The sequence below is a fragment of the Prochlorococcus sp. MIT 1307 genome (genome assembly GCF_034092395.1).
Taxonomy (GTDB): Bacteria; Cyanobacteriota; Cyanobacteriia; order PCC-6307; family Cyanobiaceae; genus AG-363-K07.
Genome location: NZ_CP139301.1, coordinates 1,719,350 through 1,832,721, shown reverse-complemented (window position 1 = coordinate 1,832,721; position 113,372 = coordinate 1,719,350). Strand labels below are relative to the sequence as shown.

Below are 113,372 nucleotides of genomic sequence, written 5' to 3'. Positions count from 1 at the left end.
TAGGAGCAGGAGACCTTAGCCCCATTGCTTGCATCATTTGCCTAATAGAAGGGCTGTGGTGATGAGTAACTATGTAATCCGCTAACCAGTCATACAGCTCTTGCTGTGCAGATGTAAGAACGCTATGAGTTGACGTCTCCACGAGCCTGATTCTTGCTAACAATACATTTGTACCTACTTGCAAGACTTATTGCAAGTTTAAAGGCCGCCTAACAAAGCTGCTAAAAGGGCTTGTTGAACATGGAGGCGATTTTCTGCTTGATCAAAAACCCTACTAAAGTCACTTTCTATAATCTCAGCAGTAATTTCCTCTCCGCGATGAGCCGGTAAACAATGAAGCACTATTGCATCAGGGCGAGCCGCTGAAAGTAGCTTCATATTGAGGCAAAAATCTTCGAATGCTTTTTCCCTTATTCCCTGCTCTTCTTCCTTGCCCATTGAAGCCCATACATCTGTATAAACAGCATTTGCTCCGCTAACCGACTCCAATGGATCATTGGTTAACAGAATCTGAGTTCCATCCAACGCAATTTCCTTTGCTTTTTCAACAATATTGGGAAGAGGCTCAAAACCTTTTGGACAACCGATACGCACATTTACCCCTAAAAGAGCTCCACAAAGCATCAATGAATGTGCAACATTATTACCATCACCTACATAAGCGAGAGTCTGTCCCTCAAGACTGCCAAAGGCTTCGTGCATCGTAAAAAAATCTGCAAGAGCTTGGCAAGGATGTTCTAAATCTGTGAGTGCATTAATTACAGGAATAGAAGACCACTTTGAATAGTCTTCCAATTCCTCCTGGCTATAAGTTCTGATAGCCAAAGCATCGCAAAAGCGACTTAAAACTCTGGCCGTATCCTCTAAAGGCTCACCTCGGCCAAGCTGAGTAACCTTTGGGTTTAAATCAACTGTTTGTCCTCCAAGTCTAGCCATTGCCACTTGGAAACTCACTCGAGTTCTGGTCGAAGCCTTGGTAAAAATCAAACCCAAAACACGATTACCAAGATCGATTCGGCGATCACCTTTTTTAAGCTGAGCTGCCAAATCAAGTAAAGCAACTATTTGTTCTGACTTGAAATCAGATGAAGAAAGGAAGTCCCCGCCTTTGAGAGAAGAAAGAACGGCAGCGACACCATGGGAAATTTCGGCCATGGAGGAAGCTTTAAAAAGTTGTTATGGAAGAAAAAGACTATTTAGTCAAGTGTTTAATGCCGAAATGATTTCTTTAGGCATAGTGCTTTGTGCAAGCATCTCCTTGAGCTGATCACCTTCAATTACTTCTTTTTGAAGAATCTCCTGAGAGATATTTTCCAACAAAGGGAGATTGTGTCGAAGAATCTTCAATGCATTTTCATGGGCCAGATCAACAAGACTTCTTACTTCCTTATCTATTGCCTGAGCAGTTGCATCACTTACAGCCCTCCTTGGATTGTTGTTACCTCCCAAGAAAGAACCTCCACCTTGTTTGTCATAAGCAAGAGGTCCCAAAATTTCGCTCATTCCATATGTGCCCACCATCTGTTCAGCCAAATCAGTCGCTCTCTGCAAATCATTTGAAGCTCCAGTAGTTATCTTGCCAAATACAATCTCTTCAGCAGATCTACCTCCAAGCAAAGTTGCTATTTGCCCTTGTAGATCCTCTTTGGAATTCAAGAATCTTTCTTCAGTGGGTAACTGCAATGTATATCCAAGAGCACTCATTCCCCTTGGGACTATAGAAATTTTGGCCACCTTGCTTCCTCCAGGCATTAAGTGGCCAACTATTGCATGACCAACTTCGTGATAAGCAACAACTTTCTTCTCATCTTCTTGAAGGACTCGACTCTTCTTTTCAAGACCAGCAACAACTCTTTCAATAGCCTCATTAAGGTCTTTTTGTTCAACCTGGTTTCTCTTGGCTCTGGCCGCTAGTAAAGCTGCCTCATTAACCATGTTCGCCAAATCAGCACCTGCAAAACCACTAGTTGCTTGTGCAATTAGATCCAAATCAACTCCTGAGGCTAACTTCACTTTCTTGACGTAGATCTCAAGAATCGTTTTGCGCCCAGAAAGATCTGGTCTATCAACTAAAACTTGTCTATCAAAACGGCCTGGGCGCAAAAGCGCAGCATCAAGAACTTCTGGCTGATTAGTCGCGGCTAAGACAATGACTGGCTTGTCTGTAGAAGCAAATCCATCCATTTCCGTTAAGAGCTGGTTAAGGGTCTGCTCTCTTTCATCATTGCCACCTACAACACCCATAGAACCAGATCTGCTTTTCCCAATTGCGTCAAGTTCATCTATAAAAATGATGCATGGAGCCTTCTTTTTCGCTTGTTCAAATAGATCCCGAACTCGCGCAGCCCCTGCCCCTACAAATAATTCCACAAATTCTGAGCCTGAAATGATAAAGAAAGGAACGCTTGCTTCCCCTGCCACTGCTTTAGATAATAAGGTCTTTCCAGTTCCTGGAGGCCCTACTAAAAGCACACCTTTTGGAATTCGAGCACCAATCTCTGTATATCTTTCTGGGGTTTTGAGGAAGTCAACAATCTCAGTTAATTCATCCTTTGCTTCATCGACACCAGCAACATCATCAAAGGTGACACGTGACTCTTCATCAGGGACATATACTTTTGCTTTGCTTTTTGTAAAACTCAGAGCTCCCTGAGCGCCACCTCCTCCCATGCTCCTTCGAGCAAAGAACTGTAGTACAAGTATGAAGATCAGAGGAGGAACAACCCAACTAAGAATCGTCGTAAATATATTTGGCTTCTTAGGAGGAGCTGCAGCAAATTCAACACCCTTATTTTCCAGGCGCTGAGGCAAATCCATATCAAAAATTGGTGTGGTAGCCAAAACTGAAGGAGCACCTTCTTCTGGGGAAGACAGCTCATAGCGGATTTGATCTTGAGTGATATAGGCCCTCTTTACTTCCCCATCAGTAACCTGATCAATAAATAGCGAATAAGGGACACGTGGAACTTGCAAGCTTGGATTAGGCAAGATGCTGCTAATCAGGAGCAACAATCCAAATCCAATCAAAACAAAATTAATTATCCCGAAACGACGATTCGGCTGATTGTCATCCTGACGAATCGCCATAGTGAAAAAAAACTCAGTGAAATACAAATTAAGCGCGACAGACTTGAAGCGTTTAATTCATCTGGCGTAAGAACCGAACGAAAAGGCAAAAATCAACATTTCATCTCTGGGAGAAGCACGTTCAAAAGCCAATCTCCACCAAGTCTATGCATTGAACCAGACTTTAAAAGCAATACCTGATTCATTGAGGTAAACCCTAAATCAGACAAGGGGCTCATCGAAGTAATTCCTCCTAATAATTTGGGAGCCATCACTATTGCCAACTCCTGAACACAGCCCTTTTGAATCGCAGTTGTTGCCAAAGTTGGGCCACACTCCCAAAGCACACGGTTACAGCCTCTTTCTGCTAATTCATTTAGTAATACAAGAGGGTCAGCCTCATTCAGAGACATCCGATCTAATCCCTCTGGCAATTTTTTTAAACACTCTTGGACAGAATTAGGCCCATGAGCAATAACAGTTTTAGCTTTGGCTGTATTCCAAAGCTGGGCTTCAGCAGGCAAATCAAGGCTTCGAGTAAGCACTACACGAAGAGGCTCCGGATCAGACAAACCTCTACTTGTTAACAAAGGGTCGTCAGATCGAAGAGTTCCACCACCAATAATCACAGCGTCACATTTCGCCCGAAGACAATGAACCCATTCACGTGCTTTTGTTCCACTGATCCATTGACTCTCACCATTGGGAAGTCCTATTCGCCCATCCGAACTCATAGCCCACTTAAGGATGCCCCAAGGTCTTCCATTCCTAACTCTAAAAATAAATTCCCGGTTCTGATTAGCTGCTTCTTGCTCAAGTAATTCTGTAATAACTTCAAGGCCTGCCTCACGTAGTCGTGAGATTCCCTTCCCTGCAACACGTGGATCTGGATCTTGTAATGCAACCACAACTCTCAATATCCCAGAATCCAAAATCGCCTCTGTACAAGGAGGAGTTCTTCCTTGATGACAACAAGGCTCAAGCGTTACAACCAAAGTACCTCCTTTTGCCTTTACGCCAGCCTGAGCCAAAGCATCAATCTCCGCATGAGGCATCCCAGCTCGAACATGAAACCCTTCTCCAATCAATTTCCCGTTTGGATCAAGAACAACAGCGCCTACTAATGGATTAGGACTAGTACATCCCTCTGCAAGTGCCGCCAGCTGAAGAGCTCGGCGCATCCAAGGCGCCCAAGGAGAAGAAGTATCTTCAAGTTTGGCCATCTACTAATTTCTCGGGCAGCAAGGAACGCCATTCACTAACGACATATGGCGGTACTGGTAAATCATTAAAGACTTCTGGCAACATCAAACGCAAAGGACGATTATTTCTCAAATCATTAACCAAAGGAGATAAATCAAATTCTGCTGCCGCTTCCCGTGAATCATTTACTAGTTTTGAATTAGATAAAGTTATATCTTGCAAAAGCCAATCCTTACGTCCAGCATGCACCACAAGTGAATTGGGGTGATCCATCCGCAAAGTGCCTGGATAACCAACTATTCGCAAAACCAACTTACCTTCATCCAGTTCATTCGGATAAGCCACTACCTGCCAAGTTTGATAATCCACATCCCGGAGGCTTTCCAGGCTTTTAGTAAACAACCTGCCATTATCAGTTTCAGTAAAGAGAAGTGAAGCATTAGTTATTGATGGAGCCTGCAGCAATAATGCAATCGTCAACAAAAAACAAAACAAGGCATTCTTTAACCCTTTAATCCGACGTACTTCTTTGAGGTTCACAATGCTCCGAATCAAGAAGCGCATCCAAAGTTATTGCAGACCGTACCAAAGACTGATACTTCTGAAAAATCCGCTTGTTACGTTCCAGCCAGCGCGCTGGATCCTCGCCTTTGATGGAAAAACTACTTTTCCCATCAAAGCTTGGAGTGTCAACATCAACCAACTCCATCTCTTCTTGCTGTCGTATTAACGCAATCAGAAGTTCATGAAGACGTCGACGCCTTTCTAAATTCTGAGTTGTCCAATCGCTTGGCTTTTCCACTAATCCCTTCTATCAAGCAAGAGATTATTACTATTCAAGTCAAGATCCATTAAAGGCTCCCAAGAAATTTCTAAATGCAAAAGAAAACAAATCAAATCAATAAAGTTGAAAATCTGATACATGTCATCGGCACTGATGCATCAGGTCCAGAAAAACTCCCCAAGTACCTCCAGGAATTAATTCTCTCAACGAAAAAAATCGCAGCCCCAAAAAGAATTTTAAAAATTATCCCTCAATGGTGGAGCAATTCAACTAAGAAACCCCTTCCTGAGTGCATCGCAAGTGATAGCCCATCTGAGTTAATTAACTGGTTAAAAAAACAGGGTGATCAAGTCATAGTGCTAGCTAGTGGCGACCCTCTTTGGTTTGGTATAGGCAGATGTCTAGTTGAATCTTTACCTGGCAATCGTCTCGTTTTTCACCCTTCCATAACTTCTATGCAACTAGCATTCGCTCGTTTAGGTATACCTTGGCAAAATGCAAGTTGGATTAGCCTCCATGGTCGTGACGCTGCTCCTTTAGCAAAACGTTTACAAGAAAGGCCTGAAAGCTTGGCCATACTTACTAATCCAACCAATGAGGGAGCAAAGGAAGTAAGGCAATACTTACATGCATCTGGCCTAGAAGAAAGTTATGCACTCTGGATCTGCGAGCAATTAGGACATCCACAAGAGCGTATTCAACGTGTAATGCCAAAGGATGAATTAGCCCCAGATCTTCACCCACTCCACATTGTGATTCTTCTAGAAGAAAAGCCATCACCACCAACCCCAGAAAGCCTTCCCTTATTTGGGATAGAAGATGGCATTTTTTTGCAACACGATGACAGTCCTGGGCTTATGACCAAAAGAGAAATCAGGGTTCAATTAATAGCCGACCTGGAGTTACCAAAAGAAGGAGTGCTTTGGGATATTGGCGCAGGAGTTGGAAGTATAGGGCTAGAAGCACTTCGATTAAGACCCAAACTAAAACTACTTGCTATTGAAAAACGTATAGGTGCTAGTTCATTAATTCAAGCCAATGCAAAACGCTTATTTGTCCAACCTGCTGCAGTTATCGAATCCGAAGCTCTCAAAGTGATCACTAATAGAGAGATACCAGAAGATCTGTGTAATCCCCAAAGAGTAGTTCTGGGAGGTGGAGGTATTCACCGAGAAAAACTTTTAGAAGTAGTTTTAAAACTACTTCCTAAAGGAGGAATAGTACTAATTCCTTTTGTTACGTTAGAAGCCATGTCAGAACTAACTAGAACTTTAAAAGACTCAAGTTGCGAGTTAACTATTAGTCAACATCAATCATGGCGAGGCGTCCCTCTTGCAAGTGGAACAAGGCTTTCCCCTACAAACCCGGTATTCATCCTAAAAGGAAAAGTTCTCTAAAGAATAACATTTGCAATAGATTTATTTAATATCTTTAGATGTGCCTGATATATATTCAATATTAACAAAGTCGCCAACTTTAATTCCCAGTCTTTCAACTGCTCCTGCTTCCAATTCAATTACACTATCCACCAATTTATTTGGGCCATAACTTTTACAAGGAGATAAAAAGCAAGGCTTTAGACTTTTTTCTATAGCAACAATCAAACCCTCTGAAAGGAAAACTATATCAAGAGGGATATATGTTTTATGCATCCAAAATCGAACAATTTCTGCAGGAGAGAATTGAAACCACATTCCAGTTCCTGAATGAATTAAAGAACGCTCCATCAACCCAATTCTTTTCTCTTCAATAGTGTCTGCAATTTCAAGCAATAAGCATTCTCCAATTGGCAAACACCATCTAGCCTCTAAAGGTAAGTATTGAGGAGACCGCACATCAGACGAATAGACATTCCCAGGCAAAAAGGTATTACAGACAAAGAATCCGCAACCTAAGAACAAGGTGAGAAATTTAGTCCCCAAGAAAGGGTCTGAGGAACTATCTTTATTGGCGGTCCGGTTTCGCGACATGAGGGAGCCCCCAACCCAACTTATTTCGAAGAACCTGAAAAAATTCATGATCTGAAAGTCGAACAAATTTCACGGGATGATCACTACGACGTATCAAAACTCTGTCCTCAGGCCAGACATAACAACCCGCACTTCCATCAACGACCATCATCAATCTTTCAGGGGTAGCAGGGAAAACAGTCACAGGCTCCTCATCACTAAAAACAAGCGCTCTAGAGGCAAGAGAATGTGGGGCAATAGGTGTTAATTGCAATACCGGACAATCTGGACTTATTACTGGCCCACCTGCACTCAAAGAGTAGGCTGTGGATCCAGTTGGAGTCGAAAGAATTACTCCATCCGCGGAGATATCTACTGGAGCATGACGTCCTATTGAGACCTCAAAATGGCACATGCTAGTTAGAGGCTCACGATGCAAAGCCATCTCATTCAGACACAAAGCCTCCCATCGACGTTGTTCACCACGCATAACGCTCACCACAAGGCTAGTGCGCTCTTCAAGCATCCACTGCATTGATAGAACCTGATCAAGAGCCCTATCTAAATCTGCCAAATAAGCTTCTGCTAAAAAGCCCATGTGGCCTGTATTGATCGTAAGAATTGGTATTTGTACTGGCGCAGTCTGACGAGCTGCAGACAGCACAGTGCCATCACCCCCAAGAACAATCGCAAAAGCAATCGAAGAATCAAACCCTTCTGGAACACATGCGTTGTACCCCAACATGCGCATGTTCTGGTCAGGGTTAGCAAAGCCCACCATGCCACCTGAGCTGCTAACACGAACCACCTCATGACCAGCCTTGTGAAGGCTCTGCTGAATTGTGAGAGCAGTCTTTACAGCAAGATCCTTGCCATCATTGACGATCAGTCCTACCCGGGACACCGATCGAATTGACAAAGTACATAATCACTTTAAATGAAAGGTTTACTATTTACTCACCAGGCGTCACCGACATAAATGAAGCAGTCATAGAAACTTTCATCAAAATTGATCCAAAAAGCGTAGATCACTTGTATAAAGCCTTCGGATGTCATCAATTCCATGGCGAACCATACAAAAACGTTCGACTCCAAGTCCAGCAGCAAAGCCACTCCATCGATCTGGATCGAGACCTAACCCCTCCAAGACCGCAGGATCAACCATTCCGCATCCCATGACTTCCAGCCATCTACCTCGCCATTGAACATCAACCTCTGCAGAGGGCTCTGTAAAAGGGAAATAGCTCGCACGAAAACGTACTGGTAGATCTCCAAAAAAAGCCTTCAAAAAAGCCATAACGGTGCCCCGAAGATGACTGAAGTCCAAACCTTCATCTATAGCCAGCACCTCAACCTGATGGAAAACTGGAGAATGAGTTGAATCAACTGTGTCACGACGATAAACCCTTCCAGGTGCCACAACCCTGACAGGGGGAGGGTTGTGCTCTAAATACCGAATCTGAACTGGTGAAGTATGGGTTCTTAAAAGAAGATTTTCCCCAAGATAAAAAGTGTCTTGCATATCCCGAGCTGGATGATTCTCAGGAATATTTAAAGCCGTGAAATTGTAATGATCGTTTTCCACCTCTGGGCCTTCTGCTACTCCATATCCCAACCCACAAAATAAATCAACAATCTCCTCACTAGTTTGAATTAAAGGATGACGCTTACCTACAGGAGTACCAATTGAAGGCACGGTCACGTCAATAGTTTCTTTAGCCACCAAATCAGCTAAAGCTTTCTGTTTCAAAAGCTGTAACCGCTGCGAAATTAATCCTTGCAATTGATTCTTAAGCACATTGGCCCTCTGACCCACCAAAGGACGATCAGAGCTTGGAAGCTGACCCATCGCTCCAAGAACCGTTGAAAGACGGCCTTTCTTACCAAGAAGATTTACCCTCAATTTTTCAAGAGAGTCCTCATCAACTGCTTTCGCTATATCTTGTTCCGCTTCTTCCTCCAGAAGCTCAAGCTCAACTTTGAGTTGTTGCAAGGAGACAGTGGAGCTCACGGCAAGAAGGTATTGACTTAAGACTTTAGGCACCTATCAGGACTAGGTTCTCATTAATGCGATGTTCGCAATGCACCCTCTTAGCATTCTTATTAGCAATGACGATGGAGTTTTTGCTGAAGGGATTAGAGTCCTCGCTTCTGCAGCCTCTCAAAGAGGCCATAAGGTGACTGTTGTCTGTCCTGACCAAGAGCGTTCTGCGACTGGTCATGGCCTCACTCTCCAAGCTCCAATCCGAGCAGAAAGAGCAGATGAATTATTCGAGAAGAATGTAACCGCCTGGGGTTGTAGTGGAACCCCTGCAGACTGCATAAAGCTTGCACTATATGAACTGCTCAGTGACAAACCAGATCTAGTACTCTCTGGAATTAATCATGGTGCAAATTTAGGTACTGATATTTTTTGCTCTGGGACAGTTGCTGCAGCACTAGAAGGAACACTAGAAGGAATACCCTCAATGGCAGTTAGCGTAACTTCATTTCAATGGAATAATTTCCAAGTTGCAGCAAATCTAACAATGGACATTGTAGAAAATGTCCTTGAAAAGAAATGGCCTCAAAGTCTCCTTCTAAATCTAAACATCCCGCCAATTGCATTAGAGGAAATGGGCCCTCTTCGTTGGACAAGGTTATCTATTAGACATTACGAAGAACAATTCATGCGCCGAAAAGATCCTCGAGGCAATACTTATTATTGGTTAGCTGGAGAAGCAGTAAAAGATTTTAAATCAGCAGGAGATGGTCCAAGCGAATGGCCTAGTGATGTAGCTCAAATAAATAGGGCTGCCCCGTCCCTAACTCCAATTCAACCAGATCTTTTTTGGAGAGGAGAACTTTCAGATCTACCACATATAGAAATTAAAAATCAATTAGTGCGATAGATACGTTGAAGCAACCAAAGAGAAAACAGCACACCAATGACATGTGCAAATAAGACCTGCGTATTGCTCAACACAGAAAGCATCTCCAAAGATGTGATGGGATAATTTTCCATTGCCCTCATACCTGCACCTATTGAGATCCCAGGAGCTTGCATGGAAGCCTGCACAAAAAGTGCCCCGGCTAAAGTTTGATAGCCCACAGAAGCAAAAATCAATCCCAAAAGATCGGCAATTAGTCCACGCTTCAACAAACGACTGGTTTCTCCTCTACTTGGTCGAGCAGCACTATCAAGAGCTCTACCAGTACGAACTATCAACCAACCCTGCCAAAGCCCATACAGCAAGAAAAAAAACGCCAATGTTGTCAGCGACAAACCTGGCCCTAGACCCAAAGCCCGCTCTGAGTTACGTGCAAGACTGCTACCAACGTTGTTAAAGAGTAAAACTCCTACAACTACAACCCCAAGAACTGTCTGAATCCAAAACCGAATCCAACCGATGCGTCGCATACCTAATGAAAGAAGCTGGAAGTCAAGTTTGTCTGCCATCCTTACAAGTGCGAGGCTGATTCAAACTTGCCATCTAAACGCACAATTTGCACGTAACTCTTGATCCCACTCTGCTCTCCTAAGCAGGCACTCCTTCCCACAGCCCTAGCGCTGGGAAGCTTTGATGGTCTTCATGCTGGCCATCGACGGGTAATTGAAAGAATCACTAGAAATACACCTGGAATTCCTACTGTCGTTAGTTTCTGGCCACATCCGCGAGAAGTTCTGTATGGTGAAGCACGACTCCGATTAGACCTACCTTCAGAGAAAACTTCCCTCTTAGAACCACTGGGTGTAGAGCAACTTGTTTTAATTCCTTTTGATAAATCTCTAGCCGCCCTAACGCCAGACAAATTTGTTAATCAAATACTTTTAGAAACACTTCAAGCCAAACACATTGCAGTTGGAGCAAATTTCCGGTTTGGGAAAAATCGTGAAGGAGATGTATTTACCTTGGAAAAAATAGGCGCAACTGCAGGGATAAAGGTTTCGGTTGTGCCAATACTGGAAGACAACGAAGGTCGAATGAGCAGTAGCCGCATACGTTCAGCTCTTAATAAAGGAGAACTCAAAACAGCCCAAAAACTTATGGGTCGCGCATATCGCTTTCGTGGAAGTGTTGTCTCAGGGCGAGGTATAGGACGTGGAATAGGGTGGCCTACTGCAAATTTGCAAGTTGATGGACGCAAATTCCTTCCAGGTCAAGGGGTTTATGCGGCTTGGGCCTGGAAACCCAATAAAGACAATGCCTTTTCAGCGGTAATGAACTTAGGCCCTCAACCTACGGTCGATCCAACCGCTCCATCTGCAGTAGAAGTCCATCTCCTTGACAAAGACCTTGACTTAACTGGACAAGAATTAATAGTTGAACCTGTTCAAAAACTTAGAAGTCAAAAACAATTTACAAATCTTGTTGAACTTAGTGCTCAAATTGGGCGAGATGCCAAATTAGCCAAAACCATTTTGGAGTCTATTGAAAATCATTTGGGGACTGGATAAGCATTATCCAGTCCCCAAATGATAAATACAGCTATAGCTCCCAAGAGAACAACACCCCAAATCAGCACATTCATGGTGCTATCAGAACTACCTTTCTCCATAAACCCAAGACCATGCGATCCTGCCAAGACTGACACGAAATGGATGTCTATAGTCCCAAGCACAAATTCATGTGTTGCTCGGCTGATAGATGCAAACCTCGATAGAGCTCGTGAGGGACTGCGCGTTGTTGAAGACTGGTGCAGATTTGGACTTCAGCAAAAAAACCTTGTTGTAACTCTCAAAGATTGGAGGCAGCAACTCGGCAATCATCATCATGAAATCTATAAGAACGCTAGAGCTACAAGTCAAGACAAAGGAATTGGACTAACACATCCTGCACAAAAGAATAGACATTCTCCAGAAGAGGTGGTCGCCGCAAACTGCTCCCGTGTACAAGAAGCATTGAGAGTTTTAGAAGAATTTAGTCGAATAACAGACCCTGATTTAGCGAACAATGCCAGCAAAATTCGATATGGCCTTTATGAACTTGAATTAAAGATATTAAAAGCGACTATTACATCAAAGCTTCGCAAGAAACTTGAGCATTCAAAACTTTGTCTAATCACGACTCCTCAACCCGATCTGTCTAAAAGAGTTGCTTCTGCACTTGAACAAGGCGTAGACATGGTGCAATACCGCTCCAAGGAGGACACTGATCGAGAGAGAGTAATTCAAGCTAGAGAGTTAGCTTGTTTATGCAAAAAACATAAAGCGCTATTCATCGTCAATGATCGCTTAGATCTTGCCTTGGCTGTAGATGCTGATGGTGTACATCTCGGACAAAATGATATTCCAACAGACATAGCTCGGCGGCTCCTCGGCAAAGAGAAATTAATAGGGCGAAGCACACATTGCATAAAAGAACTTCAGGAAGCTGAGCAAGAAGGGTGTGATTACCTTGGGGTGGGACCAGTTTTTTCCACACAAACAAAACCAAGGCTCAGGCCTTCAGGAATCAGCTATGTAAAAGAGGCATCTCAGGCTACACAGCTCCCATGGTTTGCCATTGGAGGTATTAATTGCTCAAATATAGATAAAGTCCTCAACGCTGGGGCAAAGAAAATCGCAATAGCGGGGGCGATCATGAATTCAACCAATCCAACTTCAATGAGTCTTGAGCTAATCCAAAAAATATCATGAGACTCACAATAAACGGCGAGGAAAAAGCGATCGAACCATCTAAAAATCCTCTCACCCTATCTAAATTAATTGAACAACTCGGGCATCATCCTCGCCTCATAGTTGTTGAGTTCAATGGTGCAATCCTACCTCCCGATAAATGGGAACAACAAAATGTAGAAGATGGGGATACTCTTGAGATTGTGACGATTGTCGGCGGAGGTTCCTAAAGTCGATCCAATCGCCAATCCATCATTGGCCAAATTTTTTCCTCCTCAAGCAACAACTATTAGGCGCTGTCTAGCAAGACTAGCCTTCACATTCTTCGTGGTGGTTTCACTTCTGGGCCAGCCATCCCCCTCCTATGCAGCCAGTGGTGGCCGCATAGGAGGGGGGAGCTTTCGCGCACCTTCAGTACCTAGAGGCGGCAGTGGCAGCTATGGAGGAGGGGGGTACGGCGGCTACAGAGGAGGTTATGGCAGTTACAGAGGAGGAGGCATGGGTTTCCCATTCATCCTTCCAATCTTTGGCTTTGGTGGAGGTGGTCTGTTTGGATTCTTAATTCTGATGTCTATCGCAGGAGTAATAGTTAATTCAATAAAAGGAGGTTTAAATGCTCCAACAATTGAAAAGTCCAGAGGTCTAACACAACCCACACAGGGCCCAGTGACGCTGATTCAACTCCAAATTGGCCTTTTAGCAAATGCCAAAGAACTTCAATCAGACCTTAGAGACTTAGCGGCATCAGCCAATACAAGTACTTCTATTGGATTACAGCAGGTCTTACAAGAGACCACCCTTTCACTTCTAAGACAGCCCAGCCTGTGGGTATATGCGAACCTAGAAAATGGTCAAGTACCTTTTAATTCAGCAGAGTCAACATTCAACCGACTTTCACTCACAGAAAGAAGCAAGTTATCAAAAGAAACAACCTCTAACTTTTCTGGTCAGATAATTGCAAACAACACCTCAACAAGCATGCCTGGCGACGCAGATGCAACTAATGAGTACATTGCGGTAACTCTAGTAATTGCATCAAAAAGAAGAGAGAACCTATCCGAAACAAACAACAGTGAACAGCTGCGAAATGCACTTAGAAGCCTTGGATCAATCTCTTCAAAGGACCTAATGGCTTTAGAAGTAATTTGGCAACCGGATGGACAAGGTGATGTACTTAGCGCCGAAGAACTAGTGACGGCTTATCCCAATTTGAAGCACCTCTAGGACCTTAAAAATCCCCCCCCAAGAAAATTCTTCATAATTTCTTTCGCTAAAAACGTGCAATAAGAACAAAATCAGAGCTTCAACACAATTAAATTCGAATGCATTAATTGAAATTCAGAAGTGTCTGCTTCATCAAGTCAAGGCCCACGCGCTATGAAGTGGGAAAACAATGGTGAGTTAGCTCAGCGCGACCTCTCAGAACTTGTCAGCCGTTTGCTTGATGTAGAAGCAACAAATCACGGAGACGAACTATCAAGGCTTAGTACCAAATGCAACGAACAGGACTGAATAACTGATTTACCTCTTGCGCGAAGCCCTTAGATAAATCACCTTCAGAGGAAACAAAAGAAGTGTATGAGTCAAAGAAAATTGCATTGGGTCAATAGTCCTGTTCTCTTTGAAGCGATTATTAGATATGAGCAAGGTCGCCTGCCTCGTTCAATGAAACTTTGGGTAGAACAGCTTCTAGATTTGAAGAGCCATGAGCAGCAAAAGCTTCTTCCAAACAGCCCTCACTCCTAAATCAAGAGTTCTTGTTCCGAGAACTGTTTAAATTTTTGAGAATTCGCAATGCAGCCATTGCAGCTCCATAACCATTATCAATATTGACTACAACAAGTCCTGGGGCACAGCTTGCAAGCATACCTTCAAGAGCTGTTTTCCCTCCAGCACTTACGCCATACCCAATAGACACTGGTACACCAATGACAGGCTGAGATACCAAACCTGCAAGTACTGTTGGCAAAGCACCTTCCATGCCTGCACAAGCAATTAAAACCTTAGCTGTTTTTAATCTCTCTAACTGATCTAAAAGGCGGTGTAAGCCAGAGACACCAACATCAATTAAAAGTTCAGTCTTAATCCCATGGCAGCGCAAAGCCAATTCGGCTTCTGCTGCAACATTCATGTCACTAGTACCACCACTTAAAACCACTACCTCTCCCAGTGATGGAATCAGGTCAGCAGTCCGCCCCAAAGTTAAACATCTAGCTTGAGGGTGAAATTCAACCCCCTCAAAAACTGATTGCAATTCCTTAGCCTTCTCTGCACTAACTCTTGTCACCAAAGCCAATTCACTAACGGCCTGGAGACTCTTGAGAATTTCCACAATCTGAGCTGATGTCTTGTGTTCACCCCAAACCGCCTCCACCATCCCAAGGCGTTGCCGTCGCTGAAGATCTAACCTTGCCTGAATTTCAATCACTGTGGCAATAGTTCACCTTCATATATAAGTGGGAAAGGATTACCTCTCTCTTTGCCAGTACCCTCACGAGCTAACTGTTCAAAACGTTCTTGAACAGCATCTATTTCTCCTTGTGGAATATCTTTCCATTGAGAGTAACTTGCCCAGGTGATCATTACAATCGCTTCTTCTCTTAAAGGGTCCCAGAAAAGTTTTCTACCAAGAAAACCTCTCTTTTTATCCAGCCATTGCTCCCAACTTCCTCTTTCTGCATCCAACCAAGCCTGCCTATCTTGATCATCAACATGTAGTCGAAGGTGCTCAATAATAATTTGATTGGATGGGCTGGAACTACTTGACATTGCTGAATAGGCCTCTTGCGCGTTAATAAAGTTCAGTATCAAGACTCCAAGAAGTAAAACTAAACCTTTAGCAAACCGTAGTGGAATACTTTTAATTAAATAATTTTTCATAATCTCTCTAGCAAAGCAACTGCGTGACTACTAATACCCTCTTCACGGCCTTCCGGACCAAGTCTCTCATTAGTAGTTGCCTTAATTCCAACTGATTGCAATGCAACACCTAATCTCTCAGCCAAATTTTGTCTCATAAGATCTATATAAGGCTTCAGCTTTGGACGTTCAGCAACGATAACTGCATCAACATTCACAATCTGCCATCCATGGTCCCTAACTAGGGCTACAACCTTTTCAAGCAATAACAAACTATCAGCCCCTTCCCATTCAGGGTCCTCAGGTGGGAAGTATTTGCCAATATCACCTAAAGCAAGAGCCCCAAGCAAAGCATCTGTAACGGCATGAGCTAGAACATCTGCATCACTATGACCTTCGAGGCCCAAGCCATCAGGGTGATCAAGCTTAACTCCTCCAAGAATTAGTGCCCTTTCAGGAACTAATCGATGAATGTCATAACCATTGCCAATCCGGTTGTTCACAGAATCACCAAGAAGTTCATCAATTGTCGACTGTGACAATTGTTGCTTAACAAGCCATCGCACGTAAAGGTCTGGACGACGTTGTTTGGTTCTTAATTGACGCTGTTTTTCTCTCCAAGTTGAAATAGCTCCATGATCTCCACTCCTCAAAACATATGGAACTTCCATACCCTGAAAGTTTGCTGGTCTGGTGTATTGAGGGTGTTCAAGTAATAAATCAGTATGGCTCTCTTCCAACAAAGATTCCTCAGTACCTAGGGTTCCTGGGAGCAATCGCACTACACCATTAACCACAACCATGGCAGGCAACTCCCCACCAGTAAGCACAAAATCACCTGTTGAGACTTCTTCGTCAGCAAGTGTCCTTATCCTTTCATCAAAACCTTCGTAATGTCCGCAAAGAATTATCAACTGGTCGTAATCTGCTGACCAACGTTGTAGATCATTCTGTTCAAGAGGCTTCCCTTGAGGAGACATCATTAAAACCCTCCTCTTCCGATTGAGGGGAATTGATTTATACGCCGCGAAGACAGGTTCTGGTTTCAACACCATGCCTACCCCGCCACCATAAGGCTCATCATCAACTTTTCTGTAGCGATCAATAGTGAAATCACGAGGGTTATGAATCTCCAACTCAGCTATGTTTGAAGAAAATGCTCTACTAATTACGCCTAACTCATCTAATGTCTCGAAGGCTTTCGGACATAGACTGATCACATCGAAACGAAAAGTAGACATTCTCAATCAACCTCATACCCCAATTCAGCCAATCTGGCTGGTTTGCAACGCCAATCAGGCGCCACCTTCACAAACAGTTCTAGATAAACAGAGCCATTAATCAATGTTTGCATTTGTAGCCGCGCTTCCTGACCAATACTCTTCAACATTGAACCTCCTTTACCAATAAGTATTCCTTTTTGACTTTTACGTTCCACTAGAATCGTGGCCAAAATAGCTGTATGCCCTTGATTGTTTTTCTTACTCTTATTAGCTGGAATCTCCTCTAATCGATCAAGTATTACGGCAACACTATGTGGGACCTCTTCTCTTGTTTGGAGCAAAACTTGCTCTCGAATCAACTCTGCTAAAAGGACCCTCTCAGGTTGATCAGAAACCATATGAGAAGGATAAAGTTGTGGTCCTAACGGTAAATGATCTACCAAGACTTTTATCAACTCATTGCAACCTTCTCCACTTGTTGCGCAACAACGATGAAGCGGCCAGGGAGAGTCTGCAAGCAAATTCTTATATAACTGCTCCCTTTCAAAATAATCTTCAGATGGAACCAAATCAGACTTATTCAGAGCGACTAAAACAGGGATTTTTTGCTGACGCAACAATTTAATGATGAAAGCGTCTCCTCTCCCTGGAGGGTGACAAGCTTCTAACAGAAGCAACACCACATCAACCTCCCCAATTGTCACCTTGGCACTCTTAACCAATCTTTCCCCAAGTAAATGGTGTGGTTTATGAATGCCTGGAGTATCTACCATTATTAACTGTGCTCTAGGAGTCGTCAGGATTGCTCGAAGTCGATTACGAGTGGTCTGAGCTACAGGTGAAGTAATTGCAACCTTCTCACCGACAAGCTGATTAACCAATGTTGATTTCCCAACATTGGGCCTTCCAATTAAAGCTACAAATCCCGCTCGAAAATTCTTTGGAGTGGTCTCTAACAAAGACATTTCCTATCTGGAATGTTTCCCCATAGCCTGACGCTAAATGCGTCGAAAAGCCATGCAAAAAAAAGAACCTACTTTTGAAGAAGCCATGGACCTAAGCCTTCTTTGCTCTAAGGCATGGGAAGAAGGCGAACTAAGTGATGAAGTCCTTGCAGACAAGGTTGCTGAACTTTTAGCCAGTCGTGATGGCGCAAGAGGATTTTTGGTTATTTGCCTCGCTAGTGATTGTCCCCTCATGGATCGCTTACCTGAATCTCTAGTTCTCCAACTAAGGATCGCAGGAGAAATAATTGTAGATCTCACTGTTCGCAATTTGGCAATGAGTACAGCAATGGCGCTACATCATCAGCGTCAAGAAGATTTTCTGAGGCAATCTTGTTCTGAACGAGTGACTGCAAGGTCTCTCGATCTATTGCGCCTACTTGACCCAAAAAAGGTTAAAAGTCGACTTGAAACTCTTCTCAATGCAACAAATCATGGGAAGGGAGATGATGTTGCATTCCTTGAAAAATGGGGGTATGACAATGAGCAAAAACTAGCTATAGCTTCAAGTGTTTATGAAGTGGCAGAGCAATAAAAATAGGGGGGCATCATCTGCCCCCCTATTGAAAAAAATCTAAAAAGAAAAGTTAAATCTTTGAGAAATCAATCTCTACGGCCACCACCTTGAAGAGCAATAATCAAACGCAATATAAACACAAAGAGGTTTATATAGGTGAGATACATTCCAAGAGCACCAGCAAGGTACTGATCATCGTTATACCGGCGAGGCATCGTATAAAAGTCGACAAAAGACATGCCAACAAAAAGAACAGTGCCGAAACCTGCGATCATCAATTCAAAACTACTGCCACCAAACATCCCTGGGACAAAAAGGCCACCAATGATCTGAACCAACATGGCAATGATCAGTCCCATCAAACCCAAGCCAACCACTCCACTAAGAGCTTGGCCAACACTGTCACTCATTCGACGACCTACAACCGAGGCAATCACGAAAGTAATTCCAGTTGCAAATACGGCCGTGCCAATAGAGCCCATTCCAGCCGTCGCAATAGCAAGCCCAACAATGCCACTAAGGGTAAAACCAGTTAGGAGGCTAAAAGCCGTCAGCAAAGGCAGTGCTTTGCTGTTGTTTGCATTGTTGGCCGCGCTTGAGGCCATAAAGAACAAAATCAGCTCGCCTATAAAGGCAGCTATAAAGAGAGGTTGAAACAATGCAGGGTTCGTGACTTGAAGTGACAAGCCTCCAATTACCCCCCCAGCGGTAAGTAACATTCCACCCCCTACATAGGGAAGTGCTTTGTTTACGACGTTGGGGCCTACCAGAGCACTTGATTGCGCCTCACGGATAGCCTGCTGAAAATTACTACTTGCTGGCATAACTAACCAGGTCACTTAACAGAAACTACTTTGACAGAAAAAAAATAAAATTGCTTAAATTCACTGGGCGGATCTCCCTAACGCTTTTCCTTCCTGGTATAAGCATCTACCACACGCTGAACAAGTGAATGACGTACAACATCGGCAGAAGTCAGGCGACATACAGATACCCCTTCAATCTTTTCAAGTAAGTCAGCCGCCTCAACTAAACCACTCAGCTGACCTGAAGGGAGATCAACCTGCGTGACATCTCCAGTAACTACCATTCTTGATCTCTCTCCCAACCGAGTAAGCACCATACGCATCTGGGCAGAAGTTGTATTTTGAGCTTCATCAAGAATCACAAAGGCTTCATCAAGAGTTCTCCCTCGCATATAAGCAAGAGGAGCAACTTCGATTACCCCTTTCTCAAGCAATAATGCAGTTTTCTCAGGTCCAAGTAATGAATGAAGAGCGTCATAAAGTGGACGCAAATAAGGGTCAACCTTCTGTTGTAGATCACCAGGAAGGAATCCAAGTCTTTCTCCCGCCTCAACTGCAGGCCTGGTAAGGATAATTCTCTCTATTTTTCTCGCACTAAGCATTCGAACGGCAAGAACAGTTGCTAGAAAAGTTTTACCTGTACCAGCCGGGCCGATAGCAAAAGTCAGATCATGACGCTCCATAGCTTCTACATAAACCTTTTGGCGCAAAGTTCTAGGCCTTAAGAGATTTCCTCTCTGACTCCTCGCGAGAACTAAATCACTTAATTCTGCATGAGCAGCACCACGCCCCGTGTCTAAAGAAGTCATTGCAGCCTGTAAGTCAACTTGTGAGACAGCCTGACCTTCTGTCCACAAAGGACGCATTAGTTCAACCAAAGCCGTTGCCCTTTCTACCTGAGCTGAACGACCTCTTATCTCAAGCCGTAGGCCCCTCAAAGCTAGAGATGCCCCAGTTAGAGCTTCTAAACGGTGTAATGTTTTTTGCCCCAACCCAGACAGCGCTATGGCTGAGTTTGAGTCAGGAAGATCAACCACGAAGCAACCAACAGAGGAAGCTTCGGCCATATTCTTAATCAGGAGTCTTTAACTTCATTTGATTCTGCAGCTTGCTGCTTATCTTTGGCAGCATTTTTAACTGCCAATTTCCTAGCCTCTTCTTGCTTTGCCTTCCCGATTATTTCTGCTTGACGAACCTTTTTTTCTAAAAGTCCGCCTTTCTCCAAAAGAGAACGCACAGCATCTGTTGGTTGAGCTCCTTGGCTAAGTCGCAATCTCAACGCCTCTGTATCAAGCCTTGTTTCTTTAGTCCGAGGGTTATAAAAACCTAATTCTTGAAGTGGACGTCCGTCTCGGCGAGAGGTGCTATTACATACCACCAAACGGAAACTCGCTTCCCGCTTCTTACCGAACCGCTTTAGGCGGAGCTTGATCATCTTTGCTTAACTTTTTGTAAGTTGATTGAATTGGCGGATTTAACTCTCACCAAACGCACAGATTAGCCTGCTAAGGGTCAAAGATCACCAAAACCCTTCTTTTTTCTGAGTGGGCGCGAGCGTCGCGGGGAGCCTCCAACATTACGTCCTCCCTTACTTTGAGCAGGATTACTTCCCAAGCCAGGCATCCCAGGCATCCCAGGCATCCCAGGCATCCCAGGCATCCCTCCACCACTGGACATCTGTTTCATTAACCCACGCATTCTCTGAAAGTCGGCCAAAACCTTGTCCACTTCAGCCGCACTGTGACCACTCCCAACAGCAAGGCGCCTACGACGAGAGGGTTGAGCAGCTAACAACTCAGGTTGAGTGCGCTCAACAGGAGTCATTGAACCAATCATTGCCTCAACCTTTTTGAGCTGATCCTCTCCACTTTTGAGCATCCCATCATCAATCTTGTTCATTCCAGGAATCATCTTCATGAGCCCCCCTAAAGAGCCCATACGCTTAATCAGACGCATCTGCTTAAGAAAGTCTGAGAAGTCAAAGGTCGCCTCTTGCAGCTTTTTCTGCATGAGCTCTGCATCAGCGATCTCAACCTCTTTCTGTGCTTTCTCAACCAAAGTCAATACATCTCCCATCCCAAGAATGCGACTTGCCATTCTTTCTGGATGAAAAGGTTGCAATGCCTCGACCTTTTCCCCAGTACCGATGAACTTGATGGGTTGCCCACTGACTTTTCTGATCGAGAGAGCCGCGCCACCCCTTGAATCCCCATCAAGCTTTGTCAAAACAGCTCCAGTAATGCCAACCTTTTCGTGAAAAGCCCTTGTCAAGTCAGCCGCTTCTTGACCAATCATGGAATCAACCACAAGAAGGACTTCGCTTGGTTCGACTGCAGAGCGAATTCGAACCATCTCATCCATCATGTCGTTATCAATTTGAAGCCTTCCAGCGGTGTCAACTAACAAAGTGTCAATCCCTTCCTCTCGAGCCCTAGCAAGACCTTCAGCGGCAATCTGTTCAGGTTTTAAATCAGCACCAAGACTGAAAACCTCTACCCCAATTTGAGCCCCGAGAGTATGCAATTGCTCTATTGCTGCTGGTCTATATACATCAGCTGCGACCATCAATGCACTACGACCTTGTTCTTTAAGATGAAGACCTAATTTCGCTGTAGCAGTAGTTTTTCCTGCTCCTTGCAATCCAGCCATAAGAACTACCGTCGGCTCATCTTTAACTTTGGCCAAAGGCGCATTTGCGCCACCCATAACATCGACAAGCTGTTCATGAACAACTTGTATGAACTTCTGTCCAGGATTGACGCCTCGCACAACTTCAGCGCCTATGGCCTTCTGCCTTACTTCTTCAACAAACTCTTTAACGACAGGAAGACTGACATCGGCATCTAATAATGCTCGACGCACTTGCTTAAGGGCTGTATCTACATTGTTCTCACTAATTTGATTTTCACCTCTAAGCCCTTTAATAGCATCTTCAAAGCGGGCTGAAAGCTCATCAAACATCTAAAAAAATCAGGTGAAGTAAATTGATTGTAAAAAAAACTGTGATTTTGGGAAAGGATTCAAATCTAATTCCCACTTAAGTAAGCCACCAACTGCCAGAGTTCTTTTTCCCGGCCCAGAATATAGGTAACGTTTAAGGATGGAATGGTTGTTTCAGAAACTATTTCACCAGAAGATTTAATCCTTTGATCGGTATAGGAAAGATTTACTTTTGCCTCAATTCTCTTAGGTGTCTGGGACACCAACTTAAACGAAGTAATAGTTGCATTAATAATTTGGCTCTCTTCTTTCGCTTCATCTTTATCCCTTTCAAGTTGAACTCTCTCCACAAGTGACTTACGCGCAACAATGGGCAAACTCTTGCTACTAGAGCCTGAAAGAACGCGAGCCTTACCAGACAACCAGACTTCAATAAGAGCCTGAACCTCTTTTGAGCTAGGTTCTTTGATAGTTAAAGGTTCTATCTCTGGTTCCTTTAATGAAGAGTTTAAATTTGATGTTAATTCATTTGAATCTTTTAATAATAGTTGCTTGTTCTCACTAGTTTCTGTTGAAGGGATAGTGCGTAAATTAAACAACTTCAAAGATGTTCCTATAGCAATCAAAGCAACCGCTAAAGAGGCTCCAATACAAGCTGACCGACTATTAGAAAAGAAAGCTCTAATAGGATTTTTCTCTAATAGCTTTAAACTAGCTGAAAGGTTCTTTAATTGACTTTTGAATAATCTTCGTCTTTTAGTGCCAGAAAGTTTTGCTGACTCCTCGTCGTAGTCAGGCAATCCACCAGGCATAGGCAAATCAGTATTTACATCGATCTCCTTTTCAGTTGGATCAGTTTGTACCTTTTCTCCAGATAAAGAAGACAGAAAAGAAAAACTGGACTTAGCAAGGCCCAAAGCACCTTTCCTTTCAATACTTTCCACATAGGCCTGTACATCTCTATCTGCAAACCAGGCTTCAAGGTCAACCGGCTCAGCTTCTACATCTCGATATCCAGGAAGAACATCACTTCGCAACCAATCCCGACAATAATCACAAAGAGCAGCGAGTGTTTCGCCTGGATAGCTCTCTAACCAACTTTTAAGACCCTCATCTGAACTATTTCTAAACCTCTCTTCTGCTTCACTTACATCGGCTAACAATAGATCCATGCAACCAATTAATGGGAATTTATCTAGTCCAGGCAAGTCAAGACTTTTCAAATACTTTCGGGCTTGTTGCAACCGTTCAGGTTTTCTTTGAGAAAAGCCAACTGCAACTAAAGCCATAACCCCTAGGAATCCTGCCTCAGCTGAGCCTCTTTTTTGCCACCTAATAAACAGATCTAGTTGTTCTTGGGCTGTAAGAAACTTACGAATCTGCTGAAAAAACAATACAAAATCAGATTGTTGTAGACCCTCACTAGCAATAGAGGAGGAGCTCCCCTCTATTCCTCCCCTTTGACGAACAAAGCCATCAAGCAATTGCAAACCTTCCTGGTGAAACTCTTGGTCACCAAGATCTCTACTCACCAAATCAAGAATCCGATATGGGAGTAAAGCTTCGAGATCCTTTTCCAGGGTTTTTCTATGTTCTGGGAGTTTTCCCATCCTCTGCAACAACTGAATCCCTTCTTGCAAAATCTCAGCTGATGATTGGTAATGCCGTTGTTCTTGCTCCTGAAGAGCCGCAGCTTGACAAGACAAAGCTGCTACCAAAGTAAGGTCAGCTTCTCTGCCGCTGCCCAGAGCAGGAGCCTGAGGAGGCTGTAAAGCCTTTCGAGCAAGATTAAAAGCCTCAACCGAGGAGCCTGCCTCCCAAAGCAAAATCAATCCCGCAACTTCTCTATTTGAAGAAAATTCCAGACCTGAGGCTCCCCCCAATAAGGCCGCTTCATAACCTTCACGAAGTGATCCATCTGTAAGGAGATCAGCTGAAAGTCGCAAAAGTTCAGCTCTTTGTAGCAACACTTCATGAGTAAAGCCCTGATCAGGGGATCGATCCAAGCGCAATTGGAAGGAGCGAAGCACTGCCTCAGCTTGAGCAGAGGGACTAACTCCTAATAAGCGGAAATGGTCAATCGGCAATTCCACTCGCTGCGCAGCAATTGGCATCAAACTCTAGGCATGAGAAGGGGTTTTGCCCATTTTTCATCCACAGGCCCTTACAGTCGTACAAATAGTGATGGCCAATTGGCATGAGCCAAGCAACTGCAACCACCTCAGATCAAACAATTAATAGTCCTTTAGGGGCAGAAGCACACGCAGAGCGCTTAAGCAATCTAATTAATTCTTCACCAGCAAAATTAGACCGTGAAGTGGGTCTGCAACTCTTCCGGGACATGACGCTTGGCAGACGGTTTGAAGACAAATGTGCAGAGATGTACTACCGAGGCAAAATGTTTGGTTTTGTTCATCTTTATAACGGTCAAGAAGCAATTAGTTCGGGTGTTATTGGTGCCATGAAAAAAAAACATGATTGGTTTTGCAGCACCTATCGAGATCATGTACACGCCTTAAGTGCAGGGGTGCCTGCGAGAGAAGTCATGAGTGAACTATTTGGCAAAGAAACTGGCTGTAGCAAAGGACGTGGTGGATCAATGCATCTCTTCTCAAAAGAACATCACTTGTTAGGGGGCTACGCATTCATTGGAGAAGGAATTCCTGTCGCTCTTGGTGCAGCATTCACTAGTCGATATAAACGAGATGCTCTAAAAGAAACAAATAGTGATTCCGTAACCGCAGCGTTTTTTGGCGATGGAACTTGCAATAACGGTCAATTCTATGAATGTTTAAACATGGCTCAACTTTGGAAACTACCAATCATCTTTGTAGTGGAAAACAACAAATGGGCTATTGGAATGGCCCATGATCGAGCAACCAGTGATCCAGAGATCTGGAGGAAAGCTGATGCATTTGGAATGAAAGGAGAAGAAGTCAATGGCATGGATGTAATGGCCGTGCGAGGAGCAACGCAACGTGCATTAGAACGAGCTAGATCAGGCGAGGGGCCTACCCTTCTGGAATGTCTCACTTATCGCTTTCGTGGCCATTCACTAGCTGATCCTGATGAACTACGTGCAAAGGAAGAAAAAGAGTTTTGGGCAAGAAGAGATCCTCTAAAAAAACTAGAAAAAGAGCTAGAGGTTAATGAATTAGCGAAAAGTAATGAACTTCGAGCTATCGAAAAAGAAGTGGACGCGGAAGTAAGTGATTCAGTCGATTTTGCTCTTAATTCTCCTGATCCAAACCCACAAGACTTAACTAAATATATTTGGGCTGAAGAAAATTAATATTGAATTTATTCACCTGAATTATATCTAATTAAAAGTTTATTTAAATACCACTTGGAAGCTTTCTAGTCAGGTTTCTCAACTTTCTAAGTGCTTTTAGTTCAACTTGTCTTACTCGTTCTCTTGAAACTGCTAAAAGTCGTCCAATCTCAGCCAGTGTATGTCTTTCATTCCCTTCTAATCCAAAACGAAGCTTGAGAACATGCTGCTCTTGCTCGCTGAGATGAGTCAACCAACGTCCAAGCTGCTCCTGATGAATACGTTGCTCTACCTTATCCAAAGGTTCTTCATGAGTAGAGTCCGCAATAAGGTCACCCAAAAAACTTCTTCCCTCGTCACCATTGACTGGAGCATCCAGACTGCTTGTTGTTAAAGCTTGTCTTAACAAGGAGTCAAGTTCTTCTAGCGGGATTTCCATTGCTTCAGCAATTTCAGCACGACTAGGCATTGCTCCTAATTTATGAGCCAGATCAAGGCTTACTTTCCTAATAGTGGTAAGTCTTTCACTTAAATGAACAGGTAATCGAATTGTGCGCGATTGACAGGCAATTGCACGAGTCATGCTTTGACGTATCCACCAAAATGCATAGGTAGAAAATTTATATCCACGAGTGGGGTCGAATTTTTCCACAGCTCGCTCTAGGCCCAGAGATCCTTCCTGGACAAGGTCTAAGAGTTCTAAACCTTTACCTTGATATTTTTTTGCGACACTAACTACTAATCGAAGGTTTGCCTTCATCATGCGCTCCTTGGCACGTCGCCCAATACGAATCACACGACGTTCACGAGAAGTAAATTCTTTCGTCTCATTATTTATTAGGCAATCTTCTGTCAAATTCATCATGGCCTGTACCTGATTCCCCAACTCAATTTCCTCAGCTGGGGTTAACAAAGGAATCCTTCCAATCGTCGATAGATACCAACTAATGGGATCACTACTACGACGTTTTTGTGAGTCAGCTGTTTTTTGCACTGATGAAACCATTTTTTCTAACCCGTATCACTTTGCGGACAACTTTCGTACGAATATTCGAAAACTGGGCTGGGTTTCAAGAACCCTTCAGATTCTTGTTTCCAAAACTACACATTTGCCAACATAACGATGTCATTTGGAAGAAGGAAGAATATCCAAATCCAGGTCTTTTGATTGAATAATCTTTACCCACTCTTCAAGAGATGCAAGTACTGCACTAGCGGAACTTCCTTTCTTTGATTCACGTGCCATTTGAGCATGCACGAAAGCAGACATTGCAAGCACCTCACAAGAAATCCCATTAGGTGATGCAATGGAAAGAGCCCCTGCCCCTGTAACAAAACCAGCCAATAGATCACCCAATCCAGTTCTTGCCACATATGGCGCTGTATCAACTAATTGCCATGCCATTCCAAGAGGATCCGCAATGACACTATTCGCTGCCTTTAGTAATACTCCTGCCCCACTAAGTTGTGCAGCCGCACACGCCGCATCAAGAAGTGATGATGTTTCAATATCAGGAAATAGTCTCTGGAATTCAGAAAGATGAGGAGTAAGCCAAGTCACACCATTACGCCTCTGAATCCATTCCCACCTGCCCTCAAAGGAAGCTAACCGATTCAATCCATCGGCATCTAAAACAATCAGTCCATCAAAATCTTGAAAACTATCGATCACCTCTCTCCAGTGCTCGTCACTTGCTCCTAATCCAGGGCCAAGTAAAACTGCATCAAATCGCCCAAGATCTTGAGCCGCTAAAAAATCACATAAAAGTGCTCCTTTGGATGGACTCTGAAGGACACCAGCTACTACAACCTCAGGCAACACTTGCCACAAAGAGTCAGCAACTTTCTTAGGAATTGCCGCCTGGATACTTCCAACACCAGTTGCCATCACTCCCTTTAAGGCCAACAATGCTGCACCTCGATATTGATCACTACCAGCAATAACTAATACCCGTCCACGTTGATATTTGCTTGCAAGTCGATCAGGTTGAGGCCAACTAACACTCATCAGATCTGAAGGTTTAATGCACAATCGCAAAGGCTTAGGCAATTCATGCAAAACATGTGTTTGCAATCCAAGTTCAATTCGTACTAAACGGCCTACATATGGCAGAGCTAAATCTTGAACAAGGCCCTGCTTAATTAAGCCCACTGTCAAAGTAAAAGAGGCAAAAGCAGCGCCCCCTGCAAATGGTTCGCCACTGTCAGGACAAATGCCAGAAGGTACATCCAAACTCACCATCCTTCCAGGCATAGCCAAGTGTCTTTTATTAAACAATTCAACAATCGGTTGAGGAAGAGGGCGAGATTGAGAAAGCCCAAACAGGGCATCAATCCACAAAGATTTATCAGAAGTATTTGGAGTTTGTTTTAATTGCCTAATACCAAGCCAATTTGCATGAGAAAGATGCTGAGCAGTTAGTGTTTTATTTACATTCAATGGGCACCAAATCTCTACCTTTACACCAGCCAGATAAAGCTCTCTAGCCACCACTAATCCATCTCCACCATTATGTCCTGGCCCAACCAGAACAACCACACCAGAATCAATTAAGCCAGAATGACTAATAAGCCAGGCTGCCATAGCCTGGCCAACTTTCTCCATCAATGCTGCTACAGGAAGCCCACTGGCAAACATCTCACTCTCTAAATTTGCCATCTGCGGTGCTGTAACCAGCAAATGGTCAGCATCTGTTTTTGGCCAAGTCACATAAGTTCCGCATATGAACCCACTATGGAGAGATCATTGACTTAATGCCTATGCCATCCAGATTCCCAATCTTTAATGAAATGAAGTCCACTGGACCAGCCACAAAAGCTGGAGAAAAAGCTCTTTTTCGTTTAAAGCAATGGCACGGAGAGCACCAAATAGTTGTGGGGCTCTCTGGCGGAGTTGATAGCTCTCTAACGGCCGCTTTTTTAGTAGAAGCAGGATGGCAAGTGGAAGGGCTAACTCTATGGTTAATGAGTGGGAAAGGATCATGTTGTTCTGATGGTCTCGTAGATGCAGCAGGAGTATGCGAACAATTAGAAATCCCTCATCATGTAATGGATTCAAGGGCAACCTTCCGAGCAGAAATCATCGACGGACTGGTAAAGGGATATCAAGAAGGAATTACGCCAATACCTTGTTCTAGATGCAACCGCTCTGTGAAGTTTGGGCCAATGCTCAAGTGGGCTCAAGAAAATCGAAATATCCAACGCATAGCAACTGGGCATTACGCGCGAATTCGTTTTGGGAAACCACCTTTTGAGTCTTCTTTAATCAAAAAAAATTCACCAGAAAGAACCTTACTTTTAAGAGGCTTAGATCTAAATAAAGATCAAAGTTATTTTCTTTATGATCTATCACAAGAAGTCCTAAGCAAAATCGTTTTTCCTTTAGGGGAGCTAACCAAATTAGATACACGTAAAGAAGCCAATAGACTTGGCCTTAGAACTGCCAAGAAAGCTGAGAGTCAAGATCTTTGCTTAGCAGAACACCATGGCTCAATGAAAGCCTTTTTAGATACCTACCTACCATCTAGGCCAGGGAAGATTGTTCTAATAGATGGAACAGAAGTCGGTGTTCATGATGGTATTGAACATTTCACTATTGGACAAAGAAAAGGACTGGGTGTCTCCTGGAGAGAGCCACTGCACGTCATCAAAATAGAAAGTGAATCAAATCAGGTAGTGGTAGCACCAAGGGCTCAGGCTGGCTGTTTCAGCTGTATTGTTGGTGAAGTGAATTGGATTTCCATAGACCCGCCCCAAGAAGCGATAAAAGTAGAAGTTCAAGTCAGATATAGAAGCCAGCCTGTATTCGCTGAACTTATACCTATAAAGCCAACAAATAAAGATACTGAGAAGCAACGTCCTCATCGCTGTCAAATTTGCTTCGATGAAGAGCAATTTTCAATAGCACCAGGTCAAGCAGCCGTTTTCTATTCAGGAGAGATTGTTTTAGGTGGAGGCATAATTCAGCCTGAAAGCTAAAAACAAAATTGTTACTTACCCCAAAGCCAAATAAGGGATATTCCAAACAAACTAATTAGGAACAGAGCTATTAATGGTGCTTCCTGCCAGCGAGCATATCCAGTCAAATCTCTATTCAAAGTGATTTCAGCTAATTCAGTCCCCTCTCGAAATGGAGGAATTACTGATTGCACTTCCCCTGAAGCTAAAACCGATATCGACGGACCGGTATTAGCGACGCTAATTAAATTCCTCTCAGTTTCAATACTTCTTAGCTGAGAGAGCGCAACAAACTGTCGCTGTAAAGAAATTGGATATGGATCAAGATTTGCTATGGCAAGTATCCATTGAGCACCACCTTTAACAGCTTCGGCTAATGCATGTCCATCACTCAGCTCATAGCATATTGCCCCAGCCAATGGAGGGCCAGACCAAGACAAAAGTCTTGAATAAGTTCCAGGTTCAAGACCTCCTACAGCCGAAAGGCCACTTTTAGGAAATTGAGAAAAATTAGGAACACGTTCTCCAAGTGGAACCAAACGATATTTGTCTAGTGCTGAGCTATATGTAGTTTCTCCTTTATCAAACACTAATAAAGCACTTCTCTGTTCTCCTTTTACCCAACGAAACCCACCGGCAAGGAATGGAATAGGGGCAGGAGAGAGGAGCTCCTGGTTAGCATTTAGCATCCCTTCAGGAGCAACTAGAAAGGAAGCCGATAGATCCTTAGCCTTTTGAAGAGCCTCTTGGATTTCTTGAGGAAGACTATTTTGCTTTTCATAAGAAAATCTTGTACGAATTGGGATATCAGGCTGCCAAAGAGCAAGAGAAATAGATTCTGGAGAATAATTTTTACTCAATAAACTGGAACCAATTAGATGAGCAAAAATCACAAGACACAATCCCAAAAAGAATGGTTTTCTCCATCTAATTCCTCGACCAAAAGCAAAAGCCGTTTGCCACAACCAAAAGCCAATTAATAATTGAACTGTTGCTAAACCTCCCGCACCTATCCATTTAGCTAATCCAGCAAGGAATCTATCGGCAGGCAAAACACTCCCACCAACACCTATCCAAAACAACGGATAATGCGCCAGAACGACTTCTGCTAAACCCCAGACAGAAGACAAAAAAAGAGCAAATATCAATTTTCCCAAAAAAGCACCATTTCTCAAACCAAGTAGAAGCGACGTATTTGCCAACCAAGACCAAAGGCCAACAAGGAACCCACCAAAGCCACCACAAAACATCCAAATTGCTATTGCTATAGGCAAACTCAATGGGGTAGGAACACCTATCCAATTGAGAGGATGTAACGCCAAAAGCCAGCTATGGCTAATTAATACAACTACAAATCCCCAAAGAAAACCTGCAAAAACATCCACACTTGCTAGCCACAAAAGAGCAATCCCTAGCCACATAAAAAAGACCCACCCATAGATCAGGGCCAATCCAGAGAGAAGGCCTCCTAATCCTGCGCATATAAATAGAAAGAGTTTTTCACTGCGCAAAAATATGCTCATAACTGACTAAATTTTCCAATTTCCCGGAATTTTGCAGAGAGTTTTAGATACAAAAAATTCGAAAAAAACTTGAGAAAGAGGAATATCCTGTAAGAATAATTTTCTAATTGATAGCTAAACCACGTGCGTGAAATCCTAATTAGTTTTTCTGTCTTCCTCACTTGTGTGATGGTAGCTATAGCCAGCCAAATCATTGCGCCCTCATCAGTGGAGGCAAGAAACTTTGATTCAACAAGCCAAGCTGGTTTCAGGAATGCAGAAGTAAGCCAGGTTGTAGGCAGCAACATTTTTGAACTTGACCCAGAAGATCCCAACCCCACCCTATTTGCAATGGCAAAAGAAAATCCAAACCCTAATAGTTCACTTCTTGGGGGACCCCTTGAAACAGTTGCTCCTCGACTAACAGCAACTGGCCTCAGCATTACCGACCTTGATATAGGAGATGGGGCTGAAGCCACGCCTGGACAAAAAGTCACCGTTAACTACAGAGGAATGCTTGAAAATGGTGAAGAGTTTGACAGTAGCTATGGAAGAGGACCTTTCAAGTTCCCTCTTGGAGCTGGCCAAGTAATTAAAGGATGGGACGAAGGCGTAGCAGGAATGAAAGTAGGCGGCAAAAGAAAGTTGGTTATTCCACCTGAGCTGGGCTATGGAAGCCGAGGTGCCGGAGGGGTTATACCTCCTAATGCGACCTTGATATTTGAAGTAGAGCTTCTAGATGTGAAATAAACGTAAATCAATCCAAATAGAATATTGCGCAATTATTCAATCAGCCAAGTAGGCTGATATATAGGCTTTTATTTACTGCCAGATGTTGCGCTCGGCACTTTCAGCAATCTTCCATCGCCTACCAACTCGAATGGTGAAGGCTCATTGTGATGGACCATGTGGTGTTTATGATCCCGCATCTTCTCGAGTAGCAGCGGAAGCAGTCGTATCTATGACAAAGAAGCTTCTAGCAATGGAGCCTCCATCAGGAAACGACCCAGTTGCTTGGGCAAGCTATAACAACACATTCTCCCGATATGTAGCCATCAAAGAAGATCAAGCAAAAGAAACCAAGAAGGAGCTTTTAATTCTTTGGACCGATTATTTCAAGCCAGAGCATTTAGCCTCCTACCCAGATCTTCACGACACTTTCTGGAAAGCTGCAAAGCTTTGCAGTGCTTGCAAAGTCAACATAGATATCGAAAAAGCTGAAGAGCTAATACAGGCAGTTGAGAAAATTCATCACATGTTTTGGAAATCAAAAGGTCGTGCTGACGCCTGGGTCAAAGCAAGCTGATAGGAAATTACTTTTCCAAACAGTAAGCTTAAGGACACTTTTCCTCTTGATTACACGTCGTTGGGGACATTGCCATGTGGTTGGCGACTCCATGCTCCCAACACTTCAAGAGGGTGACATTGTTATATATCGCCCAATAAATTCACTAGACGCTTCCCTTAAGGAAGGGTGCATAGTTATAACACAAGACCCTCTAGATCTAGAAAGCATAATAATAAAAAGGGTCCACAAGAAAACCTCTTTAGGTCTTGAATTACGGGGCGACAACGAAAATAATAGTATTGATAGTCGTAAATTTGGACTGGTTAATTACAATTTTCTCTGTGGTATTGTTGAGCAAATTATTTGAAAATTATTTGTCAAATAATTAGACTTGAAGTTTTCTGAAGCCAAAAAATTCCTGTTAAAACTGAAAGACCTCCTGCACTACCGACTATGAAAGGGAAAGCTTTACGTCCAGCCCTCATAGTCGTCAAAGAAATAGCCACTAAGAAAGCCCCCATAGTGGCCACCGAACCAATCAAATAGGCCACCATATAAGCAGCTGCACCAAGTGGTGGCAATGCCAAAGCAGGAATAACCGCTAGCAAATGGCTAGCCCCTGCCAAACCATGCAAAACGCCCAAGCTTGTAACAGCGTGAGGGTGTCGATTATGTTTTTGTCGTCCACGAAAATGCAAGTGCAAATGGTCATGTTCATAACCATTTGAATGATTATGAACATGATTATGAGTATGAATATTGAGCCCTAAAGCAGTCCTTATAGCTAATAACCCGACAACTAGCAACGCTATCCCGACACTAAATTCCGCCCATGAAGACATACGTTCAATATGAGCCAAATCCTTGACCAAAATCGCAATCATTGAAAGGAGCATGACTCCAGCAGAATGCCCAAGCCCCCATGCCAAACCATTACGAAGCGCTATTCGGGGACTACGTAATGCCACAGGAGCCAAGGCAACCAAATGGTCAACACCACCAACCACATGTAAGGCTCCCGCAGCAATGCCTGTAACGATGCTGATCAGCATGAGAAATAAATTGTCAAGTTGATTTTGCCTGCCCGCGTAAAAAAAGGATAGAGCCTACTGAGTAAAACTTGCATGCTCAAAGTCCAATTAACTCCCTTAAAGCTTTACGTATATCAGCTTGACGCATTAAAGACTCTCCGACCAAAACAGCCTTAGCTCCAACTTTCAGGACCATTTTTAAATCTTCATGCTTAAAAAAGCCAGATTCGCTAACTACAAGAGAGCCTTGTTTTATTAATCGCTTTTCAAACTTTTTATAGAGTATTTCAGTTGTCGAAAGATTAGTCTCAAAAGTTGTCAAATCACGATTATTAATTCCAATCAAAGGGAATGAGCCAATGCTGAGAACTCTTTCAAGCTCAACAGAGTCATGCACTTCAACAAGAACTGTTAGGCCTAATGAGGCAGAGACCTTGCTCAAATAAGTTAAATCCTGGTCAGAAAGAATTGCGGCAATCAAAAGGACTGCATCAGCACCTGCAGCCCTTGCTTGATATAGCTGATATGGCATCAAAATAAAGTCTTTGCACAAAATTGGTAGATCAACTGTTTTCCTTACCTCAACAAGAACCTCAAAGCCACCTTGAAAAAACGTCTTATCTGTCAAAACTGACAGACAATTAGCACCACCTTCTTGATAGGCCTTAGCTATAGCAACTGGATCAAAATCTTCTCGGATTATGCCTTTACTCGGGCTAGCTTTTTTAACTTCAGCAATAACTGCAGGCAAAGTATTTGCTGTACACAAAGCATCTAAAAAATTCCTAGGTTGAGGAAAATCAGCAATTTGTGCTTTAAGTTTTTCCAAAGGAACCCGCTGACGGGCGATATTTACTTCTCGGTCCTTTTCCCAAACAATCTTTTCTAAAATATTGCGTGGTTTACCTTCTGAATGTGGAATTGCATATTCCAAATTCGCAACTTTAATACTTGGATTAGGAGGGCGGCGACGAATTTCCATAGGGTTAAAAATTAAAGATAATCTCTAAAGAAAAGTTGGAGCAAAGGTTTAGACACCCCATTCACTTAAGAACCAAAATTTAATTTAATTGCTTCGCCGCTTGTTTATATGCGACCTCAACGACCTCACTAAGAGTGGGATGAGTATGTACTTCTCGAGACAACGCAACCACGTTTTGCCGTCTTGCAACGGCGTTAGCCACTTCCTGAATCAAATCAGCAGCATGCAAGCCATATATGTGTGCACCAAGAACTTCTCCAGTATCTTTTCGAAAAAGCAACTTCATCAGGCCATCACTTTCAATCTCAGCCAAAGCCTTTGAATTCCCCTTGAAATAACTGCGAACAATTCCTAACTCAAAATCTTCTTTAGAGGCAAGTTCTTTTGCCTCTACCTCAGAACAACCAACTGAACTTATCTCTGGGTGCGTAAAAGTAGCAGCAGGGATGCTGCGATAGTCGATAATTCGACTATTCCCGAGAATGTTGTCCACAGCAACTGTTCCTTGAGCAGCAGCAGTGTGAGCCAACATCAGCTTACCCGTGACATCTCCAACGGCCCAAAGGTTAGGGATTGGTTCCCCTTTCTTTAACACCCGCATTCCGTCGTCAATAGGGACATAACCTCTATTGAGCTCTACACCAACTGAACTCAAATTCAATCCAGAGGAAGTTGGGACCCTTCCTGTCGCCACCAATACTGCATCTACTTGTAACTCTTGAACAAACTCACGCGTTTTGACATCTGACAATTCAATAAGTACTGGGCAACCAGGCGTTACTTTGCTGGCTAATAAGCCAGCACGTGCATCAATATCTCGCCCGTCAATCAATTGACGTGACGCTAATTTTGTTAGGTCAGGATCAAAAGTAGGCATAATCCGATCAAGGGCCTCGATCATCGTGACCTCACAGCCCAAAGCTGTATATATATCTGCGAATTCAAGACCTATATAACCACTCCCAATAATGGCTATCCAGCGAGGCAGCCATTCAAGGCTAATGGCCTCATCACTTGTAAAAACTGTTCTTCCATCAATTTCAATTCCAGGGGGCACAAATGGGTCAGAACCAGTTGCAAGGATTACATCTTTGGTAGTAAAAACCCGATCAACCCCACTAATTTCTCTTAGCCCAACACATTGATTACCTTCCAACCTTCCTTGCCCACGCAGAATAGTAACCCCTGATCGCTCTAGTGTTTTAGTTAAATTGTTTCGAATAGCTGAGACCAAATTATTTGCATGATCGGCAATTTTTTGCCTCTCAAATCGAACAGGCGCAGCGTGAATGCCAAACCCAGACAAATGTTGCGAATCAGCCAACTCCCTAACTTTGCCGCTTGCCGCTAATAAAGCCTTAGAGGGCACACACCCTCTGTTCACACAGGTCCCTCCCATCTCACGCGATTCAACAATCGCCACCTGGAGTCCATTTTCAGCAGCATGTTTAGCAGCATCAAAGCCGCCATAACCTGCCCCTATCACAATCAAATCGAAGTCGAAATTGGCTTCGGTCACAGGCACTGATGTATTTCACAAGACATTTTGGCTCTTCGTCGCTCCAACAGCAGAGGAACTGCTGCAGATGCCACATTTAGCGATTCAACCAATGAGCTATGAGGCAAGGTGATCGAGTGAGTACAACAAGACTTAATCAATGGATGAAGACCAGAACCTTCGTTGCCAAGAACTAATACTGTTGGCTTTGTCCAATCAAGCTCCCAATAAGGACAGGTTGAATCAGACAAAGACCCTCCAGGGACAAAAGAACCTACAACTTGATATCCACGCATAACTGCAAACTCAAGTTTCTCTACAAATTCTTTGATCGCTACCTTCTCCTCCCCTCCAGATCTTTCGTAAGGCAAATGAAGTGTTGCGCCTGCTGAAGCGCGTAATACCTTTTGACTCAATGGATCAGCCCCTAACGCCAGCCAAATCACTTGTACCTCTGCGGCTAAAGCTGTGCGAAACAAGGTTCCTAAATTCCCTGGATCTTGCAATCGATCCAATGCTAAAACAAAATCAAGATCCTTAGGAGGCTTAGGAATTGCTTCTAAAGGGAACAGAGCTGCAACACCATCAGGATTTTTAGTTGTCAAAGCGGCCTCAAGTACTGAGCGCGTTACTTCATGAAAAAGGACATTCTTTGGAATAAGCTTCAAAAGCTCTAAATGATCTTTCAACCAAGAGCTAGTAGCAATAATCTCACCAGGAAAAAAAGAAGTCTTTAATGCTTCTTCTAAAAGATGGGTCCCCTCAAGCAACAACAAAGAAAACTTTTCTCGTCCTTCCTTAGAAGCGAGAGCTTTTAATCGACGAACAAGTGGATTACGACGACTAGAGATTAATGGCAAGGGAGAAGTTCTAATTGTTACCTCCCCCCCTCAAAAATTCTGATGATTGCGCACCTTGAAACTCTCATTTAAAACCAACTGCTGCTTTTCTACTTCAATACCCTTTATTGATGAAATCTCACCCTTTATGCCTTCTTGAGCAAGGGTCTCAAGCATTCTTTTTATTACCATGTCCTCAACAGTAGAGTCATCAATAAAGTCCGGCGTCATTCGCTCAACCAAACCCCCTAATTTGGCTGCAACTAATTCAGACGAATTAGAAATCTTCAATAAAATCATTAGTCAGAAATGGAATATTTTCATACCCTAAAGATAATGCGGATGGGGAGACTTGAACTCCCACGACATTGCTGCCACTAGTACCTGAAACTAGCGCGTCTACCAATTCCGCCACATCCGCACGGTCTTGTCGCAGCTAGGAACATAAGTCATCAATTGCCTCCTTCCTTCAACAACGCAAGCAAAAGCCACCCACTTTTCATAACGGCCATCTGGACGGCGCTATTTAGAGTTGTCAATATGGAAATAGATTTAAAAAGTGATAGGGCATGCCCATTGCGGCTTCAATCTCAAGCAAAATTTCCACGCCGCATTTAGAGGTTCAAGGTGATTGCATTTTATCCGGAGAATTAAAAGTCAGTGGTGCGAAGAATTCAGCTCTAGTGCTTATGGCAGCATCACTTCTCACTGAAGAAAAGCTGCAGCTACAAAATGTTCCAGAACTTACTGACATTGATGTCATGGGGAACATTCTCTTAACGATGGGAGTCAAGTTAAAGCAGTGGAAAGATGAAATGCATATAGACGCCTCAGAGCTTCATCATGTAGAGCTGCCTTACGAACTAGTTCATGGACTTAGAGCAAGCTTTTTCTGTATAGGTCCACTTTTAGCTAGGCTTGGTCAAGCTAAAATCCCCCTACCAGGCGGTTGTGAAATAGGAGCAAGACCTGTTTTAGAACATATAAGAGGCCTCAAAGCTTTGGGTGCATTTATAAACGTTGAGCATGGTGTGGTCACCGCTTCAGTGCCAGGTACTCAGAAACGCTTAAAGGGAGCGGAAATTGTATTGGATTGCCCAAGCGTCGGTGCGACCGAGACAATTCTTATGGCAGCTGTTCTCGCAGAAGGACATAGCAGCATTGAGAACGCTGCCCAAGAGCCAGAAGTTCAAGATCTCTCGAAATTACTAAATTCAATGGGGGCAAAAATAAGTGGGGCTGGTGGGCCAAAAATAACAATTGAAGGGGTCAAACACTTACATGGATGTGATTACAAGGTGATTCCTGACCGAATTGAAGCAGGAACATTTCTTATTGCAGCTGCCATTACTCGCTCTAATTTAAGTGTTGCGCCAGTTATCCCCGAACACTTAAATTCACTACTTCAAAAACTAAGAGATTGTGGATGTACCCTCGAAATCAATAAAGAAAGCATTCACATTAACCCAGGCGAAATTAAAGGGATAGATATAACAACGCAACCATTCCCAGGATTCCCAACAGATTTGCAGGCACCGTTCATGGCATTAATGACAACAGCCAAAGGAACAAGTGTAATTACAGAAAAAATCTATGAGAACCGTATGAAACATGTCGCTGAATTGCAGCGAATGGGAGCATCTATACGAGTCCAAGGCAATACAGCAGTTATTGAGGGTGTTCCACAATTGAGTGCTGCTCCTGTTCATGGAGGGGATTTACGCTCAACGGCAGCAATGGTGCTTGCAAGCCTTTCAGCAAGAGGGAATAGCCAAGTAGAAGGACTAAATCATCTCGATCGAGGTTATGCGTCATTAGAAGAAAAACTAAATAGTGCTGGTGCTCATATAATTAGGCATTAGCACAAACGCTTCCCCTGTCATACACTCAATTAACGGGAGCGTGGTGGAATTGGTAGACGCACCGCACTCAAAATGCGGCACCTTCGGGTTTGTCGGTTCGAGTCCGACCGCTCCCACTGTGTTAATGGATACTTATAAACGACTTCCTATAAAGATTGTTCGAGGAAAAGGTTGTTGGGTATGGGACCAAAATGGGAAACGATACCTTGATGCTGTAGCAGGCATAGCTACTTGTAGCCTCGGCCATAGTGACAATGCTCTACGCCGCGCTTTAACCAGGCAACTCAATCAAATTCAACATGTATCCAACCTGTTTGAGATATCTGAACAAGAAGCATTAGCAAGTTGGTTGGTTGATCACAGCTGCGCAGATAGAGCATTTTTCTGTAATAGCGGAGCTGAAGCAAATGAAGCAGCCATAAAGCTTGCCAGAAAATATGGACATTTCAAAAGAGGGATTGAAGAACCAGTGATACTGGCTGCTAAAGCTGGTTTTCATGGCCGAACACTGGCCGCAATCAGTGCTACAGGGCAACCCAATTACCACAAAGGGTTTGAACCATTGGTTCAAGGCTTTGAATTTTTTACCTACAACGATTTTGCATCTTTCGAGAAATTGCTGAAGCAAATAGAAAATAAAGGACCTCGTGTGGCTGCCGTCTTAATAGAGCCAATACAAGGGGAAGGCGGTATAAATACTGGCAATGAAATCTTCTTCCAACAATTACAGGCAGAGTGCATCAAAAGAGAAATTTTGTTGATCTTCGATGAAGTTCAAACAGGCATGGGACGCAGTGGGAATTGGTGGGGGTACGAGCACCTTGGCGTAGAGCCTGATGCATTCACCATTGCCAAAGGGTTAGGAGGAGGCCATGCAATTGGGGCCTTAATGGTCAAGCAACATGCAAACTTTTTTAGTCCTGGTGATCATGCAAGCACCTTTGGAGGCAATCCATTCGCCTGCAAAGCAGGAATCACCGTTGCAACAGAAATAGAAAGAAGGAACCTCCTAACAAACGTCAACAAGCGAGCAGCAGAGCTCAATGATGGGCTTATAGCTATTACAAAAAGTTTTCCAAATCATTTACATACCGTGCGAGGTCTTGGACTAATACAAGGGTTAGTACTTAATGAAGAAACAACAATAACTGCACAATTGTTTACCAAGGCCGCACTAAATGAAAAGTTGCTGGTCGTTCCGGCGGGACCAAAAGTGATTCGTATGGTTCCACCACTTGTAATTAAAGCAAGTGAAATAGAAGAATTACTCAAAAGAGTTAAAGCTACATTCAGAAATATTGAGTAATTGGAACATAAAACCATTTCTAATTTTGAAGAATTAACGGATCTAATTCCTTCCTTTGATCAAAGGGGAATGGATCTTGGAATAGAAAGAATAAAAAAAGCATTGCAATTGATGGGTAATCCCTGTTCTGAAATCCCAGCAATCCAAATCGCCGGAACAAATGGGAAAGGATCAATTGCAAGCTTTATTCAAAGCTGTCTAAAAGCTGCAAGGATCAAAAGTGGTACAACAACTTCGCCTCACCTTGTGAGCTGGTGCGAGAGAATTCGAATCGATGACAATCTCATTTCACTTCAAGAATTTCGACAAATTCTTTTATCTCTTAGACCACTATTAAAAGTCCATCAACTAACTCCATTTGAGTTGGTGATGGCAGTCGCTTTTGAATATTTCGCGAAGCATAATGTACAGCTATTAGTTTTGGAAGTAGGCCTTGGTGGCCGTCTCGATGCAACAACAGCACATCCTTTGAGACCTGTTATTGCAATGGGTAGTATTGGTTTAGATCACTGCGATCACTTAGGGGCAACCATAAAAGACATTGCTCAAGAAAAAGCAGCGGTTATCACATCAGGCTGCAAAGTTATAAGTGCAGCACAACATCCTGATGTCACTCAAGTACTCAAAGATACAGCTGAGAAACACAATGCCCAGATCCAATGGGTTCCTCCAATACCTCAAAGCTGGGAGCTTGGAATCAGTGGCGACATCCAAAGGAAGAATGCTGCAGTTGCGAAAGGAGCACTTCAGTCACTAGGAAAACTTGGGTGGGAACTCGACGAACCATTAATTCGAAAAGGGCTTGCTTTGGCCAATTGGCCTGGGAGGCTCCAAAGAACCAATTGGAATGGATTCCCTGTTGTGATAGATGGAGCACACAACCCACATGCAGCAAAAGAATTAGCAAAAGAAAGAAGCAAATGGGCTCAAGAAGAAATAGGCGTGCACTGGGTACTGGGGATACAACGACACAAACAGGCGCCTGAAATGCTCCGATATCTAATCAAGCCTCAAGACATTGCTTGGGTAATCCCAATACCTAATCACGACAGCTGGTCCCAAGTCCAGCTGTCCAATGCTTGTCCAGAATTAACAAGTCAACTACTCCAAGCAAATCAAGTTGAACAAGTTTTTTCCAAAATCCAAAAGAAAGGCCGATGGCCTACCCCCCCTCCCGTTGTGGCTGGCTCTTTATATTTAATCGGAGATACCTTTAAGCGAAAAATACTCAACAACACAATCCCATGAGGATCATTCTTGGTTGAGCTTCCCTAAAAACCAGCTAAAGAAATCACTCAAACTTGCTATAGCCATCCTTTTAACTTTCCTGGATTCAGAATACCTTGTGGGTCAAAGCGTCTTTTCATCTCAACTTGATCCACATCAACTACTCCAAGCCCACCATCCTCAACAGTAAAAACATGAGGATTGAACAAAACAGCTCCTATTTCACGGCAATCAGACATCAACTTTTTCAATGAATCAATTCCCCTCCAGCGCACAATTGGCAATGCCGCTAATCGCTGGACACCCTGCTGTCGAACAGCTTCCAAATGCCACAGAAGATCATCTCCCCATTTTTTCTTGAGAGTATTCATTGCTTCCAATTCAGGCTGTGGCAAAAGCATCTGCAAATAAGTCCAATCAGCATCTAATGCCCGCATATGAAGTGTGGTGTGATTCCAGGTCAGTTCTCGCAAACCACTGCCAGTTCTATAATTTTCAGGGCCCAAAAGATTAAATAATGCTCCTACACTTTTTGCCAAGCGTTCGATAGTACTAATGCCATCAGGAGCTACCAAAATCAAAAGTCGATGCTGAGCTATAGGTGGTCCTGACCAATGAGGGATCTTCTCAATAATTTTTTCTTCAAGCAAACTGCAAAGTTGAAGGTCAACAGCAGCTCGAGCACAACTATTTATAAGGTTCACTGCTATTGACCACGTTTCACAATCAATTGTTACTTCCTGCCAAGCTACTGATTGAGAAGTTGCCAGGGTTAACGCTGTGATAATCCCATTTGTGCCATAGGCATGATTCAGTGCCTCTGCGGCTTTAGCATCAAGCTGCAATTTTTGCGGTTTTTCTTCTACCGTTACAACTTCAAGCCCCAATAAATGCCCTGGATCTCGCAAAAAGCCCCATTTAACTGAACCAATTCCACCTGACCCCCCTGCAACGAATCCTCCTATTGAGGCACTTCTCCAAGTACTTGGAAGTAGGCGCAACTGTCGCCCCTGACTAATAAGGTATTTTTCGAGATCTCCCATCAAACAACCTGACTCAACGGTTACTTGACCATTACCAGGGTCTAGATCGCGAATCTGACGCAATGCCCCCATTAGCATGACGATTCCACCAAAAAGAGGGACACACTGGCCATAATTTCCAGTGCCAGCTCCTCTAATAGTCAAAGGGATGCCGTATCTATGGCATGAACCAGCAACTGACAAAACTGATTCAACCGAATCAGGACGAACCACAAGGTCTGCACAACAACCTTGTAATTGCTTTTTTAAAACTGGCGAATAGTCAAAAAAGTCTCTAGAAAAACGCTCCCTATCTGAACTGAGATTAAAAACTTTTAGTCCAGCAATAGATCTCAATTCCTTAATCAAATCAAGAGGAAGAAGTTTTTTGTTCATTAATTCAAATGCTCAATTGGATTAGTTTTTGGAATAATCGTTTCATCCAGCCAATTGCCGTTAATCAATACTTTCCTCTGAGGTGGTTTCGAAAGTGCTTCTGACCAACTACTGGCCTCCAATAAAACGAAATCAGCAGGACTACCTATTCGAACAATGCCATCCCATTTCAAATCCATTACAGCTGCTGCCGAAGTAGTAAAAGGAGCAAGTCCTCGACGCTGCCATGGAGCCAACTGAGTAAGCGGCATCGAAAATGACATCAAAGCTAAAGGGTCAAAGGTACCTGCGGGGAACCATGAATCTTGAACGTTATCCCCACCAATAGCAACTCTTACGCCTGCTTTTTGGAGTTGGGAAATAGGGGCCAAAGGTCTTAGTAATGGAGTGGTTTTTGACTGACGACCCAACAACCAAAAATTAGTTAGAGGTAAAGCGATCACATTCACGTGATGGTGAGCCAAGCGTTCAGACAAACGCCGCAAATCCACTGGAGAAAGAAGCCCCATACTGCTTGCATGGCTACAAGTAATAGAAACATTTACTTCGTTGTGATCAAGCACTTGAACTAATTGATTTAAACCAACTGCTGGTTCTGTATCCGATTCATCTATATGCAGATCAATTCCACAGTTATATTGATTAGCGAGTTTGAGCATCTGAGCTAATAAATCGCTAGATAACTCTCTGTTAAAGGGTGGAGCCAGCACGCCACCAAGGAGCCCCCCTTCTCTACCTAGACGAGAAGCCAGAAGATCACCCTCACGAGTATTCCAATATTCCAAAGGCGCTAGTGCTACTAACTGCAATTCAATTAGCGCATGCCATTTTTTTCGAAGTTCAAGCAACGCTTCCCAAATGGGATCTGCAAAATAGCCAAAACTATCAATATGACTTCTTATTGCTCTACATCCATTCTTTACAGCGATAGTCAAAGAGCGATCTGCTCGCCCAAAAACAATCTGACTTGTACGGTTTTTATGCTCTTGAAGATTTGCTTTAAGAGCATCTTCATAGCTCCCCTTAAAGTTCGGAAAGTCGTTCCAGGAGAATGCCTTATCAATATGTGCATGAGGTTCTAAAAGTCTAGGGAGAAGAAGTTTGAGAGAAGATGCATCTTCTTTCTTAATTGCCTCAAGACCAGAAATTTGTCCACTCTCCCAACTAATTCGCAAAGCACATAATCCGTCCTCTTTTGCCGACGCTGACAAAACTGCTTCCCCGCTTCCAACTAAGCCACGTGGGACCAAAACATCAAGAGATCCCTTTTTTCGCTGAGTCATTGCAAAGCCAACTTAACCAAAGTGGAATGAATCAACAGGAGCGAGTCTTAATAGCAAATTTTGTGATGGTACTAAACAATTTCCGCAGGCACAAAAGCTGAAATTAGTTTTAAAAAGTTAAAGGTACAAAATCAATTCCCATTAAGAGGCAACTAGAAGAACACTCTAAATCTTGCTCAAGAACATATTTCAGATTAATTTGCAGACGAATTGGTAAATTCATAACGACGCGGCGGGCGTCGCCAAGTGGTTAAGGCAGCGGCTTGTGGCGCCGCCATTCGGGGGTTCGAATCCCCTCGCTCGCCCTCATCCCAAAAGATTCTTCTTAGCTTGTAGGTTTCCTCAAACATTTCAGTCCATTCAAATTTGTCCAATGATGAAATCAATAAAGGTCCTTTGATCGAATTTCACCATGATCGCGACCAACACAAGCTCAAGACCAAAAACGTCTTTAATTCCTAAAAGTCCCCGCGATAGTTATTGGATTACAACTTTTGGCTGCCAAATGAATAAAGCCGATTCAGAAAGGATGGCAGGCATTCTTGAAGAAATGGGATATCACGAAGCAAAAACGGAGCTAGAAGCCGATTTGGTTCTGTATAACACATGCACAATCCGCGATAACGCTGAGCAAAAGGTATATAGCTATTTGGGGCGACAAGCAAAAAGGAAACAAACCTCACCTCATCTAAAACTCATTGTTGCGGGATGTGTAGCACAGCAAGAAGGTGAAGCATTACTTCGAAGAGTCCCTGAGATTGATCTGGTCATGGGACCTCAACATGCAAATCGTTTAGAAACCCTGCTAAGGCAAGTGGACAATGGCCAGCAAGTTTTAGCCACAGAAGAAGACCACATTCATGAAGATCTGACTACTGCTCGTAGAGATAGCACCATTTGTGCATGGGTAAATGTCATCTATGGCTGTAATGAACGCTGTACATATTGCGTTGTGCCTTCAGTGAGAGGAAAGGAACAATCTAGATATCCAGAAGCAATTCGAGCGGAGATAGAAAAGCTTGCTTTATTAGGGTACAAAGAGATCACACTCCTTGGGCAGAATATTGATGCTTATGGAAGAGATTTGCCTGGAATCACAAAACAAGGCCGTCGTCAAAATACATTCACAGATCTCCTTCATTACATTCACGATGTAGAAGGAATCGAACGTATTCGCTTTGCGACAAGCCACCCTAGATATTTCACAAGTCGTTTAATCAAAGCTTGCTCTGAACTGCAAAAAGTTTGTGAGCACTTTCACATTCCATTTCAAAGTGGTGATAACGAAATCCTTAGATCAATGGCGAGAGGTTACACAATTGAACGCTATATGCGAATAATCAAACAAATAAGACAGCTAATCCCTCATGCCTCAATTAGTGCAGATGTAATCGTTGCATTCCCTGGCGAAACTACTCAGCAATTCCAAAAGACCCTCTCCGTTATTGAGGAGGTAGGTTTCGATCAAGTCAATACTGCTGCTTATTCACCACGTCCTCATACCCCAGCCGCAAACTGGCCAAACCAACTCCCAGAAGCAGTAAAAATTGAACGACTACAAGAGCTCAATGCCTTAGTTGAAAAAACAGCAAAGCAACGCAATTCTCGTTACAAACATCATGTCGAAGAGGTTCTAGCAGAAGATATCAATCCAAAAAATCAGAATCAACTTATGGGGCGAACAAGAACCAACCGGCTTACCTTTTTTCCAAAAGAAGGACCACTAGGGTACCGGTATAAACCAGGAGATATTGTTTCGGTAGAAATCAAAGAGGTTCGCTCATTCTCTCTAAGCGGCATCCCATTGAGATGAATTATCTCCACTTCACTGATACCTTTGAGATCTATAAGAAAGGTTCTGGTCTAATTACATGCCTTCATCCAATACCTTTGTTGGCGTGGTTTTCGGTGGTGCTTCTAGGGAACACAACGTCTCTATCCAATCAGCAACTACTGTTATCAAAGCCCTAAGAAATGGTGATAATGCAAATCGTTTCAAGATCAAGCCAATATATATTGATTTAGACGGTCGCTGGTGGCCAGAAGAAATTGCAAATCAAGCTTTAAAAAAAGGCTATGCGCTGCAAGAGAAAGAACTGCCAACCCCACTACCGCCGCATGGCTTTAATGGCCTCCCTAATGGCACTAACAAAGTAGAGGTTTGGTATCCCGTGCTTCACGGTCCCAATGGAGAAGATGGAACAATACAAGGCGTATTCACATTAATGAGAAAACCTTTTGTGGGGTCAGGAGTATTAGCTTCTGCAACTGGAATGGACAAGCTAGCGATGAAGGCAGCCTTCTCTGCAGCAGGATTACCTCAAGTGCCTTATTTCCCTGCAGAAGCAAAAGATCTAACAAGAGAAGGTGACAAAGAAAAACTTTTAAAGAAACTTGAGTTGAATGTTGGATATCCCTGTTTTGTCAAGCCCGCAAACCTTGGCTCTTCAGTTGGAATAACCAAAGCTCTCAACAGGAAACAACTCATTGAAGGGCTAATGGAAGCCGCAAAACTTGACAGGCGAATAGTGATTGAAAAAGCAGTAATTGCAAGAGAACTGGAATGTGCAGTCCTTGGTGGTTCTGATTCGCTAAAAACATCTGCAGTGGGAGAAATACGCTTTGATGCTGATTGGTATGACTACGAGACAAAATACTCTCAAAATTCGAGCCAAGCGCTGATTCCTGCTCCCCTTCCTGCAAAAGTAAAAGATAGAGTTCAACAATTAACTTTGCAAGCATGTGAAATCATCACTGCAAAAGGTCTTGCAAGAGTTGATTTTTTCTATAAAGAAGAAACTGACGAACTATGGATCAATGAGATCAACACATTGCCAGGGTTTACATCTAAAAGTATGTATCCAATGCTTTGGGAAGCTGCTGGTGTAACGCTCGAACAACTTGTAGCAACGCTAGTTGCTACAGCTACAGAATAAACAAAGGAAAATCAATTCTTTCAGAACATCTATCTTTGACCTCCAATGATTCACGGTCTGCTCTGGTTCCCACTTCTATTGATATTTGTTCTGTTAACCGCCCTAGGTTGGCTTGAGCGTCGCAGACAAAATCTGTTTCGCAGTTGGGCAGAAGGTGCAGAGCTCTCAAAACTTGATGGATCAGGAGCGGCTCGACTCAAGAAAGGTATTTTGAGCTGGAGCAGCTTTGAAGCAGGCAGCTTTAAAGAGCAAAGCACATTTGAAATAACCAAACTAGAACTTTTGGAATTGATGGCACTAACTTCAGGTGAAGCACCATTAACAACAGAATCACAAGGGCGCTGCCGATTAAGACTAATTGGAAACGGCCAGGAAATGGATGTGCCCTTCTCGGATGCTGAGCAAGCCAGAGATTGGATGAATCAACTCATGCAAAGATCACGTTGCGATCTGTGAAGAGATCAATACAAAGCAAGCAATCTTCGACTAGCGCTCCTCCAACAAGCCCAAGGGCTGAGAAGCGTCAAAAACTTCGCATAAAGCATAGAAATAACCAGCTACTTCAACTATGGCGTGTTGTTGTATGCAGTTCAATAACTTATGGGCTAGGGGTATTAGTAATAAAAAATGGATGGAGTCTCATCGATGTTGAGCAAATTACAGTTCAAGGCAGCTCCAAGATTCAAGCAGCCTCAATAATTTCCGCTTCAGGCTTTAGTTTTCCTAAGCCACTTTTTGCAATTAATCCCAAACAACTTAAAATTAATCTTCTCAAAGAACTTCCAATTAGAAGTCTTCAAATCGAGCGAAGACTTTTCCCTCCTAAACTAACAATAATAATTCAAGAAAGAAAGCCCGTCGCTTTTGCTGATAGACGGGGTATAGAAGGGAAAGAGAAAGGAATGCTTGATAAAAATGGCAACTGGATGCCAATAAGAATGGCCCCTAAAACAGATCTTCCATTAAGCAATGTCTATGTTGAAGGATGGGTCGAAACTCAAAAGAATTTAATTTCAATACTCCTAGAGAATAAAGACAAACTTGGAAGCCCTCTAACAAAAATAATTTTGAGTCCGAATGGAGAAATAAGTCTAAAGACAAAAAAATTTCAAGTTGTCCAATTAGGAGCTAGTAATTTACCCATCAAAAAGCAAATCAAGGCTCTTTATCAATTAAGTATTAATTTACCTGCTAAGCTTGTTAATAAAAAAAATATAATCTTAGATATAAGAGATCCTTCGAAACCTGAATTACAAATCCCTAATAATGACTTATAGGAAGATCTCTCATAACTCTCCCAAAGTAAAACCCTAGCGAAAGTAATGTTTCCCCTAACTATTAGGCTTGAGCTGTAGAGCGTAAGTTAATCAAAAAAACAAACAATCTCTAATCAAAAACTGGCAACAAAGCCACTTTATTGATATCGATGGTGTAATTGGAAATTCTTGACGCCCTAGAGATGACCTCATCTGCTGGAAGTTTTACATATTGGTCGCTACTTGGACTCCCACCTGGAAGCAATTCGGACCAACTCAAAAAAGCCTTCAAACGAGAGGCCAAGCGTTGGCATCCTGATCTAAATAAAAATAGTAAAAGTGCAGAGGAGCGCTTCAAGTGGATCAATGAAGCATATTTGGTGCTAAGTGATCCCAAAAAACGCTTTGAATGGGAAATAGCAGGTCGGCCTAGCTTTGAAATCACAGTAATTGACCAAAAACATTCAAACACTGTTCCTGAGCCGTATGAGAAGAAATCAAATCATGGTGGAAATTTCAATTCCACAGAAAAATTTCTCATCTTATTAATTGCCTTAACCATGATGTTTTCTCTAGATGCTTTGATATTTTGAAAAATAAATCCTTTTAAATACTAGCTTTTAAGGCCGACCTCACCTTTCGAAGAAAGTCAAAAAACCCTCATCTAAAGCCGTTGAAAAAAGGTAACTTTTTTGAAAATTTCAACAGAAGACTATCGTGAGTACATAATGAACCAAAACTTAGTGCTTACCTCTGACTATGGAGATGGGTAGTGGAAACAAATCTGGGTTGATGAGGTTGGACGGAATTAGTCCAAGCCAATCAGCCCGCATAGAAGTCATTGGGGTAGGCGGTGGAGGAAGCAACGCCGTCAACGGAATGATTCTTAGTGACCTAGAGGGGGTTGCTTATCGAGTACTAAATACTGATGCTCAAGCCCTTATTGAATCCCAAGCCCAAAACAGATTGCAATTAGGCCAAACCTTAACAAGAGGATTGGGCGCTGGAGGGAATCCAAGCATCGGACAAAAAGCAGCTGAAGAATCCAGGGCTGAATTACAAGAAGCACTACAAGGCTCAGACCTAGTATTTATAGCTGCGGGGATGGGGGGCGGAACAGGAACGGGCGCAGCACCTGTAGTAGCAGAAGTCGCGAAAGAAAGCGGTGCCCTTACTGTAGGCATTGTCACTAAGCCTTTTAGTTTTGAAGGTCGACGAAGAATGAGGCAAGCAGATGAAGGGATAGCTCGCCTTGCAGAGAATGTTGACACTTTGATTGTTATACCTAACGATCGTTTAAAAGATGTGATCGCTGGTGCACCTTTGCGTGAAGCATTCCGAAATGCAGATGACGTTCTTCGTATGGGAGTGAAAGGGATAAGTGACATCATTACCTGCCCTGGGCTTGTCAATGTAGATTTCGCCGATGTCCGTTCAGTTATGACTGAAGCAGGAACAGCTTTACTTGGAATTGGATTAGGTTCCGGAAGGTCACGATCAATAGAAGCAGCTCAAGCAGCTATTAATAGTCCACTTCTTGAAGCAGGACGGATAGACGGAGCAAAAGGGTGCGTAATAAATATCACTGGAGGCAAAGATATGACTCTCGAAGATATGACCTCTGCCTCAGAAGTTATTTATGAAGTAGTTGACCCTGATGCAAACATCATTGTTGGAGCTGTAATTGATGAAAGGCTAGAAGGAGAAATCCAAGTAACTGTTATTGCTACTGGATTTGAAAGTAACCAGACTTACCGCAATCAAAAGTCACGCAGTAAATTATCAACTCAATCTCTTTACAACCAGACAGAAGTCAGAGAACCTGGGCCTGGAATACCTGACTTTCTGCGACTTCGGCAAGTTCGCAAGGATGACGAAAGATAGAAAAGCATTGTTTTTAGGTGACCCGGAATCCACGCCTGCTACGAGCATCCCTTGTGGCTGCTACCTTCCGGTCCTGACCAGGTTTAGGAGTCTTAGCCGCATGGGTCCGAGTCTTCTCCATTTTAGCAATTCATACTTAAGGGCTGCCTAAGAACATGCTCCCCGCGGAATTGATTCGTTTTAAACAAACTGGAAGATCCATAACAGTTCTGACCGCTTGGGACAGTATTTCTTCATCCATTGTTGAGGCTGCAGGCGCAGATGTAGTACTTGTTGGCGATTCACTAGCAATGGTGATCCTTGGCCATGCCACCACGCTCCCAGTCACCCTAGAGCAAATGCTCCATCACACTCAAGCTGTAGGAAGAGGCTTTAAAAAGCCCTTAAATGAGCAGCCGCTAGTTATCTGCGATCTTCCATTCCTCAGTTACCAATGTGGCGAAGATAAAGCAGTAGCGGCTGCAGGTTTCCTCATTAAAAACTCATGTGCTGCAGCTGTGAAGATAGAAGGAGCAGAACCTGAAGTCTTAAAAGTAATTGAACGGTTAATAAGAATGGGCATTCCTGTTATGGGACATCTAGGACTAACCCCACAATCAGTCCACAACCTTGGCTACCGTCGTCAAGCTGAAGATAAGGCCAGCCAAGAAAAACTTTTATCTCAAGCCCTTCAACTTCAAAAAGCTGGTTGTTTTGGTCTTGTTCTTGAGCATGTACCAGAGGAAGTGGCCAATCATCAAAGCAATCAACTAAAAATTCCTGTTATTGGGATAGGAGCAGGCAAAAATTGTGATGGACAAGTACGAGTAACAGCCGACCTTCTTGGCCTGTCCGAAAAACAACCTCCCTTTAGCCAGCCATTAATCGAAGGTCGTCAACTTTTTGTGAAAGCTCTCCAAAACTGGGTACAGCAACAGCATCTTCAGGAAGAGAATCCCACCAAAGAAGCATCTGAATAAGAACCTGATTGCTAAATTCCATTCCTTCAGGATCACTCAACTTAAATCGCCACCCTTGACTGATTAACCACCCACTTTGAATTGCATGCCTCCAAATCAATCTCAAAGAATTCAAATATTCTAGGCACTGGGTATTAGACCATCCCCATCGCTTGGATAAAAGCATTAGATCTACTCCCTCTCTTCGGCGAAGTCCAACCATGAACTGTTCATCTAATGCCATTGACTTGGCAGTATTAGCTTCTAATGAAGAGTCAAGTCCAAAACACTCTTGAGTTTCTATCCACCTTTGGTATAAATCTCTGGTTCTAGGTCGAGAGAGTCTTTCACCCCAAGGAGCGCTAGTTGCACCTTGACCAAACCCCCACCATCCTGAACCGCTCCAATAGACCCGATTATGTCGAGAAGCATGTCCTGGCATTGCATAGTTAGAAATCTCATAACGACCAAAACCTGCTCTCCCAAGAACTGAACTAGTGCATCTCATGATCTCTGCAGATAAGTCTTCATTAGGAAGTTGAAGTTCTCCACGGCTTTTCTTTCTGGCAAAAACAGTACCTGGTTCAACTGATAAGTCATATATAGAGAGGTGGGGCACACCCGTATCCATAGCATTTTTTAATTCTTTCTCCCAAATTGCCAAGTCCTGACCAGGCAAATTTTGCAATAAATCAAGGCTCCAACTTAAAATTCTTCCACGTTTGTAGAACTCATTCAGCCAATCGCATGACTGAACTAAATGATGTTTCCTATGCCTTCTACCAATGAGCTCTAAGGAATGATCATCGAAACTTTGTCCGCCTAAACTAAATCTATTAATACCTGCTTCCATATAACCTTCGAGGGCGTTCAGGCTAAAGCTTGCAGGATCGATTTCAAGACTAATTTCAGCCCCATACTGGAAGCCAAATTGCGCCTCAAGATGCTTTAACAAAGAACTTATCTGAGAAGGAGTTAACAAAGAGGGAGTACCTCCTCCTATATAAAGCGTTGCCAGCGGAGGGCCTTGAGGTATAAGAGATATTTCTCGGTGGAGAAGGCTTAAATAAGCTTTGATAGATGAGCTTCCTGGTCCATTTGCTCCGCTAGCGTTATCACCTAGAGGGACAACAGCAAAATCACAGTAAAAACAACGTCGATGACAAAAAGGGATATGCAAATATGCACTTCTGGGAGAATTAAAAAAGTGAACATCACCCATAGTTCAATCCCGCAAGCTGTGGTGGTCTTCCCAAAACAAATTCATAAGAATGGAGCATTACGCATAAATATGGAGCGAGGACTTCCTATCTGATCCAATGGTGGACCTCCTGTTACTTTTTTTATTTCTGGTCTCAGGGGCGACAACCGGTTGGTTTTGCGTCGACATATTGCCAGATAATTTTTTAGAGCAGATCTTTTTGCAAGAAGGTTTTCTAAATCAATGGGCCAATAAAGCAGACCTGAAAAGCCTCTTAACAGGTTTTGGAGCTTTAGTGGGGTTATTAACAGGGTTTGTATTCCAACAGTTGCGAAAAAGATTAATTAGCAAAACTCGCACAATGCCAACTGATCTCCTATTTGGTAGATCTTTAGGGTTAATCCTTGGTTTGCTCATAGCAAATCTTTTGCTTGCACCATTATTACTACTCCCACTCCCCCGAGAGATAATATTTACAAAACCATTTTTAGCAGTCCTGAGTAATATTTTCTTTGGAATACTTGGTTACAATCTTGCTGATATTCATGGTCGCACTCTTCTACGCCTTTTTAATCCAAACAGCACCGAAGCGCTCTTAATAGCTGAAGGCATCCTAACTCCTGCTACTGCAAAAATATTAGATTCAAGTGTTATTATCGATGGCCGTATTAATGCATTACTTGGATGCGGGCTAATCGAAGGTCAAGTAATCGTTTCACAAAGTGTATTAGACGAGCTACAACAGTTAGCAGATTCAAGTAATAATGAAAAAAGGTCAAAAGGGAGAAGAGGGCTTAAGTTATTAACAAAGTTACGTGATACATATGGCAAAAGACTTGTATTAAACACTACTCGTTATGAAGGGGATGGAACAGACGAAAGATTGCTTAAATTAACAGCCGACACAGGTGGAACACTCATCACAGCAGACTACAACTTGTTCCAAATTGCTCAGGTCAAAGAATTAAAAGTAATGAATCTCAGTGAATTAGTAATTGCATTAAGACCAGATGTTCAGCCAGGAGAAACTCTTAATCTTAAGATCGTTAGAGAAGGCAAGGAAGTTAGCCAAGGAGTGGCATATCTCGATGATGGAACAATGGTCGTAATAGAAGGTGCCAGAAATTACATCGGTCAACGTCGTGAAGTAATCATCACTGGAGCATTACAAACCCCTACTGGCCGAATGATTTTTGGAAGATTAGAAAAAGATCTTCCTCCAAATAAACCCAACAAAACAAAAACACCCTAAGGTTGTAGCCCGCTAGGCTCCAGATCCCAAAAAGTTTTGCTGCATATGACGGTGTCCGCTCCCTACTACGGTGATTCAACCGTGATGCGCACACCCCCACCAGATCTGCCATCACTTCTCTTAAAAGAAAGGATTGTCTATTTAGGGCTTCCTTTGTTTTCTGATGACGATGCCAAAAGACAACTTGGCATGGATGTCACTGAACTAATCATTGCCCAACTTCTTTATTTGGAGTTCGACAATGCAGAAAAACCCATTTATTTCTATATCAACTCAACTGGAACTAGCTGGTACACAGGAGATGCAGTGGGTTTTGAAACAGAAGCTTTCGCCATATGTGACACCTTGAGGTATGTGAAGCCACCCGTCCATACGATTTGCATTGGACAGGCAATGGGAACTGCAGCAGTAATTCTTTCTGCTGGCACAAAAGGGCAAAGAGCTGCTCTTCCTCACGCCTCAATTGTTCTTCATCAACCAAGAAGTGGAGCAAAAGGGCAAGCGACTGATATCCAGATTCGTGCAAAAGAGGTGATACACAACAAACAAGCAATGCTTGAAATCCTCTCAAGCAATACTGGACGAAGTGTTGAACAATTATCAAAAGATTCTGATCGAATGAGTTATCTAAGTCCAAAGGCCGCGGTTGAGTATGGCCTGATAGATCGAGTTCTAAGTAGCAGAAAGGATTTACCAGGCACACCTCCTATCAAATAAATCCTCAAAAGCCCTTTCCAAAAGAGCTATTTTTTACCACCTCTAAACACTCACTTTCTTTTAAAATGCCTATTGGTACCCCTAGTGTTCCCTACCGTCTTCCAGGTAGTCAATTAGAGAGATGGGTAGATATTTATACCAGGCTTGGTGCAGAAAGAATCTTATTTCTTGGGCAAGAGGTAACTGATGGAGTTGCAAATAGCCTTGTTGCTCAAATGCTTTACCTAGATTCAGAAGACAGCAGCAAGCCAATATTCGTTTATATCAATAGTCCAGGAGGCTCAGTGACAGCTGGACTAGCTATTTACGACACAATGAAGTACGTCAAAAGTGATGTGGTCACTATTTGTGTAGGTCTAGCCGCATCAATGGGGGCGTTCCTCCTGTCAGCAGGAACAAAAGGGAAAAGGCTTGCACTACCTCACAGCAGAATCATGATTCACCAACCATTGGGTGGCACTTCTCAAAGACAGGCTAGTGACATCGAAATAGAAGCCAAAGAAATCCTTCGCATTAAAGAGATGCTCAATCGTTCAATGGCAGAAATGACAGGGCAAACTTTTGAGAAAATTGAAAAGGATACTGATCGCGACTACTTTCTAAGCGCTTCCGAAGCCAAAGAATATGGATTGATTGACAAAGTGATTGCGCACCCGAACGAAGCCTAAATAAAAAAATTAATTAAAAAATAATTGACTTGTTCGAACACCAATAGTGCAAAACTCAACTCACCATTGAAATATTTAAATCAAGGTTTTCTGACCTTAGAAGACTTTTGCTTAAGCTTTGCCCTAAACCTGTAAAGAAATAGCGACCGAATGGCACAGCTCTTCTACGACTCCGATGCCGATCTAAACCTTCTAAAGGGTAAGACAGTCGCAATCATCGGTTATGGATCACAAGGCCACGCTCATGCCCTAAATCTCAAGGACAGCGGCGTAGATGTTGTAGTAGGTCTCTACGAAGGCAGTAGGTCTGCAAGCAAAGCAACTTCTGATGGGCTTGAAGTGCTTAGCGTAGCCGATGCCTCTGCAAAGGCTGACTGGATAATGGTTCTACTGCCTGATGAATTTCAGAAAGATGTTTATTCACAAGAAATAGCCCAACATCTCAGCAAAGGCAAAGTGCTGAGCTTTGCCCATGGCTTCAATATTCGTTTTGGATTAATCAAACCACCTTCTTTCGTGGATGTTGTAATGATTGCCCCTAAAGGACCAGGGCATACAGTGAGGTGGGAATATCAAAATGGTCAGGGAGTGCCTGCCCTCTTTGCTATTGAGCAAGACGCCTCTGGGCAAGCAAGAGATCTTGCCATGGCCTATGCAAAAGGGATTGGAGGCACTCGAGCTGGAATTCTAGAAACCAACTTCAAAGAAGAAACAGAGACCGACCTCTTCGGAGAACAAGCTGTTTTGTGCGGAGGCCTATCAGAACTAGTCAAAGCAGGATTCGAAACCCTTGTCGATGCGGGCTACCAACCAGAACTGGCCTACTTCGAATGCCTTCATGAAGTCAAGCTAATCGTTGATTTAATGGTTAAAGGTGGCTTGACAGCAATGCGTGACTCTATTTCAAACACAGCTGAATATGGAGATTATGTAAGCGGGCCAAGGCTTATTACCTCAGAGACCAAAGCAGAAATGAAGAGAATCTTGTCTGACATACAAAACGGAAGTTTTGCGAAGAACTTTGTAGCTGAATGCGAAGCAGGCAAGCCAGAGATGAAACGAATTCGCGATCGCGATGCAGCTCACCCAATTGAGAAAGTAGGCAAAGGGCTTCGATCAATGTTCAGTTGGCTTAAAACAGACTGATTTATGCTCTCACTCTGGTAATAGTTTCCGCAGCTCTGGATCTGCTTGTAGGAGATCCACTCTGGGCTCCCCATCCGGTTGCATATATGGGGAGGCTTATTTCAACATTGAGAAAATATACTGAGAAATTAGCAGGAGATAATATTTTAGGGTTAAGACTTGGAGGCCTATTAATTACATTCATTCTGATATTTTTGAGTGGACTTACTGGATGGTTTTTAGAACAAATAGCATTAATTAATTTACCTCTTTTATCTTACGTTGGTTCAATAATTTTAATCATTGGACTTGCTAGTACTCTTGCCGCTCGGAGCCTCAGAGAAAGCGTTTTAGCAGTCCTTGAAGCACTCCCCGAAGGCTCCAATAAAGAACAACTCCAAATAGCGCGTCAGAAACTAAGTTATATAGTTGGACGAGATGTTTGGCAATTAGAAGAATCAGAAATATTAAGAGCAGCTGCCGAAACGGCTAGCGAAAATGCAGTCGACGGAATCTTTGCTCCTCTTTTTTGGATGATTATAGGTGCATCATTTTGGAATATTTCTACAGATCTACCAGGTCCACTAACATTCGCCCTGGTTTTCAAAGCAAGTAGCACAATTGATTCAATGATCGGCTATCGGCATGGACGAATGCAGTGGCTGGGAACTGCTGGCGCCAAACTTGATGATGTACTCACTTGGATTCCGAGCAGAATTGTATTACTCACATTGCCATTAGTAAGTCAACCTCTTCAAAAAATGCCGTCTCTTATACATTCAGCCTGGGTAGATGGGTCGCAAGATAGTTCACCAAATGCAGGCATCTCAGAAGCAATATATGCACACTGTGCTGAAGTAAAAATGGGAGGTAAAAATAGATATCAAGAGAAATTGACAATTAAACCACTATTAGCCAAAAACTCACCAGAAGCAAGTATAAAATCAGTGAAGAGAATTCTTAATCTTACTCTAAGGCTTGAATTTGCTTGGATTGCAATAATTGGTATTTTACTTAATTACTTTCTATAAAGATAGCTCAATAAGCACCTCTATCTCTAGGCAAAAGAAGAACACCAAAAGTACGAATTATTACTCTTATGTCTAAAAGAATTGTTCTATGAGTTGAATAAATTAAATCCAAACGAACCCTTCTTTGATAACTAAGGTTATTTCTTCCACTGACTTGCCATAAGCCCGTAAGGCCTGGTCTAACTGATAGCACTTTATTCATAGAGTCTCCATATCTCGGGATCTCATCTGCAACTATGGGCCTAGGTCCCACAAGACTCATTTGACCTCGCAATATGTTGAGCAATTGAGGTAACTCATCGAGACTAGATCGCCTAAGAAATTTCCCTATAGGTGTAATTCGAGGATCTTCTCGAAGTTTAAAATCTCTTTCAAACTCCTTCTTAAGCTCAGGAGATTTATCCAACAAATTAGAAAGTAAATCATCAGACTCTGCGAACATTGTCCGGAATTTAATACAACCAAAACGCGAATAGTTGCGACCCACCCTCTCCTGTATATAAAAAACAGGTCCAGCCGAACTTAGTTTCACTAATAATGCTAAGAGTATAAATAAAGGAGAGGTAATAACTAAGGCGACAAGTGAAAAAAGAACATCTCCGATCCGCTTTACGGGTCTTGCGAAAAGGCGCTGCTGCAAATTAAGATCTTCCATGGAGTTGTAGAAATCAAGCAGCTATTGATCTAATGACAATACGTAGAAACTTTTTAAAGAGTCCACAAGCGAATTAAGACAAATAATAATTGAGGTCAATTCAAAAAAGCTTTGATTGAATCCTCACTCAATACCATTAAAGAAGCTGTGAGACGTTCCCAGGGCCACTCGCTTTAACGTCACAGGAACCACGATGCCTTTGCCAGGCTTTTCGTAATGCAGCCTCAAAGTAAAAGTCGAAGACCTCTTTGCTAAAACGCTCAGCCCATTGACGTATTACCTCAGCCGGCAATTTTTCCCAAATCTTATTTTCTTCAAACCAATCAACTGCGGCAAAAAGTGAGGAAACCGTTTGATCAGGGAAGAGAACACCAGTAGGGGACGAATCTCCTCTTGCTGCACACCGAACCGAATCCAACAAACCCCCTTGCCCAAAAGCAATAACTGGTGCCCCTGCTGCCATTGCTTCTACTGGTGCAATACCAAAGTCCTCCAATCCCGCGTAAACAAAGGCTTTACAGTGCGCCATTAATTCTTCTACTTGAAGAGACGTTTGACGACCTAAAAAGCGAATTGTTGGACCCGCCAATCTCTCCAAATACTTTCTTTCAGGGCCATCTCCAACAATCAATAAAGGAAGTTTCAATTGATTAAATGCCCTGACGACCAAATCAACTCTCTTATTAGGCACTAGCCTGCATAGGCAAAGGTAGAAATCATCTCTTGATTTATCCCAACGAAAACGTTCCACTGAAACTGGTGGATGAATAACTTCTGATTTGCGCCCCCAATAACGGGATATTCTTTTAGCCGTAAACCGAGAGTTGGCAATTAAATAGTCAGGTCTTGCACCGCTCAATTGATCCCATTGCCTCAGCTTATGCAGCTGCCAACGGATAAGGGGCTGTAAACAAGGTTTTGTTTTAGAAGCACTCTTCAAATAAACATGCATCTGATCCCATGCATATCTCACTGGCGTATGTACGTAACTCACATGAAGCTGGTCAGGGGAAGTAAGCACACCCTTTGCCACAAGATGACTACTGCTGATAACTAATGGGTATTCACTAAATTCAAATTGCTCAATCGCAAAAGGCAAAAGTGGCAAATAATTTTGTACATGACTAATTCCAAAAGGAAGTTTCTGGATAAAACTTGTTTTGATCGACCTACCAAACAACCAACTTCCAACCCTATTGCTTTCACCATCTACCAATGCAAACAATTCAGGTTGGGAGCCAAAATTTAAGAGAAGTTGATCTATTGCCTGAACAACTTTCTCTGCTCCCCCAAAAGATTGTGGCGACAACCATTCATGAACAAGGGCTATTCGTGATGGCAGATCTGAAGCTGTATTACTAGGCACTAGCACTTTCGAGTAAAAAGCAAGATTTCTCTAAGCGAGATTAAGTTGATGAGATATTTCCTAAAATAAGTATATATGTATTCCAAGGCTATACGTAAGAACTATCAGCAACAAAATCATTCAAATGGGATTTAAAAGAGTCTATGAAATAAGCTCCCACTAAAAATAAAGGAAAGCAATGAACCGCATAAAGCACCTAGACAGGAAAAATAAAGTACATACCCCTTATTCCTATTTAGCAAGTAATAGGAAAGAATCATAATCACCAAAATAATTGAACTACATATTGTCGAAGTTATGCTTGCAAGGCTATCTACATATAAACCAAAGTGGAATGTTTTACTCGCTATATTTAAATCTAAATCAAAAAGCTGCCCTGATAGATTCTTCTCAAATAAGGCAAAGCTTAAGCCTGTTGACACGGCCACACAAGTAATAAGAAAGTAAGAAACAGGCTTGCTGAGCCTATTCATTGTCCTATTAAAACTAATAAGCAAAAGCCAAATAGCAAATGCTCCTATAAACGGAGCAAGAGGTATTAACCAAGCGATGTCCAAAAGTGAAGACATTAACTAATCTTGCGATTCTGAGAAGGTTTTAATTCATTGAGTAGCTCACCAAGTCCTAAAATTGAAAGCAAAGGTAAAGCTATTCCAGTAAGAGTGGGGTAGATCGTATCCATTGTTTTTGCAATCGATATAACCGTTCCTAGCAAAGATTAGATTATGCGACCACGGCAATTACAAATAGAAAATAATCCGAAACAACTAGCCATAGGAAGACAGCATGCTTCTAATAAGATGATAGCTAGGAACAGAGTAAGAAGCCCATTAAAGTAATGACATTTTTCTTGAGTGAAGTAGCTAAATAAATAAGGCTCCTTACAAGAACGAGCATTTCAGTGTTGAATGAATATACTTCGTTGTGCAAGACCTAACAAAAAGCCAGAGGAAGTTGCGTATGGAAAACTATATTTGGCTTCTATTTATAGTTATAATCATTTCAATTATTGGCTTTTGGTTCAACAATGCAGAGGCAGATTACCTCTCAGGGAAAAGCTCTCGTATGGTCAAAAGATCAAAAAAAACATCAAGGTGGTACAAAAGACATTAGATCTTGAGCAAATGATTAAGACTGTATTTAGTTATAGATGAGTTTTTATTTATTTGGACAGGAAGCTTTGAGTTAATTTATACTTAAAAATTTAGGAGTTAAGCCAATAGCTATCTATTCGATTTAATTAATTCACGTACAGATGTACGCGATAGTGTTAAATAATGCAGTTCAAACAAGCTCTTATGCTACATCTCAACTCTTTTCTTATTAACTTTCTCACCCTAACTATAATTCAACATGACAAGAAAATAATGGCAGATTTCAAACAACTTCTTTTCAAAATCAGTGGCGTAAGTAAATTTTGGTGGTAAGTGTAATCACAATGTGACATGTTCCCAAGAATATTTGCTAAGAACAAGCAGAAAGCTTTAAGCGCAACTCATACTCAAACATCTCCAACGTATATAAATCTACTACAAAAAAGTAGGTTTACTCAACCAAAATGGAGACACTAAAAGTCTCTAAGATCGACTGAAATATTCTCGAAATCTCTTGTATTGGCTGATTTCTCACCAATAGAGGATTATTAGAGCGTTAAAAAGTTACATACATCACTAATCTTTAGCGTGAGCATAATGTCTTTCATATTTCTTTATCATATGGACGACATCGTGGGTGAAATATTTTCCTTTATGAAATACTTATCAAGAAAGAAACTATGGTCTAAGAACTTATGATTTCCCAGTTAAAGAAAATCAATTAGGAAATCTATAGCCTAAAGTGAAGTCAAAAATATATCTTTAGCTCATATCATTAACCTATAAGTTAATAGTGAAAGCGTTTCAGCACTTTAGAAGGCTTGTGATTGGGTAATACTTCATACAAGATCCACTGATTCGTCTCTAAGTCATGATCACAGCCAAAACTAGAGTTATCCTCATATAAAGTCCACTTTTCAGCATGACATGCTTGATCAGCTTCAAATGCTGAACGGTATCCTGTTAAAAACAAATAAGCCGAAAAGCTAATAACCAAAAGACAAGTCGCTGCAATTAATATTCTCATTGTTTTTTAATAGCTTTCAAAGCTTCAACTAAAAACGACCTCTCAATTATCCTTCATCAGGCTCACTGGCTCTAGTTTTAAGCCAGTTCATCCAATTTGCATGCCAAGTCACATTCTGTAAGTTCAGACTTGGCAAGCTTATCGAGAATTCTCGTCATATCAACCGAAGTCAATTCTCCATCACTGCTCCACTTCAATGTGGTTTTACGTTGAAGTGGAACGTTTTCTCTCTTCTCAGATTGAGGGCTCTGCAAACTCATTTCAGACATCCCAAAAGGTATCCAGCGATACATTTAACAATGAAAAAGGGTTTTATTGGGAGATTCTTACCCAAACTTAAAGAATGAAATACTTAGTTTAACTGACTGCCCTCTTCCAATTTCTTCACTCAGACACTATCATTCGATAATGAAAAAAGCTTTTAATTTGACAGTCAATTTTACTTAAAATATTCATTAACAAACAATACTTTTGATTCAAATGATTTTGATTATAAAAATTATTCAAATTAGCCAATAAATTCTTTCTTAGAGGCTTATATAAATTAGACGATTTCTTGTAAATTCGCTTCTGAAGCTCTTTCACGGCAAGATATAGAACCCTAAATTAGAAATTCATTTCTTTGGTCTATAAACCCCATAAATTGGGGGCATCTAAAAGGTAAAATATCTTTTATCAGCTAATATGGCTAGCAACAATAGCAAAAGAGAACAAATCCACTAGAGAGAACTACTCGAATCAAAGAAGGTGTTGAAAAAGATAGCTTTTAAAGAGTTTCTTATGTTGTTGATCAAACAAGAATAGAAGCGCTAAAAGGCAATAGAAAGATGAGGGAAAGGCTAGGTTAATCGATAAATTCTATGGATATATATTTTAATTCTTAATAGCCATTAACCAAAAAGTAAGTTGTTCTAAGAGATAGAAAAGCTGGACTCTTATCTTCAGAAAGAAAGGAGACAAAAAACTATTGAAGAGGCACTAAATAATAGCTTAAATATAAGCTATTATTTCTATAATTTATTGATGGATACATACATTTTACGAAATATACATCTTATGTCATCTAGATACCCAGAAAAAATTACTTCCCAACATGAATTATAAACTCTTTAAATGAGGGATTATAGAAATACAGGATTACAGCCAAAACCAGGATTAAATTTCCCCCTAAGACAATTCCTCCCAGAACAACTCTTTGCCTTCTCCCTGGAGCCTTGTACTCCAGACCACCTACTTTAAGAAGTACCTCTCTGCCATCAGATGGCGCACCTGATTTATTGGTCCATTTCTTTTTTTTGGATTTTTGGGACTGCTCCCCACCTAATTTCTGACTTCCTTGACTAGCACCCATGCCTTTCCCTGAAGAGCTTTTGGTTTCGTCCATCTCGCTAAAAAGACTTATCAATTAATAACACTATGAATACACGTAAAGTCTAAAATGAGCACTCAAACGTAAAGCTTGCTCATCTAAGGCTAAAAATTTAGGCGATAATCAAAGGTCTAAAGCCATAAAGAACCAGCTCAGGCTTTGAAAAAGCATAATGCCACTCCTAAAAACTCTCTTGTTAAGTGTAAACAAAATCATAACCATATAAACAGTATGGAATCTAGATATATTTGTTTGCCCCAGAAAAACTATCCCTTAGAATCACCTGAAAAATGTCAATACCAAACAATAGAAAAATTAATTTAATACCACTCAGATTATTGGCAGAGCTTTGGTAATACCTCTTAAAAGTCATCTAGAATTTATTTATTGGATTCATTTGGCTTCAGAGATTTAATTAAAGATCTCTACAAAGAATTTGCACTTCTTTTAGCATTCTCTTGACCGATACATCTCGCCCTTCATTAAAAGAAGCCATAAGCAAATCAGCTCCTAGCCCTAACAAATGCGATTGACAAGCATAGTTTCCAATTGAAGCTGCTTGGCGCTGTAACACTTCCGAACGAGACAATGCTCTTCTACAAGTTGAAACTCGACTAGTCTCTAAGCAAGCAGTGGATAAGGACGTTAATTTTGATAAAGGCTCGACCTCCCCAGACAAGGTATTGCTCCCACTGCCTCCAATCAATACAACCAGGAGCATAAACATCAAAGGAATCTTGCTATTCAAACTCAAGGTATTCATTCCTTGCTAAAAGAAGTGATTGACCAGTCAGAGCAACTCCTGGCTGTAACAAGCAAAATTGGTTCTTCATTAAGTGAAGGACTTGATTCATACCCCCTTTAACCTGCCTCACCTGATCAAACCCCCAAAAAAGGGGGAAATTGGCAAAGCAACTTGACAAAGATAAATCAAATAGATGACAAGATCTTCAATAGCAACGATTTACTGAGATACTCTATTTGGCAAGAAAATCAATTTTAAGGATGTATTTCGATTACCACGCTGTTGCAGGCTTTCTACACGCAGCAATTCCCTTAGCAGCGGGAGCAGCAGGTGCTGGATATATCGCCCTGCGTTCTAATCAAGTAGGTTTCAGCACCTCCCATTTATTAGTTGGCCTGCCAATGTTCATTGTTGGAGCTGCTTTAGGAGTCTTCTTCTTCATAACTGACAATCAAGCTCCAGTAGCCTTCTAAAAGCCAGGAGATCAATCCCCTCCTGAAGCATAAAGTGCTCTTTGCGAGCACACTGAAAAGGCAAAAGTGCCACCAAGATGCTTTACCAAAAAGTGTCTTGGTGGATTTTGCCTTTTTACTGGTTAAATAAAAGTCAAGACCAATTGACCCTAAGTAGTCCTCGAAAAGGGTTTTACACGCTATAGACAATGCCTCAGGCAGTTAAAACGGTATCAATAGAGCCTTGGTTATTTCTTAGTTCACTTAGAAGCTCTAAGGCAGATAATTCAGAGCCTTGAGGCACAAGGTCCAAAGTTGCAGCTAAAAAGCCAATTAAATTCTCAGCATTCATGAACTCCGCGTGAGTTGACATTGCGGCCTCCCCACCTTGTCGCTTCGAAAGTTTTATCCCATCAGTCCCAAGAAAAAGAGGAGTATGCAAAAAAGCAATAGGCTTCTGCTTCAAAGCATCAATAACAGCAAGTTGAGAAGTCAAAGCCTTTGCTAAATCTTCCCCCCTGACGACCTCATTAATTCCTAAAAACAACTCGTCAGAAACAGAAGCCAAATGATATGCAATAAATCCATCGGCTCGCCTTACAAGAACATCTCCAGATGTATTAGAAAATTTCTTCCCTACTCGTAATCTCAAGCTTGGCAACCTTCCATCCGTAGCATCCCAAGGCAAACCCAACTCTCTACAAGTGCCGGGATAAATATTGCTTCCATCCCCATCATTTAATCCATTTCTGTTTCCCAACAGACGCCGACTACATCGACATGGATATAACTTGCCCTGCTGTTTTAAAGCCAAAAGAACAGATTCATATAACTTTCGCCGCTTGCTCTGCAAAATAATCGGGCCATCCCAATTCAGACCAAGCCAAGAAAGGTCTTTCTGAATACTCTCAAGAGCCCCAGAGCGATTTCTAGGGGTATCCAAATCATCAATTCTTAAAAGCCATTCGCCTCCTCTCAAGCGAGCGCGTAGCCAAGAAACTAAAGCCGTTCGCAAATTACCTAAATGCAATGGACCCGAAGGAGATGGAGCAAAACGCCCCCGATAATATTGAGAACGAAGCCTCTCGCCTTCTTTTAATAACGTCAAAAGTTCTTCAGGGAGTTTTGAATGCGAGCCCATTAATTTGTTTTAAGAGCTTCATCTAAATAATCACAAAAAAAGTGAGTGGTTTTTAGACCACTCACCAAAAAGAGAACGTATTTTTTCAACCCTGAACGCGATCTTTGAACATTTTGCCTGCAGTAAAAGCAGGAACACGCTTTGCAGGAATTTTAATTTTCTCACCAGTCTTTGGATTTAGGCCCTGGCGAGCTGAGCGATCACGTGGCTCAAAGGAGCCGAAACCAAGAATGGAGACCTTTTTGCCCTCCACGACAGAATCAATAATGGTGTCGATAGCGGCATCGATAACAAGAGAAACATCTGTCTTAGTTAGCTCGGTACGAGCTGCAACTAGGTTGACCAAATCTGCTTTGTTCATTTGGAAGGGGTGATTTAACAGAGGGCATTAAGTGGTGAAATCAAAAAAGGAATTCACCATCAAAATCGCGAACGCGTTAATCGTATGGAGCAAATGCTCTGGCGGCAACCGAAAGACGCTGTGGCGCAACGCTTTATAGCTTGGATAATCCTTAAGGCTTGCCTTTTAAGGTGACTTCCAACACTCCCATTTGTACAGTTTCCCCCCTCGATGTAAATTCGCGCCTGCCCCAGAAGCCAGTTCTGGGAAGGGGTCTCGAGGCAGCCATTGGCGCAGCTTCTTTAAACTCTTTTGCTGTCTAGTCCAATGAAAAGTACTTTTTGTGCGCAAAGATATCAATTGATTTGATTTCAACGGAATCAGCAAACGTCCGCAGAACAGCACATTCCATGGTGGCGGAGCATAAACAACACAACTTCCTGGAGTGGGACCTGGCGTCCAAAGCAAGCGCAAACCCGATACCGTTTCATGATTTGCAGAAAAACTTTTTAATTGCAGTAATCCTGGAAGTAAATATGCCTCCTGTTCCTGAACAAGAACTGGCCATTCCAATGCATCCTGCAATTCAGAAACTCTTCCATGGGCTTCTCTACTGGTAAGAACAATCAGTGATTGACGCCCAAGTGAAACACTCTTCAAAAAATTTATAGTTGTTTCGTTAACAGGCGGACAGTCGATCAAAATAGGCTCAGGGTCACAACCAAGCCACCAAGATCTATTGCCATTACATAGATTATTGGGAGGGAAGGCCCAAAGGGCACTTTTCAGCTGTTTTGGCTGATTGCCAGAGTCAGCTGATGAAATAGGCACCATTAGATTGTTAAAAGGCCCTAAGCCATTAGTTTGGTCGAAATGCTTACTGCTTAACCGGTGGGAAAAACAGTGAGCAAGATTCATGAAGGAAAGCCCTGGCCACTTGGGAGCACTATTACTAAGAGAGGTGTGAATTTCTGCATAGCTGCACCAACAGCTAGCAGCTTGGAGCTGCTCTTATTTGCTAGTGAAAATGAAAGCAGTCCAGAACATGTTTTCAAGCTAAGCAATAAAAATCGTTCTGGTGACTACTGGCATATTGAAATTGAAGGATTAAATGCAGGGTGCTGTTATGGCTACAGAGTTTTTAAGGAGGGAGAAGCGCAAAGCAATTTGTCGCAATCAAACAAAGTGCTCTTAGACCCATGTGCTAGAGCCATTTGTGGTTGGGAGACTTATCAAAGGGATAAAGCAACTGGAGCGTCACCAAATTTTCATTCATGCTTAAAAGGTGTTGTTTGCGAACGAGATCATTTCGATTTCGAATCTCATCCCCGCCCTAAGCATCTTTGGAGCCGAAGCATTATCTACGAACTTCATTTAGGAGGATTTACCAAAAACCCTGACTCTAATGTTGATTTTTCTTGCAAAGGAACGTTCATTGGATTAATAGAAAAAATCCCTTACTTGCGTGACTTAGGGGTCACGACAATTGAATTACTTCCTGTATTTTCTTTTGACCCTTCAGATGCACCAGAAGGAGTTCAAAATTACTGGGGGTATAGCCCTATTAATTGGTTCACCCCACATCAAAATTATATTGTTGGAAACGACCCTTTAAAAGCCCGAAATCAAGTCCGTAACTTAGTGGCAGCATGCCATGACCAAGGATTAGAAGTCGTAATTGATGTTGTTTACAACCACACCACTGAAGGCAATAAAGATGGGCCTGTGATCAGTTGGCGTGGTTTTGACGAGTCTCTCTATTACTACCAAAACAAAAAAGGTGAATATCTAGATGTCAGTGGATGTGGTAACAGTATTGCCGCCAATAGGCCTCTAGTAAGGCAATTAATTATCGAATCAATGCGCTGCTGGGCCATCGAGCTAGGTGTTGATGGCTTCCGATTTGATTTGGGTATTGCTCTTAGCAGAGGGGAGGATTTAGCTCCACTTAACTCCCCACCATTATTCGAAGAAATTGAATCAGACCCAACTTTAAGTGATTTAAAACTAATAAGTGAGCCCTGGGATTGTGGAGGGCTTTATCGATTATCAGATTTTCCTGCGACCAGAATCAGCACTTGGAATGGTCACTTCAGAGACGATCTGCGTAAGTTCTGGAAAGGAGAAAAAAATAGTGTTTGGTCATTGAAAGACAGGTTGAGGGGTAGTAAAGAGTTATACAAAGCCCAAAATGCCCAAAACCGTTCAATTAACTTCATCACAGCCCATGATGGATTCACTCTGCATGATTTAGTGAGTTACAGCGTCAAGCACAACTTGGCAAATGGAGAAAATAATCGTGATGGAGAGAATCACAACAACAGCTGGAATAACAATGTTGAAGGACCTACTAGTGACATAGAGATAACTAGTCTTCGAAGACGGCAAAAGCTTAATCTTATTTCTTCACTTCTTCTTTCTCCAGGGATACCTATGTTGTCAATGGGGGATGAAGTTGGAAGAAGTCAAGGAGGGAATAACAACAGTTGGTGCCAAAACAACCAGCTTGGGTGGATGATTTGGCACCCAAACCAATGCGACCTTGACTTACACGCATATGTGAAGAAATTGTTAATCGTTCGAAAACTACTTCCTCAGCTATTTAGTCCTGAAAATCTCCCAAATGATGCTGAAGAGAATTGCAAAAGCAATTCAGATAATTTCTGGGTGCAGTGGCATGGGATCAAAGTCAATCAGCCCGATTGGGGGCATTGGTCTCACACAATCAGTTACAGCATCAACCAAGGTAAACAAGGAGCAGTGTTGTGGATGGGATTGAATAGCTACAGCAAAAAAATGTCTTTTGAACTGCCTACACCAATTTGCTCTTGGGAAAGACTTTTAGATACTGCCTCGAAAAGTCCAAATGATCTAATAAGCCCAGTCAAACAACCTAATCAACAAATTATTGGATTAGCCCGCAAAAGCCTTGTTGTTTTATTGGATAGCAAATATGCCTCAACTATTAAACTCTGATTAATCAAGAAGCGGGCGGCGGGAATCGAACCCGCATCATCAGCTTGGAAGGCTGAGGTTTTACCACTAAACTACGCCCGCACACAAGGCAAAAGGCCATCCATGAAGGTGAACCTTTTTGCAAGTACCACTGCATTATGACCTCGCGAGTCCCCCTTTAGAAAGCTTGAAGAATTCCAAAACAATCGAAAGGGGATACCGTCAAAGGCTGATGTTCTCATATGGCTTAGGAGATGCTGGCACTGGTCTAGCAGCAGCTCAATTGGGCTTTTATTTACTTCCATTCTTTACATGCGCAGCAAGCCTTCCTGTCTGGGTTGGAGGAGTACTTTTAACAGTCACAAAATTATGGGATGCCTTCAACGATCCCTTAATAGGTTGGCTTAGCGATCACACTCGTTCACGATGGGGGCCGCGCCTTCCATGGATAGCAATAGGGGCCGCACCGTTAGGGATAAGTTTGGCGGCCATATGGTGGGTTCCACCTGGAGGCGTATTCGAAAAAACCTTCTATTACGTATTTATAGTGGTGCTACTGATGACTGCTTACACCAGTGTCAACCTTCCATATGCAGCCCTCGCTTCAGAACTAACCACTCAAACATCAATCCGTACGCGTTTAAATGCAGCAAGATTCACAGGGTCAATAATTGCAAGTTTAACTGGCTTATTAGTAGCGTCCCTTCTAACCAGTAAAGGGACTGCTGGTTATATAGAAATGGGCCGTATTACTGGCACAATAGCAACATTAACTACCCTTTGTTGCTGCTGGGGACTCGCACCTTTTGCAAAGAAAGCTCAACAGCCTAAACAGAAAACAGAGCCATTACTAAACCAATTAAGCCGAATAATAAGAAACAACTATTTTATTAAAGTTCTCAGTCTCTATTTACTTCTCTGGTGCGGGCTGCAGCTAATGCAAACTGTTGCTCTCTTTTATCTGGTCCAAGTCATAAGGCTTCCAGTGACGATATCTACATGGCTCTTATTACTATTTCAAATCAGTGCACTAGCAGGCCTTCAAACTTGGAGTGTGTACTCCAATAAGCATGGACGGATTAAAGCACTTAACAAAGGGGGAGGGCTATGGATAGGAGCATGCATCTTGACAATGTTTTTGCCACCTTTATCACATCAAGTAAATGTTTTTAGCCTTCTAGATATAGCAAGTGCTGACGGATTAAAAATGCTTTCACTTGTTGCCTGCATTCTTCTTGCTGGTTTTGGAGCTTCTACCGCTTATTTAATTCCATGGTCTCTACTGCCAGATGCAATCGATTCAGATCCAGATAAACCTGCAGGTTCATATACGGCCTGGATGGTATTAATTCAAAAAATCCTAGTTGCTCTAAGTGTATTGCTGGTGACTTGTTTACTTTGGCTGGCTGGCTATCAATCCGCTCCAGAATGCACCGGCGCAATGACCTTTGCAGATCAACCAGCATCAGCTGTCCTCACAATTCGATTGTTCATGGGGTTGATACCTGCTCTACTCGTTGCAATTGGTTTGAGAGTGATGCGCCATTGGCCAAATCAATCCAAAACCGTTAAGGTTTTGGTCTCATGAACTCCCCTCGCTGGCTCAAAAGACTAGGAAGCAGTCTGATCATTGGAGGGCAAGCGATAGCAGCAATAGCACGAGGAAAAATTGACAGAATTGATCTCTTTGATCAACTTCTTGAAGCTGGCCCAGGAAGCTTCCTTATTGTTCTAATTACTGGAGTGGCTGCTGGAACAGTATTTAATATTCAAGTAGCTGCTGAGCTAAGCAGACAAGGTGTGGGATCACAAGTGGGGGGACTATTAGCAATTGGGATGGCTAGAGAAATTGCACCATTACTTACCGCAACACTTCTTACGGGCAAAGTTGCAACGGCTTATGCAGCACAACTTGGAACAATGAAAGTTACAGAACAAATTGATGCAATAACGATGCTGAGAACTGACCCTGTTGAATATCTTGTCGTCCCTAGATTGATAGCAATGGTAATAATGGCCCCAGTTCAATGCTTGCTTTTTTTTAGTGTCGCTTTATGGAGTGGCCAAATAAGTAGTACGGCCCTTTACCAGATCCCCCCAGGTGTGTTCTGGAATTCGGTTCGAGATTGGCTAGTTCTCACTGACTTACCATTCATGCTCATCAAGGCTGTGGTTTTTGGGCTTCAAATCGCTGTAATAGCCTGTGGCTGGGGTCTTACAACAAGAGGGGGGCCAAAAGAAGTCGGGACAAGCACAACTGGAGCAGTGGTAATGACTCTTGTAACTGTTTCGTTAGTTGATGTCTTGTTAACTCAAGTCCTATTCGGTTAATCATTATGAGCACTCAAACTCAATTGGATCCTTCTAAAAGTGTCGTATTAAAACCTTCATATCGATTGCCCTTAATAATAATCTTCTTAGGGCTTTCACTCTTCCTATTTCCACCTAATCCTTGGCCAGCTATATGCATAAGTGTTTTTGGCCTATTTTTGTTGATTCAATCCCTCATCTTGCGATTGGAATTCACTGCAAATGATCTAATAGTTTGGCAACTAGATCGAGAACTGCGACGTTTCCCATTTAAAAGTTGGTTAGCCTGGAGAATCTTATTGCCACAACTTCCTGGCATCTTCTATTTCCGAGAAGAGGCTAGTCCGCACCTATTGCCTATACTTTTTGATCCTAAAACACTTGAGAATCAACTTAAACTAAGAGTTGGGGCTCTTGAAACCCCAAAAAATGACTTATCAAAGTCTTCTTAAACTTATAAAAAATTGAAAACTTCATAATTAATGTCCGAACAAAATTCCTCTCCCAAAGAAACGAACAAAGCAGAGCAGCCTGCTGAGATTCAAACTCCTTTGGAATCACCTGTAATTAATACCCCCTCTAATCCAGCAAATCAAGCTCAAAATGAGACTATCAACATTCCCAATAATAAAGCCAACTTTGCTCCTCTCATAGAGATCGCATTAAAAGAAATTGAGTCTAGAAGAAATGAGCTTGTTAAAGAAATTGAAGTACTCGCAAAGCGTAAATCAAATCTTGAAGAAGAGCTACAAACTACCTTCACAGGACAATCAGATGCTATTGCAAGACGAGTCAAAGGTTTTCAAGATTATTTAACAGGAGCTCTCCAGGGCCTTGCTCAATCAGCTGAAAAGCTCGATTTAGTTGTGCAACCTGTTGTACTTCAACCCTCACCACTTGACAAAAAAGAATCCGAGGAAATAAACGAAACCTCAGCAAAAGTTGATGCCATAGCAAATACATTCCAACCTGATGAAAATCTGATCCGAGAATGTTTAGAGCAATTTCTTGGTCAACCTGACTTTTATGCCGATCCATGGAAGTTACGAAGAAGTCTAGATTCAAAAGATATTGAACTCTTAGAAGATTGGTTTTTTAATATGGGAGGAAGAGGAGCACAACCAAGCAGAGGAAGTAGGCCCAAAAATGTTCTTATAAGTGCTGGTTTAATTTCCATTCTTGGAGAACTATATGGAGATCGTTTCCAAACCCTTGTTTTAGCTAGCCAACCTGAACGATTAGGAGAATGGAGGAGGGGCCTTCAAGATGCCTTGGGCCTTGAGCGAGAAGATTTCGGACCTAACAGTGGCATTGTTTTATTCGAACGGTCAAATGGTGTTTTAGAACGAGCAGATCGGTTAGAAGAACGAGGAGAAGTCCCACTAATACTTATAGATGCTGCCGAGCAAAGCGTTGAAATTCCAATACTTCAATTTCCACTTTGGCTAGCATTTGCTGCTGAACCTGAAGAGCTCTACAAAGAAGAGGAGCTTCTCTAATGCCTTTCTTTACTTTTAATTTGGGAATTCTCGCTCTAATGATTAGTTATCTACTTGGATCAATTCCAAGTGGCTATCTTGCTGGCAAATGGCTTGCAGGTATTGATTTACGTCGAATAGGTTCGGGCTCTACTGGTGCTACAAATGTTTTACGTCACGTAGGCAAATGGCCAGCCCTAGTCGTTTTCTTAATTGATGTCATTAAGGGTGTGATTCCAATTCTCATTGCAAAGAATTTGGTCCTAAATGACTATTGGCAAGTGGGCGCAGGCCTAACAGCCCTAGCTGGCCATATTTGGCCTATCTGGCTTGGGGGGAAAGGAGGCAAAGCCGTCGCAACAGGCCTGGGTGTACTTTTAGGCCTAACCTGGCAAGTAGGGATGGCTTGTTTTGGAATCTTCCTTACGATGTTAAGCCTTAGCAAAATCGTCTCTTTAGCAAGCATTGTATCTTCAATAAGCCTCCCTATTTTAATGTTTTTAAGTTTTGATGGGAGAGAAATTCAGCCTGCATATTTATCTTTTAGCTTACTAACAATGTTGATAGTTCTATGGAGGCATAGAAGCAATTTAAAACGCTTGGTAGAAGGGAATGAGCCCCAAATAGGTCAATCACGTTGAGACTCATATACCTCTTTACAGAATTCCTGAAATATTTTCATTGGGTCCTTTGCTTGTGTAATAGGCCTACCAATTACCAAGCGTGTTGCTCCTGACTTTAAGGCATCAGATGGACTCATTATCCTAACTTGATCATTATGCTCAAAACCTTTATTCCTAATTCCAGGTGTCACTAACTCAAAAGCCTCAGGGAATAGCCTGCGTAAAGAATTTACTTCCAGAGGTGAACAAATACAACCACCAATACCAGCATCAAAAGATAGTTTAGCCAGATATTCAACTCTTTTTTCTAATGGCTGATTAATAATAAGTTCATTAGCAAATTTATTCGAAGACCAGCTTGTTAAAACCGTTACAGCCAAAAGAGTAGGAGCCTCAAAACCTGCAAATTTTGCCCCCTGTGCAGCAGCGGCATTTGCCTCTTTAAGTGCATCAATTCCTGCGCAAGCATGAACAGTGATTAGTTCTGCACCTGTCGAAGCGGCTTGCCTACAGGCACCTGCCATCGTTATCGGTATGTCGTGAAACTTCAGGTCAAGAAAAACTCTTAGGCCTCTATCTTTTAAAGCAAGTATAATTTCTCGTCCATTGCTAATAAATAACTCCAGCCCAACTTTTACCCATCTCAAGTTATTCAACTTTGCAATCAACTCAAACACCTCAGACTGATCCATTCCATCCAAAGCAAGAATTAATTTATCTGCGGGGTCAAACTTCATGAGGATTTATAGGTTTATTTAATTGGCGAACCTTCTAAAAGTCTTCTTCCCAATCTGAATTACTTTGCCCAACAACATCTTTTTTTCAGAAAACTCCATATTTGGCTCGGTAATTTTTTTACCATCTAAGCGAACAGCACCTCCCTGAATCTGACGTCTCGCTTCACTACTGCTCGAACACAAACCAATAGAACTAAGCAAATAAAATGCTTTAGCAGGGAAATTAACCTTTGAAAGAGAGATAACGGAAACCTCTGCCATGTCGTCTCGACACCCTGCAACCAAAGTTTCAGCATTAGCTTGGGCAACCTTGGCCGCAGGAAGGCCATGAAAACTAGCTGTAACTGCTAAAGCCATAGTCTTCTGCCTTTCTCTTGGACTAGAAGCCAATGTTTTTCTTATATCCAAATCAGTTAATAGCGTCAGATAACTACTCACGAGGTGATCAGAAACCTTTTCTAGTTTGGAGTACATCGATAAAGCATCTTCATAAAGTCCCACCGTATTCCCAAGACTTTTACTCATCTTTTGGACCCCATCCAAACCTACCAAGATGGGCAAAAGCAATCCAAACTGCTGTCTTTGATTAAAACGACGCTGCAGATCTCTACCCATGGCAACATTGAATTTTTGATCAGTTCCACCTAGTTCAACATCAGCATTAACAGCTACAGAGTCATATCCCTGAAGAAGTGGGTAAAGAAACTCATGCAAAGAAATAGGGACACCCGATTCAGATCGATTTCCAAAGTCCTCCTTAGCAAGCATTTGGCCAACAGTTGCATTACTAAGCAAGTCAATTACTTGAGAGAGGTCAAGGGCAGCCAACCATTCACTATTACGACGTACTTCCAATCGACCAGGAGTTGTGAAATCTAACAAAGAAATTTCAGGTGGTTTACCAAGACCCAATTGCTCAAGGTAAGTCTTTGCATTCTTCTCAACTTGTTCAGGACTTAATTGGACTCTCGTTTTATTTTTACCAGTTGGATCACCTATCCGTGCGGTGAAGTCTCCAATAATCAAAACAGCAGTATGTCCTTCATCTTGAAAAGCCCGAAGCTTTCGAAAAAGAATGGTATGTCCTAAATGAATCTCACTCCCTGTTGGATCAATCCCCAATTTGACCCGCAAAGGAATTGACTTTTTGACGCGCTCTTCAAGAAGGTGTGCAAGATTCTTTTCTTTTTCATCTCTGGTGCCTGCAGGGAAAAGATCTGCTACTCCTCTTTCTAGCCAAGCCGGCAATGACGTTGTTTTCACCGGCATGAGCACGTGATCGAAATAGGCAGATTTTAGAGGTCTTGAATTAACTCAACCAGAAGATTCTTCAAGTTGAGCTTTCATTCTGTTCAAAGTGGTGTTCATCTGATCAAACATTTGTTCAGGAGTAATTCCAAACTGGCCTAATTGAGTTCTCAATTGCTCAACAGTCATTTTTGCTTGAAAATCTTCAGACAGTTCAAACCTCTTCATAAAAACCCTATAGCGCTCCATCAAGGCCTCCATAGTATCTATAAACATTTTTTTCCCTTCTCGATCAAATTTTCCATAATCAGAACCAAGCTTCATAAGTTCCTGATAATCATTAAAAAGGCTTTTAGCCTCCTCTTGAACAATTTCGGATTCAAAAAACGCCATTTAAAAAAGCCTGTATTTTCAATACTTGGGAACAATTCGCATAGACTGCGAATTGTTCAACAACTTGAACTTTATTGAATCGCAAGGACAGGTCCATTGCGATTTAAAGGCAAGGTCCAAATTATTGTCAGTAGATCTTAGGGAACAGTACAGGAAGTGGAAGGGGGGAAGAACCTCACCTCAACTTCTTTAAAGAAAAATTTGAGATAGGCCAAATTTTCAAACCAGGTTCCCTAAAAACTAGATGATTATTTATTCATTTAAAACTAAATCAAAATTTACTATTACTAATTCATTTCATTTGAGGATTAAAAGTATAAGCTGCCTTTCAAATTATCTCTATTATTTATGCCACTTTTGATCAAGAGGGTTAAAGCAAGACTCTGAAGCAGCTTTATCACTGATAGAGTTTTAAATCATATTGACTGAATTTCTCAAGTTGGTCTCTAACAACTTCTAAAAATTCAGAACAAAAGTACCAACAAGCTAAGGCAATAAGTCAAATGGAAGCATCAAAAAAACAAGGAGACCTATTCCCTAGCAATAGTGCCCCCAATACCCTTAGCTCACCTCACAAGGAACTAAGACTCAGCAAAGAGGTCTTAAAAAGTTGGCAAGCAAGAATTCATAATTATCAATCCCAACTTTTTCAAGGATTAAATAGTCATCACCAAGGCTCTCTTTTTACAAAATTCGAAAAAGCTCCTATTGATGATTTTGAACCATTAAAGCTCACACCTGTACCACTGAGCTTCTGGAGATGGCCAAAATGCTCTCTCCAAGGTCCAGCTATATATCTAGTAATGGATCGACTAGCAGACTTTGAGTCACAGATACTGCTTTACATAGGAGAAACCGTTGCAGCAGATAAACGATGGAAAGGTGAACATGACTGCAAATCTTATCTGGCAGCCTATTCTGAAGCACTAAGTTTTGCTGGAATTCAAAATCAGATCAGCATTCGTTTCTGGTCTGATGTCCCAGAAAACACACGATCCCGAAGAAAGATCGAACAAGAGCTAATTCAGCGCTGGCTTCCACCTTTCAACAAAGAAACCAGGGCTCATTGGGGGACACCCTTCACTGCAGAAACAAGCTGAAAAAAGCTTCTTAAACTCAAATCCAACACGCCGCAAAAATGGAAATTTCTCTCAATCCTTCCGGTATAAAAAACTGGGATGGATCAATTCTTATTTTGGGCCTCTATGAAGGAAAGATTGAAGAACAACTCAACAAATATGAGCATCCGCATCAGGAAACACTGGTGAAAGAGCTACAAAAAATCAACTTCAAAGCAAAGACAGGAGAGGTAACAAAGTTTCAACTTCTTGGCCAAACACCTGCCCAAGTGATTCTGGTAGGACTAGGAGAGCCTAAAGCCCTTCTTCTAGATGACCTTCGCAAGGCGGCCTCCATAGGGGCGCGTGCAAGTTTTGGGAGCTCAGGCAAATTAGGCATTATGCTTCCTTGGAATCAGTTTGATTCTGAAACAACAGCTTTAGCAGTAGGGGAAGCACTGCGCCTTTCACTTTTTAAAGATCTCCGATTCCGAAATAATCCTGACCCAATACTTAGGCCAGAAGCCCTTGAATTGCTTGGTGTCAGGATTGAATCAAAAAAAGTCCTTGAAAGAGTGACTCCTATTTGTGCAGGTGTTGAACTAGCTAGAGAACTTGTAGGTTCCCCGCCCAATAGTCTTACCCCTAAAGCACTTGCTGAGCAAGCTGTTCAAATTGCAAATGAATATGGCCTTGAGTCAATAATCCTAGGAGCAGAAGAATGCAAAGAAAGAGGAATGGGAGCTTATCTTGCAGTCGCTCAAGGATCAGATATGGCTCCGCAATTCATTCATCTCATATATAGACCTGATGGACCAGTAAAAAGACGTCTTGCAATGGTGGGCAAAGGATTAACTTTTGACTCAGGAGGCTACAACCTGAAAGTAGGTGCAGCCCAAATAGAAATGATGAAATTCGACATGGGAGGGAGTGCAGCAGTTATCGGTGCAGCTAGAGCATTAGCAGAGCTACGTCCAAAAGACATAGAAGTACATTTCATAGTTGCTGCATGCGAAAACATGATAAATGGTTCCGCCGTGCATCCAGGCGACATAGTTCAAGCCTCGAATGGAAAAACCATAGAAATCAATAACACAGATGCAGAAGGACGACTAACGCTTGCTGATGCACTCATCTATGCCTGTGAACTTGAGCCAGATGCAATAGTCGATCTTGCAACTCTTACAGGTGCCTGCGTCATCGCACTTGGAGATGAAATAGCTGGGCTTTGGACTGACGACGATGAGCTGGCAATGGAATTAATAGAAGCAGCTGATAGCACTGGAGAAGGACTTTGGAGAATGCCTCTAAGAAGTTCATATAAAGAAGGTTTAAAATCGATGCTTGCAGATATAAAAAACACTGGACCCAGAGCAGGAGGTTCAATCACTGCAGGCCTTTTCCTTAAAGAATTTGTAAAAGAATCTATTCCTTGGGCCCATATAGATATCGCAGGAACAGTTTGGACTGACAAAGATCGTGGAATTAACCCTGCTGGTGCAACTGGATACGGTGTACGAACGCTAGTTAACTGGGCTTGCAAACCATTGGGCGAAAGCAATCAAGCCCTCAATAAAAAGAAATAATGTAATGAGGGCTAAAAATTAAGATCAAGTTAGAGCATTTAAATTGAAAAATAAATAAATTCATCTGAAGAAGACTTCAAGTATGCAGAAGCCTTACTGAACTTAGTTAGCAAGAAACTTCAAGAAGCAGCAGCAGCAGTAAAAGCTTTATCTCTTTCATTGATCCTTTCTGAAAAAGATTTTGTCTTGGGATTTTCTAAAGCGTGAATCTGCCAGCGAGCTCTCTCTGTACAAGAAGACAACACCCTATCTAGATCGTCTGAAGCCTGCTTTGGGGTGATATAAGGCCCTACGTGTCTAGTCACCAGCCCATCCTTAACTGTCAGCAGATACATACATGCCCTTCACTTAACCACGGACAAATGGTAAGCGAATTTCGGCAAGAAGCGATAGGTGGGAAGCCGTATCTTCATCGAAAAAAATACCTATAAGAGATTTTTCCTTAAGGTTTCCGTTATATTTACCCTCCTCTTTGTCTTTTTACCTCCAAGCTTTTCCGCTTCTAGCTTCATCTCCCCATACCTCATCTAAGCGCTTATCTCTCGCGCAGCTATAGCGATAAAAATTATATTTAAGACTATTTTTCTTAGCAAAATCCTGATGGTATTCCTCAGCCAGCCAAAACTTCTGCGCATCCTGAATGTCAACCTGAAGAGCATTAGCAGGCTGGTTTAACTCCTTTGCAGCTGCTCTCATACTTTCAATTGCATCACTTCGCTGGCTGTCACCACTAGTAAAAATTACTGGGCGGTAGGAATCTCCTCGATCACAAAATTGCCCGCCGCCATCAAGTGGGTCAACATTGCGCCAATAATTTCTCAAAAGTTTCTCGTAACTTATTTTCCCTGAATCAAAAGAAACAATTACAGCCTCTTGATGTCCTTTATGGTTGGGATAAGTAGGCTTAGAGAGATTTCCTCCGGTATATCCACTTTCCACTTTTAATACACCAGGAAGGTTCTCTAAGTCATGTTCTAAGCACCAAAAACAACCTCCCGCAAAAACTCCTTCTTGCTGACTTGCTTCTACTAGCCCTGGCAAAGAAAAACAAAAAAGACAGAGGGCAGCAGCTAACAGGAGTCCCCTCAAAATTTTTGAAATACGTTTCATCAATGGACTAAATCAAAGATTTCTTTTGCTGCTCTATCTGTAACACCTGGCTCACCCAGTTGCTCTCTAAGACGTTCATAACCTTCTAACATCCTGGACCTACTCTGAGGATCTTCAAGTAAAGGAATTGCCAATTGTTTGATTAATTGTGGGGTAAATTCATCTTGTACGAGCTCTGGAACTAATCGTTCCTTCAATAGAAGGTTGACTGGTGAAATGTGATCCACATTAAAACGCAATAATTTCTTAGCCAAAAAGGCAGTAACTTTACTCACTTTATATCCCACAATCTGAGGAACTCTATTTAATGCTAATTCCATATTGACTGTTCCCGATTTCCCTAAAGCAAGATCAGCACCTGCAAAGAGAAATGGTTTAAGTTCATCAGTTTGATTTGCTGGAATCACTTTCCCATGCACTCCAGCATCAATCAAGGCCTTATCAATAGGCTCTTCAAATGAAGACAAGCCAGCAGGTACTAAGACATTAATAGAAGGATTATGCTGCTGAAGTAAAAATGCAGCTTTAGCTAAAATAGGCATCAAATAGCGAATCTCTTGAGGCCTAGAAGCTGGTAAAAGTAACAGGAGCTTTTCATCAGCTCCAATTCCGAGTCGTGCAAGAGCCTTATTTCTAGTGGGCAAAGGACTAAGTACATCAATCATAGGGTGTCCTACCCAAGTAACATCTCCTCCTCTTTGACTATAAAAATCAGCTTCAGCTTTAAATATCGCAAGTATTTTATCTGTAAAGCCTATTAAATCAGTAGTTCCTCCATCACCTAAGCGCCAAGCCCATTCTTGAGGAGCTATGTAATAAATGATTGGAAGTTCAGCTTTCTTCCGCCGCAACTTATTCCCAAGTCTGATATTAGGTCCCATATAATCAATTAAGACAACAGCATCTAGAGGTTTACCTCTTAAAAACTTCTCAACTCTATTTTGCAATTTCAATGTTGGCCAAAGAAGAGGTAAAGCTTCAAAAAGGCCAATTGCTCCCATTGGAGCAGTATCAGCAATTAATTCAGCACCAGCCTCTTTCATTCGAGGCCCACCAATAGCAACCAACTCAAGTGGCATTGAGCGTTTTAATGCCTCACGATGTAAGGCCTGAATCAAAAGACTTCCCTGCAAGTCTCCAGAGACTTCCCCAGTACTAATAAGCATTCGCATTGTTAATTAGTACTCTTCTTAAATGTCATCGGCCCTCTTCTATCTTGCTGAATAGAGGCTTGAAGAAAGTCACATAAGTGTTTGGCCGCAGGAAATAATTGTTGCTTTCTAGCCAGCTCAAGACTTTTAACAAGAACGTTCTCTGAACGAAATAAAAGGGTCCAGATTTCTTGCAATTGGCGAAGTTCACCACCTTGATCATTGTTGACTCCCCTACGACGAAGACCAACACGATTTATTCCACGCAACCTTCCTGGATGTCCTTCTACCAAACAAAAAGGAGGAACATCCCTATCAACCTTAGTCATACCTCCAACCATGGCTAATCTTCCTATGTGCACAAATTGATGAATACCCACACAACCACCAATTACTGCCCAATCTTCAATAAAAACGTGACCTGCAACTTGAATGCCATTAGACATAACAATTCCATTACCAAGCAAACAATTGTGGCCTAAATGGCAATAAGCCATCAACAAATTCTCATTCCCAACCTTTGTCGCTTCACCTTCTTCCGTAGCACGATTAATCGTCACACATTCTCGAATCGTATTTCTATCGCCTATGACTACCTCTGTAGAGGCTCCTTTATATTTAAGGTCTTGAGGCTCAAGACCTAAGCAAGCTCCTGGAAAAATCCTATTTTGAGATCCAATTGTTAATCGTCCATCAAGAACAACATTTGGGCCAATCCAAGTCTGAGAGCCTATCTTCACTTCTGGACCTACTACAGCTCCTGAGCCAATAACTACGCCCTCTTCAAGTTCTGCCTTCGGATCAACATTTGCCAAAGGGTGTACTTCTGGAGGTTTGTTAATGGTCAAAGTTGAAGGGTGTCGAAACTCACTCATAGCCTTCAATCAACTAAAGAAAACATGAGTTCACCAGAGCAAACCAGCTGATCATCAACTGTTACTTTGCCGCTAACTTTCCCAAATCTCTTCCTCTTGAGACTAATAAGCTCACAAGTAATTTCAAGCTGGTCGCCAGGCACTACTGGCCGGCGAAACCGAACGCCATCTATGCCAGCAAACACAAAAAGTCCCTTCGGCAAATCTGGCATTTGGGTCACAATCAAGCCACCTACTTGAGCCATTGCCTCAACGATCAAAACACCAGGCATTAAAGGTCTATCTGGGAAATGCCCTTGAAATTGAGGCTCATTAATTGTGACATTCTTTATAGCCACAGCCCTTTTGCCAGGTTCATGCTCGAGAACACGGTCAACCAATGCGAAAGGATATCTATGAGGCAATAACCCCATAATTTGTTCAGTTGTAAGCACTTGAGGCATAGAGGAAGAAGAATCAATCAAAACAAATTTGCGTGGTAGAAACTATTGGAGGAGAGAAGCTGCTAAATCGTTATGTAAACAATGTGAACCTCTATACACAAGAACTTGTGCATTAGGAAACCCAACCAGTGCTAAATCTCCGATTAAGTCCAAAAGTTTATGTCTCACTGGTTCATCCTTGAATCTCAAGGGGGGATTGATCCAATCATCACAGTCACATACCAAAGCGTTATCAAGAGTTCCCCCTTTTATTAAGCCAGACTTCTGGAGTTTCTCCAATTGATCCTTAAAACCAAAAGTTCTAGCTGGTGCAATTTCCTTAACAAAAACATTTGGAGTCAGTTGAATAGTCAACATTTGTTGGCCGATAGCTGGATATGGAAAATCAATAATGCCTACCAAAGTAAATTTTTCAGCGGGTGTTGCAGTGATAACACTATGACCACGATGAAATGCCAATGGTTTGTTCACTAATGGAGCGGCTAAGCGTGGTGTACACGCTGGAGCAAGGCCAGCTTCCAAAATTGCTTCAACCCAACACAGTGCAGAACCATCTAAAAGTGGGATTTCCTGACCAGAGACCTCAATAAGAACGTGGCTTATGCCACAACCACCCAATGCTGCAAGAAGATGTTCTACTGTTGAAAGACGATGATTACCCAACTGAAGAGTTGTGCATAATTGCGTGTCAAAAGCTTGATCAGCACTAAGAGTTATTGGCGCTTCACCACTATCGATCCATGAGACATGAAAACCAGCCTTCTCATATGGAGATAGACGGACCTCAGCTTCTTCTCCAGTATGGAGTCCAATACCTCTTCTCAAAACTGTTTTAGCAAGAGTCCAAGCACCCTCGTAGTTATTCGGCAAACAGGTCACTAAAACTTCCAACCCACTCCCAAGTTGAAACGCCAATCACCATCAAAGTCACGCTTTGCCCCCTCAAGACGCAAAGGACCTATAGGCGTATTGACAATCAAGCCTGCACCGGGAGAGAACCCAGAACCATTCTTTCCAAGTAATTTTCCTGGTTTACCAGGAACCGCATTTTGCGATCCAAAGTCCGTCGCACCATCAACAAAAAATGCTGCAGATAACAACTTCCAAACTGGAAATCTATATTCAACAGACCCCTCTCCAAAATTTCTACCCACAGCGAGGTCACAGTTGTTCCAGCCTCTAACAGAACTAGAGCCACCTAGACAAAAAGCTTCGTATGGAGGGAGATCTCCCACAATTGAGCCAGCTTTAACTTGAAAAGCAATAGTTTGAGGGCAATTAGCTTTTTCTCCACTTTTTGGTCTACAACCCTTCGCAATCTTTAACCAGTTAACTGGAATAAAATGAGAATAACTAGTTCTTGCTCGATTAAAAGTGGGAGAGTCTTCTCCAACTGAGACGAATTGCTCGGTTCCCACAGTCATAAAATCGCCTGAAGTTGGATTTCTCGAATCATTAAGAGTGTTATAAGTTGCTGCAGTTCTTACACTAAAAAGATTATTTTCTGCAGCACAATTAAATGATACACAAATCACTTCTTTATTAGGAACCTGATTATTAGATAAGTTATCAACTAGAACTCCATAAGGGCGACTATTCCCAGCGTAATCAATCGCTTTTACTTGCTGAACATTCATTCCTACTAAAACTCTCCAAGGAACTTTCTTATAAGGGTCTCCACCATTCAAAGGCCTTGCGAAAGAAAATCCACCTCCTACTCTTTCAAGAACTATAGAATCACCCTCATAGTCAAACCAACTAACATTTGGATTAGCAGCCTTAGCATCAGAGACTGATGGATAAGGTCCAAAAACAGTATTTTGAATTTCGTATGCTGTAGATGTATTTGCATCATAATAGTCTTTAACGCTACGAATACTTCCCCCTGATTGACTACGAAACTCCTGAGGTACTTCTCTACTTAAAAATAGTGAGCTTCTAAATGATGTACGATATTTATCTCCTCTTATCCATGGATCTGAAAAGGTAAAATTAACCAAAGCTCCATACTGACCATAAGTTAAATCAATACCACTATTCCATGCCTTACCAAAGAAGTTTGACTCTTTAAGGCCTAGCTGCCCAAAAGCACCTTGACCTCCACTATACCCAATACCACCGGAAAGTGAGCCTGTTGATTGTTCAGTAATACCCAACACTATTATAACACTGCCAGGTGAACCAGTTACTGGCCTTAGAGTAACTTTTACATCACTAAATAGGGATGTTGAATATAATCTTTTGATATCCCCCTCTAGCTGATTTCTATTAAAAATATCTCCAGGTTTCATTGAAATTTCTCTTTTGATTACCCAAGGTCTTGTTTTACCTTTTATCACTTTTCCATCTTGATTACTTAAGTCTCCATCTTTATTCAAGAACTGAATCTCTATACCTGAGACTGTACCTTCGCCAATCTTTAGCTCAACAATTCCATCAGGAGTAATTCTATTTGGCCCAGAAATTCTTGCCAAAGAATATCCCTCTTTAGTGTACCAGTTTTTTAATTCCTTGATTCTTACCTGAAGAGCATTTAGGTTTAACGTCTTTCCATAATCAGATTTAAAAATATTATCAATAACGCTTGGTGGAATTTTACTTTCTGTTGGTAGAAGTTTAACTTTTTTTAGCACAGGATTAGGATCAACTTCTACTAAAAGTTGTACTCCTAGAGGTCCATTAATTGGCTCAATCCTAACCCCTGAGAACCAACCTGTTGAATAAATTGCATCTAGAGAAAGTTTTAACTCTTCTCTAGTGATATTGCTACCTGGACGCACACTCATTGCATCGTAAGCGGCAAATTCCAAGCGTTCTTGCTCTGGATGACCATCGATACCCTCTATAACCACCTCAGTGATCAAAACCCTAGTATTGCCAGACCCTTGAGGACTAGGTTCAACTCCTTTTCTCTCTCCAGTAGGCCGTGCAAACTGAGCAACATTTACATCCTTTGGGCTCTTACTCTTTTCATAAGTAATTTTCTCTTGGTTTGAGAGGCTGGAGAACCCAGTTCCAACAAGAGCTGGCAAGGCCAGAGCTAAACCATATGTCCCTCGATGCAATAGCCAGGAAGGAATAGCTGAAAGAAATCTGGCCATAGAGAGAAAAGGACGTCTGGCTAGTTATGCCACAAACCTCCGGTGACCTTAACTGCAAGTGCGTGGTTTGGTGGTTACACCTTGTACACGTTTAAGGACCTCCCCGTATGCATCAACCACACCACCAAGGTCCTTTCGAAAGCGATCTTTATCAAGAATTCGATCTTTAGCATTCCCGGCTCTTTGATCCCAAAGCCTGCATGTATCAGGACTAATTTCATCTGAGACAAGAAGGTGACCATTTTTATTAATCCCAAATTCCAACTTAAAGTCAACTAGCAAAAGGTCTAATTGCCCCAAGAAAACCTTCAATAATTTATTCACACGAAAGGCAAGGTTTTCAATCTCTAATCTTTGTTTATCTGTGATTAAGCCTAACCTTCTTAATCTTTCTTCAGTCAGCAAAGGATCACCCAAGTCATCATCCTTGTAGTAAAGGTCTAATAAGGGGGGGGATAATTCTTTGCCTTGTTTAATAGGAGTCTCTTTACACAACGATCCAGTTGCAATATTGCGAACAACAACCTCCAATGGGACAATTTCTACCCGCTGAGCGACAATCCAACAATCAGCGGGACTATAAAGATAATGAGTTGGAATACCTTCTGATTCCAAAAGCTCAAAGAAATGAGCGGAGATTTGACAATTAACTAGACCTTTCCCTTCTAACTCAGCATGTTTTAAGGCATTAAAAGCTGTTGCGTCATTCTTGAATTCAATCAAAACACGATCATCGCGCTCTGAATGAAAGATTCTCTTAGCCTTGCCTTGATATAGCAGCTGTCCGTGATCTGGTGTCATAATTACCAACCAAATAAGTGATACTCAATTCAAAAGGGCACCTATTCGAGATTGGGTGCATTTCTTCTTGGTGAACGTAGCTGATCCTCAAGAATATGTTTTTCTTCCTTTCTTGAAGGGGCCAATCGAATAAGTTCCAATTGTGTATAGCGATCATCAAGTTCTTTCGAGAATTGCTCAAGACGCTTTCGAGCATTTTCAGCGTCTCCACCAGAGGCCAAATCAAGCAAAAGGTGCAATCTCAAAATATCCCCAACTAACCACCAAGCCTCATCATTCTTTGCCTCATCAAGTGCTGACCGGAGTAAAGCCTTTCTCTTCTCAAGACTTAATCCATCTAAACATTGAACTGCACGAGAAATGCGGCGAGCCCCTATAGCTCCACTTGTGCGACCAGCTAGCAAAACCTTAGCTGCCGCATCACAACGACCATTTAATCGCTCATGCTCTGCCAAAAGGTCTAATGCTGATCTAGTCAATGGAGTCCCATCTACTCCATATCCAACAGTAATTTGCTCATCATCTAATGTCTGAAAATTGCCTCCTGAAAGTCTTCTCAAAGCTAAAGAAGCGTTTAAATGATCCATAACAGCATTACTTGCTTTCCAAAACAAAATTGACCAAGCCTTTTGCTCTTTCAAACTTGTTGGATTAATTCCTTGAAGAACCTTCTGAGCATTTGAAGGAGCCTTGCAATCCAAAAGAAGTTCAGCTCTCTGCATTTCCAATTCGAAGGAAGCAGTTACCTGGAATGAATGCATTAATTGATTGCTAAGTTTTCTCAAACGATGACTTGAGGGAATCTTGGCAGCTTCAACACAAGCAGTCTTTAATTGAACAATCATCTCTTTGCTCAGCTTTGTTTTTTGAAGTGCTTCAACACGTAATTCGGATCCATCTCTATTAAAGGCACCTGATGCCTTGACTATGTGAAGCTGACTAGAAAACACAACCAACAAAATGGTTAAGGGAAGATAGTTATTTCTCATTGATGGAACCCATTCACCAAGATCAAATAAGCCACATTTGAATTTCCTGCCAAGACCAGACTCGTAAAGCCTAGGTCCAATGCAAAAATCACTTTATGAAAATCTCAAACTCTTCTAGTCCAATCTTGCCACCACTGAAAAAAATTCTTGTCTTAGGCAGTGGTGGAAGGGAAAATGCTCTCGCTTGGGCAATGCGCAAATGCAAATCGATCGAAGAAGTTTGGGTAGCCCCTGGCAATGGAGGGACAGAAAATCATCAAGGATGTAAACGTTTAAACATTCAAGAAAACGATGTCAAGGCAATTATCAATAAATGCCAAGCGAGCAAGCTAGACCTAGTAGTAATAGGACCTGAAGCTCCTTTAGCGGAAGGTGTAGCCGACGAATTACGCGAAGCAGGTCTAACAGTTTTTGGGCCAGGAGCCAACGGCGCAAAGTTAGAAGCCAGTAAAACATGGGCCAAGGAGCTCATGCTCGAGGCAGGAGTTCCCACTGCAAGATATTGGTCAGTTAGCACTGAGGAAGAAGCACTAGTCACTCTCAAAAATTTTCAAGGCCCACTTGTAGTTAAAGCTGATGGGCTGGCAGCAGGGAAAGGAGTTACTGTCGCTGAAACAATAGAAGAAGCAAAAACAGCTATTCAAGAAGCCTTCAATGGAAAGTATGGAGCCTCTGGAGAAAAGCTTGTTCTTGAAGAGCGCCTCCAAGGTCCAGAAGTCTCTGTTTTCGCTCTTTGCGACGGCCAAAGAATGGTCCTACTACCACCTGCGCAGGATCACAAGCGTCTAAAAGAAGGAGATCAAGGACCTAACACTGGAGGCATGGGGGCATATGCACCAGCACCTCTGCTAAATGAAGAAGATCTAAATAATGTCAAGGAATTAGTGCTTGAACCAACTTTAAAAGCTCTAAGGGAAAGAGGAATCGATTATCGAGGCGTCATATATGCAGGGTTAATGATCACAAATGCAGGCCCTAAAGTAATAGAATATAACTGCAGGTTTGGGGACCCTGAGTGTCAAACACTCATACCCTTATTAGGCCCGGAATTGGCCAATATTCTCCATGCATGTGCATTAGGTTGTCTCGAACAAGCGCCTAAGCTTTTTATATCGAATTTGTGTAGTGCATGTGTGGTTGCTGCTACATCTGGATATCCAGAAGCTCCACGTTATGGAGACCTTATTAACATCAACATTCAATTAAACCAATCATTGCAACTATTTCATGCAGGAACTCGCAGCAATGACAAAAATGACGTTTTCACTTCAGGAGGAAGAGTCCTTTCAGTGGTTGCTCAAGCTCCAAGTTTCGATGAAGCATTCAAGAAGGCTTATGCAGGGCTGGATGACATCCACTTCAATGGAATCAACTTTCGAAGAGATATCGGTAATCAAGTGCGCAAGTTCTAGCCTATACACAAGCACTATGCATTGATGAAAAGTACTAATTCAACATCAATTGCAAACTGGGCTCAAAACAGTGGTAATGGCCAACCACCAGAACGCACTAATTGGTGGATGCGTATAAATAATTGGTGGGCTGCATTTAGCTTACGCACAAAATTACTTGCCATCACGACTTTAGTGGTGAGCTTGATGATGACAGGCATAACTTTCTTTACCTTAAACGGCATTCAACGAGATGCCGGCATGAATGACACCAGGTATGCGAGAGATCTTGGCCTACTACTCTCTGGGAACGTCACAGAGTTAGTAGCAAATGGGCAAAACAGAGAAGTTGCTAATGTTGCTGAAAAGTTTTGGCGTTCTAGCAGAAACTTAAGGTACATATTTTTTACTAATCCAGAGGGTGTAATAGAACTAGGGATTCCTGTTAGTGCAACTCCAAATACACTTAATAGTGAACTACTACTCACCCGACGTCTTGAATTGCCACTAGAGCTAAGTAAAAGGCCACAGTTTCCATTAGTAAGGCAACATCTAACCCCGCAAGGCCAAGTAACAGATGTATTCGTACCGATGCTATGGAAAGGCAACTATCTTGGAGTATTGGCATTAGGGGTAACACCTAATAAAAAAGCCCTAGCAAATGCTGCATTAACAAAAGAAGTAACAGTAGCTGTTTTTATATCTATATGGGTACTTGTACTTCTAGGAGCTGTTTTTAATGCCCTAACTATTACTCGACCTGTTAAGGAACTTGTTCGTGGTGTACGAGAGATTGCCACTGGTAATTTTAAATCAAGGATTCAAATTCCCATGAGCGGTGAATTAGGGGAACTGTTAAATGGATTTAATGCGATGGCTTCCCAACTTGAAGACTATGACAATGCAAATATTGAAGAATTGCGAGCCGCACAGGTTAAACAGCAATCACTAATCGCCACAATGGCTGATGGTGCAATATTAATGGATGAAGAAGGAAAAATTGTATTAGTTAATCCAACTGCACGAAGACTATTTAGATGGGAGGGTCGCAACTTGGAGGGGCAAGAATTACTAAATGAGTTGCCAGAAATACTTGCAAATGAATTACATGCCCCAATCACTTCTCTACTAACAAACTCAATAGAAAGTAGTGACATTCGATGCAGCATTGGGGAGCCGCCAAGAACTCTAAGAATAGTCTTACAATCTGTGAGAGATTCCACTGGAGAAACGCTCAAGGGCTTAGCGGTTACAGTCCAAGATCTCACACGAGAAGTTGAACTGAATGCAGCTCAAAGCAGATTCATTAGTAATGTCTCACATGAATTAAGAACTCCTTTATTCAATATCAAAAGTTATGTAGAAACGCTTCATGACCTAGGAGATCAACTGACTGAAGATGAAAAAAAAGAATTTCTTGGAGTTGCAAATGCAGAAACAGATAGACTCGCCCGGCTAGTCAACGATGTCCTAGATCTATCGAAGTTAGAGTCTGGCCGATCTATCCAGTTTGAATCAATTGATTTGCGTCCCGCAATGGAGCAAACATTACGCAATTACAAATTAAATGCAAAGGATAAGGAAGTTGAACTTGAAATAGATATGGATAAATCATTACCCATGATTCTTGGCAATTGGGACTTACTTTTGCAAGTCTTTGATAATTTAGTTGGAAATGGTCTTAAATTTAGTCGCGCTGGGGGCAAGTTGAAGCTCAGTGCATATACATGGCCTGACATTTGTACTGCAAAACCAATAAAAAGTACTCACTCAGCTCCACACTGTGCACTTGTATCTCCCCTCCCAAGACTAAGAGTGGAAATTGCAGACACAGGGCTTGGAATCTCATTGGCCGATCAACAAAGAATATTCGAACGCTTCTATCGAGTAGAAAATGCAGTGCATACCGAGGCAGGAACTGGCTTAGGGCTCTCAATTGTTCGAGGTATTATTGAAAAGCATGGTGGAACAATTCGCATGGCAAGTGAGCCTGATCTAGGTACTACTTTTTGGTTTGATTTGCCTCTTGAACAATCAGATGCTGACGAGCTAATGCTGCTTTCTGAAAGAAAAACTAGGCAAGCAGAACTAGGAGAAGGATTATCAGAAATTTAGTTAGGGCAAACAAAAATATCACTCAATAGCTTTGAACACACCAGGTATTTGATCGTCTGAGACACGGTGTGGCGCACCACTAAAAATTTGTTCAAAGTTAGAAAAAGAATCTTTTATTTGGGGTCCTTCTCCAGTAATTATAAACTCTCGGATTCTTTTGTCGTGCCAGGATCCCCTCATTTTGAAAACATTAATAGCTCTCGCCATTTCACCACGGATCTCAACATATTGGAGCAACATTATCGTATCAGTGATTGTGGATATATGAGAATCAGTAATCGAATGGCTACCCATAAATTCTTCAGCAGTATTAGTAAAAAATCCAGCTATTTCCTCTTGCTTGGCATAACCGGTCACACCTATTACAAACTGACGAAATGCATTCAGGCTGACACCTCGAGCCAGAGCTGACAATGAATCAATTGCCATTCTAGAGGGCTTAAATTGTGTAATCTCAGCCTTAATTATCTGTAAATGATCCTCCAATCCAGTTGATTCAGGATATGCACAAATAATTTTTAAAAGCCCATCACTTTCCATCTTCTCAAAGTCAATTCCCCAACTAGTGGCATTCCTCAATAGTTGCGCGCGAGATTCTTCATAAGCAAAAAGTATCGCTCTCTCTTCGTTACGATATGCATCTTCAATAAATTTAGAAACAAGCATTGTTTTACCAGTTCCTGTTGCACCAGTAGCAAGAATAATTGAATCCTGAAAAAAGCCACCTCCACACATTTCATCAAGACTAGGAACCCCTGAACTTATACGAGTATTTGACGATCTTTGCGTTAATCTCATCGCACCGAGAGCAAAAACAGTAATTCCTTGACTGCCCATTGTGAAAGGGAACTCACCCTTCATATGTATTGTTCCACGCAACTTAAGGATCTCAACTGTCCGGCGCCTTCTTTCTGACTCAAGGACATTACGTAGTATCACAACATTATCAGAAACAAACTCTTCAACTCCATACCTAGCAATAGGTCCATATTCATCTATTCTTTCAGTAGTCATAACAGTTGTCACACCAATATCTTTTAAACGAGCTATTAATCTAAAAATCTCTCTTCTAACAACATAAATAGCGTCATATTGCTGAAAAACAGCTGTCATTGAATCAATTGCTACCCGCTTTGCCTTATATTTTCTTATTGCATAACTAATTCTTTCAATCAAGCCAGATAAATCAAAACTACCAGCAACATCTTGGCCATCGGGGTCTGGAGATGCATCAAGAATAAACAGCTTATCTTGATCTATTAACTCTTGCAGATTCCATCCAAAACTGGCTGCATTTCGAATTATGTCTTCAGGAGATTCTTCAAAAGTAACAAAGATGCCAGGCTCATCAAAATGACATATTCCATGATGCAAATATTGAAGAGAAAAAACAGTTTTACCTGTTCCCGAAGTTCCACTTACCAAAGTACTTCTAGCCGTGGGTAAACCGCCCTGGCAAACATCATCGAAGCCTTCGATCCCGGTGGGGAGTTTCTGAACTTGGGTTTTGGGAGACGGCGCAGCGCTGGAAGATGACATATTCACTATCTAATGGTGAAACGCTAGAGACAAATAACTACTTAGCCACTAGCTTCACAGCCTGACTTAAGAATCTGCCTCTAAATGTCCTCATCTCAGGACTCATCAATGATTACAGAGCTTAGATCGGCATCTGATAACTCATCATAAAGAAGGTCCAGACCTATCAAAACCCTTTCGCGGTCAGACAAGTCACCAATTATTCTTCGAACAGGGGGGGGGAGAATCTTTGCCAATGTTGGCGTAGCAAGAATTTTATCTTCCTCAGCCAATTGTGGATTTTTCAGTACATCAATAACTTTCAAAGCATAAACCCCACGGAATTCCGTTTCTAAAATGTCACGCAATGTTTTTAATGCTCGCATGGAATTTGGAGTATTTCCTGCCACATATAGCTTGAGAATGTAGGTCTTCCTAGGACTCATAAGAGCAACTCCATTGCGCCGGATAAAGAAGGTTTGTTCAATTAAATCTTGACTAATGGAGGGGCAAAAGCCGAGGATGTTTGATTGTCTTTCGATTGTGAACTTAGGCCTAAATCGGCAAACAAGCTTTTAAGCACCAAAAATGCCCAAGGCAAAACTATCCGAGCCTATTCACGTCTCAGAAACCATGGCTAAGCAATCACCTCCTTCCAAAGAAGAAACTAAGTCTGACTCATATGCCATTGTTGAGGCTTCAGGCTCACAATTCTGGGTCCAGACAAACCGTTACTACGACTTCAACCGCATAAAAGCAGATATTGGAGAAATAGTGACTCTTGACAATGTCCTATTAATCAATGAAGGAAAAGGTGCCACGCTAGGGAAGCCCTTTGTAAAAGGTGCATCAGTAGAACTAAAAGTGCTAGAACATCGAAGAGGCCCAAAAGTGATTGTTTATAAAATGCGTCCTAAAAAAAAGACAAGGACCAAAAATGGTCACCGACAAGAACTCACTCGAGTTATGGTTCAAGCCATTTCTACAAGTGGCAAAAAAGCAAAGGCTTCCAAATCTATCGATTAACCTCTTTCACTCTCCCCTCCCTCATAAATTCCAATGGCACATAAAAAAGGCACTGGCTCTACACGCAATGGTCGCGATTCAAATTCAAAGCGCCTAGGAGTAAAAGCATATGGAGGAGCAAAAGTTACAGCTGGTTCAATCCTCATTAGGCAAAGAGGCACATCTGTTCTACCTGGCCTTAACGTCGGCAAAGGTAAAGACGACACACTCTTCGCGCTAACAGATGGAGTGGTGAATTTTGAAAGTATTCGTCGCGGGCTTCGCAACCGAAAGCGAATTAATATTGCTGCCACCGCCAATTGAACACTCGAGAATCATTTAGTGCTAATCAGTTCATAGTTCTATAGGCTCGAGTGGTAATAAGAAAAGGATGAAACACCTCGATAAAAAGACTCTGTAGAGTCCTAAAAAAATTTTCAATCATTACCGGATCATCAAAATGAAATGGATACTCCCCTTTATTGCCCTTATAGAAGTACCAATTCATTAATGCAATTCCATCAACTGACAAGCATTCATGAAAAGCAGTTATTTGACTAGAAGGGTTAGAAATATGTTCAAGTACATCCAGACAAATCAACGTGTCAAATTTCAACATGCCTGTGTTTTCAAGATCTCTATGAACAGAGATCGCATCCACTAAACCAAGTTCTTTCGAGCGTTGTTCAACAAAGTTTCTATTTTCAGGATTCAAGTCCACATACCAAACATGATCTACATCAGGCAGAGCTGCTGCTGCAAGGGCATGGGTGCCAATACCACCTCCAAAGTCAAGAACCTGTCCTCGCGCAAATTGCTGCTGAAGACGAAGTGTGTCTGCAATGTAATTTGCACTGCTCAAATGCCATGCTGCCAGATCGAATAGATGTCTCGTCCCTACCTTATCCTCATAAAAATCGATAGTGTCCTCAGGATCAATCGAGCCTGGGTGAAACGTTGCTAAGTCAAGAGAGCCTAAAGACAAACGACTATCAACCTGCTCAACTGTTAACTGGAGAAAAGTTGCCAAATGGGATTTGAGGTTAAAGCCAGTTCTCAGGAACTCAGAAACATCAACATCTCTGCAATGCATGGCCTAATCGATTCTCAGAATTGCTTGCAATATCAACCTATACCTTCAGATTTAGAAAAGCACACCTTCAAATCGTCAGAGTCTGGTCTAAGTGTTCAATTATGAATAATCCATTCGGCTTCGTAATAATCGACAAAGAGCAAGGGCTTACTTCACATGACTGCGTAAACAAAGTAAGAAAAATCTTTGGAATAAAGCGCGTTGGACATGGGGGAACCCTAGATCCATCCGTAACAGGAGTATTACCTATAGCCCTAGGTCCTGCCACAAGGCTCTTAACTTACCTTCCAAGCGACAAGAGATACAGGGGTATTATTCAACTAGGAAAACGCACTACCACAGATGATCTTGATGGAGAAATCATCTCTAATCAACCTTGGCCCAAAATAGAACAAACCATTCTCAACAAACACCTCGATATGTTCCGAGGCAAAATAAGACAGCAGCCTCCCAACATTTCCAGCATCCATATCAAAGGAGAAAGAGCTTATAAAAAAGCACTTAGAGGCGAAGTTTTTGATTTACCGGATAGGTCAATCACTATTCATGAGATTCTTCTTCTAGGTTGGGACCAATCCACAGGGCGAATAGAAATCAACGTACATTGCTCATCAGGCACATACATCCGTGCTCTGGCGAGGGATCTAGGTAATAGCCTCGGGTGCGGGGGATGCTTAGCCAAGCTTCGCCGAACAGAAGCATTAGGATTCAATGAAAAACAAGCCTTACCACTACCAACGACTAGCAATGAGCATTCAGCTATCCCATTAAATGTAGTTTCACCTCTACAAGCACTTCGTAATTTACCTCGCTTAAAATTAACTACAGAAACGGAATCCATACACTGGCGCACAGGTCGTCAATTAAACATCACGAGAGATAGAATTGAGCCTTCATCTGAAATGCAGTTCGCAAAACATCAACCAGAAGAGGTTTTCATATTGGTTTCCAATACATCTGCAGAAGTTTTAGGGATAGGGGGATGGGATGGATCATCAACACTAAAATCTAAAGTTGTCTTCCAAGCATTGGGCTAATTAATAAGCACTAGCAAAAGTTCTACATGCCAATCACTAACAGAACACTAAAACCCAATCAACCAGCAAAGCCAAGTAACAAAATCAGTCGCATTCAGCTTGTGAAGCTAATGAAAAATTCAAAGGGGCAAGCTTATTTTTTTCAATTAACAAAAGGAATCGCTCCTCGGATGAGAGCTACAATGACTCAGGAGCATCGAAGAGGTAAAAGCATATAGGCACTATTAAAGCTATTGGCTTCTATTTTGAGTTGATACAAATATTTCAAGGCATTATCCATTTTATTGGCGAACAATCATAGACATAAAGGGGAAAATTGTTGCACGACCTTCGTCAATGAAGAGTAGTCACACCACAAGCAGATATTGTTATGTTGCTTGATCCAGCTTGCAGGCAAACATTCAGACATAGGCTCATTCAGAAGCGAATACAAGGTATTGGCCTTAGTTGCACCAGTCACAACCAAATGAATCTCTTCAGCATCCAAAATCTCTTGCATCCCAAGAGTTATCGCATTTCTTGGAACCAAATGTGGATCGCCCCTAAAAGCAAAAGCATTTTGTTTCCGCGTTTCTGCCGATAGGGAAACAACTCTGCATGAAGAATCAGAACCACAGGGAGGTTCATTAAAACCCACATGACCATTCACTCCAAGACCAAGCAATTGAATGCCTACACCACCAAGAGTCTTCAGCTGCTCGGCATACAACAAAGCCTCTTTTTGCGGATCTTTTGCACAACCATCAGGAAGTCGAAGTTTGTCAGGAGTAAGACTCAAAGGGGTACCAAGAAATTGAGCCATAAAGGCAGCAAAACTGTCAGTTGACTCATTGGACAGCCCAACATATTCGTCTAAGTTAAAACTGCACCAGCCTTCCAAAAGGCTGTCCATCTTTGGCTTTGGCCAATCTTTAAGGCGAGAAACAAGTGAGGTATAGATAGGTTGCATAGTTCTTCCGGTAGCCAACCCAAGAGGTTTCGATTCCATTTGAAATAGTCTCTTCCTTAAACGGTCTTCAAGCACATCCACTAGGATTTCAACCAATTCAGTGGGATTTTCTTTAGCCACAATTGTTCCACGGAACCCCCAAGAAGAGACCAGGGCTGACAAGTCTTGATCCAAAAAAGCCCCTTAAAATAAACTATTCAATATAGAAAATAACTAAGCTTGCCCTCAGAGCACAGGTCAAGTCGCTGAAAACTGGCGAATCTCTACGCCTTTGTAGTAATGAGTAAGTATCTTCCGAAAATCAACTCCTTTCTCAGCTAAACCATAAGCCCCCCATTGACTCATACCAACACCATGGCCTGAGCCAGAACCTTTTACCACCAACATGAGTTTCTTAGCTATAGGAGGCAAAGGTGGAGGAGCCTCCAACGCAAATAAAGGTGGAAGCTTTGGGAATAAATAAGGGCGAGGTGGAGGAAGTGGTGGTTTCAAGGCCTGAGTTTTATGTGCCAAATCAAAATCAAGTTCTTTGAAAGACCAACCACGCCGCAATAAATCATCTGAAGAGTTTTTTATTTTTGATGACGACTCATTGAACGAATCCCATAAAGCAAATGGTTTTGTCAATGTTTTCTTAGACGTCGGCATATGCGGAACCATTTCAAAGCTGGCCAATGTGCTTTTCAAGCCCAAACGATGGCGCAATTCTTTACCAGTTAGCTCAAGATCACCACGCGGTCCATCGATCCTTGCAGTGAGAACCCTACCTGTATTACTGCTATTAAGTACCTTTATCCCTTCTACACCTCCTATTTCAGAAAAAGCTGCTTTTAGTTGATATGGATCAAATTCCATCTCCCACTTAAAGGCAGGACTATGTTGATCATAGTCAGGCACACTAACCAAATAAGGCAACTGTTTGGTCCAAACTGCCCCACTAGCCTCTGTTGCACCTCCTGAACTGCTGTGAAAAACAGCATTTATTAATCGACCTTTATGCATCAACACCAAAGAGCGAGTTGTATATACAGCCTTTTTCGTGCTTGTAGTCTCAGATTCAATGCCTAAATAAACTTGATTTTGCTCAGTAGAGTTGACGTCATAAAACTCTTTCTTTCCTAGTTGTTGTAAAGCATATGTTCTTGCAGCGACAGCCTGTGCTCTTAGTGCTTCCATAGGCCAAGACTTAGGCATCTCACTACCAACAACACTGGCCAAATACTTTTCGATGCCTAAATAATTCACAACTAATAAATCATTACCTCTGACAAAAACTCGTAATTCACCACTGTATCGACGTTTACCCAGCCAAATTCCTCGAGGATCATTACTCCTAATTCTTAACTCAGTTTTACGAGGTAAATAAGACCATCTTCCAGAGCTACCATTCACTGCCATTTTAAACTGACCATTCTTCTTGTGAATTTTCAAAGTACTAATTCTTTTTTTATTTGCACCTGTTCCAAAAAGCATTAAAGGCTTATCTCCATCAGCACGAAAACGAAGTTGCTTTGATTCCAAAACCAAAACTCGCAAAACTGGCTCCTTAGCGGCCTGACTTGGTTCAACAGGACAAATAATCGCTAGCAATATTCCCCCAAGTGCACCCCAGGCCTTCTGAGGCATCAGTCGAAACATAATGAATGCTCAAGAAAAATAGCAGTTTGCTTATAAGACAACAATTCAAGCAATGTTCAGACTTTGAGATGACAAGATGTTCTTAAAAAGCAATAGACCTTGCAGGTCACCTTCCTAGGCACAAGCTCAGGCGTTCCAACACGCGCTCGTAACGTTTCAGCGATGGCACTGCGCCTTCCGCAGCGAGCAGAGCTATGGCTTTTTGATTGTGGAGAAGGAACCCAGCATCAATTCCTTCGAAGCAACTTACGCCTATCGCAATTGCGAAGAGTCTTTATTTCTCATATGCATGGAGATCATGTCTTTGGACTACCTGGACTATTAGCAAGTCTTGGATTGGCTGGAAATAGTTCAGGTATTGATTTGTATGGTCCTGACCCTTTGGAGTCATATCTCACTGGTGTTATGGAAAGCAGCTCTAGCCGAATCGGCTACCCAACAAAGATTCACCGTGTAAGAGAATCCGCTGAAAAAAATACTGTTTTAATAGATGATGATGATCTTCTAGTACGTTGCTGCCCTTTAAATCACAGGGTTCCTGCATATGCATATAGGGTCGAGCAGAAGACAAGACCAGGTCGTTTTAACCTGGAGCTTGCTCAAAAATTGAATATTGAGCCAGGTCCAATCTATGCAGCTCTGCAAAGAGGAGAAAAAGTCAATTTAGGAGATGGGCGGATTTTTGATGGGAAAGATTTCTGTGGCCCTAGTCGCCCAGGTACAAGCATTGTTTATTGCACAGATACAATTTTTTCAGAAGCAGTCATAGAGCTCGCTCGCGGAGCGGATCTATTAATTCATGAAGCTACATATGCCCATGAAGATGCAGATTTGGCTTATCAAAGACAGCATTCCACCAGCACAATGGCAGCACAAACTGCTGCAGAGGCATGCGTAAGACAATTAGTTTTAACTCACCTAAGTCCTAGATACGCCCCAGGAAACCGTTTAACTCCTAATGATCTTCTTAATGAAGCAAAGGCAATTTTCCCGAATAGCCTCTTGGCAAAAGACTTTTTGCAATTAGACATAAAACCTCGCTGCAACAGTTCGTGATTCCTTGTCAAAGGAGCTCCCACGTCGTGAAAGAATGAGAGGGTGCGGTTTTTTAAGTCAGTATCTGGCGTCCTCAATGACCTCTCTTATTTCTTCCCTAAAACGGTCCCTTACAAGACTGCTGATCCTATTGCCAGTGCTAATTGGCCTAAGTATCAGCCCGATGTCAGTAGACGCTCTTTATCCCACAGATACATCTGATTCGAGCGTCGGCCGTGATTTGCATGGTCAAAACCTGCAGAACACTGAGTATGTCAAATATGACCTTTCTGGCGCGGATTTAAGCGACGCCGATCTCTCTGGTGCTTTCTTTAGTGTTTCAAGCCTCCAAAACGCTAATTTGAGTGGAGCAAACTTCAAAGGTGTTATTGCTTATGCAACACGCTTTGATAATGCAGACCTTTCAAATACAAATCTCAGTGGTGCAGATCTACTGAAAAGTAAGTTCCCTGGAGCAAACATAGATGGAGCCGATTTCACTGACGCCCTTCTAGACAGGTCCCAACAGAAAGCTCTTTGTGAAAGGGCTTCTGGGAAAACTGCTGAAAGTTTGAAATGCGGTTCAATCAGTGCTGGCTATGTTCCTGCTTCTGAGGGACAAAACAAGTTCAATCCTGGAACCTAACTAAACACACAAAGACTATTTCAAACTTTGATTTAGTGAGTTAGATACTTCTGCTTTCACTCAATCAAGGTCAAAGAAATGTCCTCATAAAAGCTCCGCAGTGATTTGAACTGTGGAGCTTTTTTATTTAAAAGGCCTTTAAGGTAAATAGTTCGAAGCCTCCTTAGATCTAGGGAGCTTGCTATACCACCACTCTTGCACCTCCGCTGTAAGTCGCCGAGAAAATAGTGTTAATACTGTTTTCGTGGGCTTAGTGCCAGGCTGGAGAATCTCGACTGCATAGGAAGGGCATCTACGAGAAGCAATATCAGCAACAAAGCGACAACCAATTCTTCTCCAGCTGGGCTCTTTACTTCTCCATGCCAAACGAGAGCAAGGCCAAGGCAACTCCTCCCGATCAAAAAGCCTGCAACATGGCCCAATCACACGAAAACTGTATTGCCCCCCTTCACTTGGATAAATTGATCCATGCTCCAACAAAGAATCCACATTGTGCCTCTCTAGAGCGGCAGAAGTTATCAATTTAAAAGAGGCCTAAAAAGCCTTCATGAAAAAGCCACCCCATGAGGGTGGCTGATCAAACAACCTTTTGCAAGTCTCAAAAATGATCTGAGATCAAAGGGCCTAAAAGTTTTTAGTAAAGCTCTTCCTCAGCATGAGTACTGATTGTGCAATCAGAAGTTGGATAAGCCACACATGTCAAAAGGAAGCCAGCCTCAAGCTGGTCATCATCTAAAAAGCTCTGATCAGATTGATCAACTGTCCCTGAAGTGAGTTTTCCTGCACATGTAGAGCAAGCTCCTGCTCTACATGAGTAAGGAAGATCAATACCCTGCTCCTCAGCAGCATCGAGTATGTACTGATCATCTGGGACTTCAATGGTTGTATTGATACCCTCGCTTTGGCTGACAAGGGTCACTTTGTATGAAGCCATAGTGAAATAAAGGACCTGGAAGATCTGATGTAAAAAATATCACCTTATTATCGATCCTTTTTGCCTCGATAGTGGGTGATTAACGACCATTCTGACACTCTAATGAATCAATATGATCTAAATATCACAATTCATTTGCTTAGCTTATGAATTGGTTCTGTCTTTTGGGCTGGCTGATCTCCAATAATCCCCATTGATCCTTTAACAAGCAGTTACTAACTTCCCACCCCAAAGAATTCAACAACTTTGCAAGCCCTGCAGATTGATCAAACAATAATCCGCTTAGCAATGCCCTCCCATTTGGAGATAGCAAATCATGAAAGCTCGGAGCTAATTGCTCAATCACAGGGGCCAAAATATTACAAAGCAATAGATCTGCTGGATTCCCTTTCAACTCCTCCATCAACACATCTACCGACCCAATAAAAGCACTAAAGTTTCCCTTAAAAGCTTTATTCAGCTTTTGATTTTGCAAACTTGTTCTAATTGCCAAAGAATCAATATCAACAGCTAAGACCTCTTTTGCCCCTAAACCAAGCGCCGCCAAACTTAAGATCCCACTGCCACAACCAAGATCAGCCACTCTCAAATTAACAGGTGGGTCATTCTCTAAGGCTTCTAAGCACAAACGAGTCGTGGGATGGCTTCCAGTACCAAAGGCACAACCTGGATCTAATCGCAGAATCAAACGATGAGAAAGCTCTTCTGGAGGTTCTAGCCAAGCAGGCAAGATCAACAAGTTTTTTCCAACAGCATCTGGCTCCCAATATTGCTTCCAGCTCTTACTCCAATCCTCTTCTTCAATTCTTTCCCACTTCACAGCCGAAATAGGCCAGTTCAAGCTCTCTGCGATCTGCTTGAGAGTATTTACTAAGCCTTCTCGTTCATGCTGGAGCCATTCATTTGAGGGCAACCAAACATAAAAATTACGTTCATCAGATTTTTCAGGGGAATATTCAACTGCCACTTTATTGATTCCTAATTCTGCGAGCTTCTCAAAAAAGAAATCTTCAAAATCAGGAAAAGAAATAAAGCCCAATCGCCACCAAAATACTTTCTCTGAAAAACTCATTATTTATAGATTCAAAATCACCTTAAACTCATAATGTGACTGGATACGCTTCTTTAATACCTTCGATTGAATGTATCGAAATCAGCAACTCTGAAGGGATTGGATCATCAATACTCAATACCATCACTGCATCCCCCCGAACAATCTTGCGTCCTACTTGCATAGAAGCAATATTGACATTGTGCTCACCTAATAGAGAACCAAGTTGCCCAATAATTCCAGGCATGTCTCTATGGCGTGTAAAAAGCATGTGCTGGCTAGGAGAGACGTTGACAGGGAATTCATCAATACTAGTTATTCTCAAGTCCCCATCTGCAAGAACAGTGCCTGTCACTATGTGACTACCACAATCACCCTTAGTAGTGATTTGCAAAGAACCAAGAGCAAAATCACGACTGGATTCATCTTTAACTTCAAGCACATGGATTCCTCTGGCTTTTGCCTCTAATGAAGAATTCACATAATTAATTCTTTCTCCCAAAGCTGTTGTAAGCAAGCCTTTTAAAGTTGCAACCACAATCGGTTGTGAGGGATGCTGAGCAAAATCCCCCTGCAAACGAACTTCCAAAGAATTAACTTGTCCACCTGATAACTGACTTGAAAGCAACCCTAAAGTTTCCCCAAGTTGCAAATGAGGTTTCAATCTCTCCATTAAGTCAGCATTAAGACCAGGAATATTTACAGCGCTTCTAGCAGGAAGACCTAAGAGAACGTCCCTAATTTGTTCAGCAACATCTATTGCGACATTCTCTTGAGCTTCTGCTGTTGATGCCCCTAAATGAGGAGTGAGAATCAAACGCTCATCTACTGAGAGGAGAGGTGACTCCTTTGACAAAGGTTCAGTTGCATATACATCCAACGCTGCACCAGCGATAACACCTTTATTAATAGCTTCTGCCAGGGCGGATTCATCAATAATGCCCCCACGAGCACAATTGACCAACCTTGCTGTGGATTTCATTGAGGACAATAAATTGGCATCCACCAAATTCTCTGTATCAGGTGTTCTTGGCAAGTGAAGAGTGACATAATCAGCTTTTTCAAAAAGATTCTGAATAGGCATAAGCTTCACCTGCATCTTTTGAGCACGGTCTGCTGAAATAAAAGGGTCAAAAGCTATGACTTCCATTCCCATTGCAATTGCGACTTTTGCCACGTGTGAGCCAATCTTCCCAAGACCTACTACGCCTAAAACTTTCTTATAAAGCTCGTTCCCTACATATTTTTTTCGATCCCATCCCCCAGAAATTGTGCTTGCATGAGCTTGAGCCACATGGCGTGAAAGAGAAAGAAGCAATGCAAGTGCATGTTCAGCAGCGGCAATGGTATTTCCACCTGGTGAGTTAACCACCAAAATTCCTCTTTGAGTAGCTGCAGGAACATCTACGTTGTCTACTCCAACTCCTGCACGCCCAATTATTCGAAGGTTTTCAGCGGCTTGAACAACATCAGAAGTAACCTGTGTGCCGGATCGGATCATGAGTCCGTCATATTGACCAATGATCTGCTTCAGATCATCAATTGTGAGACCAATGATCTGATCAACATCCGCAACCTGACTAAGAATGTCAATACCTGCCTGATCAATGGGGTCGGAAACCAGAACTTTCGTCATCAAAGGCGAAACATTGCCGAACTGAACTGTAGAGAGCAATCTGCTCATCATCAGTTTTCAGGAGGTCAGGATTCAAAATCCAAACAATTGAGGAATGACTGAGTGACTATTTGCATAGTGGTTCTTTCCGAAAGTGGAAAAGCTAATCAACTGATCCAAAGCATTCAAAATGCAGGCATTGCATTGGTCAGATGTGACCTAATTCAACCTAGGGTTAATCAGGATGGGAGCAGGGCACAAAAGCCGCAAGAAACTTCAACCGATCCGACAACCAATAATCCTTCCTCAATTGCTTCCGTAGAAATAGATACCGTTGAATTACTGACTCCAAACCTTTCCAAGAAATTGCGTCAGCGAAAGATGTCAATGTTATTAATGCCTTTTGGATTTATAGCAGGACTCACCTTTACTCAAATGACTGGCCTTACAACATTTTCCGATTTTGGAGTTGGTGCCCTAGGGGAACCTCTAAGTGGAGGTCTTGTAGGGATGGCTTCTGGGTGGATGGGCAGCCATGTAGCCGCTGCAAGTGTCAGCTCAAAAAATGAAGAGGATATTACAAGTCTGCGAAAACTCAGTGAGCAGGGAGAATGGCTGCTCCTTCTTGAGACTCCCTTTGAAGTCGAATTGCCCTGGAAATTGTTAAAGGAAATTGAACCACTTGATATTGTTAGGCTTATAGATCAGTGAAATTACCCAGAAATCAGCTACTAAATGGTTGCAAGAATCCTTTAGCGATAGAGGAATTACTCAATCAAGCTGAAACAGTACTTCGCACAAAACAGCCTATATGGAGTGACTTTCTCTCCGCACCTCTTAAGGAAGAAGCAATCAACATAATGGAACCTCTAAATAATCTTCATCTGCATTCTGATGGAGGACACCCTGGCGCCGAACGGCAAAGATTGCAGTACATCCATTATGAAAAAGAAAGGCCTGTCACCTCAGATTCTGCTCCAATTACAGGGCTTCGAATAGAAGGCAACTTCTTATTTGATAGAGCTTCGCCAACAGATATCAGGAACACACTAGAAATGATGGGAATCAAAGCAGGTGCACTAGGAGATATTTGGATATGTGGTGATAGAGGCGCGCAAGCTTTGTGCACTCCAGAAGCATCTTTATACCTCAACAACAAAACTGGAAGAGTAAGAGATGTACAAATCCTTTGTGAAGCAGTCAATTCGAAAGAATTAAACCTACCTATTCAAAGAATCCCAAAACGATTGTGCACAGTTGAGGCTTCGAGAAGGCTAGATGCAATAGCATCAGCAGGTTTTGGCATATCGCGAGCCAAAATTATTAAGCAAATCAAAGAAGGGCGCCTCAGGCTTAACTGGAAAGGCATCAACAAAGTCAATAAAACATTAGGCGTGGGAGATCGCATTCAACTTGAAGGGAAAGGGAGGCTGGAAGTTTTAAGCCTTGAGCTGACAAAAAGGCAGCGATGGAGGATCGAATTACTACGTCAATGAGAATATTTGGAGCATAAGCTGCTACTTTGCTTTTTGTTCAGCTTGTGATCAAGCACATCCACAAGTTGGTTAACAGGGCGATTAGCTCAGAGGTAGAGCACTACCTTGACACGGTAGGAGTCACTGGTTCGATTCCAGTATCGCCCATTCCCGTTGCAATGAAAGGAGTCTTTGGAATCAAAAATAGTAATTATAGGGCTAGGACGTTCTGGTATTGGTGCTGCCAAACTTCTTAATTCTGAAGGTCATCAAGTAATAGTTTTTGAGAGCCGCGAGGGACCTTCATACAAGGCTCATGCAGAGAAACTTAAAGGTCAAGGTATCCAAGTAGAGCTAGGAACGCCATTAAAGCTTTCTAGTTTTCAACCATGGCTAAACCAACTGTCTTCAGTAGTAATTAGTCCTGCAATTCCATGGAATCACCCCGTACTCAATGAGCTTCGAAGTCAAGGAGTACATATTAAAGGAGAAATTACCCTCGCATGGGAGCATCTCAAACACCTGCCTTGGGTTGGCATCACAGGGACAAATGGGAAAACCACTGTGACCCACATGCTCAATCATGTTTTGGAACAAAATCAACTAGTAGCTCCTATGGGGGGAAATGTAGGAAATTCAGCCGCCGAAATTGCATTGGCATATCTCAAAAAGAAACAAAAGCCAGATTGGTTAATTATGGAATTAAGTAGCTATCAACTTGAAGCTTCACCTGAAATTTCTCCAAACATTGGCATATGGACAAACCTCACTCCAGATCATCTAGAAAGACACGGAAATCTTGAGGTTTATAGCAATATCAAGCGGAGACTTCTTGAAAACTCTGTTGTCCCTATTTACAATGCAGATGACAGATTTCTTTCAAAACAAAAAAACTCTCTAAAAGAAGGTATTTGGATTAGTGCTAAAGATCAAAATAATACAAATAATTCAGCAGAATTCTGGATCAATGACAAAGGGATGATTATAGAAAAAGGAAAAGAACTGTTTCACTCATCAGTACTTAATATGCCAGGGATCCACAATCTGCAAAATCTTTTAATCGTAACTGCAGCCGCTAGACAAACAGGTCTTTCTGCAAGCAATATCAAGAAAAGCATAAGTACTTTTACTGGCGTTCCTCATCGCCTCGAAAAACTTGGATGCTTACATGGTCTAAACATATTCAATGACAGTAAAGCTACTAATTTTGAGTCAGCAAAAATGGGGTTAATAGCAGTGAGTCCCCCTACAATTATTCTTGCTGGAGGACAACCTAAAGAAGGCGACCCTTCTGAATGGTTAAAAGCAATTCACAAAAGAGCTTGTGGCATTGTTCTATTTGGGAGTGGGGCAACTCACCTAAAGAACTTAATAGAATTATCAAACTTCCAAGGCACAATTTCTTGTTGCAAAGAGCTTGAGAAAGCAGTAACTATAGCAATTGAAATTGGGAAAAATAAAAAAGCGAAAAGCCTTATATTATCGCCAGCATGTGCCAGTTTTGATCAATATAAAGACTACGAGGAACGCGGAGAGCATTTTCAAAAACTAATCTCATCATTCTTATCAATTTGATCTTCATAGTCATGAAATAATTCATAAAAAATCTACTTATAAAATAAAAACCGAAAAAGGAGCTATAGATAACCTTGAATTTGAGGTCGGTCATTACTCCCTTAACTAACTAGCGCATAGTCTCCACAAATAGATAAGTTAAGAAAGAGTTAGGGGTATGTCTTGAGCAATTTTAATTCTTTGCCAAACTCAATAAGCCATAAACAACTAAATTCACTACTCGCCAAGGCCCGAAAACAGCCGTTATCAAGTCATGATTCAATTAGTCTCTCTTCAAAAGAGCAAGAATCTTTTGAAGAATTGTTGGTCAATTGGTCCTCTTTAAGCCGAAAGCTACTTGATGAACTCCAGAGAAAGCATGATTACATAGTTGAAGGGAAAAAACCACAAGCAATAATGGCCTTAGGGGCATTGGCGGCTCACCTAAATATGGCCATACAAGCTCGAAACGCATCAAACCTAGAATAAGTAAAAAGTCGCTTGAAATCGTTAACAATTTTGCAGCCAATAAATGGCACGATAATCCAAAGGCAAAGAACTTAATCAAGCTAGTAAGTGATTTTCCTCATAGACATTCATTAATTAAACATCTAGACAAGTAATAGAGTCAGAAAAAGCAACTTGGCACTGCTCTAATTGACTTAGAGGGAATCATCAGTATTTAAGTGTCCCTCGACTCACCATGGAGGAAGACATGACTTTCAAAGAAGCACTTGCCCTTGTTGAATCCCTAATGCCAGCTGTAATAGGCGGTTCTATGGGTATTTTTGCATTAGTTGGCTTGCGCGAACTATTCAAGGAAGCAAAGCTAGCCTTCAAAAAAAGCGCAAGCGCATAAAAACTAACTATCACCTTTTAAAGACAACAAGAAGTAGGAGGTGCCCTATGAAGTTAACGCCTGCAAAAAATCACAATTTGAATGCATGTGATATCCCAAGAAGACAAGAAGCAATACTGGCCCTGTTAGTACTAGCTTGGCGCAAAGGGAAAAAGCAAAGGCCAGCGTGGCTAACCAAAGAAGTAAACAGCTACTGCTAATTTAATATAAGGAACCAGCCATTCATTAAAACAATATTTAAACATTAAAAGCAAGTAAAAAGAAAACCTCTTTTTAGGGAATCATCTTGATAGATTCATATGAATCAACTAATAGCTAGGCAATGACTATCAAGGATAAATAACATAATATATGCCTGCAAGTGCAACTGTTCAGACTGAAAGAGATGAAATCACCTAACAGAAGAAAAGAGATTGCAGAAACAATAGAATTTGCATCTCCTTTATATGCCTATTGGAAATCATCCCAAAACACAGCTCAAGAGAATGAAAGGCTGAAAAAATCAAGCGCAACATTCCCAGCTGCAGGCCTTTTCAAAAAGGAGCCCTATAAATGGGAGATGTTATATCAAAGCATTGCACGAGAGGTAGTTAAAGGGGACCTAAGCGCAATAAAAGGACTGAAATTATTAATCAAAATGCTTAATACTGAAGAGCAATATAAAATTATTCAAACTTTTTCTAATAAAGAATTATTCAGCGAAGATATAATATCTGAGTTACAAAATAGTGAACAAAGCCAAGAAGCAACAAAAAAGAATATCATTAGGTTTATAAGAATATTATTAGCCATTTTTACTAATCCATATTGCATAGAAATAAAGCGTGAAAAATCACATATATATGAACATACAGGCTCAGCCATTCAGAAGCTCAGGAAACTAGTCACAAGAAGGAATGCCATCAAGAAGAGCCACAACGGCACTATTGTGACCAAATAATCGACCAAATTGTGCGGTTTGTTCCATTCAAAGGTTCTTGTATCACCATGAGCAAAAAACAACAGTTTGATCCTGTAAAAGAGATTGTTATCTCCATCTAAATGCTGACAACAAACAATCGGCTACTTGTCAAAGAAATACTGCACCGTCTAGAAATCAAGGAACCTGTTACAGTCAATGAGCTTATCTATCTGCATCAACAAGCCAGTGAATATGAAGAAGTTGATTGCTGGGTAAAGAAACTTTTGAGCAGTGATGAGTTTGTAGAACCTGAACTCAAGGCAACCTCACCTCCTATTGCTGCATAATTTCTAGACTCAACCCCTTTTCTAAAAAATCTTGTGTAGTCATAGCCCCCAAGAGTAGTTATTTCTTAAGGGTGAAACCTTTATCCAAAAGCTTTTGATAAGTCAGTCTTGCTTGGTATGAAAGAAATTGCTCGTAAATCTCGTCGTTTTTGTTGATGTTGAACCAATTTTTATCATGCTTATTCTTTGAGAACTTTACAAAGTCAACTCCTTTAACAAGAGTCCATTCATCTTGATAGGATTTTTTTTGTCCTGGACCTAGATCCCAAGGACAATTCGCTGGATATTTTTCCTTTACCATCACCGTCAACCCAAAAGGTTATGTACAAGTTGTAACGCATTTTGCCCATTTGAAAACTAAACCAAAATAATTGCTTGAAAGTCATCGAGGTCAGGGGAGCTCTCTCCACCAAGAAGCTCATTAAGAATCAATAGATCCAAATGAGCAAAAAAACTAGATTTAGAGTCAAAATTATCTCTTTATACTTTATATCTATTAACTTTAAAGCTTGAATTTGACTGTCTTTAATGCCAATTATGAGGTTTTTCTAATGGCATACAAAGCAAATAAGGCAGTCTAATTGAAAAGTTTTTCAATGTTCAAATTAATTTATTATTGCAGAGTTTATCTATACAAATACTCCTAGTTAAAAGCTTTCAGAAAAGAAAATATACGGAGGGTGTTGATCTCATTCAAAACAATTGCCAATTAATTGAAATAATCTTTGTTGAGAACAAATTACTTGTTAATGTTCAAACCAGCCAAAGGAACAAGGAACTTAACTATTGTTGGGATTAATAAAAGTACAGTCATCAGTCTCACTGCATGAAGAGCTGCTACCGCAGCACCTACCCCAAATTCAGCGCCAACAAGACTCATCCCAATAGTTCCGCCTGGAGCAGCCCCTAAGAATGCAACGACAGGATCTAGGCCCAACAATCGACTACAAAGTATCCCAAGTAACACTCCGCTAATGACAAGGGTAATTGTAATGAGCAAAGCAGGTTTCCAAAGGGTCTGTAATTCTCCTAAGGTTTCTCTATTTATTCCAGTACCAATAACAGTCCCTACTCCTATTCCAAGAGCTGTTTTAGTGCCAGGTGGCCATTCTGCAACCTCTAATAGACCACTAATACTTAATAAGCCTGCACCAAGAATCGCCCCTGCAAGCGGCGCAGCTGGTATACCAGTAACAAGCATTAATAGACCTAAAGCAGTCCCACTAAGAAGATATAGAAGCAATGTAGCTACTGGAGGCATGATCATAAAGATTATGGAGTTTCATTAGTCTCGCTTCTTCAAGCACCAATTGAAAACGAATGAAGACAATTACTCAGGAAAGATAATCTTTGTTTATACCACCACTAATTTAGAGCGCATCTCCCATGCAAAACTTTGCATGGCCTTCACTAGTTATTCTCTAGCTAGCTGATCAAAATACTTAGTCAAAAAAACTAGTGGTAAAAGAATCAAAGTCTTTTAGTGTTTTACTATAGCTAAAGAAATTAATTAAAATTAATTTCCCTAAAAAATTTCCAGGGGAATTGAGATATCTCACTAATTATTTTTACATCAAATCAGTAAATAACTACAGTTTAATATTTTATTTATACTGCTTTCAAAGTGAGGCAAATTTGTTTTGCAGATATCATTCAGCAGTTTCAAACTGGCGGAGCAAACGGAAGCCCTTACGAACCACCAAGACAGCGCCATAAAGTCCAAAACCAAAAGGAACAATAATAAGTGGATTCACACTCATCTCGGCCATAGTTTTTCCTCCCGTGGAATAGTCATAACCATGGCAAGGAGATAGGAGCATAAGGCTCCCAAAAATTACAAGCCAGCCAATAATTGACAACAATCCATCACGAGTTTGACCGTCATAAAACCTGTCCAGGCCTAAACCCCAACCGACTGATAACAAAGCTAAGCGGGTAAGAGATTTCTTTTCTTCTTTACGAAACATGTTCGACTAGCTATTGAGTTGATAATAGTTATAGGTATTAATTTCCAAAAGTGCGAGGCTATAAGTGACAGCTTAATAAGGAAGCTCATAACTCAAAAGCAAATTTCATGTCAGTACTTGTCGCAAATGGCCAAAACACCTCCAAACACTTAATCAAAACAAGGCAAGTCAAGCTTGGCATCAGCGTATCTTCTACAAAATGCATAAGGTGAGGCAAAAAAGTTAGAGCGAGCACAAATGAATCACAACACTGATACTTCGAGTAACCTATCCAAAGAATCGCCCTGATTTGAGCTAGTTGGCTTTGAAGTTCTAATCAATTAAGCATAATTAGATTCATGAGGAATCAAACTTTAAAGATAGGCACTCCACTCTTTAGGCAAGTCAATTCAAACACTCTCCAAGTAACGCATAGCGACCACTGAGGAATAATAAGCATTAAGGCTGATTGCTTTTTATTCCCTCAACGACAAGCATATAGTTATTAAAGAAGGAGGTACCTAATGACGGTAGATACTCCACCAGAGTCTTTCCCAGAAGCCTTCTAACTTCTGACCCCTGCTCCAACAGTCTCAATTATCAACAGGGCTTTGCATGAAAGCTGATTCGACAAGGATCAATTCTATCTATCTTTTGTAGATAGATATAGGTGCGTCAAATCAGTCGCTCTCTTTTGCATCGTCTTAGGTGCCCTAAAAGGGATTTAGCCCTATTCCTAGAAACATGGCCCCAGGAGGTCAAGTACCAGAAACTTGAATTAAAAGGCATCTAAAAGCCGACTTCTATAACCGAAGTCGGCTTTTAGAGTTTTAAGAAGCTATAACAATTAAAAGGACCCATAAATTTTTGGCTGGTGAATATTTTACAAAAATTTTCTTCATTATGTAAATTAACAGCACCCAAGTGTCAGATGATAAAAATCACCAGGTTCAATTTGACCTAAGAGTTTTTAAACTTATATACTAGTTTCTAGATAAAGAGAATAGTCCTGACTTCTCAGACAAACATTCATTATTGCTATGGAATCAAAAACATTATCAGTGAATGCAAAAGTGCAGTTACTTGTGGATAGGCTAGATGGCGACAAAGCCAAAAATGATGCCTTGTCCAGCTGTAAGGATGGAGAAGATATGTTGAATCTTCTAATTGAAACTTCTACACAAATGAATCTTGATCTAACTAGGGATGACTTTTTAAAAACACCACCCATTCGCGATTGGATCTGGTGGAAGAACAAAGATGCACCTTTAACATTGGGAGATGGAGTTCTCCGTTATCAGCAGGACAAAAATTCTAAAAATCGTAGATTCATAGGGATGGGGGCACTAATAATACTGCTTTTTATAGTTGGCATGGTAGCTGGCTTCTGATGTCAAGATAAGAAAAATCCCCAAATTAGGAGGGAATGAAAAAATCACTTTCTCAATTGTTAAATTACTTTCAACTCAAATAAAAACCATCATAGAGTCAAAGAATGGAACAACCTATCTCCAACGAAAAATCGACACCTAAAGCCCAAAACAAAGATGAAAAAAAAGAGGTAGGACAACTTTTTGGCATTCAATTATCTGCACCTAAAGGAATGAAAAATCCTGGTGCAATCTTTCTCGTCTTGGTCATTGGTAACTTTCTCTTGCTTTTTGGATTAGGCAAGGCCTTGGGTTTGTTTTAACAGCTTATTTCCAAGGCTATGGTTTTCTAAGTAGTGCTTGGGTACTTCCATGCAATTACAGTATGTTGTCTCTCCAGCCTGTCAATAGAGAACTCAATTGCTCTATTTACAGCTTTCCTTTAGCGCCTAACAAAAAATTTCCGATAGATGACTTTCTCAGCCCTTTATTTCGGCTCTAGCGGCTGGTTAATTGAATTTGGCAACTTCAGAGTTTTGATAGACCCATGGCTAACCGGAACTCTTAAATTCCCCCCTGGGGCTTGGCTTATTGAAGGCAGTTTGCCTAATGAGATAAAGATTCCCGAACAAATCGATTTGCTTCTTTTAACTCAAGGACTCGCCGATCATTCCCATAAACCAACTCTCAAAAAACTACCCCGTTCCTTGCCAGTCGTAGGTTCCCCCTCCGCCGCTAATGTTGCAAGAAGTTGTGACTTCGAAATTGTTCAGGAGTTAAAGCCAGGTGAAACCTCACAAATAAAAGAACTTAAAATCGAGGCTTTTGCCGGGGCGCCAGTCCCCAATGTTGAAAACGGTTATGTAATTTCTCATCCAATGGGGTCTTTATACGTGGAGCCACATGGCTTCATGGATAAGAACATAAAGCCCCGTCAACTTGATGCAGTTATTAGTCCAGTAGTTGATGTCACCTTGCCATTCGCTGGAGCCTTTTTAAAAGGTCAAACTGTTTTACCTGAACTTATTGACCGCTTCCAGCCCTTAAGCGTCCTAGCTAGCACTACAGGAGGAAATGCAAAATTCACAGGATTACTAAGCAGCCTAATGAAAATGGAAGGGAGCACTGAAGAGGCTGCAAAGAGTCTCGATAAAAAGACTCTTCTTATCGATCCTATTCCAGAAAAAAAGTACTTACTAAAAACGCACAGCTAAAAGCCTAATCAAAATAACAATAAGAAATAGGCAGATAATAAATAAAGAATTAGAAGTACAACTATCTAAGTGATCATTATCAAACAGCCTACCTGCCACCTGAGATAAGTAAAAGATAAAAGGTAATCACAGTAGCTCTATAAGCTTTCAAGATTGATCACACCATCAAGGATTTTGGGTCTATCAACCCAAGCATTATTCCAACGATAACTATGAAAATAGCCATAACGAGTACAGCGCCAGGCCAAATAACTTTCCATTGACTACCCATATACAGATTGCAAATAGTTAATTATTAGCGATAAAACGAAGAATTATTCATTTAGCCAGAAGGCTGAAATAAATACTTAAAAAAAGCTGGAGTGCTTCAAGCCCAATCGCAAAACTTGCAGCCTTAAAAAATCAGTACATAAGTTATTCTTATTCGCCTTATGAGTATCCATTATTCCTCTTGATCAATTGCCCGCTTTTCGATATGTTTTTTATATGAAAACAACTACAGCACAAATCAAAAGTAGCAAAATCTACAATGCAATTGTAGAGGCTTCTAAGAATGGGGAACTATGGGGCATGAATCCAAAAAGAAGTATTATAAAGCGAACTTAAAATAGATAAGTCAAATATCTATGAAGGCTTTGTAGTAGCTTCGATGTAATTTTAAACCATAGCAATAATTATTAATTTTTGATTTTAGTTATCATGTACTCTTCAAGTCATTCTCAAAAATATTCTTCTGCGGCCTTAATAATCACAGCTGGATAAATATCAGTTAGATTGATGGACTTATTTATAAATACTCGTTTAATTATTCCATCTAAAGAATTAAAATGGTCCTTCTCTCGCGCTAAAGGTCCAGGAGGTCAAGCAGTTAACAAAGTTGAAAGCCAAGTAGAGCTTCTGCTTAATTTAGAAAAATCCTATACACTTAGTCCCTTTCAAAAACATAGATTACTTGAGAAACTTAAAAGTCAAGTAGTGAATGGGGCTCTTCGTGTTGTCGCCAAAGAAGAACGTTCTCAATACCAAAATCGCAAAGTAGCCTTAGCGAGAATGAAAGAACTATTAATAGAAGGGTTAAAGCCGCCACAAAAGGCTAGGAAATCAACCAAACCAGGGCTTAAAGCTAAAAATCAAAGAATTAAAATCAAGAAAATTAGAGGTGATTTAAAGCGGAAGCGTCAAAAGAAAGTTTTTATTGAAGGTTAAATCTTACTAGCCATAAAGAAATCTATTCTAATAATTAGAATTCTGTTATCTAAGGCGAATACATAAAAAATCAAAAGATCTATATTCAAGCTAATATTATTAGCTTAGAAAATTGATAATATTCCCATTTCACTACGTTTAACTGAAACCTTATTCCCTTTGGGAGTCAAAAAAACCTTCTCTATAATTACTCCATCTCTTACAACAATTAAAGAGACTGTCCCTGATATCCGGCCACGAGTCCAATCAAGTCTATTCCTTGACAGGCTAATTTTTTTATCTTTAGATAAAGCTTTGAAAGGCATTGTCAATTCTCTAATATTTATTTCTTCATCTTGTCTTTCTAAAAAGAAATCATATTTCTCAACGAAATTTAAAGTGCTTTGATCGACTCCATCTCTTTCAAGTTTATCTTGCCTATGAAATTTTGATGAAAGCTTTTGTTTTAATACTTGGTATTGAGAAGAAATGTTATTTTGAATTAAATGGTATTTAGAGACTCTTTTTTCCTGTCTTTTCTTCAAGTAAGTTGGAACAACCATTTTGCGCCATTAAGTATATAAGAAATCTAACGTCTAATACTAGTTTTTCAAGCTTTTATCATGCTATAGAGAACTATCACTCATCTATAAATTTAACCATTTCAGGCCTTAACATAACATCTCATGAGAACGAGATGCTTGTTAAAGATTTCATAAATAATTTAGATATTTAGTCTCTAAATATAGATATACTTTCCAAGAAAGACTAGGAAGGGTGACTTTCTAATTTATACCCTTTATCTAACAACTTTTGAAATATAAGGCGGGCCTCATAGGCCAAGATAGATTTAAGTGTTTGTTTTTGTGTGACATAGAAATAATTTGAATTGTCTTTATTTTTAGCAAATATCACAAAGTCTTCTCCGTTTTTCATAACCCAATTCGATTGATCAGATTGATTCTGATTAGGACCAAAGTCCCATGGGCATTTCTCTGGATATTTCTCCCTTCCCGTAGCCATCA

At 41.7% G+C, this 113,372-nt stretch carries 123 protein-coding genes, 5 tRNA genes, 1 other RNA gene and 1 pseudogene (1 of these 130 cut by a window edge); 61 read left to right on the top strand and 69 right to left on the bottom strand.

The window, feature by feature from the left end; genetic code table 11:
- From lexA to SOI82_RS09450, 6 genes are all read right to left on the bottom strand, one after another.
- Positions 1–142, bottom strand: partial view of a transcriptional repressor LexA gene (gene lexA, locus SOI82_RS09475; protein ID WP_320668417.1) — the start only. It extends 476 nt beyond the left edge of the window; the window shows 142 of its 618 coding nt (coding positions 1–142); it begins with the start codon at positions 140–142; its stop codon lies beyond the left edge, outside the window.
- 56 nt (positions 143–198) lie between these two features.
- Entirely contained in the window at positions 199–1,155 is a 957-nt protein-coding gene (gene argF, locus SOI82_RS09470) for an ornithine carbamoyltransferase (RefSeq protein ID WP_320667163.1), read from the bottom strand.
- Positions 1,156–1,200: 45 nt separating this feature from the next.
- Positions 1,201–3,087, bottom strand: coding sequence for an ATP-dependent zinc metalloprotease FtsH (ftsH, locus tag SOI82_RS09465; RefSeq protein WP_320667162.1), 1,887 nt, complete (start codon positions 3,085–3,087; stop codon positions 1,201–1,203).
- A gap of 92 nt (positions 3,088–3,179) precedes the next feature.
- The gene (gene ribD, locus SOI82_RS09460) at positions 3,180–4,289 is read right to left on the bottom strand and encodes a bifunctional diaminohydroxyphosphoribosylaminopyrimidine deaminase/5-amino-6-(5-phosphoribosylamino)uracil reductase RibD (RefSeq protein WP_320667161.1); all 1,110 of its coding nucleotides are present in this window, start codon (positions 4,287–4,289) and stop codon (positions 3,180–3,182) included.
- Entirely contained in the window at positions 4,276–4,809 is a 534-nt protein-coding gene (locus SOI82_RS09455) for a DUF3122 domain-containing protein (protein WP_320667160.1), read from the bottom strand. Before SOI82_RS09455 ends, ribD begins: the two co-directional genes overlap by 14 nt.
- Positions 4,781–5,071, bottom strand: coding sequence for a hypothetical protein (locus SOI82_RS09450; RefSeq protein WP_320667159.1), 291 nt, complete (start codon positions 5,069–5,071; stop codon positions 4,781–4,783). The genes SOI82_RS09455 and SOI82_RS09450 overlap by 29 nt, the downstream gene beginning before the upstream one ends.
- A 74-nt stretch (positions 5,072–5,145) precedes the next feature.
- On the opposite strand from SOI82_RS09450, the gene cbiE reads away from it, so the two are divergent.
- A complete protein-coding gene (gene cbiE / locus SOI82_RS09445) occupies positions 5,146–6,450 on the top strand; it encodes a precorrin-6y C5,15-methyltransferase (decarboxylating) subunit CbiE (RefSeq protein WP_320667158.1) in 1,305 nt (434 codons plus the stop codon).
- A gap of 21 nt (positions 6,451–6,471) precedes the next feature.
- Here the strand turns inward: cbiE and SOI82_RS09440 are convergent, their stop codons facing one another.
- The 3 genes from SOI82_RS09440 to pheS all read right to left on the bottom strand — a co-directional run bounded on the left by SOI82_RS09440 (position 6,472) and on the right by pheS (position 9,013).
- Entirely contained in the window at positions 6,472–7,023 is a 552-nt protein-coding gene (locus tag SOI82_RS09440; RefSeq protein ID WP_320667157.1) for a DUF192 domain-containing protein, read from the bottom strand.
- The gene (locus SOI82_RS09435) at positions 6,998–7,906 is read right to left on the bottom strand and encodes an NAD(+) kinase (RefSeq protein ID WP_320668416.1); all 909 of its coding nucleotides are present in this window, start codon (positions 7,904–7,906) and stop codon (positions 6,998–7,000) included. Before SOI82_RS09435 ends, SOI82_RS09440 begins: the two co-directional genes overlap by 26 nt.
- A gap of 99 nt (positions 7,907–8,005) precedes the next feature.
- Complete coding sequence (gene pheS, locus SOI82_RS09430) at positions 8,006–9,013, bottom strand: phenylalanine--tRNA ligase subunit alpha (protein ID WP_320667156.1); 1,008 nt, start codon at positions 9,011–9,013, stop codon at positions 8,006–8,008.
- Positions 9,014–9,083: 70 nt separating this feature from the next.
- Here pheS and surE point away from each other — a divergent pair, with 70 nt between their 5' ends.
- Positions 9,084–9,893, top strand: a complete 810-nt coding sequence (surE, locus tag SOI82_RS09425) for a 5'/3'-nucleotidase SurE (protein ID WP_320668415.1) — start codon at positions 9,084–9,086, stop codon at positions 9,891–9,893.
- On the opposite strand, the gene SOI82_RS09420 is transcribed toward surE, so the two are convergent.
- Positions 9,878–10,441, bottom strand: a complete 564-nt coding sequence (locus SOI82_RS09420) for a DUF3611 family protein (protein WP_320667155.1) — start codon at positions 10,439–10,441, stop codon at positions 9,878–9,880. The genes surE and SOI82_RS09420 overlap by 16 nt on opposite strands.
- Positions 10,442–10,501: 60 nt before the next feature.
- Here SOI82_RS09420 and SOI82_RS09415 point away from each other — a divergent pair, with 60 nt between their 5' ends.
- Complete coding sequence (locus SOI82_RS09415) at positions 10,502–11,440, top strand: bifunctional riboflavin kinase/FAD synthetase (protein ID WP_320667154.1); 939 nt, start codon at positions 10,502–10,504, stop codon at positions 11,438–11,440.
- Here the strand turns inward: SOI82_RS09415 and SOI82_RS09410 are convergent.
- On the bottom strand, positions 11,422–11,568 hold the full coding sequence (locus SOI82_RS09410; protein WP_320668468.1) for a hypothetical protein: 147 nt from the start codon (positions 11,566–11,568) through the stop codon (positions 11,422–11,424). The genes SOI82_RS09415 and SOI82_RS09410 overlap by 19 nt on opposite strands.
- Positions 11,569–11,584: 16 nt before the next feature.
- Between SOI82_RS09410 and SOI82_RS09405 the strand changes: the two genes are divergently transcribed.
- From SOI82_RS09405 to SOI82_RS09385, 5 genes are all read left to right on the top strand, one after another.
- Entirely contained in the window at positions 11,585–12,622 is a 1,038-nt protein-coding gene (locus tag SOI82_RS09405; protein ID WP_320667153.1) for a thiamine phosphate synthase, read from the top strand.
- On the top strand, positions 12,619–12,831 hold the full coding sequence (gene thiS / locus SOI82_RS09400; protein ID WP_320667152.1) for a sulfur carrier protein ThiS: 213 nt from the start codon (positions 12,619–12,621) through the stop codon (positions 12,829–12,831). Before SOI82_RS09405 ends, thiS begins: the two co-directional genes overlap by 4 nt.
- 25 nt (positions 12,832–12,856) lie before the next feature.
- Entirely contained in the window at positions 12,857–13,825 is a 969-nt protein-coding gene (locus SOI82_RS09395; protein ID WP_414153533.1) for a DUF1517 domain-containing protein, read from the top strand.
- Between the two features lie 120 nt (positions 13,826–13,945).
- Positions 13,946–14,113, top strand: a complete 168-nt coding sequence (locus tag SOI82_RS09390) for a hypothetical protein (RefSeq protein WP_320667151.1) — start codon at positions 13,946–13,948, stop codon at positions 14,111–14,113.
- A 66-nt stretch (positions 14,114–14,179) separates the two neighbouring features.
- Positions 14,180–14,347, top strand: coding sequence for a hypothetical protein (locus SOI82_RS09385; protein WP_320667150.1), 168 nt, complete (start codon positions 14,180–14,182; stop codon positions 14,345–14,347).
- A 1-nt stretch (position 14,348) separates the two neighbouring features.
- On the opposite strand, the gene larB is transcribed toward SOI82_RS09385, so the two are convergent.
- Genes larB through era form a run of 4 tightly spaced genes read right to left on the bottom strand, consistent with a single transcriptional unit; the run spans position 14,349 to position 17,648 of the window.
- Complete coding sequence (gene larB / locus SOI82_RS09380) at positions 14,349–15,029, bottom strand: nickel pincer cofactor biosynthesis protein LarB (protein WP_320667149.1); 681 nt, start codon at positions 15,027–15,029, stop codon at positions 14,349–14,351.
- Positions 15,026–15,481, bottom strand: coding sequence for a TIGR03792 family protein (locus SOI82_RS09375; protein WP_320667148.1), 456 nt, complete (start codon positions 15,479–15,481; stop codon positions 15,026–15,028). The genes larB and SOI82_RS09375 overlap by 4 nt, the downstream gene beginning before the upstream one ends.
- The gene (gene trmD / locus SOI82_RS09370) at positions 15,478–16,701 is read right to left on the bottom strand and encodes a tRNA (guanosine(37)-N1)-methyltransferase TrmD (RefSeq protein WP_320667147.1); all 1,224 of its coding nucleotides are present in this window, start codon (positions 16,699–16,701) and stop codon (positions 15,478–15,480) included. The genes SOI82_RS09375 and trmD overlap by 4 nt, the downstream gene beginning before the upstream one ends.
- A 2-nt stretch (positions 16,702–16,703) precedes the next feature.
- Positions 16,704–17,648 carry a GTPase Era gene (era, locus tag SOI82_RS09365; RefSeq protein WP_320667146.1) on the bottom strand — a complete coding sequence of 315 codons (945 nt, stop codon included), beginning with the start codon at positions 17,646–17,648 and terminating at the stop codon, positions 16,704–16,706.
- Between the two features lie 52 nt (positions 17,649–17,700).
- Here era and SOI82_RS09360 point away from each other — a divergent pair, with 52 nt between their 5' ends.
- The gene (locus SOI82_RS09360; protein ID WP_320667145.1) at positions 17,701–18,222 is read left to right on the top strand and encodes a hypothetical protein; all 522 of its coding nucleotides are present in this window, start codon (positions 17,701–17,703) and stop codon (positions 18,220–18,222) included.
- A gap of 68 nt (positions 18,223–18,290) precedes the next feature.
- Here the strand turns inward: SOI82_RS09360 and SOI82_RS09355 are convergent, their stop codons facing one another.
- The 5 genes from SOI82_RS09355 to SOI82_RS09335 form a co-directional block, all read right to left on the bottom strand.
- A complete protein-coding gene (locus SOI82_RS09355; RefSeq protein WP_320668413.1) occupies positions 18,291–19,028 on the bottom strand; it encodes a Bax inhibitor-1 family protein in 738 nt (245 codons plus the stop codon).
- 77 nt (positions 19,029–19,105) lie between these two features.
- Positions 19,106–20,077, bottom strand: coding sequence for a PhoH family protein (locus tag SOI82_RS09350; protein WP_320667144.1), 972 nt, complete (start codon positions 20,075–20,077; stop codon positions 19,106–19,108).
- Between the two features lie 8 nt (positions 20,078–20,085).
- Positions 20,086–20,445 (bottom strand): 30S ribosomal protein S16, encoded by a 360-nt coding sequence (rpsP, locus tag SOI82_RS09345; protein WP_320667143.1) that lies wholly within the window; start codon positions 20,443–20,445, stop codon positions 20,086–20,088.
- Positions 20,446–20,522: 77 nt separating this feature from the next.
- Positions 20,523–21,971, bottom strand: coding sequence for a signal recognition particle protein (ffh, locus tag SOI82_RS09340; protein ID WP_320667142.1), 1,449 nt, complete (start codon positions 21,969–21,971; stop codon positions 20,523–20,525).
- Between the two features lie 65 nt (positions 21,972–22,036).
- Positions 22,037–24,064: an IMS domain-containing protein gene (locus SOI82_RS09335; RefSeq protein ID WP_320667141.1), complete on the bottom strand. Its 2,028-nt coding sequence runs from the start codon at positions 24,062–24,064 to the stop codon at positions 22,037–22,039.
- An 83-nt stretch (positions 24,065–24,147) separates the two neighbouring features.
- Between SOI82_RS09335 and pdhA the strand changes: the two genes are divergently transcribed.
- A complete protein-coding gene (pdhA, locus tag SOI82_RS09330; RefSeq protein WP_320667140.1) occupies positions 24,148–25,242 on the top strand; it encodes a pyruvate dehydrogenase (acetyl-transferring) E1 component subunit alpha in 1,095 nt (364 codons plus the stop codon).
- A 43-nt stretch (positions 25,243–25,285) separates the two neighbouring features.
- Here the strand turns inward: pdhA and SOI82_RS09325 are convergent, their stop codons facing one another.
- The gene (locus tag SOI82_RS09325) at positions 25,286–26,227 is read right to left on the bottom strand and encodes an RpoD/SigA family RNA polymerase sigma factor (protein ID WP_320667139.1); all 942 of its coding nucleotides are present in this window, start codon (positions 26,225–26,227) and stop codon (positions 25,286–25,288) included.
- A gap of 120 nt (positions 26,228–26,347) precedes the next feature.
- Complete coding sequence (locus SOI82_RS09320; RefSeq protein WP_320667138.1) at positions 26,348–27,931, bottom strand: NAD(P)H-hydrate dehydratase; 1,584 nt, start codon at positions 27,929–27,931, stop codon at positions 26,348–26,350.
- Positions 27,932–28,011: 80 nt separating this feature from the next.
- Here SOI82_RS09320 and mnmA point away from each other — a divergent pair, with 80 nt between their 5' ends.
- On the top strand, positions 28,012–29,199 hold the full coding sequence (mnmA, locus tag SOI82_RS09315) for a tRNA 2-thiouridine(34) synthase MnmA (RefSeq protein WP_320668412.1): 1,188 nt from the start codon (positions 28,012–28,014) through the stop codon (positions 29,197–29,199).
- A gap of 11 nt (positions 29,200–29,210) precedes the next feature.
- Here the strand turns inward: mnmA and SOI82_RS09310 are convergent, their stop codons facing one another.
- The gene (locus tag SOI82_RS09310) at positions 29,211–30,701 is read right to left on the bottom strand and encodes an apolipoprotein N-acyltransferase (RefSeq protein WP_320667137.1); all 1,491 of its coding nucleotides are present in this window, start codon (positions 30,699–30,701) and stop codon (positions 29,211–29,213) included.
- A 123-nt stretch (positions 30,702–30,824) separates the two neighbouring features.
- Here SOI82_RS09310 and SOI82_RS09305 point away from each other — a divergent pair, with 123 nt between their 5' ends.
- The 3 genes from SOI82_RS09305 to sodX all read left to right on the top strand — a co-directional run bounded on the left by SOI82_RS09305 (position 30,825) and on the right by sodX (position 32,335).
- The gene (locus SOI82_RS09305) at positions 30,825–31,430 is read left to right on the top strand and encodes an FKBP-type peptidyl-prolyl cis-trans isomerase (protein ID WP_320667136.1); all 606 of its coding nucleotides are present in this window, start codon (positions 30,825–30,827) and stop codon (positions 31,428–31,430) included.
- A gap of 82 nt (positions 31,431–31,512) precedes the next feature.
- Entirely contained in the window at positions 31,513–31,986 is a 474-nt protein-coding gene (sodN, locus tag SOI82_RS09300; RefSeq protein WP_320667135.1) for a superoxide dismutase, Ni, read from the top strand.
- Positions 31,958–32,335 carry a nickel-type superoxide dismutase maturation protease gene (gene sodX / locus SOI82_RS09295; protein ID WP_320667134.1) on the top strand — a complete coding sequence of 126 codons (378 nt, stop codon included), beginning with the start codon at positions 31,958–31,960 and terminating at the stop codon, positions 32,333–32,335. The genes sodN and sodX overlap by 29 nt, the downstream gene beginning before the upstream one ends.
- Positions 32,336–32,345: 10 nt before the next feature.
- Here sodX and SOI82_RS09290 read toward each other — a convergent pair whose 3' ends face one another.
- The 6 genes from SOI82_RS09290 to SOI82_RS09265 form a co-directional block, all read right to left on the bottom strand.
- Positions 32,346–33,020 (bottom strand): hydantoin utilization protein A, encoded by a 675-nt coding sequence (locus tag SOI82_RS09290; protein WP_320667133.1) that lies wholly within the window; start codon positions 33,018–33,020, stop codon positions 32,346–32,348.
- A gap of 76 nt (positions 33,021–33,096) precedes the next feature.
- Positions 33,097–33,981, bottom strand: coding sequence for an indole-3-glycerol phosphate synthase TrpC (gene trpC, locus SOI82_RS09285; RefSeq protein WP_320667132.1), 885 nt, complete (start codon positions 33,979–33,981; stop codon positions 33,097–33,099).
- Between the two features lie 79 nt (positions 33,982–34,060).
- On the bottom strand, positions 34,061–35,500 hold the full coding sequence (locus SOI82_RS09280) for a dihydrolipoyl dehydrogenase (RefSeq protein ID WP_320667131.1): 1,440 nt from the start codon (positions 35,498–35,500) through the stop codon (positions 34,061–34,063).
- Positions 35,497–36,339: an RNA methyltransferase gene (locus tag SOI82_RS09275; protein ID WP_320667130.1), complete on the bottom strand. Its 843-nt coding sequence runs from the start codon at positions 36,337–36,339 to the stop codon at positions 35,497–35,499. The genes SOI82_RS09280 and SOI82_RS09275 overlap by 4 nt, the downstream gene beginning before the upstream one ends.
- A 30-nt stretch (positions 36,340–36,369) precedes the next feature.
- Positions 36,370–36,618, bottom strand: a complete 249-nt coding sequence (locus SOI82_RS09270) for a hypothetical protein (protein WP_320667129.1) — start codon at positions 36,616–36,618, stop codon at positions 36,370–36,372.
- Positions 36,619–36,655: 37 nt separating this feature from the next.
- Positions 36,656–36,739, bottom strand: a tRNA-Leu gene (locus SOI82_RS09265).
- A 148-nt stretch (positions 36,740–36,887) separates the two neighbouring features.
- Between SOI82_RS09265 and murA the strand changes: the two genes are divergently transcribed.
- The 4 genes from murA to SOI82_RS09245 all read left to right on the top strand — a co-directional run bounded on the left by murA (position 36,888) and on the right by SOI82_RS09245 (position 40,734).
- Complete coding sequence (gene murA, locus SOI82_RS09260; RefSeq protein WP_320667128.1) at positions 36,888–38,180, top strand: UDP-N-acetylglucosamine 1-carboxyvinyltransferase; 1,293 nt, start codon at positions 36,888–36,890, stop codon at positions 38,178–38,180.
- Between the two features lie 34 nt (positions 38,181–38,214).
- Positions 38,215–38,296, top strand: a tRNA-Leu gene (locus SOI82_RS09255).
- Between the two features lie 8 nt (positions 38,297–38,304).
- The gene (locus tag SOI82_RS09250; protein WP_320667127.1) at positions 38,305–39,486 is read left to right on the top strand and encodes an aspartate aminotransferase family protein; all 1,182 of its coding nucleotides are present in this window, start codon (positions 38,305–38,307) and stop codon (positions 39,484–39,486) included.
- On the top strand, positions 39,487–40,734 hold the full coding sequence (locus SOI82_RS09245; protein ID WP_320667126.1) for a bifunctional folylpolyglutamate synthase/dihydrofolate synthase: 1,248 nt from the start codon (positions 39,487–39,489) through the stop codon (positions 40,732–40,734). It abuts the gene before it with no gap.
- Positions 40,735–40,790: 56 nt separating this feature from the next.
- Here the strand turns inward: SOI82_RS09245 and SOI82_RS09240 are convergent, their stop codons facing one another.
- The gene (locus SOI82_RS09240) at positions 40,791–42,131 is read right to left on the bottom strand and encodes an FAD-binding oxidoreductase (RefSeq protein WP_320667125.1); all 1,341 of its coding nucleotides are present in this window, start codon (positions 42,129–42,131) and stop codon (positions 40,791–40,793) included.
- A complete protein-coding gene (locus tag SOI82_RS09235; RefSeq protein ID WP_320667124.1) occupies positions 42,131–43,414 on the bottom strand; it encodes an amidohydrolase family protein in 1,284 nt (427 codons plus the stop codon). The genes SOI82_RS09240 and SOI82_RS09235 overlap by 1 nt, the downstream gene beginning before the upstream one ends.
- Before the next feature lie 232 nt (positions 43,415–43,646).
- On the opposite strand from SOI82_RS09235, the gene SOI82_RS09230 reads away from it, so the two are divergent.
- From SOI82_RS09230 to ftsZ, 7 genes and pseudogenes are all read left to right on the top strand, one after another.
- Positions 43,647–43,719: transfer RNA gene (locus SOI82_RS09230), tRNA-His, on the top strand.
- 107 nt (positions 43,720–43,826) lie between these two features.
- Positions 43,827–45,227: a tRNA (N6-isopentenyl adenosine(37)-C2)-methylthiotransferase MiaB gene (gene miaB / locus SOI82_RS09225; RefSeq protein ID WP_320667123.1), complete on the top strand. Its 1,401-nt coding sequence runs from the start codon at positions 43,827–43,829 to the stop codon at positions 45,225–45,227.
- A gap of 58 nt (positions 45,228–45,285) precedes the next feature.
- A complete protein-coding gene (locus SOI82_RS09220; RefSeq protein WP_320667122.1) occupies positions 45,286–46,350 on the top strand; it encodes a D-alanine--D-alanine ligase family protein in 1,065 nt (354 codons plus the stop codon).
- Between the two features lie 45 nt (positions 46,351–46,395).
- Positions 46,396–46,806: a hypothetical protein gene (locus tag SOI82_RS09215; protein ID WP_320667121.1), complete on the top strand. Its 411-nt coding sequence runs from the start codon at positions 46,396–46,398 to the stop codon at positions 46,804–46,806.
- Positions 46,764–47,627 (top strand): cell division protein FtsQ/DivIB, encoded by an 864-nt coding sequence (locus SOI82_RS09210; RefSeq protein WP_320667120.1) that lies wholly within the window; start codon positions 46,764–46,766, stop codon positions 47,625–47,627. The genes SOI82_RS09215 and SOI82_RS09210 overlap by 43 nt, the downstream gene beginning before the upstream one ends.
- A 182-nt stretch (positions 47,628–47,809) precedes the next feature.
- Positions 47,810–48,022, top strand: a pseudogene (locus SOI82_RS09205) (J domain-containing protein); the annotation flags it as partial.
- A gap of 343 nt (positions 48,023–48,365) precedes the next feature.
- A complete protein-coding gene (gene ftsZ, locus SOI82_RS09200; RefSeq protein WP_320667119.1) occupies positions 48,366–49,490 on the top strand; it encodes a cell division protein FtsZ in 1,125 nt (374 codons plus the stop codon).
- Between the two features lie 16 nt (positions 49,491–49,506).
- On the opposite strand, the gene ffs is transcribed toward ftsZ, so the two are convergent.
- An RNA gene (gene ffs, locus SOI82_RS09195) (signal recognition particle sRNA small type) lies at positions 49,507–49,603 on the bottom strand.
- A gap of 42 nt (positions 49,604–49,645) precedes the next feature.
- Between ffs and panB the strand changes: the two genes are divergently transcribed.
- Positions 49,646–50,449 (top strand): 3-methyl-2-oxobutanoate hydroxymethyltransferase, encoded by an 804-nt coding sequence (panB, locus tag SOI82_RS09190; RefSeq protein WP_320667118.1) that lies wholly within the window; start codon positions 49,646–49,648, stop codon positions 50,447–50,449.
- Here the strand turns inward: panB and hemW are convergent.
- Positions 50,340–51,650 (bottom strand): radical SAM family heme chaperone HemW, encoded by a 1,311-nt coding sequence (gene hemW, locus SOI82_RS09185; RefSeq protein ID WP_320667117.1) that lies wholly within the window; start codon positions 51,648–51,650, stop codon positions 50,340–50,342. The genes panB and hemW overlap by 110 nt on opposite strands.
- Before the next feature lie 97 nt (positions 51,651–51,747).
- Between hemW and SOI82_RS09180 the strand changes: the two genes are divergently transcribed.
- The 5 genes from SOI82_RS09180 (at position 51,748) to cbiB (ending at position 56,422) form a co-directional block, all read left to right on the top strand.
- Positions 51,748–52,881, top strand: coding sequence for a PIN/TRAM domain-containing protein (locus SOI82_RS09180; RefSeq protein ID WP_320667116.1), 1,134 nt, complete (start codon positions 51,748–51,750; stop codon positions 52,879–52,881).
- Between the two features lie 45 nt (positions 52,882–52,926).
- The gene (locus tag SOI82_RS09175) at positions 52,927–53,598 is read left to right on the top strand and encodes an ATP-dependent Clp protease proteolytic subunit (RefSeq protein WP_320667115.1); all 672 of its coding nucleotides are present in this window, start codon (positions 52,927–52,929) and stop codon (positions 53,596–53,598) included.
- Positions 53,599–53,663: 65 nt separating this feature from the next.
- Entirely contained in the window at positions 53,664–54,266 is a 603-nt protein-coding gene (locus SOI82_RS09170) for an ATP-dependent Clp protease proteolytic subunit (protein WP_320667114.1), read from the top strand.
- Between the two features lie 150 nt (positions 54,267–54,416).
- A complete protein-coding gene (gene ilvC, locus SOI82_RS09165) occupies positions 54,417–55,412 on the top strand; it encodes a ketol-acid reductoisomerase (RefSeq protein WP_320667113.1) in 996 nt (331 codons plus the stop codon).
- Complete coding sequence (cbiB, locus tag SOI82_RS09160; RefSeq protein WP_320668411.1) at positions 55,409–56,422, top strand: adenosylcobinamide-phosphate synthase CbiB; 1,014 nt, start codon at positions 55,409–55,411, stop codon at positions 56,420–56,422. The genes ilvC and cbiB overlap by 4 nt, the downstream gene beginning before the upstream one ends.
- Before the next feature lie 7 nt (positions 56,423–56,429).
- On the opposite strand, the gene SOI82_RS09155 is transcribed toward cbiB, so the two are convergent.
- Together SOI82_RS09155 and SOI82_RS09150 are read right to left on the bottom strand one after the other, a co-directional pair.
- The gene (locus SOI82_RS09155) at positions 56,430–57,077 is read right to left on the bottom strand and encodes a sugar transferase (protein ID WP_320667112.1); all 648 of its coding nucleotides are present in this window, start codon (positions 57,075–57,077) and stop codon (positions 56,430–56,432) included.
- A 136-nt stretch (positions 57,078–57,213) separates the two neighbouring features.
- A complete protein-coding gene (locus SOI82_RS09150; protein ID WP_320667111.1) occupies positions 57,214–58,443 on the bottom strand; it encodes a glycosyltransferase in 1,230 nt (409 codons plus the stop codon).
- 908 nt (positions 58,444–59,351) lie between these two features.
- Between SOI82_RS09150 and SOI82_RS09145 the strand changes: the two genes are divergently transcribed.
- Positions 59,352–59,597 carry a hypothetical protein gene (locus SOI82_RS09145; protein ID WP_320667110.1) on the top strand — a complete coding sequence of 82 codons (246 nt, stop codon included), beginning with the start codon at positions 59,352–59,354 and terminating at the stop codon, positions 59,595–59,597.
- A gap of 727 nt (positions 59,598–60,324) precedes the next feature.
- On the opposite strand, the gene SOI82_RS09140 is transcribed toward SOI82_RS09145, so the two are convergent.
- From SOI82_RS09140 to SOI82_RS09125, 4 genes are all read right to left on the bottom strand, one after another.
- Entirely contained in the window at positions 60,325–60,564 is a 240-nt protein-coding gene (locus tag SOI82_RS09140) for a hypothetical protein (RefSeq protein ID WP_320667109.1), read from the bottom strand.
- A 77-nt stretch (positions 60,565–60,641) separates the two neighbouring features.
- The gene (locus SOI82_RS09135; protein ID WP_320667108.1) at positions 60,642–60,857 is read right to left on the bottom strand and encodes a hypothetical protein; all 216 of its coding nucleotides are present in this window, start codon (positions 60,855–60,857) and stop codon (positions 60,642–60,644) included.
- Between the two features lie 788 nt (positions 60,858–61,645).
- Positions 61,646–61,948, bottom strand: a complete 303-nt coding sequence (locus SOI82_RS09130; protein WP_320667107.1) for a hypothetical protein — start codon at positions 61,946–61,948, stop codon at positions 61,646–61,648.
- 400 nt (positions 61,949–62,348) lie between these two features.
- Positions 62,349–62,696 (bottom strand): hypothetical protein, encoded by a 348-nt coding sequence (locus SOI82_RS09125; protein ID WP_320667106.1) that lies wholly within the window; start codon positions 62,694–62,696, stop codon positions 62,349–62,351.
- Positions 62,697–62,938: 242 nt separating this feature from the next.
- Between SOI82_RS09125 and SOI82_RS09120 the strand changes: the two genes are divergently transcribed.
- Entirely contained in the window at positions 62,939–63,151 is a 213-nt protein-coding gene (locus tag SOI82_RS09120; RefSeq protein WP_320667105.1) for a hypothetical protein, read from the top strand.
- A 193-nt stretch (positions 63,152–63,344) separates the two neighbouring features.
- Here the strand turns inward: SOI82_RS09120 and gluQRS are convergent, their stop codons facing one another.
- The 3 genes from gluQRS to SOI82_RS09105 form a co-directional block, all read right to left on the bottom strand.
- Entirely contained in the window at positions 63,345–64,271 is a 927-nt protein-coding gene (gluQRS, locus tag SOI82_RS09115; protein WP_320667104.1) for a tRNA glutamyl-Q(34) synthetase GluQRS, read from the bottom strand.
- 85 nt (positions 64,272–64,356) lie between these two features.
- A complete protein-coding gene (locus SOI82_RS09110; RefSeq protein ID WP_320667103.1) occupies positions 64,357–64,632 on the bottom strand; it encodes an HU family DNA-binding protein in 276 nt (91 codons plus the stop codon).
- A 165-nt stretch (positions 64,633–64,797) separates the two neighbouring features.
- Positions 64,798–65,445 (bottom strand): MBL fold metallo-hydrolase, encoded by a 648-nt coding sequence (locus tag SOI82_RS09105; RefSeq protein ID WP_414153532.1) that lies wholly within the window; start codon positions 65,443–65,445, stop codon positions 64,798–64,800.
- A gap of 69 nt (positions 65,446–65,514) precedes the next feature.
- Here SOI82_RS09105 and SOI82_RS09100 point away from each other — a divergent pair, with 69 nt between their 5' ends.
- Positions 65,515–67,587, top strand: a complete 2,073-nt coding sequence (locus SOI82_RS09100) for an isoamylase (protein ID WP_320667101.1) — start codon at positions 65,515–65,517, stop codon at positions 67,585–67,587.
- Positions 67,588–67,597: 10 nt separating this feature from the next.
- Here the strand turns inward: SOI82_RS09100 and SOI82_RS09095 are convergent.
- A tRNA-Gly gene (locus SOI82_RS09095) sits at positions 67,598–67,668 on the bottom strand.
- An 85-nt stretch (positions 67,669–67,753) separates the two neighbouring features.
- Between SOI82_RS09095 and SOI82_RS09090 the strand changes: the two genes are divergently transcribed.
- From SOI82_RS09090 to plsY, 5 genes are read left to right on the top strand one after another with little or no spacing between them, the layout of a single operon-like run.
- Positions 67,754–69,154, top strand: a complete 1,401-nt coding sequence (locus SOI82_RS09090) for an MFS transporter (RefSeq protein ID WP_414153510.1) — start codon at positions 67,754–67,756, stop codon at positions 69,152–69,154.
- On the top strand, positions 69,151–69,897 hold the full coding sequence (locus SOI82_RS09085; RefSeq protein ID WP_320667100.1) for an ABC transporter permease: 747 nt from the start codon (positions 69,151–69,153) through the stop codon (positions 69,895–69,897). The genes SOI82_RS09090 and SOI82_RS09085 overlap by 4 nt, the downstream gene beginning before the upstream one ends.
- 5 nt (positions 69,898–69,902) lie before the next feature.
- Positions 69,903–70,328: a DUF3119 family protein gene (locus tag SOI82_RS09080; RefSeq protein WP_320667099.1), complete on the top strand. Its 426-nt coding sequence runs from the start codon at positions 69,903–69,905 to the stop codon at positions 70,326–70,328.
- A gap of 30 nt (positions 70,329–70,358) precedes the next feature.
- Positions 70,359–71,375: a DUF3086 domain-containing protein gene (locus SOI82_RS09075; RefSeq protein ID WP_320667098.1), complete on the top strand. Its 1,017-nt coding sequence runs from the start codon at positions 70,359–70,361 to the stop codon at positions 71,373–71,375.
- Positions 71,376–71,395: 20 nt separating this feature from the next.
- Complete coding sequence (plsY, locus tag SOI82_RS09070) at positions 71,396–71,995, top strand: glycerol-3-phosphate 1-O-acyltransferase PlsY (protein ID WP_414153531.1); 600 nt, start codon at positions 71,396–71,398, stop codon at positions 71,993–71,995.
- On the opposite strand, the gene pyrF is transcribed toward plsY, so the two are convergent.
- The 3 genes from pyrF to SOI82_RS09055 are packed head-to-tail and all read right to left on the bottom strand — an operon-like array spanning position 71,983 to position 74,355.
- A complete protein-coding gene (gene pyrF / locus SOI82_RS09065) occupies positions 71,983–72,714 on the bottom strand; it encodes an orotidine-5'-phosphate decarboxylase (RefSeq protein ID WP_320667096.1) in 732 nt (243 codons plus the stop codon). The two genes, plsY and pyrF, sit on opposite strands and share 13 nt — an antisense overlap.
- Before the next feature lie 18 nt (positions 72,715–72,732).
- Positions 72,733–73,983 (bottom strand): tyrosine--tRNA ligase, encoded by a 1,251-nt coding sequence (gene tyrS, locus SOI82_RS09060; RefSeq protein ID WP_320667095.1) that lies wholly within the window; start codon positions 73,981–73,983, stop codon positions 72,733–72,735.
- Positions 73,984–74,028: 45 nt separating this feature from the next.
- On the bottom strand, positions 74,029–74,355 hold the full coding sequence (locus SOI82_RS09055; RefSeq protein WP_320667094.1) for a DUF1825 family protein: 327 nt from the start codon (positions 74,353–74,355) through the stop codon (positions 74,029–74,031).
- Positions 74,356–74,858: 503 nt separating this feature from the next.
- Between SOI82_RS09055 and SOI82_RS09050 the strand changes: the two genes are divergently transcribed.
- Together SOI82_RS09050 and SOI82_RS09045 are read left to right on the top strand one after the other, a co-directional pair.
- The gene (locus SOI82_RS09050; RefSeq protein ID WP_320667093.1) at positions 74,859–75,455 is read left to right on the top strand and encodes a GIY-YIG nuclease family protein; all 597 of its coding nucleotides are present in this window, start codon (positions 74,859–74,861) and stop codon (positions 75,453–75,455) included.
- A gap of 38 nt (positions 75,456–75,493) precedes the next feature.
- Positions 75,494–76,999 (top strand): leucyl aminopeptidase, encoded by a 1,506-nt coding sequence (locus SOI82_RS09045; protein WP_320667092.1) that lies wholly within the window; start codon positions 75,494–75,496, stop codon positions 76,997–76,999.
- A gap of 119 nt (positions 77,000–77,118) precedes the next feature.
- Here SOI82_RS09045 and SOI82_RS09040 read toward each other — a convergent pair whose 3' ends face one another.
- The 9 genes from SOI82_RS09040 to SOI82_RS09000 form a co-directional block, all read right to left on the bottom strand.
- Complete coding sequence (locus tag SOI82_RS09040; protein ID WP_320667091.1) at positions 77,119–77,334, bottom strand: hypothetical protein; 216 nt, start codon at positions 77,332–77,334, stop codon at positions 77,119–77,121.
- A 145-nt stretch (positions 77,335–77,479) separates the two neighbouring features.
- Positions 77,480–78,109: a peptide-methionine (S)-S-oxide reductase MsrA gene (gene msrA / locus SOI82_RS09035; RefSeq protein ID WP_320667090.1), complete on the bottom strand. Its 630-nt coding sequence runs from the start codon at positions 78,107–78,109 to the stop codon at positions 77,480–77,482.
- Positions 78,109–79,281, bottom strand: a complete 1,173-nt coding sequence (lpxB, locus tag SOI82_RS09030) for a lipid-A-disaccharide synthase (RefSeq protein ID WP_320667089.1) — start codon at positions 79,279–79,281, stop codon at positions 78,109–78,111. The genes msrA and lpxB overlap by 1 nt, the downstream gene beginning before the upstream one ends.
- A 2-nt stretch (positions 79,282–79,283) precedes the next feature.
- Entirely contained in the window at positions 79,284–80,135 is an 852-nt protein-coding gene (gene lpxA, locus SOI82_RS09025; protein ID WP_320667088.1) for an acyl-ACP--UDP-N-acetylglucosamine O-acyltransferase, read from the bottom strand.
- A gap of 5 nt (positions 80,136–80,140) precedes the next feature.
- Positions 80,141–80,578 (bottom strand): 3-hydroxyacyl-ACP dehydratase FabZ, encoded by a 438-nt coding sequence (gene fabZ / locus SOI82_RS09020; RefSeq protein ID WP_320668409.1) that lies wholly within the window; start codon positions 80,576–80,578, stop codon positions 80,141–80,143.
- Positions 80,579–80,620: 42 nt separating this feature from the next.
- Positions 80,621–81,457, bottom strand: a complete 837-nt coding sequence (gene lpxC, locus SOI82_RS09015) for a UDP-3-O-acyl-N-acetylglucosamine deacetylase (protein ID WP_320667087.1) — start codon at positions 81,455–81,457, stop codon at positions 80,621–80,623.
- Positions 81,457–83,679 carry a BamA/TamA family outer membrane protein gene (locus SOI82_RS09010; RefSeq protein ID WP_320667086.1) on the bottom strand — a complete coding sequence of 741 codons (2,223 nt, stop codon included), beginning with the start codon at positions 83,677–83,679 and terminating at the stop codon, positions 81,457–81,459. Before SOI82_RS09010 ends, lpxC begins: the two co-directional genes overlap by 1 nt.
- A gap of 48 nt (positions 83,680–83,727) precedes the next feature.
- Positions 83,728–84,480, bottom strand: coding sequence for a phosphoribosylaminoimidazolesuccinocarboxamide synthase (purC, locus tag SOI82_RS09005; protein WP_320667085.1), 753 nt, complete (start codon positions 84,478–84,480; stop codon positions 83,728–83,730).
- Positions 84,481–84,521: 41 nt separating this feature from the next.
- Positions 84,522–85,469 carry a hypothetical protein gene (locus SOI82_RS09000; RefSeq protein ID WP_320667084.1) on the bottom strand — a complete coding sequence of 316 codons (948 nt, stop codon included), beginning with the start codon at positions 85,467–85,469 and terminating at the stop codon, positions 84,522–84,524.
- A gap of 95 nt (positions 85,470–85,564) precedes the next feature.
- On the opposite strand from SOI82_RS09000, the gene purD reads away from it, so the two are divergent.
- Both purD and SOI82_RS08990 read left to right on the top strand, forming a co-directional pair.
- A complete protein-coding gene (gene purD, locus SOI82_RS08995) occupies positions 85,565–86,881 on the top strand; it encodes a phosphoribosylamine--glycine ligase (RefSeq protein WP_320667083.1) in 1,317 nt (438 codons plus the stop codon).
- A 24-nt stretch (positions 86,882–86,905) separates the two neighbouring features.
- Positions 86,906–88,975 carry an ATP-binding protein gene (locus tag SOI82_RS08990; RefSeq protein WP_320667082.1) on the top strand — a complete coding sequence of 690 codons (2,070 nt, stop codon included), beginning with the start codon at positions 86,906–86,908 and terminating at the stop codon, positions 88,973–88,975.
- 18 nt (positions 88,976–88,993) lie between these two features.
- Here the strand turns inward: SOI82_RS08990 and kaiC are convergent, their stop codons facing one another.
- Both kaiC and kaiB read right to left on the bottom strand, forming a co-directional pair.
- Positions 88,994–90,514, bottom strand: coding sequence for a circadian clock protein KaiC (kaiC, locus tag SOI82_RS08985; RefSeq protein WP_320667081.1), 1,521 nt, complete (start codon positions 90,512–90,514; stop codon positions 88,994–88,996).
- Positions 90,515–90,609: 95 nt separating this feature from the next.
- On the bottom strand, positions 90,610–90,939 hold the full coding sequence (gene kaiB / locus SOI82_RS08980; protein ID WP_320667080.1) for a circadian clock protein KaiB: 330 nt from the start codon (positions 90,937–90,939) through the stop codon (positions 90,610–90,612).
- A gap of 187 nt (positions 90,940–91,126) precedes the next feature.
- Between kaiB and rplU the strand changes: the two genes are divergently transcribed.
- Complete coding sequence (gene rplU, locus SOI82_RS08975; RefSeq protein WP_320668408.1) at positions 91,127–91,519, top strand: 50S ribosomal protein L21; 393 nt, start codon at positions 91,127–91,129, stop codon at positions 91,517–91,519.
- A 33-nt stretch (positions 91,520–91,552) separates the two neighbouring features.
- Positions 91,553–91,822 (top strand): 50S ribosomal protein L27, encoded by a 270-nt coding sequence (gene rpmA, locus SOI82_RS08970; protein WP_320667079.1) that lies wholly within the window; start codon positions 91,553–91,555, stop codon positions 91,820–91,822.
- Positions 91,823–91,847: 25 nt separating this feature from the next.
- Here rpmA and SOI82_RS08965 read toward each other — a convergent pair whose 3' ends face one another.
- Positions 91,848–92,591, bottom strand: coding sequence for a class I SAM-dependent methyltransferase (locus SOI82_RS08965; RefSeq protein ID WP_320667078.1), 744 nt, complete (start codon positions 92,589–92,591; stop codon positions 91,848–91,850).
- On the opposite strand from SOI82_RS08965, the gene SOI82_RS08960 reads away from it, so the two are divergent.
- Both SOI82_RS08960 and truB read left to right on the top strand, forming a co-directional pair.
- A complete protein-coding gene (locus tag SOI82_RS08960) occupies positions 92,529–92,696 on the top strand; it encodes a hypothetical protein (protein ID WP_320668467.1) in 168 nt (55 codons plus the stop codon). The two genes, SOI82_RS08965 and SOI82_RS08960, sit on opposite strands and share 63 nt — an antisense overlap.
- Entirely contained in the window at positions 92,693–93,628 is a 936-nt protein-coding gene (gene truB / locus SOI82_RS08955; RefSeq protein WP_320667077.1) for a tRNA pseudouridine(55) synthase TruB, read from the top strand. Before SOI82_RS08960 ends, truB begins: the two co-directional genes overlap by 4 nt.
- 295 nt (positions 93,629–93,923) lie before the next feature.
- On the opposite strand, the gene SOI82_RS08950 is transcribed toward truB, so the two are convergent.
- Both SOI82_RS08950 and SOI82_RS08945 read right to left on the bottom strand, forming a co-directional pair.
- Positions 93,924–94,739, bottom strand: coding sequence for a glucosamine-6-phosphate deaminase (locus SOI82_RS08950; RefSeq protein WP_320667076.1), 816 nt, complete (start codon positions 94,737–94,739; stop codon positions 93,924–93,926).
- Between the two features lie 75 nt (positions 94,740–94,814).
- Entirely contained in the window at positions 94,815–96,215 is a 1,401-nt protein-coding gene (locus tag SOI82_RS08945; protein WP_320667075.1) for a SpoIID/LytB domain-containing protein, read from the bottom strand.
- Positions 96,216–96,314: 99 nt separating this feature from the next.
- Between SOI82_RS08945 and rnz the strand changes: the two genes are divergently transcribed.
- Positions 96,315–97,271, top strand: coding sequence for a ribonuclease Z (rnz, locus tag SOI82_RS08940; RefSeq protein ID WP_320667074.1), 957 nt, complete (start codon positions 96,315–96,317; stop codon positions 97,269–97,271).
- 76 nt (positions 97,272–97,347) lie between these two features.
- On the top strand, positions 97,348–97,896 hold the full coding sequence (locus SOI82_RS08935) for a pentapeptide repeat-containing protein (RefSeq protein ID WP_414153530.1): 549 nt from the start codon (positions 97,348–97,350) through the stop codon (positions 97,894–97,896).
- A 138-nt stretch (positions 97,897–98,034) separates the two neighbouring features.
- On the opposite strand, the gene SOI82_RS08930 is transcribed toward SOI82_RS08935, so the two are convergent.
- From SOI82_RS08930 to serA, 4 genes are all read right to left on the bottom strand, one after another.
- The gene (locus SOI82_RS08930) at positions 98,035–98,415 is read right to left on the bottom strand and encodes a hypothetical protein (RefSeq protein WP_320668407.1); all 381 of its coding nucleotides are present in this window, start codon (positions 98,413–98,415) and stop codon (positions 98,035–98,037) included.
- Positions 98,416–98,530: 115 nt separating this feature from the next.
- Positions 98,531–98,830 (bottom strand): ferredoxin, encoded by a 300-nt coding sequence (locus SOI82_RS08925; RefSeq protein WP_320667072.1) that lies wholly within the window; start codon positions 98,828–98,830, stop codon positions 98,531–98,533.
- Between the two features lie 139 nt (positions 98,831–98,969).
- On the bottom strand, positions 98,970–99,902 hold the full coding sequence (gene prmA / locus SOI82_RS08920) for a 50S ribosomal protein L11 methyltransferase (protein ID WP_320667071.1): 933 nt from the start codon (positions 99,900–99,902) through the stop codon (positions 98,970–98,972).
- A gap of 28 nt (positions 99,903–99,930) precedes the next feature.
- Entirely contained in the window at positions 99,931–101,517 is a 1,587-nt protein-coding gene (gene serA, locus SOI82_RS08915; RefSeq protein WP_320667070.1) for a phosphoglycerate dehydrogenase, read from the bottom strand.
- A 117-nt stretch (positions 101,518–101,634) separates the two neighbouring features.
- On the opposite strand from serA, the gene SOI82_RS08910 reads away from it, so the two are divergent.
- From SOI82_RS08910 to SOI82_RS08875, 8 genes are all read left to right on the top strand, one after another.
- Positions 101,635–102,207 (top strand): hypothetical protein, encoded by a 573-nt coding sequence (locus SOI82_RS08910; protein WP_320667069.1) that lies wholly within the window; start codon positions 101,635–101,637, stop codon positions 102,205–102,207.
- Positions 102,204–102,992: a photosystem II S4 domain protein gene (locus SOI82_RS08905; protein WP_320667068.1), complete on the top strand. Its 789-nt coding sequence runs from the start codon at positions 102,204–102,206 to the stop codon at positions 102,990–102,992. Before SOI82_RS08910 ends, SOI82_RS08905 begins: the two co-directional genes overlap by 4 nt.
- Before the next feature lie 75 nt (positions 102,993–103,067).
- Positions 103,068–103,139 (top strand) — tRNA-Val (locus SOI82_RS08900).
- A 24-nt stretch (positions 103,140–103,163) separates the two neighbouring features.
- Positions 103,164–104,546 (top strand): UDP-N-acetylmuramoyl-L-alanine--D-glutamate ligase, encoded by a 1,383-nt coding sequence (murD, locus tag SOI82_RS08895; RefSeq protein ID WP_320667067.1) that lies wholly within the window; start codon positions 103,164–103,166, stop codon positions 104,544–104,546.
- 162 nt (positions 104,547–104,708) lie between these two features.
- Positions 104,709–105,014 (top strand): MATH domain-containing protein, encoded by a 306-nt coding sequence (locus tag SOI82_RS08890; protein ID WP_320667066.1) that lies wholly within the window; start codon positions 104,709–104,711, stop codon positions 105,012–105,014.
- 226 nt (positions 105,015–105,240) lie between these two features.
- Positions 105,241–105,384, top strand: a complete 144-nt coding sequence (locus SOI82_RS08885; RefSeq protein WP_320667065.1) for a hypothetical protein — start codon at positions 105,241–105,243, stop codon at positions 105,382–105,384.
- A 385-nt stretch (positions 105,385–105,769) separates the two neighbouring features.
- Positions 105,770–106,324 (top strand): hypothetical protein, encoded by a 555-nt coding sequence (locus SOI82_RS08880; RefSeq protein ID WP_320667064.1) that lies wholly within the window; start codon positions 105,770–105,772, stop codon positions 106,322–106,324.
- Between the two features lie 101 nt (positions 106,325–106,425).
- Entirely contained in the window at positions 106,426–106,632 is a 207-nt protein-coding gene (locus SOI82_RS08875) for a hypothetical protein (RefSeq protein WP_320667063.1), read from the top strand.
- A 739-nt stretch (positions 106,633–107,371) separates the two neighbouring features.
- Here the strand turns inward: SOI82_RS08875 and SOI82_RS08870 are convergent.
- Positions 107,372–107,893, bottom strand: coding sequence for an AbrB family transcriptional regulator (locus SOI82_RS08870; RefSeq protein ID WP_320667062.1), 522 nt, complete (start codon positions 107,891–107,893; stop codon positions 107,372–107,374).
- Positions 107,894–108,281: 388 nt separating this feature from the next.
- Entirely contained in the window at positions 108,282–108,599 is a 318-nt protein-coding gene (locus SOI82_RS08865) for a hypothetical protein (RefSeq protein ID WP_320667061.1), read from the bottom strand.
- A 1,019-nt stretch (positions 108,600–109,618) separates the two neighbouring features.
- On the opposite strand from SOI82_RS08865, the gene SOI82_RS08860 reads away from it, so the two are divergent.
- The 3 genes from SOI82_RS08860 to SOI82_RS08850 all read left to right on the top strand — a co-directional run bounded on the left by SOI82_RS08860 (position 109,619) and on the right by SOI82_RS08850 (position 111,162).
- Positions 109,619–109,969, top strand: coding sequence for a hypothetical protein (locus SOI82_RS08860; protein WP_320667060.1), 351 nt, complete (start codon positions 109,619–109,621; stop codon positions 109,967–109,969).
- A 104-nt stretch (positions 109,970–110,073) separates the two neighbouring features.
- Positions 110,074–110,271, top strand: coding sequence for a hypothetical protein (locus SOI82_RS08855; RefSeq protein WP_320667059.1), 198 nt, complete (start codon positions 110,074–110,076; stop codon positions 110,269–110,271).
- 147 nt (positions 110,272–110,418) lie between these two features.
- Positions 110,419–111,162, top strand: a complete 744-nt coding sequence (locus tag SOI82_RS08850; RefSeq protein ID WP_320667058.1) for an MBL fold metallo-hydrolase — start codon at positions 110,419–110,421, stop codon at positions 111,160–111,162.
- A gap of 137 nt (positions 111,163–111,299) precedes the next feature.
- Here the strand turns inward: SOI82_RS08850 and SOI82_RS08845 are convergent, their stop codons facing one another.
- Positions 111,300–111,422: a hypothetical protein gene (locus SOI82_RS08845; protein ID WP_320667057.1), complete on the bottom strand. Its 123-nt coding sequence runs from the start codon at positions 111,420–111,422 to the stop codon at positions 111,300–111,302.
- Positions 111,423–111,939: 517 nt separating this feature from the next.
- Here SOI82_RS08845 and arfB point away from each other — a divergent pair.
- Positions 111,940–112,368: an alternative ribosome rescue aminoacyl-tRNA hydrolase ArfB gene (gene arfB / locus SOI82_RS08840; RefSeq protein ID WP_320667056.1), complete on the top strand. Its 429-nt coding sequence runs from the start codon at positions 111,940–111,942 to the stop codon at positions 112,366–112,368.
- A 104-nt stretch (positions 112,369–112,472) separates the two neighbouring features.
- Here the strand turns inward: arfB and SOI82_RS08835 are convergent, their stop codons facing one another.
- Positions 112,473–112,910: a hypothetical protein gene (locus SOI82_RS08835; protein WP_320667055.1), complete on the bottom strand. Its 438-nt coding sequence runs from the start codon at positions 112,908–112,910 to the stop codon at positions 112,473–112,475.
- Between the two features lie 205 nt (positions 112,911–113,115).
- Complete coding sequence (locus SOI82_RS08830) at positions 113,116–113,370, bottom strand: hypothetical protein (protein ID WP_320667054.1); 255 nt, start codon at positions 113,368–113,370, stop codon at positions 113,116–113,118.
- Positions 113,371–113,372: the final 2 nt, after the last annotated feature.

Bases quoted from the DNA above. Each gene is read 5' to 3' on its own strand.
- argF (WP_320667163.1), bottom strand. From the start codon at position 1,155: ATGGCCGAAATTTCCCATGGTGTCGCTGCCGTTCTTTCTTCTCTCAAA.
- SOI82_RS09215 (WP_320667121.1), top strand. From the start codon at position 46,396: ATGATTCACGGTCTGCTCTGGTTCCCACTTCTATTGATATTTGTTCTG.
- rplU (WP_320668408.1), top strand. From the start codon at position 91,127: ATGGCTAAGCAATCACCTCCTTCCAAAGAAGAAACTAAGTCTGACTCA.
- SOI82_RS09105 (WP_414153532.1), bottom strand. From the start codon at position 65,445: ATGGTGCCTATTTCATCAGCTGACTCTGGCAATCAGCCAAAACAGCTG.
- SOI82_RS09350 (WP_320667144.1), bottom strand. From the start codon at position 20,077: ATGGCCGAAGCTTCCTCTGTTGGTTGCTTCGTGGTTGATCTTCCTGAC.
- ffh (WP_320667142.1), bottom strand. From the start codon at position 21,971: ATGTTTGATGAGCTTTCAGCCCGCTTTGAAGATGCTATTAAAGGGCTT.
- tyrS (WP_320667095.1), bottom strand. From the start codon at position 73,983: ATGCCGGTGAAAACAACGTCATTGCCGGCTTGGCTAGAAAGAGGAGTA.
- trmD (WP_320667147.1), bottom strand. From the start codon at position 16,701: ATGTCTACTTTTCGTTTCGATGTGATCAGTCTATGTCCGAAAGCCTTC.
- murA (WP_320667128.1), top strand. From the start codon at position 36,888: ATGCCCATTGCGGCTTCAATCTCAAGCAAAATTTCCACGCCGCATTTA.
- panB (WP_320667118.1), top strand. From the start codon at position 49,646: ATGCTCCCCGCGGAATTGATTCGTTTTAAACAAACTGGAAGATCCATA.
- SOI82_RS09010 (WP_320667086.1), bottom strand. From the start codon at position 83,679: ATGGCCAGATTTCTTTCAGCTATTCCTTCCTGGCTATTGCATCGAGGG.
- rpmA (WP_320667079.1), top strand. From the start codon at position 91,553: ATGGCACATAAAAAAGGCACTGGCTCTACACGCAATGGTCGCGATTCA.
- SOI82_RS08865 (WP_320667061.1), bottom strand. From the start codon at position 108,599: ATGTTTCGTAAAGAAGAAAAGAAATCTCTTACCCGCTTAGCTTTGTTA.
- SOI82_RS09155 (WP_320667112.1), bottom strand. From the start codon at position 57,077: ATGGAAGATCTTAATTTGCAGCAGCGCCTTTTCGCAAGACCCGTAAAG.
- SOI82_RS09360 (WP_320667145.1), top strand. From the start codon at position 17,701: ATGCAAAAAAAAGAACCTACTTTTGAAGAAGCCATGGACCTAAGCCTT.
- ribD (WP_320667161.1), bottom strand. From the start codon at position 4,289: ATGGCCAAACTTGAAGATACTTCTTCTCCTTGGGCGCCTTGGATGCGC.
- fabZ (WP_320668409.1), bottom strand. From the start codon at position 80,578: ATGCCTCAAGTGCTTACAACTGAACAAATTATGGGGTTATTGCCTCAT.
- serA (WP_320667070.1), bottom strand. From the start codon at position 101,517: ATGACGAAAGTTCTGGTTTCCGACCCCATTGATCAGGCAGGTATTGAC.
- SOI82_RS08855 (WP_320667059.1), top strand. From the start codon at position 110,074: ATGGAACAACCTATCTCCAACGAAAAATCGACACCTAAAGCCCAAAAC.
- SOI82_RS09290 (WP_320667133.1), bottom strand. From the start codon at position 33,020: ATGCTGATCAGCATCGTTACAGGCATTGCTGCGGGAGCCTTACATGTG.
- SOI82_RS09250 (WP_320667127.1), top strand. From the start codon at position 38,305: ATGGATACTTATAAACGACTTCCTATAAAGATTGTTCGAGGAAAAGGT.
- SOI82_RS08925 (WP_320667072.1), bottom strand. From the start codon at position 98,830: ATGGCTTCATACAAAGTGACCCTTGTCAGCCAAAGCGAGGGTATCAAT.
- SOI82_RS08960 (WP_320668467.1), top strand. From the start codon at position 92,529: ATGGGATTTGAGGTTAAAGCCAGTTCTCAGGAACTCAGAAACATCAAC.
- era (WP_320667146.1), bottom strand. From the start codon at position 17,648: ATGTCTTTGTTAGAGACCACTCCAAAGAATTTTCGAGCGGGATTTGTA.
- SOI82_RS09075 (WP_320667098.1), top strand. From the start codon at position 70,359: ATGTCCGAACAAAATTCCTCTCCCAAAGAAACGAACAAAGCAGAGCAG.
- ilvC (WP_320667113.1), top strand. From the start codon at position 54,417: ATGGCACAGCTCTTCTACGACTCCGATGCCGATCTAAACCTTCTAAAG.
- SOI82_RS09080 (WP_320667099.1), top strand. From the start codon at position 69,903: ATGAGCACTCAAACTCAATTGGATCCTTCTAAAAGTGTCGTATTAAAA.
- SOI82_RS08935 (WP_414153530.1), top strand. From the start codon at position 97,348: ATGACCTCTCTTATTTCTTCCCTAAAACGGTCCCTTACAAGACTGCTG.
- SOI82_RS09000 (WP_320667084.1), bottom strand. From the start codon at position 85,469: ATGAGAAATAACTATCTTCCCTTAACCATTTTGTTGGTTGTGTTTTCT.
- SOI82_RS09040 (WP_320667091.1), bottom strand. From the start codon at position 77,334: ATGTATCTGCTGACAGTTAAGGATGGGCTGGTGACTAGACACGTAGGG.
- trpC (WP_320667132.1), bottom strand. From the start codon at position 33,981: ATGGAAATTCGTCGCCGCCCTCCTAATCCAAGTATTAAAGTTGCGAAT.
- SOI82_RS09130 (WP_320667107.1), bottom strand. From the start codon at position 61,948: ATGGACGAAACCAAAAGCTCTTCAGGGAAAGGCATGGGTGCTAGTCAA.
- SOI82_RS09420 (WP_320667155.1), bottom strand. From the start codon at position 10,441: ATGGCAGACAAACTTGACTTCCAGCTTCTTTCATTAGGTATGCGACGC.
- SOI82_RS09050 (WP_320667093.1), top strand. From the start codon at position 74,859: ATGGAAGCATCAAAAAAACAAGGAGACCTATTCCCTAGCAATAGTGCC.
- SOI82_RS09440 (WP_320667157.1), bottom strand. From the start codon at position 7,023: ATGTCGCGAAACCGGACCGCCAATAAAGATAGTTCCTCAGACCCTTTC.
- SOI82_RS09045 (WP_320667092.1), top strand. From the start codon at position 75,494: ATGGAAATTTCTCTCAATCCTTCCGGTATAAAAAACTGGGATGGATCA.
- SOI82_RS09270 (WP_320667129.1), bottom strand. From the start codon at position 36,618: ATGATTTTATTGAAGATTTCTAATTCGTCTGAATTAGTTGCAGCCAAA.
- kaiB (WP_320667080.1), bottom strand. From the start codon at position 90,939: ATGAGTCCTAGGAAGACCTACATTCTCAAGCTATATGTGGCAGGAAAT.
- SOI82_RS09145 (WP_320667110.1), top strand. From the start codon at position 59,352: ATGAATATACTTCGTTGTGCAAGACCTAACAAAAAGCCAGAGGAAGTT.
- miaB (WP_320667123.1), top strand. From the start codon at position 43,827: ATGATCGCGACCAACACAAGCTCAAGACCAAAAACGTCTTTAATTCCT.
- sodN (WP_320667135.1), top strand. From the start codon at position 31,513: ATGTTGCGCTCGGCACTTTCAGCAATCTTCCATCGCCTACCAACTCGA.
- SOI82_RS09240 (WP_320667125.1), bottom strand. From the start codon at position 42,131: ATGAACAAAAAACTTCTTCCTCTTGATTTGATTAAGGAATTGAGATCT.
- SOI82_RS09385 (WP_320667150.1), top strand. From the start codon at position 14,180: ATGAGTCAAAGAAAATTGCATTGGGTCAATAGTCCTGTTCTCTTTGAA.
- mnmA (WP_320668412.1), top strand. From the start codon at position 28,012: ATGAAGTCCACTGGACCAGCCACAAAAGCTGGAGAAAAAGCTCTTTTT.
- SOI82_RS09405 (WP_320667153.1), top strand. From the start codon at position 11,585: ATGTCTATAGTCCCAAGCACAAATTCATGTGTTGCTCGGCTGATAGAT.
- SOI82_RS09235 (WP_320667124.1), bottom strand. From the start codon at position 43,414: ATGACTCAGCGAAAAAAGGGATCTCTTGATGTTTTGGTCCCACGTGGC.
- SOI82_RS09310 (WP_320667137.1), bottom strand. From the start codon at position 30,701: ATGAGCATATTTTTGCGCAGTGAAAAACTCTTTCTATTTATATGCGCA.
- SOI82_RS09110 (WP_320667103.1), bottom strand. From the start codon at position 64,632: ATGAACAAAGCAGATTTGGTCAACCTAGTTGCAGCTCGTACCGAGCTA.
- SOI82_RS09325 (WP_320667139.1), bottom strand. From the start codon at position 26,227: ATGGTTTCATCAGTGCAAAAAACAGCTGACTCACAAAAACGTCGTAGT.
- rpsP (WP_320667143.1), bottom strand. From the start codon at position 20,445: ATGATCAAGCTCCGCCTAAAGCGGTTCGGTAAGAAGCGGGAAGCGAGT.
- SOI82_RS08965 (WP_320667078.1), bottom strand. From the start codon at position 92,591: ATGCATTGCAGAGATGTTGATGTTTCTGAGTTCCTGAGAACTGGCTTT.
- SOI82_RS09220 (WP_320667122.1), top strand. From the start codon at position 45,286: ATGCCTTCATCCAATACCTTTGTTGGCGTGGTTTTCGGTGGTGCTTCT.
- cbiE (WP_320667158.1), top strand. From the start codon at position 5,146: ATGCAAAAGAAAACAAATCAAATCAATAAAGTTGAAAATCTGATACAT.
- SOI82_RS08990 (WP_320667082.1), top strand. From the start codon at position 86,906: ATGAAAAGTACTAATTCAACATCAATTGCAAACTGGGCTCAAAACAGT.
- ftsH (WP_320667162.1), bottom strand. From the start codon at position 3,087: ATGGCGATTCGTCAGGATGACAATCAGCCGAATCGTCGTTTCGGGATA.
- SOI82_RS09055 (WP_320667094.1), bottom strand. From the start codon at position 74,355: ATGGCGTTTTTTGAATCCGAAATTGTTCAAGAGGAGGCTAAAAGCCTT.
- surE (WP_320668415.1), top strand. From the start codon at position 9,084: ATGCACCCTCTTAGCATTCTTATTAGCAATGACGATGGAGTTTTTGCT.
- SOI82_RS09175 (WP_320667115.1), top strand. From the start codon at position 52,927: ATGACGGTGTCCGCTCCCTACTACGGTGATTCAACCGTGATGCGCACA.
- SOI82_RS09355 (WP_320668413.1), bottom strand. From the start codon at position 19,028: ATGCCAGCAAGTAGTAATTTTCAGCAGGCTATCCGTGAGGCGCAATCA.
- SOI82_RS08870 (WP_320667062.1), bottom strand. From the start codon at position 107,893: ATGCCTCCAGTAGCTACATTGCTTCTATATCTTCTTAGTGGGACTGCT.
- SOI82_RS09170 (WP_320667114.1), top strand. From the start codon at position 53,664: ATGCCTATTGGTACCCCTAGTGTTCCCTACCGTCTTCCAGGTAGTCAA.
- SOI82_RS09120 (WP_320667105.1), top strand. From the start codon at position 62,939: ATGTATTTCGATTACCACGCTGTTGCAGGCTTTCTACACGCAGCAATT.
- hemW (WP_320667117.1), bottom strand. From the start codon at position 51,650: ATGGGTGATGTTCACTTTTTTAATTCTCCCAGAAGTGCATATTTGCAT.
- SOI82_RS09135 (WP_320667108.1), bottom strand. From the start codon at position 60,857: ATGTATCGCTGGATACCTTTTGGGATGTCTGAAATGAGTTTGCAGAGC.
- gluQRS (WP_320667104.1), bottom strand. From the start codon at position 64,271: ATGGGCTCGCATTCAAAACTCCCTGAAGAACTTTTGACGTTATTAAAA.
- ftsZ (WP_320667119.1), top strand. From the start codon at position 48,366: ATGGAGATGGGTAGTGGAAACAAATCTGGGTTGATGAGGTTGGACGGA.
- SOI82_RS09180 (WP_320667116.1), top strand. From the start codon at position 51,748: ATGGTGGACCTCCTGTTACTTTTTTTATTTCTGGTCTCAGGGGCGACA.
- kaiC (WP_320667081.1), bottom strand. From the start codon at position 90,514: ATGTCATCTTCCAGCGCTGCGCCGTCTCCCAAAACCCAAGTTCAGAAA.
- SOI82_RS09375 (WP_320667148.1), bottom strand. From the start codon at position 15,481: ATGAAAAATTATTTAATTAAAAGTATTCCACTACGGTTTGCTAAAGGT.
- prmA (WP_320667071.1), bottom strand. From the start codon at position 99,902: ATGAGTTTTTCAGAGAAAGTATTTTGGTGGCGATTGGGCTTTATTTCT.
- SOI82_RS08880 (WP_320667064.1), top strand. From the start codon at position 105,770: ATGAAATCACCTAACAGAAGAAAAGAGATTGCAGAAACAATAGAATTT.
- SOI82_RS09085 (WP_320667100.1), top strand. From the start codon at position 69,151: ATGAACTCCCCTCGCTGGCTCAAAAGACTAGGAAGCAGTCTGATCATT.
- pdhA (WP_320667140.1), top strand. From the start codon at position 24,148: ATGAGCCAAGCAACTGCAACCACCTCAGATCAAACAATTAATAGTCCT.
- SOI82_RS09125 (WP_320667106.1), bottom strand. From the start codon at position 62,696: ATGAATACCTTGAGTTTGAATAGCAAGATTCCTTTGATGTTTATGCTC.
- lpxB (WP_320667089.1), bottom strand. From the start codon at position 79,281: ATGCGAATGCTTATTAGTACTGGGGAAGTCTCTGGAGACTTGCAGGGA.
- purD (WP_320667083.1), top strand. From the start codon at position 85,565: ATGAAAATCTCAAACTCTTCTAGTCCAATCTTGCCACCACTGAAAAAA.
- thiS (WP_320667152.1), top strand. From the start codon at position 12,619: ATGAGACTCACAATAAACGGCGAGGAAAAAGCGATCGAACCATCTAAA.
- truB (WP_320667077.1), top strand. From the start codon at position 92,693: ATGAATAATCCATTCGGCTTCGTAATAATCGACAAAGAGCAAGGGCTT.
- SOI82_RS08860 (WP_320667060.1), top strand. From the start codon at position 109,619: ATGGAATCAAAAACATTATCAGTGAATGCAAAAGTGCAGTTACTTGTG.
- SOI82_RS09140 (WP_320667109.1), bottom strand. From the start codon at position 60,564: ATGAGAATATTAATTGCAGCGACTTGTCTTTTGGTTATTAGCTTTTCG.
- msrA (WP_320667090.1), bottom strand. From the start codon at position 78,109: ATGAAACGTATTTCAAAAATTTTGAGGGGACTCCTGTTAGCTGCTGCC.
- SOI82_RS08845 (WP_320667057.1), bottom strand. From the start codon at position 111,422: ATGGAAAGTTATTTGGCCTGGCGCTGTACTCGTTATGGCTATTTTCAT.
- SOI82_RS08850 (WP_320667058.1), top strand. From the start codon at position 110,419: ATGACTTTCTCAGCCCTTTATTTCGGCTCTAGCGGCTGGTTAATTGAA.
- pyrF (WP_320667096.1), bottom strand. From the start codon at position 72,714: ATGAAGTTTGACCCCGCAGATAAATTAATTCTTGCTTTGGATGGAATG.
- arfB (WP_320667056.1), top strand. From the start codon at position 111,940: ATGGACTTATTTATAAATACTCGTTTAATTATTCCATCTAAAGAATTA.
- SOI82_RS08835 (WP_320667055.1), bottom strand. From the start codon at position 112,910: ATGGTTGTTCCAACTTACTTGAAGAAAAGACAGGAAAAAAGAGTCTCT.
- SOI82_RS08885 (WP_320667065.1), top strand. From the start codon at position 105,241: ATGACTTTCAAAGAAGCACTTGCCCTTGTTGAATCCCTAATGCCAGCT.
- SOI82_RS09335 (WP_320667141.1), bottom strand. From the start codon at position 24,064: ATGCCAATTGCTGCGCAGCGAGTGGAATTGCCGATTGACCATTTCCGC.
- SOI82_RS08945 (WP_320667075.1), bottom strand. From the start codon at position 96,215: ATGTTTCGACTGATGCCTCAGAAGGCCTGGGGTGCACTTGGGGGAATA.
- purC (WP_320667085.1), bottom strand. From the start codon at position 84,480: ATGACACCAGATCACGGACAGCTGCTATATCAAGGCAAGGCTAAGAGA.
- SOI82_RS08875 (WP_320667063.1), top strand. From the start codon at position 106,426: ATGCTGACAACAAACAATCGGCTACTTGTCAAAGAAATACTGCACCGT.
- lpxA (WP_320667088.1), bottom strand. From the start codon at position 80,135: ATGAGTGAGTTTCGACACCCTTCAACTTTGACCATTAACAAACCTCCA.
- SOI82_RS08830 (WP_320667054.1), bottom strand. From the start codon at position 113,370: ATGGCTACGGGAAGGGAGAAATATCCAGAGAAATGCCCATGGGACTTT.